The organism is Marinicauda pacifica (assembly GCF_004793635.1).
Lineage (GTDB): Bacteria > Pseudomonadota > Alphaproteobacteria > Caulobacterales > Maricaulaceae > Marinicauda > Marinicauda pacifica.
In genome coordinates this window covers 169788-281321 of sequence record NZ_SRXV01000003.1, presented here as the reverse complement: position 1 = coordinate 281321, position 111534 = coordinate 169788, and the positions used below count along the sequence as shown (strand labels likewise).

Genomic DNA, 111534 nt, shown 5'->3' with positions numbered 1-111534 from the left:
GTTAACAATTGCAGTAAAATTGCAGTTTTCCGGCCTAGAAGGCCCGCCCGAGGCGAAACTGCACGTCTCTGTCGGGTGCGTCCCCGGAAACCGGCAGCAGTCCGCCCGCATACCAGGACCAGCGTTCGCCGATGTCGCCGGAGACCGCCAGACCTGCCTGGTGGACCGCTTCGCCGGCGCCCCCGGAGAGCGATCCAAAATCGTTGTAGCTGACCAGCGCGGCGCGCACGGGTCCGACCCGGCGCGACACCGAGAAGCGCGCCTCGCCGAATACGCCGTCTTCCGCCTGCGCGCCGGTTTCGACGTCGAAGAGAGCGTTCGCGCGGATCTTCCAGTGTTCGCCGACGCGCCACTGGTTGCGCCAGTCAAGGCCGAGCTGGGACAGGCCCCGGCCATTGCTCAGGCGGGCCTCGACATTAACCCCCGAGGCATAGCCGCTTGGCCCGGCCTTGGCGGTCTGCCAGAGCAGCTCGCCTTCCACATGATCGAAGCGGGTACCGTCGCCCCGATCGCGATAGACCGCGATGGCCCGCACGCGCACGCGGTCGTTCAGCGCCGTCTGGATCTGCGCGCGATGCAGGGTCTGCACATCGTCTCCGGCCCGGTCCTGAGCCAGGCCGAGCCTGTATTCGGCTTCACGCTCGCCGGCGCGCACCTCCGGGCCGGACACGCTGCCGACCGTTTGCGCCGCAGCCGGGGCGGCTGCGCCCAGCGCGCCTGCCAATACGCAGGCGCCCAAAAACGCGCGTCTCAGTCTCACCTCGGTCACCAAGTCCTCACTCAAAGCCCGCGTCCGGGAGGCGCTGCGCGCATCTCCATGACACTTTTGTGACGCGGATATATGAAGGCGGCAGACAGCGAGAGCAAGGCAGGCGCTGAACGAGGAAAGACAAGCGGGTCTGCTCCGCCCGGATTTCATGAGCTTGGTGCTGCCCCCGCACGCTGAAGGCAATCCGAGGCCTTGGGGAGGAGGGGCTACCCCTCTTTCCTGACGAAAGTCAGGATCCAGGAGAGAGCTCGCCGCGCCCTGCGATCCCTGGGTCCCAGCTTTCGCAGGGAGAGAGACGGGACGTATAGTCTAGTCTTCGCTTTGCTACGCCTGGGATTTCAGAGCTTTGGGCTGAAACCCGGCCTAATCCTTGAGTGCACTGCGAGCCCAGTCGAGGGCGCCGGATTTCAACGGGGCGGCGTGGTCGAAATAGCCATCCCAAGGGTCGGATTTCAGGCTGGAGAGGCGGCGCGGGAGGGAGTCGACGGTGTAGTCGTGGCCCGAGCTGACGCGTGACAGCTCCTCCCAGCGCAAGGGCGTGGCGACCGGGGCGCCTTTTCGCGCGCGCACCGAATAGGGGGCGACCGAGGTCTGTCCGCGCTGGTTGCGCAGCCAGTCGATGAAGATCTTGCCCTTGCGTTTCGCCTTGCTGGCCTGGGCGACATAGCGGGCGGGATCGTGGCGTTCGAGCGCGGTGGCAAAGCCCTTGGCAAAGCTCTTCACCTCGTCCCAGTCATTGCTGGCATCGAGCGGCGCGATCACGTGAATTCCCTTGCCGCCGGTGACCATGACATGGGGGGCGAGGCCGGCCGTTTCGAGAAGGTCGCGAATGTCGCGGGCGGTGTCTTTCAGGTCGCTGAAATCATAGCCCTCGTCCGGGTCGAGGTCGAAGATCAGGCGTTCGGGCTTCTCCAGCGTCCCGACCTGCGCGCCCCAGGGATGCAGCTCGAGCGCGCCGAACTGGGCGCAGGCCTCCAGGCCCGCCTCGTCGTCGATGTAGATGTAGGGCTCGCGCCCGCCATCTTTCTCCTCGATGTCGACCGACCTGAATCCGTCGGGCAGGCCCTTGGTGTAGTGCTTCTGGAAAAAGCAGTCCTCGCCGATCCCGTCCGGGCAGCGCAGCAGGGAGAGCGGGCGGTTCGCGATATGGGGCAGGAGGCGATCGGCCACACCCAGCAGATAGTCGCGATAGCCCGCCTTGGTGAGGCCGGCATCGGGAAAATAGACCCGCTCCGGACTGGACAACTCCACCATCAGCTCTTGCCCTTCTTCGTGCCGGGTTCGATGGGCTCGGCGGACACTTCCTCGGCCTCCTTGTCCTCGCGCAGCCCCAGGAAGGCGGGATGGCGGAAGCGCCCGTCCTTCGTGCGCTCGGTGTATTCGACCTCGGCGACCAGCCTGGGGGTGACCCAGCAGGCATCCTTCGAGATGGAGCGCGGCACGTCGGAGAGGGGCGAGGTCTTGCGCGAAATCTGTTTCAGCGCGGCGCCGAGGGCTTCGAGCGTAGCCTCGTCGAAGCCGGTTCCGACGCGGCCGCGATAGACCCATTCGCCGTCCTCGCAGGTGGCCAGCAGGAGGGATGCGAAAGCGCGGTCCTTGTCCGACGGGCTCCAGCCGACAATGACGGCTTCCTCGCGCAGCGTGCACTTGACCTTGCGCCAGGTGCTGCCTCTCCCTTCGCGATACTTGCTGGTCTTCTTCTTCGAGATGATGCCCTCGGCCCCGGACTCGCAGGCCTTGTCGTAGACTTCGTCGCCGCGCCCGGCGACATGGTCGGCATAGCGGATCGCGCCTGATTTGCCGTTGAGCAGGCGGGCAAGCTCGGCTTTGCGCGTCTCCAGCGGCTTGTCGCGATAATCCTCGCCGTCCAGTTCGAGCAGGTCGAAGGCGAAGTAAACGAGATCGCCCTTGCCTTCGGACAAGGCGGTCTGCAGGGCGGAAAAATCGGTGAGTCCGCTTTCGTTCAACACGGCGGCCTCCCCGTCGATCAGGGCGCTAGCATCGAGCTCGCCGAGCGCGTCAGCGATGGGTTTGAACCGGTCGGTCCAATCCTTCTCGTTGCGGGTGTAGAGCCGGACCCCGTCCGAGCCGATGGCCGCGAGAAGGCGGTAGCCATCGTATTTCATCTCGTGGATCCAGTCCTCGCCCTCCGGCGCCTCGTCCACGAGCTGGGCCAGCTGGGGCTTCTTGAACCGCGGGCGCTTGGCCGTTGTCTTCGATCTGCTCATCTCGATGCGCCCCGTTTCTTCGCGGTCCGCGACCTGGGCCAGGGTGAGGCCCGATTTGACGCTGGTATCCGGGAAATCGGAGGCCTCCCTGTCTGCTGCGTCATCGTCCTTTTGCTTGATCAGGAGCCAGTTTTCCCGGCCCTTTTCGGTATTCATCCGCACCAGCGCCCAGCGCCCCTTCAGGCGTTCGCCGAACAGTTCGAAGGTGAGTTCGCCCTTGTCCAGCGCGTCCTCGGGCAGGCCTTTCTCCGGCGCCCAGCGGCCGTGGTCCCAGACGATGACGCTGCCCCCGCCATATTCGTCTTCGGGGATGCGCCCTTCAAAATCGGCATAGCTGACCGGATGGTCCTCGGTGCGCACCGCGAGGCGCTTCTGGGACGGGTCGAGGCTCGGCCCCTTGGTGACCGCCCAGCTTTTCATCACGCCGTCCATCTCGATGCGGAAATCGTAATGAAGCCGGGTGGCATCGTGCTTCTGGACGCAGAAGCGCCGCCCGCCGGGCGCCGGCCGGTCCTCCGGGGCAGGCTCGGGCGTCTTGTTGAAGTCGCGTTTCTCGCGATAGGTCTTCAGTGCGTCGGCCATGATCTAGCTGGCCTTCTTCTTTTTCGACTGGCTCCCGGTCTTCGATTTCGATTTTGATTTCGACGATTTCGATGAGCCCCCGGTCTCGTCGAGCGACTTCTTCAAGGCGTCCATCAGATCGACGACATTGCTCTTCTTCGCCTTGCCGGACTCCTCCTCGGTCACGATGTCCTCGTCCTCGGCCTTGCGCTCGATCAGCTCGCGCAGCGCGACCTCATAGGAATCGTCAAAGTCTTCGGGATCGAACTCGCCGGTCTTCTTCTCGATCAGCGCTTCGGCCATCTCGTCCATGTCCTCGTCGATCTCGATGTCAGGGATATCGTCGAAGATGGCGTCGCTGGCGCGGACCTCGTCGCCATAGCGCAGCTTTTCCAGAAGGAGGCCCTTGCCGCACGGGCGCAGGGCGACGAGCTGTTCGCGCCCGGACAACACCATCTGGGCGAGGGCGACGACCTTCCTTCGCCGCAGCGCCTCGCGGATGACCACGAAGCCCTCGGCGGCATCCTTGCCGCGCGGTTTGAGATAATAGGGCCGCTCGAAATAGCGCGGGTCGATCTCGTTCAGCTCCACGAAGCGGTCGATACGGATCGTGTTCTTCGTTTCCAGCTTGATCTCGTCGAGCTCTTCGGGTTCGAGCACGACATAGGAGCCCTTCTTCGCCTCGTAGGCCTTCACGATGTCGCCGGAGTCGGCCTCTTCGGTGCCGCCCTCGGGCACTTTGAGGTAGCGGATGCGCTTGCCGGAGGGCTCGTGAATCTGGCGCAGGCTGACGCGGCCCGTCCGTTCGGTCGCCGAGTAGAGCGCGACGTCGATCGAGACCAGGGACAGGCGCAGATAGCCGGTCCAGTAAGCGCGGGGCATTGCCATGAGTCGCAGAACGTTCCCGGTCTGTGACGGTTCCGCTGACGCGCGCCTGCGCCGCGCGTGGACAGCACTGGCCAAAGGCCTTAAATCGAAAGTTCATCCGGGGCGCTGCGTTGCAGCAGGCTCCAGGCTCTCCGAATTAGTGAAGAAGACCCATGTCGCAGGCATCATTTCCGATCGATACGAAACGCCACTCCGCCGCGCACCTGATGGCCGCGGCGGTCAAGGATATCTGGCCGAACGCCCGCTTTGGCGTGGGACCGGCGACCGCGACCGGATTCTTCTACGATATCGCGCTGGACGAGACGCTGACGCCGGACGATCTGCAGACGATCGAGAAGCGCATGAAAGAGATGCGCAAGAAGAAACTGCCCTTCGAGCGCGTCGACCTGCCGGTCGAGCAGGCGATCGGCTACATGAAGGAACAGGGCCAGGACTTCAAAGTCGAGCTGCTTGAATTGCTGCGAGACAAGGGATCGACGGCGATCGCCAAGGAAACCGGCGACGAGTCCGTGGTCGAAGAAGGCGTGGACACGGTCTCATTCTTCAAGACCGGCGATTTCGTGGATCTGTGCCGCGGGCCGCACGTCGATAATTCCGCCCAGATCGGCCATTTCAAGCTGCGCTCCATCGCGGGCGCCTACTGGCGCGGCAATGCGGAGAACGACCAGCTGCAGCGCATCCACGCGCTGTGCTTCGATACCAAGGAAGAGCTGGAGGCCGAGCTTCACCGGCTGGAAGAACAGGCCAAGCGCGATCACCGCAAGATCGGCAAGGAGCTGGGCATCTACACCATCGTGGACGAGGTCGGCGCCGGCCTGCCGCTCTGGCTACCCAACGGCAACGTGCTGCGCGACGAGCTGGAGCGCCTGGCCCGGGTGAAGGAACACCAGGCCGGATACAAGCGCGTGTCCACGCCGCATATCACCAAGGGCGATCTCTACGTGCGCTCGGGCCACCTGCCCTACTACGCGGACGACATGTACGCGCCGATGATCATCGACGAGCAGGAATACTATCTGCGCCCGATGAACTGCCCGCACCACCACATGATCTACGCCCACGACCAGTGGAGCTATCGCGACCTTCCGGTGCGTCTGTCCGAATACGGACAGGTCTACCGGCACGAGGCGTCCGGCGGGCTGTCCGGCCTGATGCGCGTGCGCGGCTTCTGCCAGAATGATGCGCACATCTATTGCCGTGAGGACCAGGCCAAGCAGGAATTCCTCGACGTGATGGACATGCACGCCATGTATTACGGCATGTTCGGGATCGAGGATTTCTGGATGCGGGTCTCGCTGCCCGATTTCGAGAACCTGGACAAGTATGTCGACGATGTCGACGGCTGGAAGAGGGCCATGGCCATCCTGAAATCGGCCATGGACGAGTCCGGGTATCCGTATGAGGAAGTCGAGGGCGAGGCGGCCTTCTACGGCCCCAAGGTCGACTTCATGATCAAGTCGGTGGTCGGCACCGAGTACACGATCTCGACTAACCAGCTCGACTTCATGGCGACCAAGCGCTTCGAGCTGGAATACACATCCGAAGACGGATCGAAGCAGCCGGTCTATGTGATCCACCGCGCGCCGCTCGGCTCTCACGAGCGCTTCGTCGGCTTCCTGATCGAGCATTATGCCGGCAAGTTCCCGACCTGGCTGGCGCCGGTCCAGGCGATGGTGATTCCGATTGCCGACCGCCACGAGGATTATGCCCGCAAGGTGCGCGACCAGCTGTTCAGCGCGCCGGTGGACACGGTCAATGGCGGCATCCGCGTCGAGGCCGACCTGGCCGCGGAGCGCATGCAGAAGAAGATCCGCAACGCGCAGACGCGCCAGATCCCCTACATGCTGGTGGTTGGCGATGCGGAAGCTGAAGCGGGTACGGTCGCGCTGCGCCACCGCGATCACGGCGATCTGGGCTCGATTCCCGTCGAGGCTCTGATCGAGCGGATCGCCACCGAAGTGCGCACCCGCGCCGATGCGCCCAAACCCGACGCGGCTTAAGCCACGCCGCCGGACAGGACAGGCCGCGCCCGAAACACGGGCGCGGCCTTTTTTTGTGGCCTATTGCGCCGGGACGGGCACGGGCTCCTGCCCGGGCGGGCGAATGCGGAAGAAGAGCGCGTAGAGCACCGGCGCGGCGATCATCGTGAGAACGGTTGCGAAGGTCAGGCCGCCGATGATCGTCACCGCCATGCCCTGGAAGAAGGCATCGAAGATGAGCGGCGTCATGCCGAGAATGGTCGTGCCGGCCGCCAGGAGCACCGGGCGCAGGCGGCTGATCGACCCATCGCGCACGGCCGAGTAGCGGTCGTCGCCGCGTGCGATGCGCTGATCGACCTCGTCGACCAGAACGATGGCGTTCTTGATCAGCATGCCCGACAGCGACAGGAAGCCGAGCAGGGCGGTGAAGCTGAAGGCGGTGTCGGTGATCAGCAGGCCGATGGTCACGCCACAGATCGACATCGGCACGATGGCCCAGATGATGAGCGGCTGGCGCACGCTCTGGAAGAGCAGGAAGCTGACTACGAGCATGACGAGGAAGCTGACCGGCAGCACCCCGCCCAGGGATTCGTTGGCTTCCTGGCTGGCTTCGTATTCGCCGCCCCATTCCAGCGTGTAGCCGCGCGGCAGCTCGATGGCGCTGACGATGGCGGAAAAGCGCGTGAAGGCCTGCGCGGCGGTTTCCTCGCCGGGCGGATTGGCCTGGACGGTCAGGGTGCGCACGCGGTCCATGCGCTGGATCAGCGTGTCGCGGGCGGCCAGGTCGAAGCCGGAGACGACTTGGTTCATCGGGACATAGGCGTCCTGGGCCGGGCTCCAGATCAGGCGGTCCGACAGATTGTCCGGCTCCAGCCGCTCGTCCAGCGGTGCGCGCGCGACGATGGGAATGAGGTCGTCGGATTCCCGGTAGACCCCGACCGTCAGCCCGTCATTGGCAAAGCGTAGGGCCGAGCCGATGTCTTCGCGAGTCACGCCGATGGTGCGGGCGCGCTCATTCGCGATCACGGGCAGCAGGGTCAGCTCCCGGTTGCGCCAGTCAGTGCGCAGGTCGCGCACATCGCCTTCCAGGCGCAGCCGCTCCATCGCGTCCTCGCCCAGCGCCCTAAGGACATCGGCGTTCGGCCCCTGGAAGCGGGCCTCCAGCTGCGCGCCCGAGGGCGGGCCGAAGACGATGCGGTCGGCGCGCGCCTCCACGTCGGGATGGCTGGCCTCGATATAGCCGAGGATCGCCTCGGACAGGCGCGGGATGGCGTCCAGGCTCTCGGCGTGGATGATGAGCTGGCCGTAGGCGGTGTTGGGCTGTTCGGAGGAATAGGTCAGCATGAAGCGCGTGGCGCCGCGGCCCACGAATGCGTCCACCGTCTGAGCGCCCGGCTGGCGGTTGGCGAAGGCGGCCACGTCCTGGACCATCTCGTCGGTGGCCAGGATGTCGGTCCCTTGAGGCTCGGTCATCTCGATGAAGAAGATCGGCGTGTTGGAGGCGGGGAAGAAGGCGTTCTTCACGAAGCCGAAGCCCCAGAAGCAGGTGACGGTGAGGACGAGAAGGGCGGCCGTGGTCAGCCAGCGCGCGCGCAGGGCCCGCACCAGAACGCCGCGATAGGCCTGGTAGATGCCGCCAGCATACGGGTCGGTATTGCCGCCCTTTTCCGACTTGAACAGGGCGTGGGCGACCATCGGCGCGACTGTGATGGCGAGGATCCAGCTGAGCATTAGCGAGATTGCGATCACGGCGAATAGGGAGAAGAGGAATTCCCCGGTGGAATCCGGCGACAGGCCGATCCCGGAAAACGCCATGATGCCGATCACTGTGGCGCCCAGAAGCGGCCACTGGGTGGAGGAGACGGCGGCTTCGGCCGCGGGCAGGCGGCGTTCGCCCTTCTGCACGGAAATCTGCATGCCCTCGGTCACGACGATGGCGTTGTCGACCAGCATGCCCATGGCGATGATCAGAGCGCCCAGCGAGATGCGCTGCATGGTGATGTCGAACACCGCCATGAAGAAGAGCGTGCCCATGACGGTCAGCAAGAGCACGACGCCGACGGTTACCCCGGCGCGCCAGCCCATGAAGACGCACAGCACGCCGATGACGATGGCCAGCGACATCAGGAGATTGAGCAGGAAGCCGTCGATCGACTGGTCGACCACGGTGTGCTGCTCGTAGATCGTGTGCAGCTCGACGCCGACGGGAAGCTCGTCGATCAGCTCGGCCAGGCGCGCTTCCACATGGGTGCCGACATCGACGATATTGGCGTCGGGAAGGCCGGAAACCCCCAGCGTGAACGCGCTTTGCCCGTTGTGATAGATGTAGACGTCGGCGCGCTCGCGCGGGCCGCGCACGACCTCGCCGATATCGGACAGGCGCAGCGTCTGGCCTGAATCGCGCGGGGAAATAAGCAGGTTTTCGACCGTTTCCACGCCGCCGATGGACTGTGGCATGTCGATGCGCATCAGCCGGTCGCCGGCCGGCGTGTCGCCAGCATCGACCACGGCGTTTTCGTTGGATAGGGTAGACAGAACCGCCTCGACCGGAAGGTTGAGGCGGGCGAGGTTCTCCTGCGGGATCTCGACATAGAGCCGCTCTTCAGGAACCCCGGCGAGCGCCACTTTGGAGACGCCCTCCACGACCAGAAGCTCGCGCCGGATATATTTGGCGATGTCGCGAACTTCCGCGTCCGAATAGCCGGGCGCGGTAATGGCGTAGAAAATGCCGTACACGTCGGCGAAATCGTCGAAGACAAACGGATCGCCCGCGCCCGGCGGCAGGGCCGGCGCGGCGTCGCGGACCCGGCTGCGCAGCTCGTCCCAGATCTGGGGCAGCTCGTCGCCGCTATACTCGTCGCGGATGCGGACGTGGATTTCCGAAACGCCCGGCGCGCTTTCAGACACCAGCTCGTCGAGCTCGCTCATCTGCTGGATGGCGGTTTCCAGCTCCTCGGTCACCTCGGCTTCGACCTCCTCGGCGCTCGCGCCGGGATACTGGGTGAAGACGATGGCTTCCTTGATCGTGAAGGCGGGGTCTTCCAGCCGGCCGACCGAATTAAATCCCCACAGCCCGCCGAGCAGGCAGGCGAGGATGATCAGCCAGGTGATGACAGGCTTCTGGATCGACAGCCGGGCCAGGTTGAAGCCGGGGCGCGGGTCGGGTGTCTCGGTCGCGGACTCGCTCATGGTCTGTGTCCCCAGGGGTGCAGTTTATCGGCCGCCGGCGGCCAGGCTGGTGCGTGAGGCCATCGGACGCACCTGCATCCCGTCATGGAGCGCGTTCACGCCCGCGGTCACGACGAACTCGCCCGCGTCCAGGCCCGCGTGCACGAGCACGGTCTCGCCGGTGACGTCGCCGGTTTCCACATCGCGCGGACTGACCGTGCCGCTGGCCGGATCATAGACCCATGCAACGAACCCGCCCTGCGGAGAGCCGGACAGGGCCGAGACCGGGATGACGACGCGCCCGGTCGGCGTGTCGGCATTCTGCTCGGTCATGATCGAGACGTTCGCGGTCATGCCCGGCAGGATATTGCCCGGCATGTCATCTGGCAGGGCGAAGATGACGCGATAGGTCTGCGAGGCCTGATCGGGTTCGGCCACCAGCTCGCGGTATTCCAGTTCGAAGCTGCGGTCCGGCAGGAATGGAAACTGCGCGACGACTTCGCGCGCCGCTTCCGGGTCGATGGTCGCGATCAGGTTCTCCGAGACCGAGATGGCCACGCGCAACTCGCTGATATCCTGCAGGCGCGCAATCGGCTGGCCGGGCGCAATGGTGGAGAAATTATCGACCAGGCGGCGGCTGACCAGGCCCTCGAACGGGGCGTTCAAGGTCGCGTAATCGAGATTCTGGCGGGCGTTTTCGACGGCCACGGCGCGCAGATTGTAATTGGTCACGACATCTTCGAGCGCTGCGTCTGAGGCGATCCCGCGCTCGTGCAGGGTCTGGACACGATCCCGGTTCTGTTCGGCCTGCTGCAGCTGAACGCGCGCTTCGCGAAGCGCGCGGTCGAAATCCTGGGTCTCAAGACTGGCGATGAGACTGCCTTCGGGCACCACGGCGCCTTCCGAGACCGGGAAGCTGGCCAGCCGGCCGCCAACCTGGAAGGCCATTTCCACGGTCAGGCGCGCCTCGACGCGGCCGACGAATTCGCGCCGCGAGGGCAAGTCGGCCGCCATCACCGGCTCGATCCGTGCGGTTCGTACGGGCGGTTCGACGATCTCGGCCTCGCCGCCGCAGGCGGACAACATCAGAAGAGGGACGAGGAGGAGGGGGACGAGGAGAGACAGGCGGCGCACGCTCATGATTGGGACTCCGAGACCATGGCGATGAGGCGCTCTTCTACGGAGTCGCGCTCGGGGGGCGTGAGAAAATCGAGGCCAAGAAGGTCGGCAAAGTGCAGCCCGTCCGATGCCAGGAAGGCGATGCGGGCCAGATCGGGGTCCCGGGCGCGCTTCGCGATCATCGTGCGCGTTTCCGACACACGCGCGCGGACCGGGTCGATGAGCTCGGGGTTCTCGGCCGCGGCGGCCAGCAGGGCCATCGACAGGCGGCTATTCTTCTTGCGGAAACCCATCGCCGCGCACAGGAGCGCGGGCAGGACCGGAACGCCGTCGGACTCCGCGGTGTGGAGCGCGTGCTCCATCTCGCAGTCGACCGAATGGATCATGCGCTCGACCATGCCCTGGATGAGGGCGGTCTTCGACCCGAAATTGTACAGAACGCCGCCCTTGGAGAAGCCGCTTTCGCGCACCACGGCATCAATGGTGAGCCGGCGCGCGCCCTCGCGTTCCACGATGGCCTCGGCGGCATCCAGGATTGCGTCCTGAGTGGAACGGGTCTCGTCGGCGCTGGTCTGGGTTGTGTCGGTCATGATCTTTGTTGCGCTGCATCAATACCGTCTGGACGGTTGAGAGGTACATAAACCGTCCAGACGGTACAGACAAGAGTGCGATCGGAAAAAATGGGCTGGAAACCCGCCTGACACGCGGAAACCGATCATGACAGTTCGGTGAAGATTGCGAGCCGGGCTGGAGGTTTTCTTTGAATCCGGTTGACGCCTGAGGTATCGCGCACGCAGCCCAACGGCGGGTGTCCAGTCCGGGATTTATTGTATGGATAGCTTCGCGATTTTCGGTGTGCCGGTATTTGCGCTCGCCGGCTTCCTGTTCGCCGCCTACGCCATCGTCGCGAACGATGTCATCCAGACCCTGGGAACCTTCCTGTCCTCGAACTCCAAACGGCCCTGGGTAATCCTGTGGGCGTTTGCCTCAACCATCATCATCGCGGTCATGGTCTATGGCTGGTTCTTCAACAGCGGCGATATCGCCTTCGACCGCCTGAACCAGATTCCCTATCCCGAAACCGGTATCCAGTGGTGGCACGTCCTGCCCCCGCTCGCCCTGCTCGTACTGACCCGCTACGGCATTCCGGTGTCGACCACGTTCCTCGTGCTGACCATCTTCACGCTCACCGGCGGCGCGGCCACGGCCGGCGTGCTTGGCGGGATGCTGTTCAAGTCGATGCTGGGCTATATCGTCGCCTTCCTGGCGGCGGTCGTTCTCTACGTGCTGATTTCGCGCCTGTTCGAGCGCTGGGTCCAGAAGACCGACGCCGAGGACTATCACGGCAACTGGATTTCGGTGCCCATGGTGGCCTTGCTGTCCGGTGTCCTGCTCTACCTGCTTCTGATCGGGCCGGTTCTGCCGGACGGCAGTATCGAGAATCCGATCGGCTGGGCGATCAGTGCAGCCGCTGCAATTGCCGTCGGTTTCATCACGATCCGGTTCAATGTCTGGTACGTGATGCAGTGGCTGTCGACGGCCTTCCTGTGGAGCCAGTGGCTGATGCAGGATCTGGCCAACATCTTCGTCTATCTGCCGCGCGAAACGGTAACGATGGCGGACGGTTCGGTCGATGTGACCTTCAATGCGGGCCTGATCATCTTTGCCACGCTGCTGATGCTCGGCCTGCACGCCATCATCTTCGCGATCCGCGGCGGCGAGATCCAGAAGATCGTTCTGACCAAGACCAACACGATCGACGTGCGCTCGGCGACCATCGTCGACTTCTCCTTCGGCGTGATCCTGCTCTACTTCAAGGAGCTCAACGACATCCCGATGAGCACGACCTGGGTCTTCCTGGGCCTGCTGGCGGGCCGCGAGCTGGCCATCTCCATCGTGGGCCGCCTGCGCGGGGTCGGCGAAGCGACGGTCGACGTGTTCAGCGATATCCTGCGTGCCCTGCTGGGCCTGGCCGTGTCGGTCGCGCTGGCGCTCGGCATGCCCTGGCTGGCGACGGGACAATTTCCCGATCTGCGTGAGCAAATCCTGGGCGAGACCGACACCGGCGGCGCCAACGAGATGGCGGCGCAGGGCGAGGTGCCGGTCTACCAGTCGATCTCGTCGAGCGAATCGTAGTCGCGGCGCCAGGAAATCGCGATCCCCGCCTGGCCGCTGGCACTGAGTTCGGACTCCAGCGAGAAACGCTGGGTCAGAGCCCATTCGATCCGTGTGGTCGGGGCCGCGCCGCCGGACGCCGAGGCAATCTCCAGATAGACATCGTCGGTGATGTAGCGTCCGCCCGAGACGACCGTGCCGCCATCGTCACCGGAGACGATGGAGAGCTGGTCAAACCCGGTCAGGCCACGCAGGGCGCTGAACGGGTCGAAGCCCCCGGCCGCACCGGCCAGAGCCCCGGCGAGCTGGGCTGCCTGAACGCCGGATAGATCGCCCGCCCCCTGACCGAAGAGCAGGCGCGAGGCGATTTCGTCATCGGGCAGGCTGGGACTGGATTCCAGATTGATGGTGGGCGCGCGCGCCGTCCCGCCGATCACGATGCGCGCCGTGATATCGCGCGCCTGGCGGACCGCCACGATGTTGAGTTCGGCCGCGGCCGGTTCGCCGTCGAGTGTGACCACGCCGCGATCGAAGGTGAAGCGCTGGCCGAGCAGGCTGGCGCTGCCCCGGATCAGCCGGGCTTCGCCTTCCAGGTCGAGATTGCCGGGCGAACCGGCGACATGGATGTCCAGCGACCATTCGGTGTCGAAGGACTGGCCGCGCACGAAGACCTGGTTATTGGCCTCGATATCGTAGTCGAGCACGACCGAAATGCCGGGTGAAGGTTCGGGGACCATCTGTGTCTCGCCCTGGCCGGGCACGTTGACCTCGGTGACCTGGATATGCGGGATCGGGTCCTGACCGCCCGAGGGAGGACGCGCCTCGACCTCGCGCAACCGGGTCTCGCCGCTCACGGTCATTTCCCGGTCGGCCAGCGCCAGCGTGACATCGCCGCTGCCGACCGCAGCCAGGTCCGGGCGCGACATCAAGGTGAAATCGGTAAAGTCGAAACTGGCTTCGCCGTTGACCTGCGCGCCGGCGAAGCTGAACTGGCCGCTGCCGGTCAGCGTGCCGCCGTCCGGCCCCTGGCCCTCGATGCGCGACAGGGTGATGCCGTCATTCTGGAATTCGGCCACGCCGGACACGTCGTTGATCTGGAGCCCGGCCGTGTCGTCCACGAAGCTGCCCTCGCGCAGCCGGGCCACACCGCGAAAGTTCGGCGAGCCGATCGTGCCATCAAAGCGCGCGCCGGCATCGACCTGGCCTTCCAGACGGCGCCCAGGGGGGAGCATGAAGGCGGCCAGGGGCGCGATCTCGCCGTCGAAGAAGATCCGTCCGTCCAGCACCGTATCGTCTGCGGTGAGGTCGGAGACGGCGGTCACGAGGCCGGTGGAGAGGTCGAAGCGCGCGGACATCTCGACCCCGGGCGCGGTGCCCTCCACATCGATATTGAGCTGTTCGCGGCCGAGATTGGCGTCGAGCGTCAGATCGAGCGCAGGACCGTCCTCGCTCAGGCGTGGCTTCAGACTGCGGCCTTCGATGTCGACATTGCCTGTCCAGCCGGCCGGATCGAGTTCCAGCCGCGCCTCGCCGTAAAGCGTTCCGCCCATGGGCGGGCGGCTGCGGCGATAGGAGAGAAGCCGGGCCGGCAGCGCCTCGAAGGAGGCCGTCAGGACCGGCACCGATTGCTGCCGGCCATAGCCGAACACGATGCCGCCCTCGCCCACCGACAGGGCGCCGGACACGCTGGTCGCGCCACCTTCGCGGGAGACCGTGATGTCCTCGCGCGTGGCGATCTCGACATTGCCGTACTGGCCCGAAGGCGCGACGCTGATCAGGAGCGGTCCGCCGGCCAGGCGAAGCTGGCCATCGGCGTTCAGCGTGAAGCGCGCGCCGTATGCGCCCTCGCTTTGAAGGGTCAGGTCGACCGCCTCGAGCGGGCCGGCCAGCGTAGCTTCCAGGGAGTCGAGATAGACCATATCGCCCTGGATGAGGTCGTCGGCGGTTACCGTGACGTCCAGCCTGCCATCTTCCAGGCGGCCTTGAGCGGCGAACTGGCCGAAGCCGGCAATCGGCTCGGCGGTCAGGTCGAAATCCATCGAGGCCGGCGCGGCGCTCAGCTCGCCATCGATCGCAAACGCGCCGAAGCGCCCGTCTATGCCGGGAAGGCGGACGCGGTCGCCCTCACGCGAGAAATCGCCGGCGAGATCGAGCGCGCCGCGATCCATGGACCCGGTCAGGCGCCATTCCCCGCTCAACGCATCGAGGGGGCCGGTCGCCTCGATGCGAAGCGTGGATTCTCGCACGTTGACCGGGCCGGCCGAAACGGCGTCGGTCTCGATCTGCGCGCGGGCGTCGAGCCGGTTGCCGGTCATCGATGCATCGAACGCGATGGCCGCCTGGCCATCCATGGCAACGGCCGAAACGGGCAGGGCGCCCGTCCACAGCGCATCGCCCTGCGCCTGCCAACCCTCGCCTTCATAGGCGCCGGTCACGTCGAGCTGAAGTGTCGGGCTCTGCGCGTCCAGCCGGGTCAGCGCGACATTGCGCCCGCCCTGCCAGCGGCCTTCGGCGTTTGCGTCGAGCCGGTCGCCGAGCAGCGTCTCGAGCTGGCCGCTGAACTCGCTGCCGTCTGCGGTGAGCGAGAAGTCCAGCGGGCCGGTAATCTCGCCGCTCGCCTGGCCGGTAAGGCGCAGCGTCCCGCCGGAGTCTGGGCGGAAAGCGCCGACCTCGATCCGGCTTTCGGTCAGCCGGGCGCTGAAGCTGCCCGAGCCAGGATTGAGCAGGCCCTGGGCTTCGATCTCGCCGCCCTCGCCGCTGAGGGTGAGGGATTCAAAGGACAGATCGCCGGTTTCCCGGCTGTAGATCATGTGGGCGTCCACGCTGGGTGACGCGCCAAGCGCGGCCTGGAGCTGTGCGTTGTCGAAGCGGGCATTTTCGCTTTCCAGCACGGTCACCACGTCCGGGCGCGACAGCGGCCCGGTCACGGTGACGGGACCGCGGACCCGGCCGAAGCGGGCAAAGCCGAGGTTCAGCTCCTGCGCGGCGATCTCGCCTTCGAAGGAGCGGTCCCCGGAGACGGTGAGGATGCCCTCCGCGGTGAGACTTCCGGCCTGAACGCGCTCGTTGGTGAGCTGGGTGACGAGGCCGGCGGCTTCGTTGACGGTCACGGCAAGCTGATCCGATCCGGCGCGGCTGATATCGGCGGACAGGCGCGGCGCCCGGATTTGGGCGGTGATGGCGGACAGATCGGGCCGGAACAGGCTGTCCTGGCGCAGGCGGACCGCCAGGGAGAAATCGCCCGGCCCGCCCAGCAGCTCGTCCAGCATGTCCAGCCCCGGCCAGCGTGCGGGTCGCGCCTGCGCGTCGATCTCCAGCAAGCCGGACTCCCAGCCCATCTCGCCGGTGATCGCCGCTTCGCCGTCGGCGCGGACCTCAAGCTGCCCGGTGCCGTCCTCGTCGGTACCAGACAGGGTCAGGTCGGCTTCGATCCGGCTGTCGCGCGTGCGCATCAGTGCGGTCAGCGGTCCGCCGGCCGGCGCGATCAGTTGCGCATCAATGTCCAGCACGTCTTCGCCGATCAGCGCCTCGACGAGAATGCGGTCCTCGCCGCTATCGGTGCGCTGAACGTCCAGACTGGCCTGCCAGCCCCGGCCTGAGCGGGCCAGCGAGCCCTGCGCAGTCAAACGTGCCTCCTGGCCTGTGACGGCTTCGGCAATGCGGATGGTGTCGAGATCGAGTTCGCCCACGCTGATCGTCCAGTCCGGCAGCCCGCCGCCCCCACCCTGCTCGCGTTCGGCGCGGGTCGGCTGGTGCAGCATGGCGATACGTTCGGCGGTCAGCGCCTGGACGTCGATATGGCGCGAAAGCAGGCTGCGCGGCCGCCAGTCCAGGACCAGGTCCTCCACCTCCAGCCAGACACCGTCCTGATCGGCAAGGGTCAGCGAGCCGATGGTGAGCCGGTCCAGCGGATTACCGGTGAGGTCGCTGATCTGGATTTCGCCGTATCCGGCGATCTGGCGTCCGTCGACGAGGTCGTCGACCAGGTCGCGCCCGGTCTGTCCGGACAGCACGACAAGAGCCACCCCGACAAAAGCGGCCAGCAGCGTGAGCACGATGCCAATCGTCCAGGCGCCAATGATGGCGGTCCGGCGAAGCCAGCCGGAACGGGTCTGAGCGGTATCGGCCATCTAAAAGGCTTGTCCGATGCTGATGTAGAAATGGACGGGATCGTCGCCGTCGCGCGGGTTGAGGGGCGTGGCGATGTCGGCGCGGATCGGCCCGAAACCGGGATAATAGCGCACGCCGAAGCCGGCCGCATATTGCATTTCGCCAAAATCGGGCGACAGCTCGCGCCCGGCAATGCCGCCATCCACGAAGGTGACGAAGCCCAGACGGTCCGACCAGCGATAGCGCAGCTCCGCGCTGGTCTCGAACAGAGAGCGCCCGCCGAAGGGTTCCTCCCGGCCGGTCACCTCGTCGAGCAGAGGCGGGCTCACAGACTGATATTCGTACCCGCGGATCGAACCGCCGCCGCCGGCATAGAAGCGCTGGGTGGGCGGCACTTCCTGGGCGGTCGCGCCGAACAGGGCGCCGAGCCGGACCCGGCCGGCCAGGGTCCAGGACTCGCCGAAGGTCTGGTAGCCGCGCAGCCCGAAGACCGAACGCACATACCGCGCTTCCTCGTCGCCGAAGGACATGCCGGGGCGCACGCGCAGTTCGGTGTACACCCCGTCGAGCGGGTTGAGGACGTTGTCGCGCATGTCGAACACCGCTTCGAGGGGAAGGGTGACCGTCGCCAGATCGCGTTCGCCGCGCGCATCCGCGACACGGGCGATCTGGGTGTCGATGCCGGCCGAGACGGTCAGCTCGTCGGTGAGGACGCGCGACAGGGCGGCCCCGGCCGACAGGGCGTCCTGGTCGTAGGCGTCGGTGCGTTCGGCCAGCGCCGCGCCGGTCAGCGTGAGGGCCTGATTATACCGGCGCCAGTGCGGCATCTGCAGCATCGCCTGGACCCCGCTCTGCAGCGTGGCGGCGCTGACATCGAGCGTCAGCGTCTCGTCGCGGTTGAACATGTTGCGCCGGACCCATTCGACCTGCCCCCCGACACCGCGGTCGGTGGAAAAACGCGCCGCAACGGCAAGGGTGTGGCGCGGCACCGGTTCCATGCGCACGTCGACCGGACGCTGCACGCCATCCGCATTGGGTGCCAGGCGCGTATCGGCGAGGGCCACGATTTCCAGGTTCTGAAGGCGCTGATTGTATTCTTCCAGCTGGGCCTTGCTGGCCGGTTCGCCGGCCTCGAACGGGGCCAGACGGCGGACATACTCTTCGTCGAGATCGGCAAGACCGCCTGCCAGCTGAGGCGTGCCGAAGCGCAGGAAAGGACCGGTGGCGTAGGCAAATGTCGCGCGCGCACCTTCGGTGGCGTGATCGACGATGATCTCGCGATTCCCCGTCTCGGCCTGGATCCAGCCCGAGTTGCGAAGCGCGGTCAGTACCCGGTTCTCCGCGTCGATCACAGCGCTGGCCAGGACCGGCCGGCCGGCCTGGAGGCCGAGCTCGGACTCGATCTCCGCGCCCGGAGCTCGCTCTGAGTCCGCAGGCACGTTGAAGGCGACATCGACGCTTTCGAAGACGAATTGTACGCCCGGACGCACGCGGACCAGCGGCGTGTCGTTCTCCCCCAGGCGAGGATCCACGAGGGCCGCGTAATAGCCGCGAGATTCCAGATAAAGCCGGATGCGCTCGGCGGCCTGCTGGGCTCTGTCGCGGGCGGCCCAACGCGACTCCGCTTCTTCGCCGGCCTCTCCGATGGTGTCGTAGAGCGCCTCGCGCAGGGCGGGGTCCTCCACCCCCTCGATGCGCGCTTGAGGTTCGGCCAGGGCGGGCGCGCACAACGCGCACGCCAAAAGGACCGCGCCCGGAAGGCGGCTGAAAATGGCGCGGGTGGACGAGGGCAGGTCTGACATTATTAGACTGTAACGGCTGAACGTGAAATTTGGTCCAAGCCTGATGCTTTATGAGGCATTTTTCCGGCACGAATTGCAGGCTGCCGCGTTTGCCCCGGCAGAAGTCCCCAATGCGCGTCCGTCATGATAGGAGTTCGGGGCAAACGCGCTATTTCACCGCTGAAAGTTCGCGCCCGTCCGTCTAGGTTGGGCCAGGGTCAACAACCGGGAAGAGATTCGCATGTCCGAATCGACGCAGGAAACGTCACGCGGCTGGATTGGCTGGGTTCAGATCGGTGGCATTCTCGCGGTGATCCTGGTCGCGATCGTGATCACCATGGTGCTGTCCGGCGGCGGTGACGAGCAGAGCGCAGAGCCGCCCGCCGATGCGCGCGTCCCGGTTGAGGTCGTGCGCCCCGACGTCGCGCCTCATCGTATCACCGTGACCGCGACCGGTACGGTTGAAGCCAAGGCGCTGGTCTCCATCACGCCCCAGGTGGGCGGGCAGGTGCGCGAAGTCTCCGACGCGGTGCGCGAAGGCGGACGCTTCGCCGCCGGCGAAGTGCTGTTCCGCATCGACCCGCGCGACTACGAGGTCGCCGTCCAGCGCGCGCAGGCCAACCTGGCCGATGCGCGCAGCGCGCTCGCCGAGATCGAGGCCGAAGCCGACATCGCGCAGGAGGAGTGGCGCGCGACCTTTCCGGGGCGCGACATCACCGCGCTTGCCGCGCGCGAGCCCCAGCTGGAAGCAGCGCGCTCACGGGTCATGTCGGCTGAGGCCGATCTCAACCAGGCGCGGATCGATCTGGACCGGACGACCTTGTCCTTCTCCTTCGACGGGCGGGTCGTCGCCAGCCAGATCGAGACCGGACAGGTTGTCTCCCCGGGCCAGGCCTATGGACAAGTCTATTCGATCGGGGAGCTTGAAGTGGTTGTTCCTGTGCCGCCCGAGGACGCGGCCCGGCTGGGCGAGGCAGAAGGCCGGCCGGTTCAGATCCGTCTTGAAGGACACGACCGGCCCATCGCCGGAGAGGTGCTGCGCGAGGGTGCGCAGCTCGATGCGCGCTCGCGCCTGATCAACCTGTTTGTCGCTCCCGAGGAGCCCGATGCGCTGCGCCCCGGCCTCTTCGCCGACGTCGTTATCGACGGGCCGGAGCTGAGCCGGGTGCTGGCGCTCCGCGGGACAGCCCTGTCGGGACTCGACCAGGTTCATGTCGTGCGAGGCGATGAAATCGAAAGTCTGCGGGTCGAGGTGCTGGACCGCCGCGACCGGACCGTCTTCGTCGAGCCGTTCGACTATGGCGAGGGGGTGATCGTCACGCCGCTGCCCGAAGGCGCGATCGGACGCCAGGCGCGCATTCTTACCGATACAGACGAGCCGGCCGCCGCGCGAGAGAGCGGCGATGAGTGAAGACAATTCCCAGCGCGGCAGGCCGACCCGCCCCGGCGGCGGGGGCGACGACCGGACTCCGCCCGGCGCAGGTCTGATCGGCTGGTTTGTCCGCAATCCCGTTGCCGCCAACCTGCTGATGATCCTGTTCCTGCTGGGCGGCGCGCTGAGCGCGGCCAATCTGCGCACCGAGGTCTTTCCCACCATCTCGCCGAGCGTGGTCCAGGTCGCGGTGATCTATCCGGGCGCCACCCCGGAGGAAATCGAACAGTCGGTGACACGCCGGCTGGAAGAGGCGGTGCTGGGTCTGGAGGGCGTGGACCGGGTGCGCTCGGTCGCGTCCGAGGCGCGCGGCACGGTGACGATCGAGCTGCTCGACTTCGCCGATCCGCAACAGGTCAAGGACGATGTCGAGACGGCGGTGGACTCCCTGCAGGACTTCCCGCCCGAAGACGCCGAAGAACCCCAGATCCGCGTGCCCCAGCCGAGCACCACCATCCTGAGCTTCGCCCTGACCGGTCCGGTCAGCGAAGGCACGCTGCGCGAAGCGGGCGAGCAGGCCGAGCGCGAACTGCTCTCGCGCGACGGCATTTCCACAGTCCGGCTGCGCGGGGTGCGCGCCTACGAGATTTCCATCGATGTGAGTGAAGAGGATCTGCGCCGCTACGCGCTGAGCTTCGACGAGGTCGCCAATGCGGTGCGGGCCTCCTCGATCGACCTGTCGGGCGGCGAAATCCGCGCCGAGGGCGGGGAAATCCTGCTGCGCACCGATGCGCGGCGCGAAACCGGCGAGGAGTTTGAATCCATCATCCTGCGCTCCAACGAGGACGGAACGCGCGTCAGGCTGGGCGATGTGGCGCAGATCGAGGACGGCTTCCAGGACGATCCGCTGATCTCGCTCTATAACGGCGAACCGGCCGTATTCGTGGATGTGGCGACGCAGGGCAATGAAGACCTGCTGGAAGTGCGCGATTCCGCGGCGGCATGGCTCGAGGAGACGACGCTTCCTGCCGGCGTTCATGCCACCTTGTCGGTGGACCAGAGCGAGGTCTTCGTCGACCGGCTCTCGCTGCTGGCGCGCAACGCGATTCTCGGCTTCACCCTGGTCTTCCTGCTGCTGGTCCTGATGCTGGACCTGCGCCTGGCCTTCTGGGTGGCGCTCGGAGTGCCGATCTCGTTTCTCGGAGGATTCGCGCTGTTCGGGTTTGTGGGTGTGACCCTCAACTTCGTCACCACGTTCGGGCTGATCGTGGTGCTGGGCATCGTGGTCGACGATGCCATCGTGGTCGGGGAAAACACCGACCGGGAACGGGGCAAGGACCAGCCCGAGGACAAGGCGGCCATCGCCGGCGTGACGGGCGTTGCCGCGCCGGTGCTTGTCGGCGTGCTGACGACGATGGCCGCGTTCGGGCCGCTGATCTTTTCCGGCGGCGAATTCGGCGAGATCACCCGGCCCATTCCCATCGTGGTGATCTGCATCCTCGCAATCTCGCTGGTCGAGGCCTTCTTCATCCTGCCCTCGCACCTGGCCCATGGCGGCAACTGGAGCCGCGGGCCGCTGGCGCGGGTCCAGGACCGGGTCGCCGACATGCTCGGCCGGTTTGCCCAGGGCCCGCTCTACAGCTGGGCGCGCCTTGCCGGGCGTCTGCGTTATCTGGTCGCCCTGGTCGGGATCGTCGTTGTCGTGGCTGCCGTCAGCCTGGTGGCGACCGGGGTGGTGCGTTTCGTCTTCTTCCCCGCGATCGAGGCGGAAGACATTACCGCCGATCTGCGCCTGCCCGATGGCGCGCCCTTCGAGGCGACCGAGCGCGCCGCGCGCCAGCTCGTCCAGGCCGCCGAGGCGCTCGCCGCGGAGTCCCGGGAGGACGGCGAACCGCTGATCCGGGCGATCTCGACAGTGATCGGAGGCCGGACCAGCCTGTTTGGCGGGCCGGGGACGACGACGAACACGACCATCGCGTCCAATCTGGCCCAGATCCAGATTCAGCTGACCCCGTCCGCGGAGCGTTCGATATCCTCCGCCGAGGTCGAGCGGTTGTGGCGCGAGCGTGCGGGCAGCCTGCCCGGCGTGGAGCAGCTTTCCATCGTCTCCTCGGCGGGACCGCAGAGCGCGGATATCGCCTACGAGCTGTCCCACCCGGACGATCCCACGCTCGAGGAGGCGGTGTCGCGCCTCGCCGACCAGGTCGGCCAGATCGAGGGCGTGGAGGAGGTCGATGACGGCTACGACCTGGGCAAGCGCCAGCTCAATTTCACGCTGACCCCGGCCGGTGAGGCGGCGGGCTTGCGCCCAACCGACATCGCCCGGCAGGTGCGCCAGTCCTTCTTCGGTGAAGAGGTCCAGCGCTTCCAGCGCGGGCGTAACGAGGTGCGCGTCTATGTGCGCTATCCCGAACGCCAGCGGAACGACCTCGCCCGGCTTGGCCAGTTCCGCGTGCGTACGCCGGATGGGGGCGCGATTCCGCTCAGCGTGGCCGCGACGATCACCGAGACGCGCGGCTTTACCTCCATCGAGCGCGTCGACGGGCGGCGCATCATCGAGCTGACCGCAGATGTCGACGAGGCGGTTATCACGCCCGGGAGTGCGCGCGAGCGGGTGGAGCAGGACTTCCTGCCCCAGCTTGCGGCCGACTATCCCCGACTGACCTGGCGCCTGTCCGGGGCAGGGCGCGAGCAGGCGGAGGATTTTGCCAGCCTCCAGCGCGGGCTGATGTTCGCCCTGCTCATCATGTACACGCTGCTGGCGACGCAGCTGCGCAGCTATATCCAGCCTGTGGTGATCCTGATCGCCGTTCCGTTCGGCGCAGCAGGGGCGATCCTGGGCCATCTGCTGCTGGGCTACGACCTGTCTTTCCCCTCCATCTTCGGGATCGTGGCCCTGGCCGGGGTGGTGGTGAACGCATCCATCGTGCTGATCGACCGCTACAACCAGAATATCGGGCTGGGCATGGCCTTCTCCGAGGCGATCGCCGAAGCCACGGCGCGCCGCTTCCGGCCGATCCTCATCACGACGCTGACGACCGCGCTGGGGCTGTTGCCGATCATCACCGAGACCAGTCCGCAGGCCCAGTTCCTCATACCCATGGCCGTCAGCCTGGGGGCCGGGCTGTTGTTCGCCTCCACCCTGATCCTGACCTTGCTGCCCGCCTATGTGCTGATCGTGGAGGACATCCGCGGGCGCAAACGCGGCCGCAAGACGGCAGAGCGCGCCTATGGATCTGAAGAGTCACAGGAATCCGGGGGATCGCCCTCGTCGTAGGCGGGCGGAACGGTTAACCTCGGCTACATGTTTTGAGCGCCAGATAGAACGCGTTAAGCTTTTGAGTGATTCTCGGGGCCGCCAGGACGGCGAAAGATTATCAGAATGCAACAGCTCAAGATGGACGGAATGACCGGGGCTTCGGCCGACGCAGGCTGGTCCCACATTCTTCAGGTCGATCTTCCCGATGTGCCCGGGCGCGAGCGTCTGGCCGACCATATAGACCAGTATATCGCGCTGTTCCTGCGCGAGTTCGATGCATTCCGTTCGGCTTTCACCCGTCTGGACGCAGGCCGTTTCGGGCTCGATGCCGGGAGTGCCGACTGGGATGCCCTGGCGCGGCTGCGCGATGAGCTGGCCACGCGCCTCTTTCCCGAGAGCGAGCACTGGCGCATCTTCATCACCGAGAACGAGGTCGAGGACGAGAGCGCGTACGAGCTGGCGCGGCCTTCGCCCGATTTCGATCTCGATTTTGCAGACGGCGAGGCCGGCGCGGTCGACGCGGATGGCGCAGGGCCGACCTCGAATGAGGAGGGGCTGGATATTGCCGGCGAGTTGTCCCGCTTCCGTGAGGATCTTGGGCAAATCGCGCAATCTCTGACCGGCCACGAGGCGTTGCGCGAAAGCGTCGACCGCTTCCGCGAAGAGATGTCTGAGATGTCTGAGATATTCGCCGAGCGCGTGACCAACGCGGCCGGTACGATCGATCATGCGGCTCAGCGCATCGAGGCGAGCGCGGCTCTGATGCCCGACCCTGATCGCCTCGAACTGGTGCTCACCCGCAACGAGGCCTCGGCGGCCATTCTCGAACGCGGTGTGCGCCAGTCGCTGACCCTGCTGCTGCAGGCGGTCGAGACGATGGCCGAGCGCGGGGCGCTCGACGACGAGCCGCAGCGCCGGATCGCATCCGGCGATTAAGTTCGCGCCAGCGCTTGTATTACACTTCTGTAATGTTAACCTCATCCCCGTGACGATGCCGGGGAGGGCGCGACATGCGATATCTGATCTGTCTGACAGCGGTGGGCCTGGTGGCGGGCGCGCTGGCGCTCTGTCCGCAGAGCTTTCGCGACCGGATGGCTGAGGAAGTCACGCCCAGGGCCGAGATCGTGGAGGAGGTCGAAGTGGCCGTTCGCAGTCTGATCGACCAGTTGCACAATACCGGACCGGACCTCACGCCTGCGCCCTAGCCTGTGGCCGCCAGCGCCAGGCGAGGATCGCCGCCAGCATCGCAGCCACGAAGATGAGCACCGGCAGGGGTGCGATCAGGCTGGCGGTCAGAGCCGGTCCCGGGCAGAGCCCGGCAATCCCCCAGCCGACCCCGAAAATCGCCGACCCGGCCAGAAGGCGCGAATCCACTTTCGTGATTTCAGGCAAGGAGAATTGCTCTTCAAATACCGGCCCCTGCCGGGGCAGCACCAGCCGGTAGCCGAGCGCCGTGACGGCGAGCGCGGAGGCCATGACCAGCGCGAGGCTGGGATCCCAGGCTCCGGCGATATCCAGAAAGTTCTGGACCTTCATCGGATTGGTCATGCCCGAGACGATCAGTCCCAGTCCGAAGATGAGGCCGCTGACGCCGGCTGCGAGCGTTTTCATCATATCGCATTCTCCTAGAAAACGTGGCGCAGAAGGAAGACGGTGACGATGCCTGTGGTCATGAAGCTGGCCGTCGCGACCATGGAGCGGACCGACAGGCGTGCCGTGCCGCAGACGCCGTGGCCGGACGTGCAGCCCGACCCGAGCTGGGTGCCGATGCCGACCAGCACACCGGCGAGAATGAGCAGCGGTGCCGATACGGGCATCGAAAAGTTCGGCCGTTCTGGGCTGAACAGCATGTAAATGAGCGGGGCGCCGATCAGTCCGGCAATGAAGGCCGCGCGCCAGGCGCGGTCGCCTGTGCCGCGTCCGAGCAGGCCGCCGGCAATGCCGGAAATGCCGGCGATCCGGCCGTTGAGCGCCATCAGCATGACGGCGGCCAGCCCGATCAGCGCGCCGCCGGCTATGGCGGCGACCGGCGTGAACGGTGTGGCGTGAACCGTGGTCTCGATCATGGGCGTGTCTCCGATCCGGGAGCGCAGCGAGGGGCTGCGACAACTCAACACTTTTCAATTATCGAAAATGATATATATAGAGGGTCATGGCAAGCCTCTTCTTGCAGGCTTGTGAGGACTGACGAGGACGCACGCATGAAAGACGGTCTTGATTTCAGCGAGGTTCGCGAGCGCGCCGCAGAGGTGGCGTCGCTCCTGAAGACGCTGTCACATCCCAATCGCCTGCTGATCGCCTGCGAGCTGATGGATGGCGAACGCTCGGTATCCGAGATCGAGGCGGCCACCGGGGCGGCCCAGCCCAACCTGTCGCGCGATCTTGCGCGGCTGCGCGAGCAGGGCCTGGTCACGGCACGCCGTCAGTCCAAGCAGGTCTTCTACAAGCTGAAGGATGCGCGCCTGGAGGCCCTCATGCACGCCATGTGCGACGCCTTCGGCCCGAAACCGGCAACACACGCGCCCCGAGCGGCGCAAACCCAGGGAGCAAAGCGATGACCCGCAAGCCCGACATCAAGATGTTCTTCGACGAGCCGACGAACACGTTCTCCTATGTCGTTTCCGATCCGGAAACCAGCAAGGCGGCGATCGTCGACTCGGTTCTCAACTACGATCCCAAATCCGGGCGTACCTCCAAGCACAGCGCCGACGAGATCATCGCCTATCTCAAGGACCAGGGCCTGACGGCCGACTGGATTCTGGAAACCCATGTCCACGCCGACCACCTGTCGGCGGCGCCGTATCTCAAGGAGAAGGTCGGTGGCAAACTCGCCATCGGCTCGAATATCAAGGTGGTCCAGGACGTGTTCGGCAAGGTGTTCAACGCCGGGACCGAGTTCAAGCGCGATGGCTCCCAGTTCGACGTGCTGTTCGAGGACGGCGAGACCTTCAAGGTCGGCAATATCGAGGCGCGCGCGATTCACACGCCCGGCCACACGCCGGCCTGCATGACCTATGTCATCGGCGATGCCGGGTTTGTCGGCGATACGCTGTTCATGCCGGACTACGGCACGGCGCGGTGCGATTTTCCGGGCGGGGATGCGCGCACGCTCTACCGCTCGATCCAGAAGATTTTTGCCCTGCCCGACGAGACCCGGCTGTTCATGTGCCACGACTACAAGGCACCGGGACGCGACAGCTATGCCTGGCAGACCACTGTCGGCGAAGAGAAGACCGGCAATATCCACGTCCATGAAGGGGTCAGCGAGGACGAATTCGTCCAGATGCGCACCGCCCGCGATGCGACGCTGGAGATGCCCGTCCTCATCCTGCCCTCGGTGCAGGTCAACATGCGGGCCGGCGAGACGCCTCCGGCCGAGGATAACGGGGTTCGCTACCTGAAAATCCCGCTCGACGCGCTCTAGGGCGAAGCGGGCCGGAGGGGAGGAGACCAATATGGACCTGAAACAGATTTCGCCATTCTTCGCGGCCAGCCCGCAGCTTTCCGTGGCCGAAATCGGCATGGCGGCCAGCCAGGGCTACAAGGCCATCATCAATAACAGGCCGGACGCGGAGGAGGACGGCCAGCCCTCCTCGGCCGAGATCGAGGCGGCAGCCCGCGCGCAGGGGCTCGACTACCGCTATATTCCCGTCATCGGGGGGCAGATCGGCGAGGCGGATGTCGAGGCCATGACCGCCGCGCTGTCCGATCTCAACGGTCCGGTCCTGGCCTATTGCCGGACCGGGACGCGTTCGGTGACGCTCTGGGCTCTGAGCGAGGCTCGCCACATCGATGCCGATGCGCTGATCCGGACCGCTGCCGAAGCCGGGTACGACATCTCCAGCCAGCGGTCCCGCCTGGCGGCGCGCCTGCGCCAGCCGGCGCATGCACAGGAGGACCGCCCACGGCCTGTAGAACCGGGAGCGCGTTACGACGTCGTCGTGATTGGCGGGGGCGCGGGCGGCATTGCCAGCGCCGCGAGCATCCTGAAGCGCCGGCCGCAAACCCGCATCGCCCTGATCGAGCCGCGCGACGAGCACTATTACCAGCCCGGCTGGACGCTGGTCGGCGGCGGAGTTTTCCGGCGCCGGGAGACGGTGCGCGCGATGGCCGGGCTCATCCCCAAGGGGGTCAAATGGATCCGCGCCGCAGCGGCCAGTTTCGAGCCGGACCGCCAGGCCGTGGTGCTGGAAGACGGCACCCGGCTTGCCTATTCGGTGCTGGTTGCCGCGCCGGGGCTGAAGCTGGACTGGGATCAGGTCGACGGCCTGCGCGCCACACTCGGCAAGAACGGGGTGACGTCGAACTACCGGTTCGATCTGGCGCCGTATACCTGGGAGCTGGTGCGCAATCTGAGATCGGGCACAGCGCTGTTCACCCAACCGCCCATGCCGATCAAATGCGCCGGCGCGCCGCAAAAAGCAATGTACCTGGCCTGCGATGCCTGGAAGCGGGCCGGGGCGCTGGACAAAATTCAGGTCGAGTTCCGCAACGCGGGCGGTACCCTGTTCGGCGTCGGCGCGTACGTGCCGGCCCTGATGGACTACGTGAAGGATTACGCGATCGACCTGGAGCTCAACTCCAATCTCGTTGCGATCGACGGGCCGAAACGGACTGCAACGTTCAAGATCATGTCCGGCGAGCGCGAAGGCGAGCTGGTCGAGCGCAGATTCGACATGATCCATGTCTGCCCGCCCCAGACCGCACCAGATTTCGTCAAGGCCTCTCCGCTCGCCAATGAGGCAGGCTGGATCGAGGTCTCCGCGGAAACCCTGCAGCACGTGCGCTACGGCAATGTCTTTGCGCTGGGCGATGCCTGTTCGGCGCCCAATGCCAAGACCGCCGCGGCGGTACGGGCGCAGGCCCCGGTCGTTGCGGAGAATGTGATTTCCGTGCTGGACGGCCGCACGCCGCGCCGGATCTATAACGGCTATGGCTCGTGTCCGCTGACCGTGGAGCGCGGCAAGATCGTGCTGGCCGAGTTCGGCTATGGCGGCAAGCTGCTGCCGACCTTCCCCTCCTGGCTGGTGGACGGCACGAAACCGAGCCGGCTGGCCTGGTTCCTGAAGGAAAAGATGCTGCCGGCCATTTATTTCGGGGCGATGCTGAAAGGCCGCGAATGGCTGGTGACGCCCGAGCGTCTTGCTCACACTCCCTCCGGTTACGAAGCGCAGGATGCGCTGCCGCCGCGATCGTGATGCCGCCGCGGAAGACTTCCGAGAAAGGTCCGTCCTGCCGATGAAACTTGCCCGCTACCTCCCGATCCTGGACTGGGGCCGCAGCTACGACGCCCGGGCATTCTCCAATGATGCACTGGCCGCATTGATTGTGACGATCATGCTGATCCCGCAATCGCTGGCCTATGCGATGCTGGCGGGCCTGCCGCCCCAGGCCGGGCTCTATGCCTCGATCGCGCCTCTGGTGCTGTACGCCGTGTTCGGCACGAGCCGCGCGCTTGCGGTTGGCCCGGTTGCCGTCGTCTCATTGCTGACGGCCGCCTCGGTCGGCCGGATCGCGGAGGCCGGCAGTCTGGACTATGTCACGGCAGCGCTGACGCTGGCCTTCCTTTCGGGAGTCATGTTGCTGACGCTGGGCCTGTTCCGGCTGGGTTTCCTGGCCAATTTCCTGTCCCATCCGGTCATTTCCGGTTTCATCACGGCCACCGGCCTGCTGATTGCGGCGGGACAGGTGCGCCATGTGATCGGCATCGAGGGCGGGGGTCATACGCTGATCGAGATCGGGCGGGGCTTCGTGGAGAACGCAGGCAATGTAGAGCCCTACACACTGGTCATCGGCGTGTCGGCGCTGGGCTTCCTGTTCTGGAGCCGCAAAGGGCTGGCGCCCCTCCTGCGCGCCGTCGGGATGAAGCCGGGTGTGGCTGCGATGGTCAGCCGGGCCGGGCCCATCCTGGCTGTCGCGGTGTCGATCGTGGCGGTCGAGGTCTTCAATCTCGGCGCACTCGGCGTGGCGCTGGTCGGTGAAGTTCCCGCCGGGCTGCCGCCCTTCACCGTACCGAGCCTGAATGGCGAGCTCGTCGGGGCGCTCCTGTCCTCGGCGGCGCTGATCTCCATCATCGGTTTTGTCGAGTCGGTCTCGGTCGCCCAGACGCTGGCGGCCAAGAAGCGCCAGCGCATCGATCCCGATCAGGAGCTGGTGGGCCTCGGCGCGGCCAATATCGCGGCGGCGTTTTCCGGCGGCTACCCCGTCACGGGCGGATTTGCGCGCTCGGTAGTCAATTTCGACGCCGGGGCGCAGACGCCGGCTGCCGGAGCGTTCACCGCGGTCGGCATCGCCATCGCCGCGCTTGTCTTCACTCCGCTTCTGGCGAGCCTTCCCAATGCGGTGCTGGCGGCGACCATCATCGTTGCCGTAGTCTCGCTGATCGATCTTGGCGCGCTCCGGCGGGCCTACGCCTATTCACTGGGCGATTTCGCGGCGATGAGCGCGACCATCGCGCTGACGCTGCTGTTGGGCGTGGAGGCCGGGGTGGCGGCCGGGGTGCTGATTTCGCTTGGCCTCTTCCTCTACCGGACCAGCAAGCCGCATTCGGCGCTGGTCGGTCAGGTGCCGGGCACGCAGCATTTCCGCAATGTGGACCGCCATGACGTCATCACCGCCCCGGACGTTGCGACGCTGCGGGTCGACGAAAGCCTGTACTTTGCCAATGCGCGCTATCTGGAAGACCGGGTGCTGGCGATCCTCGCCGCGCAGCCGGGGCTTCGCCATCTGATCCTGATGTGCCCGGCGGTGAACGAGATCGACTTCAGTGCGCTGGAAAGCCTGGAATCGCTGAACCGGCGCCTGAAGGATGGCGGTGTCACGCTGCACCTGTCCGAGGTGAAGGGCCCCGTCATGGACCGGCTGAAGCGAAGCCATTTCCTCGACGATCTGACGGGTGAGGTCTTTCTCAGCCAGTACGATGCGTTCCGCGCGCTGGCGCCGGAGACCGCGCAGCGCGCGCTGGACGCCCGGCGGCCCGATATCTGCCCGAATGCGGAATCGGCCGGGCTCGACCGGCACCAGACAACGCCGGGGCCCGGGGCCTAGAGGTAGAGCGGGAAGCCCGGCGAGGCGATCTGCACGATCCAGACCAGAGCAATGGCGAAGGCGAGAAACGGGCCGAACGCCATCAGCGTGCGAGCCGAGACCTCCTGGCCGGCGAGGCGCAGCGCGAAGACGCAGCAGAGCGCGGTGACGCTTGCCAGCAGGACGATGAGCGGCAGGGCCGCGACCGAGCACCAGGCCCCGCCCGCCGCCAGCAGTTTCGCATCGCCCCGGCCTAGCCCGTCACGGTCGCGAAGCTGGCGGTAGGCCAGCTCGATCCCGACAAAGACCAGATAGCCCAGCGCCGCCCCGGACAGGTGCAGCCAGATATTGCGGTCCAGCCAGAGCGCCGCCGCCAGTCCGGCCGCGATCAGAGGCAGGGTCAGGATATCCGGCAGGCGGTAGGTGCGCGCATCGATCCAGGCCAGGACGGCGAGGGCCGGCAGGAGCACCAGGCTGGACACGATGAGGGCGGGCGCGATCATGCGCTCGTCTTAGCGTGCCCGGCGCGCGATGTCCGCCGTCTTGGGCGATGCGCTGCACCTTCGCCCGGTCAGGCCGAAACCGCCTCTATCGCGCGCACGCTCGCCTCGATCGCGGTGCGGTTGCCGGTACGCAGATAGGCGCCCAACGCTGCCTCGGTGAGCTTGACGGCATGGTCGTCGCGCGTCGCCTCGGCGCGGCGGGAAAGATGCTGGGCACTGTCGTCGGGCATGGCGGTGCGCGCCGGCAGCGCCTCTGGCAGGGTCTTGGGCAGGAAGGCGGCTTTCAGAGCGCAGCCCGCGCCGAACGCCCCGGCCAGAAGCGCGCGTCCGGTGCGCTCGCCGGTGACCGCCATCATCTCGCGCGCGGCGCTTGCCCCGGTCACGGCGTGGGTGAAGACGACCATGGAATAGGGTGTGCTGATAGTCTCGACGAACAGGTCCAGAAAGACCTCGATCAGCGCCTCGGCCCGTAGTGCCGGATCGCCGGAGAGGTCTGCGCCGGCGATGTGGGCTGCGAACCCGTCGAGCCCGGCAATCTGCAACAGCCCTGCGCTGATCGATCCGCTCTGCGGACGATGGCGCGCCTCCACCAGGGGCAGGGTTTCGAGCACATCGCGCAATGGTCTTGAACCGGCCCGCAGCCCGGATGCGGGCTGGCGTCCCGGCAAGGTGCGGTACATGGCCGCCCAGGCCGCGAGCGCGTGGGCCAACTCGGTCCGGCGCGACAGGGTGTCGGCCCGGCGCAGCGCGCGCACGGCGTGACCGGTGCGGACCGGGCCATGGACCGCAGCGGTGATGTAGCCGGGAGCAAGCCGGCGGGCCCATCTGTCCAGGACCGGTATCCAGCCCTGTGTCTCGATCTCGTCTGCAAAATAGATGACCCAGTCGGCGAAGCGCGTGCGCTGTCCGAGCGCCGCGGCCAGATTGTCGGCCCGGATCGGTTCAACGGGCCCCATCACCGGCAGAAACCGGCTTTCCTCTTCCGCGATCCAGGCCGGGGCCCTGTATCCGAGCCCCAGGGCGTGAAGTGCTTCGATCACCATCGGCAGGTGATTGAAATTGCCGTTGTCCAGATTGGGGGCGCAGGTGTGGAGCCGATCCAGCAGGCTGTCATAGGCGGGGTGAGCAAGCGCGTTCATGAGCGGTCGTCCTTTGGTCCGTGTTGCAGGGCGCGTCGTGCGGTGTGTTGCTCACGCTAGTTTCTCAAGTTAACTTGAGGTCAAGCTCTTATTTTCGGTGTTTTCAAAAGGGGATCGCTCATGACCGGCCGAGCCACGCCTGAGAAAGGGTCTGACGCCTCGGGCGGGACCAAGCGGGCAAGCGATCTTTTGACGATTGGCGACATGGCCCGGCGAACCGGCCTGTCGGTTTCGGCGATCCGGTTCTACGAGGAGAAGGGGCTGGTCTTCCCGCACCGCAATGCCGGGGGGCAGCGCCGCTTCCTGCGCTCGGACGTGCGCCGGCTGTCCTTCATCGTGATCGCCCAGCAGCTTGGCCTGACGATTGGCGAGATTCAGGCGGTGCTGGCCCGCCTGCCCGAAGGACGCACGCCCAACCGGGCCGACTGGACGCAGATTTCCGCAGGGATCCGGACCCGGATCGATGACAAGATCGCCCAGCTGACGCGCACCCGCGAGCGGCTGGACGGGTGTATCGGATGCGGCTGCCTGTCGCTGAAGGCCTGCCAGCTTTACAACCCCGGCGACCGTGCGGCCCGGCAGGGAAGCGGCCCGAGACGCTTGCTGGCCGACTGAGTCCCGGTCCGCCGCCGACTCACCGGGTCGCTTGACTCCCGAAGGCGTGAGAACAAAGATAGAACATCTATCGGCCGCAGTCCGGGAAGACAGTCTCATGCGCCCTCGTGCCGACCGTCATTCCATGACGGATAAAGCCTCAAAACTGAAGACTTTGCGTCAGGAGATAGGCGCGCTGGAGGCCAGCGAGACCCGGTTTCGCACACCGACCCGGCTGGAGCTTCCGGCCCGCGCCGGACCGGTTAGCGAAGTGTGGGCCGATGAGGAGGGGCAGGACCCGCTGGCGTCCTTCCGTCAGCAGGCCGGCCTGCATGAAGTGCGCCCCGACACCTATCTGGACGGGCCGCTGGCCTTTGCCTTCGCGGCGCTGTGGCTTGCCGGACTGGACAGTGACCGGCCCGTTCTGTGGGTACATCAGGCAGGCAGCCGGCTCGATTTCGGCGGACCGTGCCCGGACGGGCTGATGGCCCGCGGGCTCGATCCCCGGCGGCTGGTCCGCGTGCGTCCGCGCGCCATGAGCGATGCGCTGTGGGCGATGGAGAACGGGCTGAAAGCCGGACTCCTGGTGCTGGGCGAGGCGGGCGGAGACCGGTGCGATCTGACGGCGACCAAGCGCCTGCACCAGGCGGCCAAGGCCCGCGCGACCAGCCTGATGCTGGTGCGCCCCCATGACGCGAGCGGGCCGAGTGCCGCTTTGACCCGCTGGCGCGTCGCCCCGCAAGCCAGCCGCGCGGCCGCCTATCGCGGCGCGGGCGGGTTGCCTGGCCCGGGCAGCCTGCGCCTGCGCGCCGTGCTGGAGCGACAGCGCGGCGGCGCCCCCGACCAGTTCGAACTTGAGTGGACTCATGACCCGTTTTGCCGCGCTCAGCCTGCCCCGGTGGCCGACCGACCGGCTGCGCCTGTCCCGCGCCGTCTTACCGGATAGCCTGGCGCGTCCGTGCGTCTTGACCCTGTCCGGCGCGGGCGGGGAGCGGCTGCATGCCCTGACCGCCCATGGCGAGGCGGCGGGTCTGACGCGCGGCATGGGTGTTGCCGATGCGCGCACGCTGGTGCCGGCCCTCAAGGCCCATCCGGCCGACCCGGAGGGCGACCGGGCCGCGCTGATGCGCCTGGCGCGCTGGTGCGGGCGGTTCTCGCCCTGGACGGCGGCCGATCCGGGCGAGCCGGGGCTGGACGGTGTCTTGCTGGACATTACCGGCTGCGCGCGGGTGTTTGGCGGAGAGGCGGCCTTGATGGACCGGCTGGTGGGCGAGGTGCGCGCCCTGGGCCTGGAGGCGCATGGGGCGGTAGCCCCGACGCTGGGGCTGGCTTGGGCGCTGGCGCGGTTTGCCGCCCCCGGCGATGCACGCGGCTGGGCCGGGGCGGACGGCCCGCGCGGCGTGCTGGACGCGCTGCCTGTGGAGGCGCTGAGACTGGGTGACATGGCCGCTACGCTGCGCCGTTTCGGCCTGAAGCGGGTCCGCGATCTGTTCGCCATTCCGCGCGCCGATCTTGCCCGCCGCTTCGGCACCGATCCGGTGCGCCGGCTCGACCAGGCGATGGGGGTGGAGCGCGAGGTGCTCGACCCGCTCCAGCCGCGCGCGGACCTGCGCGCGCGGGTCCGCTATGGCGACGGGCAGCAGACGCTGGACGCGGTCAAGGACGGGGCGGCACGCGCGATCGAGCGCCTGTGTGCCGAGCTGGAGCGCGAAGAGCTGGGCCTGACCCGTTTGCGCATGACGCTCTACCGTGTCGACGGTCAGGCGCGCGACCTGATCGTGGGCACGGCAAGGCCAAGCCGCGACGCGGCCCATCTGGTGCGTCTGCTCAACGAGCGCCTGGACCGGGCCGAGATCGATATCGGCTTTGGTATCGACCTGTTCGAGGCCGCCGCCAGCCTCGCCTCGCCGCTGACCGGCGGCCAGGGCGATTTTCATGGGGCGGGCGAGGCCGAGGCAGACATGATGCGCTTGGCCGATCAGCTGATGGCGCGCCTGGGCCGGGAGGCAGTGATGCGGGCCGAGGCCGGCGACAGCCATCTGCCCGAACGCGCCGGCCGGTTCGTGGCCATGGACGGCCAGGCGCCGGCCTGGCCGCGGCGGCGCGAAATCCGTCCGCTTCTGATCTTCGACCGACCCGAACCGGCCGAGGCCGTTGCGGAAATCCCCGACGGCCCGCCGCGCCAGTTCACCTGGCGCCGCATCCGTCACCGGATCGCGCGCGCCGAAGGGCCCGAACGCATTTCACCGGAATGGTGGCGCGCTGCGCCGGGAAGCGGGCCCGGGCGCACGCGCGATTATTTCCATGTCGAAACCGAGGACGGCCGGCGTTTCTGGCTCTATCGCGACGGGTTGTACGGGCGGGAAGCGGGCCAGCCGGCCTGGTTCGTTCACGGTGCGGGGTAGGCATGATGGAGTATGCCGAACTCGCTGCGGCGACGAATTTCACCTTTCTGCGCGGAGCCAGCCACCCTCACGAGATGGTCGAGGCGGCCAAAGCGCTGGGGCTGTCGGCCCTCGCCATTACCGACCGCAACACGCTGGCCGGCGTGGTGCGTGCGCATCTGGCTGCCCGGGAAGCCGGCATCAAGCTTCTGATCGGCGCGCGCCTGGTGACCGTGGAGGGGGTAGAGCTGATCTGCCTGCCGCGCAACAAGGACGCCTATGGTGCGCTGGCGCGGCTACTGACCGATGCCAATTTCCGCGCCGCAGACCAGGAGAGAGAGGGGCGGGTGACCCTGGCGGACGTGGCAGCCGCCGGGCCGGACCAGGTCCTGATCCTGATTCCGCCTGCCGCGCCCGAGCCGGACTGGCAGCGTGAGGTGAGCGCGTTCCTGAACCGGTGCGAAAGCCCGGTCGAATACGGGCTGGTGCGTCATTTCGACGGGCAGGACGGCGCGCGCCTGGCGCGCCAGACGCAAGAGGCCGCAGACTGGGGCCTGGTTCCCGTGGCGCTGGGCGATGTCCTGTTTCACGGCGCCGAGCGGCGAGAGATGGCCGATATCCTGACCTGTATCCGCGAGCATGAGCGCATCGATACGGCCGGACGCAAGCTGGCCGCCCATGCCGAGCGCCATCTTAAAAGTCCGCAGGAAATGGCGCGCCTGTTTGCAGGGTACGAAGCAGCCGTGGCGCGCAGCGCGGCGCTGGCGGCCCGGGTCGATTTCTCCCTCGACGAGCTGGTCTACGAATATCCCGAAGAAGTGATCGGGGAGGGCGAAACCCCGATGCAGACCCTGACGCGCCTAACTTGGGAGGGGGCACACCGGCGCTACCCGGCCGGGGTGCCGGACAAGGTGAGGACGGCGATTTCCTACGAGCTCGGGCTGATCGAGGAGCTCAACTATCCCTCCTACTTCCTGACCGTCCACGACCTGGTACGCTTTGCCCACTCGAAGGGGATTTTGTGCCAGGGGCGCGGATCGGCGGCCAATTCCTCGGTCTGCTTCGCGCTGGGCGTGACCGAGGTGGACCCGGCCACGATCGATCTGCTGTTCGAGCGGTTCGTTTCGGCCGAACGCAACGAACCGCCCGATATCGACGTCGATTTCGAACATCAGCGCCGCGAAGAAGTGATCCAGTACGTGTACGAGAAATACGGGCGCCGCCGGGCGGGAATGACGGCGGTGGTGTCCTGCTATCGTCCGCGCGGAGCAATCCGCGAGGTGGGCAAGGTGTTTGGCCTGACCGGCGACGTTCTGGCCGCGCTGTCCAAGGCGATCTGGGGGTGGAAGGACGGCCTGTGCGATAATGTCATCCGCGACGAGCTGGGCCTGGATCCGTCGAGCCCGGCGCTGGCGCGCACGCTGCACCATGCGCGCGAGCTTCTCAGCTTCCCGCGCCATCTTTCCCAGCATCCCGGCGGATTCGTGATGACGCTGGGCCGCCTCGACGAGATCGTGCCGGTGCGCAAGGCGGCGATGCCCGAACGCACGGCCATCGAGTGGGACAAGGAGGATATCGAGGCGCTGGGCCTGATGAAGGTCGATGTGCTGGGGCTGGGCATGCTGTCGTGCGTCTCACGCGCGCTGGCCATGCTGGAGGGCGAGTACGGGCGCAAGCTGGCCCTGGCCGACGTGCCGGGTGAGGACACGCGCGTCTACGACATGATCTGCAAGGCCGACACGATCGGCGTGTTCCAGATCGAAAGCCGGGCGCAGATGACCATGCTGCCCCGCTTGCGGCCGCGCACCTTCTACGATCTCGTCATCGAGGTCGCCATCGTGCGGCCCGGCCCGATCCAGGGCGACATGGTCCATCCCTATCTGCGCCGGCGCGCCGGCAAGGAGACGGTGGACTACCCGTCCGAAGCGCTGCGCCAGGTCCTGGAGAAGACGATGGGCGTGCCGCTGTTTCAGGAGCAGGCGATGAAGATCGCCATCGTGGCCGCCGGCTTCAGCCCGGCCGAGGCCGACCGGCTACGCCGCTCCATGGCCGCTTTCCGCAGGTCCGGCACGATTGCGGAAATGGGCGACCGCCTGATCCGGGGCATGGTGGCCAACGGCTATGAGCGCGATTTTGCCGAACGCTGCTTCAAACAGCTCGAAGGCTTTGGCGAATATGGCTTTCCCGAAAGCCATGCGGCGAGTTTCGCCCTGATCGTCTATGTCAGCTGCTGGCTGAAATTCCATTATCCCGACCTTTTCCTGGCCGCGATGCTGAACGCCCAACCGCTGGGCTTCTACGCGCCCGCCCAGCTGGTGCGCGATGCGCGCGAGCATGGCGTGATCGTGCGGCCGCCCGACATCAATCATTCCGGCTGGGACTGCACGCTGGAAGCGCCGGAGCCGGGCGAGCGGACCCGCCTTACCCCGGAAGGGGGCGGCGCAAGGGCGGTGCGTCTGGGCCTGCGCCAGATCAAGGGCCTGTCCGAAGTGACCGCCGCCCGCCTGGTGGCCGCGCGCGAACAGGGCGGGGCGTTCTGCAGCATGGACGACATGGTGCGCCGCGCCCGGCTGTCCCGGGGCGAGGCCGACCGGCTGGCGCGCGGGGATGCACTGCGCTCGCTGTCGCTGGACCGCCGGGCCGGCGGCTGGCAGGCCCTGGCGGTCTCCGGCCCGGACCTGCCGCTCTTCGCCGAAACGGGCGAGGGGCATTCGCCCGCCTTCGCGGTTCAGAACGCGCACGGATTCTGCCTGCCGCAGATGAGCGCGGCCGAGCATGTGGCGGCCGACTATGCCGCGCTCAGCCTGTCGCTGAAGGCCCATCCTGTCAGCTTCCTGCGCGAGGATCTGCACGCGCGCGGCTACCGGACGTGCGCTGATCTGAAGCGGGTGCGCAACGGGGCGCGGCTGGGCCTGTCGGGGCTGGTGCTGATCCGCCAGCGGCCCGGCACGGCGAGCGGTGTGATCTTCATCACGCTGGAAGACGAGACGGGTGTGGCCAATCTGGTGGTCTGGCCTTCGGTCTTTCATCGCTTCCGGCGCGTGGTGATCGGAGCGAAGATGATCGGCGTGACTGGCCGGGTGCAGCGCGAGGGCGAGGTGATTCATCTGATCGCCGAGCAGTTGATCGACCAGACCGGCTGGCTGTCACGTCTGACCGACGACCCGTTCGAGGGCACCCTCGCGCGGGCCGACGAGGTGAGCCGGTCAAGCGCGGACGCCCGCATGAAGCCGCGCCGGCACGGCGCGCTGGCGCCGGCTGGCCCGGCCCTGCCCAAAAGCCGGGATTTTCATTGAGATGCCTTGCCGCAGGAGCAGCCTGCAGCTGGTCAAGTGCCGTGAGAGTCGAAACCGCCGAGGACGCGACTCCTACTACTACCACGACTCTCATTCTGCCCGAGGACGGCCGGGAAGGATGCAATTGAGAAAGAGCCGGCGCGCAGTGTGGGGCCTCAGGCGCGGGCGGGGATTAAGCGCGGCGGAATGCGAGCGCTGCGGCCGTCACGCCGCGTCACCCCGTCTTGCCCAGCCGGAACCAGCGCTTGACGGAATCCACATTGGCCTGGCTCAGCGCGCCTTGCCGGAAGACGGCCGTGGCCCCCCACAGAACGCCGACCATGGTGGCCAGCATGAGCAGGGTCGTGCCCGCGATCTCCCACAACGGAGGCTCGGTCGGCAGGCGCGCCATCATCAGGAAGGGAGTCCACAAGGGCACCCAGCTGGCCATCGCGACAAAGGCCGAATCCATCGATTGCATGGCAAAGGACAGGATGATCAATGGCGCCATCAGGACCAGGATGATCGGGCTCATCAGGCTTTGCGCGTCCTGCAACGTCTCGCACAGCGAGCCGAGCGCCAGGAAGATCGCGCCGAACATCAGATAGCCCACGATGAAGTAGCACAGGGCCGCGGCGAACAGGCCGGGCTTCACGATACCGCTCAAGAGCTCGGCCATTTCCGGATCGAACGAGGCGAGCGCAGTGCCGCCGGCCGTCGCCACGACGGAGCCGACCACGCCCCAGACCGCGAACAGGGTGAAGCTGACGCACGCGACGCCGGCCAGCTTGCCGATCAGGATTTCATGAAAGCGCGCGGTGGAGAGCAGCACCTCGATGATCTTGCCGCCCTTCTCCTCGATCAGGCTGGTCAGCAGCATGTTGGCGACCGAGAAGACCGAGGCCCACAGGATGAAGGCCAGTGCGATGGACAGGACGAAGGGCACCCGGTCGGCGCCCGTCACTTCACGTTCGCCTCCGGCCTCCACGCTGGGATCGACGCTGCGCATTTCGGGCTGGAGTTGGTCGAGCGCGGCGATGCGCGCCTCGCTCAGCCCTTCCGATCGCAGAAGCTCTTCCTGAAGCTCGTCTTCGAGCACCCGGCGGGCATCCTGGGCAATGGCATTGTCGGTCAGATTGGTCGAATACCAGGTCAGGGAGAGCGGGGTCTCCGAGCCGCGCCGGATCACAAGCGCCCCGAAGAGCGGCCGTTCACCCTCCGGCGTCGACACGGTGCGCTCGCCGGTGAGCCAGGGACGCAGCGCCTCGGGCGTTGCCGCCGGAGGTTCGACGCGCATCCGGTTACCCGATCCGGCCGCGAGCCCGGCTGGAGCCGCCTCCATGCCGAGCGCCTCAAATCCCGCATCCAGCCCGGCCTCGGGCGTCGCGGCCTCGTCGAAGCGCTCCAGCGCCTGCGTTCGCGCCGCCTCCGGCCGGGTCATGGCCATGGCTTCCAGCGCGGCACGGGCGCGTTCGCGGCGTTCGCGCTCGACGCCCGCCTGAACCAGGGCGTCATAGCCCTCGCCCGTCTCGTCGATCACGACGTAGTAACGGGTCGGCTGGGAGGATTCCACGAGGACGGGGATCGCCGCGCCGACCACCAGGAAAACCGGAACCGACAGCAAGGACAGCCAGAAGCCCCAGGTGGCCACATAGGACAGGTATTCGCGCCGGGCGATGAGATAGATGGCTCGCATGGTTCAGGCCCTTTCGGCGAGGGTGTCGGCCGGGTCGGAGACCAGCTGGACAAAGGCGTCGTGCAGGTGCGGGCGCAGCGGTTCGAACCGGCTGAGGGCGATGCCCGCATCGACGCAGGCCTTCAACAAATCCTGCGGCGTGGACTTGCCATTGAGCACGACGCGCCAGATGGCCATGCCCTCGCTGTCCGTGCCTGCGCGCGACACAGCGCCGAACGGGGACAGGAGCGCGGTCAGCTCCTGACCGGGATCGACGCCGAGATCGACCTGGCGCGGCACCACGGCCAAGGCCTCCTCGACGCGGCCATCGAACACCTTCTCGCCGCGCGCCATCAGCACGATCCGGTCGCACAGACGCTCGGCGTGCTGCATGACATGGGTGGAGAACAGGATGGTCGCGCCGGCGTCGGCCTGCTCGCGGATCATCGCTTCGAGCACGCCCTGATTGACCGGGTCCAGGCCGGAGAAGGGCTCGTCAAGGATGATGAAATCGGGCTGGTGGACGATGGCCGAGAGGATCTGGACCTTCTGGGCCATGCCCTTCGACAACTCCTTGATCTTCTTGTCGGCGGCATCGCCGAGCGAGAAGCGCTCGAGAAGTTCCAGCGCGCGCGTCCGGGCCTGGCGGGCGGGCATGCCCTTCAGGCGGCCGAACAGCGTGATGATCTGCCGGGCCGTCATCTTGCGGTAGACGCCGCGTTCTTCGGGCAGGAAGCCGACCCGGTCGAAGGCGCGCGCGGTCGGTTCGGCGCCGAACAGGCGCACCGAGCCGCTGTCCGGCGCGATGATGCCCAGCGCCATGCGCAGCGTCGTCGTCTTGCCGGCTCCGTTCGGTCCGAGAAAACCTGTAATCTCGCCGGTCCGGGCGCCGAACGACACCGACTTGACGGCCGGCTTGGTCCCGAACGTCTTGCTCACCGATCGAACTTCGAGCGCAAATTCGCTCATGCCCACTCCCACCCTTGTCACTTTTGCGTCAGTCTTAGGCGGTTCGCGCCCTCAGGGCCACAGGCGATTCCGCCCTGCCACGTGCCCCGCAACCCATCTGGAGCCTTCATGACCGACCGCCCCTTTCCGCTGGATTTCTCGAGTTTCACCCCCGATCCGAAACCGCGCACCTGGCTTGTCCTGCCTTCGGATTTCGAGGCCGACGCCGAGCCGGACGAGACCAGCTCCTGGTTCGAGGCCGATCCGCAAACGGTGCTGGAGGCTTTCATCGGCGCGGGCCTGGATGACAAGCGGACCCAGCTCGTGCGCCGTGACGGGTTGCAGGCCGAGTTGATGCAGAAAAGCGCGATCTTCGGTTTTCGCGACTACATCACCGTGGAGGCGGTCTCAAGCGGCGCGGGAAGCCAGCTGGCCGTCTATTCGCGTGCCATGGTCGGCCACTGGGATATGAATGTGAACAAGAAGCGCGTTCGTGCCTGGCTCGACGAGACCGTGTCGCGGATCGGGGCTCAGGCGCTCGGTAGCGCGAAATAAAGCAGGTCGAGCGCCGGGGGTTCGGCGACGCCCAACTGGCGCAGCATGTTGGTGGCCTGCCCGCGATGATGGGTCTGGTGATTGAAAAGGTGGGCAAGAACCACGCTGCGCTGGAGCGTCTTGGGTTCGTCGCGCGTGGTGCGGTAGGCGAGGTCCTGCTCCAGCGCGGCCTCGTCCAGCCCGGATACGAAATCGATCAGCTGCCGGTCCTCGAGCTCGCGTGCCTCGCGCAGCGCCTCGAATTTCTCGTACAGCGTCTCATCCAGGCTTTGCGGCGGCACACCTTGTCCGGTCAGGCGGCTCAACCAGATCCGGTCGGCCACCAGAAGGTGATTCAGCGTGCCGTGCAGGCTCTTGAAATAGCCCTTGATGTCGCGCTTCCGCTCAAAATCGGTCAACGCCGTCGCCGCATCGTACAAGCGCGCATTGGCCCACGTGTTGTAGTTCGCAAATCGGACAAAATGGGCTTTCATCGACACCGGGAGTCCTTCCTGGAGATCAGCTTGCAGCGTTTCAACCTAGTCACGCCGGGCCACGGGGCAACTGCGCCTTGCCGCTTGGATACGGCGGCCATTGGTCGCGTCCCAGCGAACTGCTAGCATGAGGGGATGGATGCAGCCGACATCGCACGACACCGCGCACGCCTCACGGCGCTGCGTGCGGACCTGATCGCCCTGTCCAAAGGGGCAGCCGAGGATCGCAAGCCGGTCGGGCTCGACCAGCAGTCGGTAGGCCGGCTCTCGCGTCAGGACAGCCTGCAGGTTCAGGCCATGGCGCGCGCCGCCGAGGCCCGCCGGGCGGGCGAAGTGCGCCGCATAGATGCGGCTATCGCTCGCCTGGATGCAGGGGAGTACGGCTACTGCGTCGAGTGCGGAGAAGAGATCGAGCACAGGCGCCTTGGTGTGGACCCCGCCGCCCCACGCTGTTCGGCGTGCGCGAGCTAACCGGCCTGGAAATGCGCGCCGGCATGAAGGGCCGTGCGGTTTCGAAATTCGCACGATCGGAAACGCACGGATTGCCGGCTGGGGTATAGTCAGGGCTTCGTTGGTCTTCCGGAGCTGTCGTCCCAAATGAAAACCGAGACCGAAGCGCGATATCGCGCCCGTGTGGACGAGGCCGTGCGCCTGTTGTCGACCCGTTTGGCCGATCCGCCGCCAGCCGATGAGCTGGCGCGTCTCGTCGGCGCCTCGCGGTATCACTTCCAGCGCCTCTATCGTGCCGCGACCGGCGAGTCGGTGCTGGAGACACTCAACCGATTGCGGGCCGTACGCGCCCTGGAATTGCTGGAGCGGTCGGTTCCGGTTACCGAGATCGCCGCAGAGGTCGGGTATGAGACGTCCCAGGCGTTCGCCCGCGCCTTTCGCGGCTGGACCGGGGCAAGCCCGAGCGAGGCGCGCGAAATCGCTGCGGATCTGAAGAGGCGCTTTGCAAGGCCCGACCGGCCGGAAGGAGCCGCCGTAGAGATTGAAATCACCCGGCTCGCGCCACTCACCCTGACGATCATCCACACGCGCCAGCCCATCGGCCCGCTCAACCCGGTCTACGAGGCGCTGTTTGCGACTGTCGCCGAGCAGGGCCGGCTTGAAGACGTGCGCGGCATATACGGCGTGCCGTTGAACGATCCGGCCTTCGATCCGGAGGGGCTGGTCGAGCACCTCGCCGCCATCGAGCTCGGCGGGGAAAAGCTTGCCGGCCATGCACAGCACGATATTGCGGGAGGGCGCGCCGTCCGGACCCGCCATACCGGTCCTTTCGAGGCTCTGCCCGGCACCGAGACCGCGCTTTATCACCGGGTGCTGGAGGAAGGCTGGATACTCGCCGACGCACCGCCGCTGCACCATCATCTCGACGAACCCGATGACGTGCCCGCCGAGGACTTGCGGACCGATATCTATCTGACCCTCAGGGAGGATGCCTCATGAAGACCGTCTTGCTGGCCGCGTTCGCGGCACTGTCCCAGCCCGGGGAATCTCCGCGCCGGACCGAGGTCGCCGACCTGAGCTGGCGGGGCGGCTGCTGGGAAGGGGACGGGTTTGGCGGCGCGATCAGCGAATGCTGGATGCGAGGCCCGACCGGGCGTCTGACCGGCACCTTCCAGTTACTGGAGCCGGACGGCACACAGCGTTTTTCCGAGATTCTGCTGCTGGATGTGTTCGAGGATGGGCCGGCCATGCGCGTCAAGCACTTCACGCCCGAGTTCGTGGGCTGGGAAGACAAGGACGCCTATCTGACCTTCGTGCTGGAGGAGACGCGCGACGGCTATGGCCGGTTTCGAGGATTGACGCTGGAGCTGACCGAAGACGGCCGCCAGATCGCGACACTGATGATGCGGGATGCGGAGGGCAATCCGCGCGAGGAGCGGCTGGTCTACGAACGTCTGGCGTCCGGTCAGACCGGGACCGCGCAGCCCGAATAGTTGAAGGCGGCAAATTTCGGGCTCTTGGGCAGATAGGCGCGTTCGATCGAGGCAAGGCGGAAGCCGGCCTCTTCCAGCATCACATCGGGCTTTCGTGTGAGGTGGCACCCGCCGGCGATCGGTTTCCAGACCGGTTCGATCCGGCGTTGCCATGTCGCGATGCCGGGATCGGGTGCGGCTCCGTGTTCGGAGAAGAGGAGCTGACCGCCCGGCTTGAGCACGCGGCGCATCTGCGCCAGGGCAGCCGCCGCGTCGGGGATGGTACAGGCCGTATAGGTGAGAACCACCGTATCGACGCTGTTGTTGTCGAGGGGAATCTCTTCACCGGGCAGATCCAGCCACTCGATAGACAGCGCGCTATGTTCCACGGCCTGAGACGCCTTGCGCCGCATCCCGGCCGAGGGTTCGAGCGCGAAGAGGTGGTCCACCCGTGCCGGATCGTAGAAGTCGAGATTAGTGCCCGATCCGAAGCCGACTTCCAGCACGCGACCACGGGCCGCGGGCACGACCTGGCTGCGCTTCTTCATGATCTGGGGCTGGCTGCACGTAAAGGCGATCAGGTGCGGCAGGATGTGCTCGTGATAGAGGGACATGGACGGCGCCTCCTGCCTGGCTGATCCTAATCCATGCCCTTCACGATGCTCTCGGTCATTTTCTTCGCGTCGCCGAGCAGCATCAGCGTGTTGTCGCGGAAGAAGAGCGGATTCTCGATGCCCGCATAGCCCGACCCCAGCGAGCGCTTGACGAACATCACGGTCTTGGCCTTCCAGACCTGAAGCACGGGCATGCCGTAAATGGGCGAGGAGGGATCGTCTTCGGCTGCCGGGTTGGTCACGTCATTGGCGCCGATCACGAAGGCCACGTCGGCCGTGGAGAATTCGCTGTTGATGTCTTCCAGCTCGAAGACCTCGTCATAGGGGACGTTGGCCTCGGCCAGCAGCACGTTCATGTGACCGGGCATGCGGCCTGCCACCGGGTGAATGGCGTAGGAGACGTCGACGCCCTCCGCCTTGAGCAGCTCGCCGAGCTCCTTCAGCGCATGCTGGGCCTGGGCGACGGCCATGCCATAGCCCGGCACGATGATGACCTTGCCGGCATTCTTCATGATGAAGGCGGCATCGTCGGAGCTGCCCTGCTTGACGGTGCGGTCAATGTCCGCGCCCGCAGCCGCTTCTCCGCCATCGGCGCCGAAGCCGCCGAGGATCACCGAGACGAAGGAGCGGTTCATCCCCTTGCACATGATGTAGGACAGGATGGCGCCCGAGGAGCCGACCAGTGCGCCGGTAATGAGCAGCGCGGTGTTTTCCAGCGTGAAGCCCAAGGCTGCTGCCGCCCAGCCCGAATAGCTGTTCAGCATGGAGACCACGACCGGCATGTCGGCGCCGCCGATCGGCACGATCAGCAGCACGCCGAGGATCAGGGATAAAAAGCAGATGATCCAGAAGGCGGTCAGCGCCTGCCCGCCCGATGCGGTCAGGAAGATCACGAAGACGGCAATGGCCACGCCGATGGCAAGATTGAGCCAGTGCTGGCCCTTGAAGACGATGGGCGCGCTGCGCATCAGGCCCTGCAGCTTCATGAAGGCGATGACAGAGCCGGAGAAGGTGATCGCGCCGATGGCCGCGCCAATGGACAGCTCGATCAGCGAGGCGGTGCCGAACGAATAGCGCACGCCCTCAACGGCCGGGCCGGCATGGAAGGCGTGAGGTTCGTAGAGATAGGCGGCGGCCACCAGGACGGCGCAAAGACCGACCAGGGAGTGGAATCCGGCCACCAGCTGGGGCATGGCCGTCATCGGGATGCGGCGTGCGATGACCGCGCCGATGGCACCGCCGATGACAACCGCACCGCCGATCAGCGCCAGTCCGAACCCGTCCAGCTCCATCACCAGCAGGGTCGTGCCGACCGCGACGGCCATACCGGCCATGCCAAGATAATTGCCGCGCCGGGCCGTTTCAGGGCTCGACAGGCCACGCAGGGCCAGGATGAAGAGGACCCCGGCAACGAGATAGAGAAGGGCGGCGAGATTGGCGCTCATTGACCCTCTCCTTCAGGCTTCTTGGCTGCCGGCTTTTCCTTCTTCTTGTACATCGCCAGCATACGCTGGGTGACAAGGAAGCCTCCGAAGATGTTGATGCTGGCCAGCATCACGGCGAGCGCGCCGGCATAGCGGCCAAATTGCGAGCCCGCGTCGATGGCCGCGGTACCGGCAGCCAGAAGCGCGCCGACAATGATCACCGAGGAGATCGCGTTGGTCACGCTCATCAGCGGCGTGTGCAGGGCCGGCGTAACCGACCAGACCACGTAGTAGCCGATGAAGATGGCCAGCACGAAGATGGCCAGGCGGAAGATAAACGGATCGACGGCTTCCATGAGGTCCTATCCCGGGTCGCTGGAAACGGAAGGGGGCGCGAAATCGGCGCCGCCGTCGCGGGCGATGACGACGCAGGCCGTCAGCGTAATGACGGCCAGGCTTGCCAGCACGATCTGGGCAACGCGGCGTTTCATGTCTTTAGCTTTCGTAGCTGGGATGGACGACAGACCCGTCCCGGGTCAGCGCCATGCCCTTGATGATGTCGTCGTCCCATTGCACGCCGAGTGCGCCCTCTTCGGTGCGAAGCAACGGCATGAGATTGACCAGATTCTTGGCCAGCAGCTGGGACGCGTCCGCTCCGAGGCGCGCCGGCAGGTTTGTGAAGCCGGCAATTCGCACGCCTTTGTGCTCGACGATCTCGTCGGGCTTTGTCAGCTCGGTATTGCCGCCATTGGCCGCTGCGATGTCGATTATGACCGAGCCCGGCTTCATCGCCTCGATCATCGCCTGGGTGATCAGGCGCGGGGCCGGGCGGCCGGGGATCAGCGCGGTGGTCACCACCACGTCCTGCTTGGCGATATGGGCGGCGACCAGCTCGGCCTGCCTGGCCTTGTATTCGTCGCTCATTTCCTTGGCGTAGCCGCCCGCGGTCTCGGCAGCCTTGAACTCCTCGTCCTCGACCGCGACGAATTTCGCGCCGAGCGAGGCGACCTGTTCCTTGGCGGCAGGACGCACATCGGTTGCCGTCACGATCGCGCCGAGCCGGCGCGCGGTGGCAATGGCCTGCAGCCCGGCGACACCGGCACCCATCACGAAAGCCTTGGCCGCCGCAATCGTGCCGGCCGCCGTCATCATCATCGGAAAGGCGCGACCGTACAGATAGGCCGCTTCGATCACCGCGCGATACCCGGCGAGGTTGGACTGGGACGACAGGGCATCGATGGACTGGGCGCGGGTGATGCGCGGCGTGAATTCGAGCGCGAGCGCGTTCACCCCGGCCTTCGCACACGTCTCAGCGAACTCCTTGTCGCCGTGGGGCTCCAGCAGGCCGGCGAGAACCGCCTTGGCGGGCAGGCGCTCAAGCGTCTCCGCGTCCGGGCGCCGCACGCAGAGTACGACTTCGCCGTTCGACAGGATTGCATCGCGTGCGCTGACAGTCGCGCCCGCGGACTCGTAGGCGCTGTCGGGAAAGTGAGCCAGTGCGCCGGCACCGGTCTCCACGGCGATGCTCGCCCCGGATTTGATCAGGGTCTTGACCGTGTCCGGCGTGGCGGCAACCCGGGTTTCACCCGGGCGGCTTTCTTTGAGAACGGCAATACGCATCAACACGTCCATGTCTGGGCCGAAAGACCGATTTCGGGCCAGCATGGGATATTTCGCCAAAGGCGAAAAGGGTTAATTCGTCCGCATCGCGAAAGAGTGGATCAGGCGCCGAAGAGTGCGACGATCATGAAGCCTGCGATGATCGTGATCACGCCCAGAATGGCGACGGTCATCCAGTAGGCGGTGCCCTGCTTGAGCAGAACACCGATCACGCCGCCAATGACGGCCGTGATCAGGAAGGCGGTGAGCCAGCCGAGATCGGTGCCGAAGACCATCGACAGGAACATGACGACCAGTCCGAGTACGGCGGCCGAGAAAACGCTGACGCTGATGAAGCCGTCAAACGTGTGCTTCTGCTCGGCAACGTTCATCTCACCGCGGTGGTAATCTTCAGCCATGGCTCACTCCGTCGGTCTGGGCGCAGTGCGGGGCGATATGTCTCCACCCGCACCGGAAACTGCAAATCGAGACGCGGATTATCACGACCGCGCGGCCTCGCCAAGATTTATGCGCTGCCCGTCCAGCTGGCCAGAAGCGTCTCGATCATGGCCGCAACAGCCAGGGGCTGGTCGAGAATCAGATGGTGTTTCGCTTCGCTGATCGTGATGAAGGGCGAGTCGGTAAAGACGCCGCGCATGAAGTCCCAGGTCTCCGCCTGCATCAGGCTGGACTGGGCGCCGCGCACGAAAGCCAGCGGGCATTTCGCGCCGCGGGCGGATTCTTCTGGATCGCGCGCCTCGTACTCCAGCTTGGCCCAGAGATCGGGGTCGAACAGCCACGTATAGCCGCTCTCGATCTGTTTCAGCGAGCCGCGCGCGATGTGATCAACCAGCCAGACCGGCTCGCACTCCTGCTCCGGCAGCAGGCGGAAGCGGGCGAGAGCCGCGGAAAGATCCTTGTAGGTGCGTCCGCCGCGGCGCGGGGGCGATTCGGTGCGCTGGCTCGGGCGCGGTCGGATCGGGGAATCCAGGATCACGCCGGCGCGCAGCTTCTCCCCGAGATCGCCGGCCGCCTTCAGCGTCACGAAGCCGCCGAAGGAATGGCCCACCATCATCGGCTTGCCCGCGTCGAACGCGCCGGCATCCTCCCCGGCGGCGATCATGTCGCGCGCGTGCTCGCCCATCGTGTACGTCTCGCGCCAGCCGGACTGACCCATGCCGGCCAGGTCGGGCGCGACGACACGGTAACCGGCCTTGGCGACGAAAGGCGCGATCGCGTCCCACCATCCCTTGTGTGCCGTGCCGCCATGGATGAGCAGCACGCCGGGCTGCCCGCGTTCGCCCCAGGCTTTCCACGCCAGAGTCGTATCCAGACGCGAGGCCTGCCCGGTCTCGACCGGCGTCTCCAGGGCGCGCGCGAACCAGTCCGGCGCCTGGGGCTTCTTGCCGTCAAACGGGATGAGCGGAGGGGGCAGACGGTCGTCTTTGGCCATGACTGACTTCAGTGTCCTGAAAGAAAATTGCGTCAAATGGGTAGGCCGACCTTGCCGCCCGGTCAATCAAGTGCCTGGAGTCATTAGGGCAAGGGATTGTTTACCCTAACGAAATCTAACCCGTGTCTACACGCCAATTTTACCCATAGTGTCTCATAACGGTGCGCATGGATGGGGCGGCCGTCTTGTCCGGGCCACGCGGAAGACCGCGGGCCGGATACCAAGGGACGGCACGCCGATAGCGACCGAAAAGGCGTGGGTGAGATGGCTAAAACAGTACTCGTCGTCGACGATGATCCGACCCAGCGCCGCCTGCTTCAGGCGGTTCTGGAAAAGCAGGGTCATCATCCGGAAATGGCCGAAAGCGGTGAAGCCGCGGTCGACCGGGTCAAGCGCGGGGGCATCGATGTGGTCCTGCTCGACCTCGTCATGCCGGGCATGGACGGGATGGAAACGCTCGAAGTGCTCAAGGCACGCGAGCCGGAGCTGCCGGTCATCGTGCTGACCGCTCATGGCGGGATTGAAACCGTGGTCAAGGCGATGCGTGCCGGGGCCTGCGATTTCTTCGTCAAACCGGCGAGCCCGGAACGCATCGCGGTCTCGATCCGCAACGCCTTCAAGGTCCGCGACCTGACCGGCGAGGTGACCCGGCTGAAGAAGACCAATTCCGGCCAGCTCGGCTTTAAGGACATGGTCGCGGATGCCCCGGCCATGCGTCAGGTCGTGCGGCTCGGCGAACGCGCCGCGAAGTCCAACATTCCCATTCTCGTCACCGGACAGAGCGGCGTCGGCAAGGAGCTCGTCGCGCGCTCCATCATGGCTGCGTCGGACCGGGCCGGACGCCCCTTCGTGGCCGTCAATTGCGGGGCGATCCCCGAAAATCTGGTGGAATCGGTCCTGTTCGGACACGAGAAAGGCGCCTTCACCGGCGCCGTCGCCAAGCATCTGGGCAAGTTCCAGGAGGCCGATGGCGGCACGCTCTTCCTGGACGAGATCGGCGAGCTTCCGCTCGACATGCAGGTGAAGCTGCTGCGTGCCCTGCAGGAGGGCGAGGTCGACCCGGTCGGCGGCAAGCGCCCGGTCAAGGTCGATGTCCGCATCATCTCGGCCACCAATCGGGACTTGGCCGAGCAGGTTAAATCCGGCGAGTTCCGCGAGGACTTGTTCTACCGGCTCAATGTCTTCCCGATCGAGGTGCCGGGCTTGCGTGAACGCGCCGACGACATTCCCGCGCTGGTGCGCCACTTCATTGCGCGCTTCAACGCGCAGGAGGGAAAGGCAGTCCTCGATGCCAGCTCGGAGACGATGGACATGCTCGCCAGCTACGAGTGGAAGGGCAATGTGCGCCAGCTCGAGAACGCGATCTTCCGCGCCGTAGTGCTGAGCGACGGCGACTATCTGACCCCGGCCGATTTCCCGCAGATCTCCGGCATGGCTCCGACCTTGAACAAGGCCCCGGCGTCCGGTCCGGACGAAGAGGCCGTTGCGGTCCCCGATGCGCCGGCCGAGACCGAGGCGGACGAGGACGAGCTGAGCGTCAGCATCTTCGACGATGGCGGGCATGTGCGTCCGCTGGAGATGATCGAACGCGACCTCATCGCCTTCGCCATCGAAACCTATTCAGGCCGCATGGCCGAGGTTGCCCGGCGCCTGGGCGTGGGCCGCTCGACGCTCTATCGCAAAGTGCGCGAATACGATCTCGACGTGGACAATTTCCGCGAAGCGGGGTGACCGATCACGGCTGGACGTCCGGCGCGGCGTCCAGGGTTTGAGCCAAGACTTCATCGCGGTTCAGGCGTTCAGCCTGGGCCGCGATCTGTTACTGGAGGCAGGCAAAGACCGGCTCCAGACGTTCCTGACCGAGGCCGTGCCCGAAAGTCTGCGATAACGCATGGACCTGGTCTGATCCTCAGTGACAATGGGCGCATCATATCGTTAGCGTGCCTCGTGATGTAAGGAGGACTGCATGTTCAATCACGTCATGGTCGGCTCGAATGATATCGAGCGGTCCAAGCGCTTCTACGACGCCGTTCTGGGTGTGCTGGGCGCTGGCGAGCCTGTTCGCAATGAAGCCCCGACCGGTCATATCCGGTTATTCTACATCCACGCCGGAAACGTTTTTTGCGTCAGCGAGCCGATTGACGGACAAGACGCGACCGCCGGCAATGGCAGCACGATCGGCTTCAAGTGCAAATCGCTTGATCAGGTCAAAGAGTTTCACGACGTCGCGGTCGCTTACGGCGGCAAATCCATCGAGGACCCGCCTGGCCTGCGCCAGAGCACGATGGGCGAGATCAATCTTGCTTATGTGCGCGATCCGGACGGCAACAAGCTCTGCGCCATTCATCGCCCCTAAGAGGGTTTCGGGGGAGGCGGGTGCGCCCGCCTCTTTCTATTCCGGCTGATCGGGCGCCCAAACCAGCTCGAAGCGTTCGCAGGCGACCCCAAGATCGTCAGAATATTCAAACCCTTCGCGCTCTGCTTCGCGCTGCCAATATTTACGGTGCTCGGTGATCCAGTAATCGTAAGATCGGTCGCCTTCGCCTTCATCCCAGGCGAATTGCGCGTCCACCTGACGGATCGGCATGACATCGACTTGCAGCGTGCGGATGACGCCGGCCGGGTGGCCGCGCCCGTCAGTGATGAGCCAGAGATCGCCCGGTTTGGGCAGGCCGTGCGGATCGGTCTCGAACCAGCGCGCGAGTGTGGCCGTCGCCTGCTTGGTGCGACTGAGTACCAGCGCCAGCAATTCGTCATTCATCTCGGGGGTGTCGCCAAACCGGTCCACGCCGCGCGGGAGCGCCGTGTTGCCGGTCGCCGTCTGGAAGCGATTCCAGAAGGCGCGATCCTTGCCCATCAGCTCAGACGTCATGCCTCGATACCTTGCCGCCCTCGATGACCCGGAAGGGGCCGCGCGAGGCGGGCGGGGTTTCCGGTTCGCGCTCCTGCGGCGGGCTCTCCTGCGGAACGGTTTGGGGTTCGCTGTCGACCAGGCGCGGCGTAAAGCCCTTCCGCACTGCGCCGCTCTGACGCAAGGTCTCGACGGGGTCGGGTGTCTCGGGCGCGGCTGTGTCGCCGGGCACATCGTCATGGATGTCGCGCCCGGACGCGCGCTGGGGCGTCTTGCCCTTGAAGCCGGATCCCTTCGACCTGAAGCTCGAGCGCGCGCCGAACCCGGCCTTGCCCTTGCCCTTCGCCTTCTTCTCGATTTCCTTGAGCTTCAATTCCTGGAGGCGCGAGAGCGGCTCGTCCAGCGCGCCCTTTTCCGGGTCGGCAAAGGCGGAGCCGAACTCGTTCAGGCGCTGTTCGACCGAGGCGACAAACTCGGCCTCCCAGTCAGACAGCTCCCGGCGGGCGGCCTCGGCCGCTTCGGTGTCGCCGGACGTCTCGATGGCGCGTTCCGCCGCAGCCTTGGCCCGGCGGATTCGATTGAGCACCTTGCGTTTCTTACGTTCGTCGACGTCGCGGGCCATGAGCAGTCAGCTGGGTTCACATCAGATGATGTTCCCACTGTGTTCCAGGGGCGGCCGATTGTAAAGGTCTGCGCTAGAGGTCGCCCAGGGCACCCAGATAGAGCTCGAGCAGGGCTTCCTGTTCGGCGCGCTCATTGCTGTCCTGCTTGCGCAGGGAGATCACCTTGCGCAGGACCTTGGTGTCATAGCCGTTGGCCTTGGCCTCGGCATAGACTTCCTTGATGTCGTCGGCGAGGGCCTTCTTCTCTTCTTCCAGCCGCTCGATCCGCGCGATGATGGATTTGAGCTGGTCGCGCGCGACCGCACCGATCGCATCGGACTGGTCTACGGATTCGTTCGACTGGGTATCGGCCACCATGAAAACGGCTCCTTGGAAAAGTGAAGGGCTAGCGAGGGAGCGTACCATAACCCGTCAGCCCGGCCGGGGCATACGGGGTTGTCAGCGATTTTCTGCACTGCGTGCAGAGACGCGGTCCACCGCAGCGCGCACGCGGTCCGGGTGGTGGTGGTGCAGGTTGTGACCCGCGCCTTCGATCAATTCCAGCTCCGCGTTCGGCATCGTCTCTGCGATGCGCCCGGCGTGGCCCTGGGTGGAGACCACGGTGTCTTCAGGGCCGGCCAGGATGACGGTCGGCACGGTGATGGTGTCGTAACGGGTCTCCTGATCGGCCAGGTGCGTGTTCACGTGCGCCATGTCATAGGCGTTTGCCTTCCAGACCGGGGCGCGAAGGATGAGGGGCAAATGGGTGCGCTCGACATAGTTTTCCGGCACAGGCTCGGGCGAGAAGGCTTGCTGCGCGCCGTCCGCGACCTGACCGCGTCCATAGGTCGGCACGATCACGCGCGTGATGAGCGTTCCGATCAGCGGCCAGTGGGTTGCCTTGTTGTAGAACGCCGCATCGCCGACCCAGGCCCGCGCCGCGGGGGCGATCAGCACCAGGCCGGTCACCCGATCGCGCTGATCCATCGCCAGCCGCAGCGCGATTGCGGCACCCCAGGAATGACCGAGAACGGGAGTTTGCGCGACGCCCTGGTTTTCCAGAAATTGTGCGATGAGGGCGGCTTCGCGTTGCGGCGACCAGGCCACATCGCCCGGGCGCTCGCTCCATCCCAGTCCCGGCCGGTCCAGCCAGTAGACCCGGTAGCCGGACAGGGCGTCTTCCAGCGCGACACGCGGCTCGTTCAGATTGCTCGAGGCGCCGTGCAGAACCAGTAGCGGCGCGGCGTCTTCAGGGCCGGTGACCTTGAAGTGAAGCCTTGTCCCGTCGACCGAGACGAAATTGCCCTCTGGCGGATAATCGCTGGCGACCCCTCGTGCTGCTGCACTGCCTGCGAACAGGCCCGCAAGGAGGAGGGCTGCCGGCACAAGGCCAAGCAGAACGAGCAACACAGTGCGGGTCATCTTTGAATGGCTCCGGCTGGATTAAAGGGCGCGCCCAGAAAGCTGGCGCTCGACGCGCGCAAGTCCAGCCCGGGCCGCCGGCATCAGCGGATAGACCCGCAACGCTTCCTCGTACGCCGCCTGGGCGGCCGGCCAGGCCTCGGCCTGCTCCAGAGCGCGTCCGAGCAGGGCGTAGGCATCGAAGCGGCGCGGCTCCAGCGCGATGGCCCGCTCCACCGCTTCCAGTGCGAAGGGCCAGTCGCCCTGGCTGGCGGCAATCTGGGCCGAGGCCAGCCAGGCATCGGCAAATTCGGGCTCAAGCCGGCGCAGATGCGTGAATTGCCGTGCTGCGGTGGTCAGGTCGCCGGCTTCGCGTGCTTCCTGACCGCGCGCCAGAAGCAGGTTGGCGGTGGCGCCGCCCGACTGGCGCCACATCGAGCGGATTTCCTCCGCGATCGGTTCGGCGGCCTGTTCGGTCTCTGCATTGCGCAGGTCTTCCAGCCGGCGGTCCAGACGCGCTTCCGGGCGCTCCCGGTCGCGGCCCTGGGACAGGTCGAGCTCGTCCTGCACAGCGTTGCTGGAGGAGGCAGCGTCGCCAGGAAGCGCCGGCGTCTGGATCAGAAGGAATGCGGCAAGCCAGATCATGGCGTGGAAGGTAACCCGTGTCAGTGCGCGTGCAAGCGCCGGAGATGGGAGCGGTTGCTGCTAGGCTTCGGTTCTCACCGGCACGCCGTGGTCGGCCAGCGCTCGGCGGAGTTCAGCCTCACCGGTAAAGACATGGCCCAGGAAGCCGGCTTGGCGCGCTGCGTCGATATTCTCCGCCCGGTCGTCGACGAACAGCACGTCGCCCGCGGCGAAAGGCACGCGTTGCTTCGTGATCTCGTAGATATGCGGATCGGGTTTGATGACGCCCTCCTGGCCGGACACGACCGTATCGGCGAGCGCGTCCAGAAACGGGTACATGCGCAGGAGCGCGCCCCATTTCTCGGCGGGAAGGTTGGACAAGCCATACTGGGGATAGCCCGCGGCCGCGAGTTCCGCGACGAGCGTGTCCATCGTTTCGACCGGGCCGTCGAACATCTCGTCCCAGCGCGCATCCCAGGCTTCGATGAGCGCGGCCTTGCCCGGATGCGCGGCCATCAGCGGTTGCCGGTTGCGGGCCATCGGCACGCCGGCATCGTGGCGTGAATGCCACGCCATCGTACAAACGCCGCCGAGGAAGTCATCCACGGCGGCGTCTGAAGGCAATAGCTTGCTGTAGAGCCGTCGCGGATTCCAGTCGACCAGGGTGTTACCCAGATCCCAGAGAATCGCGCTCAGCGCCACGGCGGCCGTTTAGCCCGCGCGAGCCTTGAAGCGCGGGTCGCGCTTGTTGATCACGTAGACGCGGCCACGGCGGCGCACCACCTGGCAATCGCGGTGGCGGTTCTTCAGCGAGCGAAGCGAGCTGCGGACTTTCATCTCATACACCGTCGGGTTCGGGGGCCACGGTCAACACGTGCGGGCCCGTGAAATTCGAGCCGCGGGAAGTACACGCGCCTCCGGTCCAAGTCAACACTGGCCATGCGCTCTTCAAGCTTGCCATCGCTTTGCCTTACAGTTGCGCCAGCCTCACCGGCCCGGTTCGCGACGCGTTCAACGAAAGGATACCATGATCCGCTCCGCTGCGATTGCCCTTATCTGTCTTGGCTCCGGCCTGACTGCCCCCGCTCTTGCCCAGGAGGGCCCGTTCGAGGACTGGAAACGTGATTTCCAGACCCGGCTGGCCGAGCGCGGCACCGATCCGGCCCTCATCGCGTCCATGCTGGACGGGGTGGAGCCGGACATGCGCATCATCGAGCGCGACCGTACCCAGCCCGAATATGTCCGCCCGGTCTGGGAGTATATCGAGGGGGCGGCCTCCCCGGCCCGTGTGGCCAATGGCGAGGCGGCCCAGAGCGCCCATGGCGGCACGCTGGACGGAATCGAGGCGCGCTTCGGCGTCGACCCCGACATCCTGACCGCCATCTGGGGTCTGGAAAGCGCATATGGCGAGATCCAGGGCAATGAGGACATTGTGCGCGCGCTCGCAACGCTGGCCTGGGAAGGCCGCCGCCGCGCTTTCGCCGAAGGACAGCTCTTCGCCGTCGCCGACATGCTGGCTTCCGGCCGGGCCGAGCGCGGTGAATTGAAGGGCAGCTGGGCCGGCGCGATGGGCCAGACCCAGTTCATTCCGACCACCTACATGGAGACGGCGGTCGACTATGACGGCGACGGCCATATCGACATCTGGGACAATGAGGGCGATGCGCTGGGTTCCGCGGCCAATCTGCTGCTGCGCGAAGGCTGGCGGACCGGCGAGCCCGTGGTGGCGGAAGTGGTCTTGCCGGACGATTTCGACTACGCGAGCTGGAATGAGCGCGCCTCGCGCCCCGTCGCCGAGTGGGGCCTGACCGGCATCACCCGTGCCGGCGGGGGCGAGTGGGACACCGGGGATCTTTATCTGGATGCGCGCCTGGTCATTCCGGCCGGCGATGGCGGCCCCGCCTTTCTGGCGTTCGAGAATTTCGACGCGATCATGGGCTATAACAACTCGACCTCCTACGCGCTGGGCGTGAGCTATCTGGCCAAGGCGCTGGCGGGCGGTCCCTCAATCCTGGGAAGCTGGCCGCAGGACAATCCACCCATCACGCACAGCCAGACGCGGGAGCTTCAGACCCGGCTGACCGAGCTTGGCTACGACACGCAGGGCGTGGACGGGCGGGTCGGGCCGAATACGCGTGCCGCGATCCGCGCCTTCCAGGCCGATCAGGGCATGGCCCCGGACGGCTATCCGGGCCGGCGCGTCTACGATGCGGTGATGGCGGCGGCAAACCGCTGACAGATTATACCGGGCTGGGCCGGTCGGGATCGTCGCCCTCGACCGGCGAGACGGCAGCCCGGATGCGCGGGTGCAGGGCTGCCACCAGAACGGCGGCGACGGCCAGCGCGACATTGAGCCGGAACGGCGTGGCCGGCCCGAAGACCTGGTAGAGCCAGAGGCCGGTGACCGGCGCGATCAGAAAGCCGACGCCCGCGGTCGCGGTTGTCAGGCCGGCGGCGCGGCCCTGCTCGGCCGGGCTGACGGCCAGGCTCGCCCCGCCGGTAAAGCCTGAGCGCGACAGGCCGAAGCCGAAACTGGTCAGAAGGAAGCCGAACACGATCGTGCCGTAGGAGCTGGCGATGACCAGCTCCAGATTGCCGACGAGACAGAGCACGCTCCCGGCAATCATCAGCGTGCGCGGGCTCATCTTGAAATACGGAATAACCACCAGCTGGGCCAGGATGATTGCCGTGGCGCCGCCCGTTAGCGCGACGCCGGCGAGTTGCAGCCCGGACTGAGGGTCCTCGCCCAGCCGGTCCATCACATAGAAGGCCAGGGCCTGCAGGCTGCCGGCCTGGGCCAGCCATGCGGCCGCGCCGTAGACCATGAAGGCGGTCAGGCGCGGATCGCCCGCAAACCGGAATTGGATCAGCGGGTTGATCGCGCGCCGCTGTTCCTTGGGCGGTGTGCGTTCGGGCAGGGTCAGACGCACGGCCAGTGCCGCGAACGCGACGATCACGGCCACCGCGACCATGAAGGGAACGATGCCGATGCGGTCGGCGAACGCAGCCGCCAGCGCCGGCCCGATGGCGCCGCCGATCCCGAACGCGCTGGTCAGCCCGGCCAGGGCCGCGGTGCGTTCGGCCGGCAGGGTCCGGTCGGCGACATAGGCCTGGGCAGACGGGTTGGTGGCCGAGCCTAGAGCGCCGAACAGGGTGCGCGCCAGTGCCATGGCCACGATTGCGGCCAGTGGCGGCAGCCAGCCGGCCTGACCGGCAAATGCGCCTGCGGCGAAGACGAGTGTGGACACCGAAAACGCCGACAGGCCGAACACGATCATGGGCCGCCGCCCGTAGCGGTCCGAGAGGGCGCCCCAGACCGGGCTCATGGTCAGGAACATCAGCGCCGACAGGGTGTAGATCGCCCCGACCCAGACCTCGGCCACCTCCAGATCGCGGGCCAACGGCGGCAGGATGGCGAACAGCATGGAATTGCCGACCCCGGTCGCGACGAGGCAGAGGAAAAGCAGCCGGAAGGCGCGGCGGCGCACGTCGGGGCTGGACGGCTTGGAGGGGTCGTAGGGGCTGGGCGCAGGCATGATCTCAGCCAATACGCCCCGCCGCACGCCGCGTCCAGCGCGGCTCCTGACCTTGGTGAGGGTAAACGCCGGCCTAACCGCGCGCAAACCTGACTTTAAGCATCGCTGTGTACGGTCTGTCCCGAAATCGGACGAACCTGGACGCGAAAGAGCCGGAATACCGGACAGGCGGCAAGTTCAACGTTGATCCGGTCAAACGGGATGGTGGGATTATGTTTCAGATCATCGGCATTCTTGTCGTGTTTATCATGGTGTTCGGCGGCTTCATGCTGGCCGGGGGCCATTTCGACATCATCATCAAGGCTTTGCCCTTCGAGTTCATGATGATTGGCGGCGCGGCGATCGGCGCCTTCCTCATTGGTAATTCCGGCAAGACGGTGATGAAGACGCTGGGGGATTTCGGCAAGCTGATCTCCGGGCCGAAATGGAAGGCGAGCGATTACCGCGATCTGCTCTCGCTGCTCTTCCTGCTGACCAAGACGATGAAGACCAAGGGTGTCATCGCGCTGGAAAGCCATATCGAGAAGCCGCAGGAGAGTGCCATCTTCTCGCGCTATCCCAAGATCATGAAGGATCATTTCGCGGTCGACTTCATCTGCGACACGCTACGCATGATGACGATGAACCTGGAGGATCCCCACCAGGTCGAGGACGCGATGGAAAAGCAGCTTGAAAAGCACCATCACGAGGCGTCCGGCCCCGCTCACGCGCTGCAGAACATGGCCGACGCCCTCCCGGCGCTGGGCATCGTGGCGGCGGTGCTGGGCATCATCAAGACCATGGGCGCGATCGACCAGCCTCCCGTCATCCTGGGCGCGAAGATCGGCTCGGCCCTGGTCGGCACCTTCCTGGGCGTGTTCCTGGCCTATGGTCTCGTCGGCCCGTTCGCGTCGCGCCTGAAGGGCGTCTACGACGAGGAAGCGATCTTCTATCACATCATCCAGAACGTGCTTGTCGCGCACCTGCATGGCAATGCGGCCCAGATTTCGGTCGAAATCGGCCGCGGCAATGTCCCCAGCGCCTTCCAGCCGAGCTTCCTGGAGCTGGAAGAAGCCTTGAGCGCCGCACCGGCCGAATAAGGTCCGCGCTTCGTAAGCTCCTGCCTCTCAAAAACCCCGGCGCGGTCGCGCCGGGGTTTTTCGTGCGGGGCGCGGCTTGATTTTCGCGCCTGTCCGGATCACTCCAGCGCCCATGAACGGCAGCACACTCTTCCTCGCCAGTCCCGAACTCGACTGGAGCCCGGACGGCCCGCGGGCCCGGCAGGTCGAGGATGTCTATTTCTCTGTCGAGGACGGGCTGGAGGAAGCGCGCGCCGTCTTCCTGGCCGGCTGCAGCTTGCCGGACGGATTTGCCGGGCGCGAGCGCTACACGATTGCCGAGATGGGCTTCGGGACGGGGCTGAACTTCCTTGCCGCCTGGGATATGTTCCGGCGCACGGCACCCGCCGGGTCGCGCCTCCATTTCGTGACGCTGGAAGGATATCCGCTGCGTGCCGAGGATGCCGCGCGGGCGCTCGCCCCGTTCGGCTCGCTGGCTGAACTGCGCGATGCGCTGATCGCCGCCTGGCCCTCGCCGCGGAAGGGCGCGCACCGGCGCATCTTCGATCAGGGCCGCGTAACGCTGACCGTGTTTCAGGACGACGCGCTCAGCGCACTGGAAAATATGGAGCTGACGGCCGACGCCTGGTTCCTCGACGGCTTCGCTCCGGCCAAGAACCCCGACATGTGGTCGCCGGCGGTCTGTGCAGAGATCGCCCGCCTGTCGCGGCCGGGCACGCGAGCGGCGACCTTCACTGTGGCCGGGGCAGTCCGGCGCGGATTGGCGGCAGCCGGCTTTGCCGTCTCCAAAGTGCCCGGCTACGGGCGCAAGCGCGAGCGGCTTGAAGCCGTGTTCGAAGGGAAGGCCGCGGTCGGCACCCCGTCCCGGGCCGCCCTGCCGCGTCTGGCGCAGGATGAGGGGCCGATCGCCATCGTCGGTGGTGGGATCGCGGCGGCGAGTCTCGTCCATGCCCTGCGGCTGCGGGGCCGCACGGCGCAAGTCTTCGCCGAGGACGGGCTTTGCGCCGGGGCCTCGGGGGCGCCGCGCGGCCTGTTGAGCCCGCGGCTGGAGGCTGCTGACCGCCCTCATGTGCGCGCGACGCTCGCCGCCTTCGAATATGCCCGCGCGCTCTATGGTCCGCAGCCGGGCTTCACGGCCTCCGGCCTCCTGCGCGCCGCCACCGATGACGCTGAAACGGCCCGCCTGTCCCGCCTCGCGCAGATGCTGGGTTCCGGCTACGAGGCGGTGTCGGAGAATGATGCCGCGTCGCTTACCGGACTGGACGCCGACACGGCCGGAAGGCTGCATGGCTTGTGGATCGAGGATGCTGGTCATTTCGATCCGGCAGGTCTGGTCCACGCCCTGTTCGGCGAGCAGGGCGTGCAGGCACGCCGCGTCGACACGCTGGAACGCGCCGGCGACGCCTGGATCCTGCGCGATCGTGCCGGGGCTGTGCTGAGCGAAGCCTCGACGGTTGTCCTGGCTCCCGGCGCGGGATTGTCCGCGTTCGAGGCGGCGGCCCGTGTAAGCGTGGAACACACGGCCGGCCGTATCGCGCTTTTTCCTGCCGCGGAACGCGTCCCGTCCGCGCCGATTGCCTGGGGCCATTATGCCGCGCCGCTCGAAGGTCCGGGACTGTTGGTGGGCGCGACCCATCTTCGAGGGAGCGACAGCGGAGATCCACTCGAGGCGTGCGAAGCGCTGGCGGAGGGGTTGGCCGAGCACCTGCCGGAAATCGCCAGCACGCTGGGTCAAGGTCAGTCCGGCTGGGGCGGGGTCAGGGCCGCGTTCGCTGACCGGCTGCCGGCTACCGGCGGCGTCCCCGGTTCCCGCTTCGATGATATCCTCTTAGACCATGCCAAGGGCGGCCCCCTGCCCGAGGGACGGACGCAATGTCTGCAGCCTGGATTGGCCGTTCTGGGCGGGTTCGGTGCCCGCGGCTTTGCCCATGCGCCGCTGCTCGCCGAGGCGCTGGCCAGCGATCTGTGCGGCGATCCGTCACCGCTCGAACTGGCTGGGCGGCAGACTTTGCACCCGGCGCGCTTCGCCCTGCGGGCGCTGCGCCGCAAATAGGCCGGTCAGCCGCGCACGCACCGCAAAACTCGGGCACCCGTCCTGCCAGCACCGAGTATCGGGCGACAGAGCGAACATGGATTCCCGTCCGGCAAACTCGAGCCGGATCGTTCCGGTCTGAATCTCGACCCAGGCGCTCGAGCGTGGCGGGCCGCCGGCCCCCAGAACGGCCAGCAACACCACTGCAACGCCGGCAATGGCAATCATCGTGATCCGCGTGGACATGACCCGTACTCCCCAAAGCTCGCTGGTTCAGGTCAGATGCACGTCCGGCCTTGTGCGGATGCACCCTGCCTGCGAGCGGCACCCGGGACGCGGCTTGCGGGCCCGCGCGCAGGTGCATCCGGCACGCAGCTTGCGGGTAGGACGCTATCGTTAGACCACATGCAGCGAAACGGGACTCATGACCGCTCAGTTTCCAACACCGCCGACCTCCCTGACCGATACGCCCGGGCGCAGGACCGGCCGGGACGACCGCCGCGTTCACAATCGCCATGTCTGGTTTCTCAATTCCGCCTTCGACCGGATCGGCTTTGACACCGCGCTTCGCCGTGTCAGCGAACGTGACGCCGGGCGGGGCTTTGCCTTCGTCGTGACGCCCAATGTCGATCATCTGGTCCGGCTCAGCCGCGACCCGGTCCTCGCTCCGCTCTACGCACAGGCCTGGCTGACCGTGTGCGACAGCCGGGTGCTCGAACTCATCGCGGGCCTGTCAGGCGAAGCGGTCGATGTGACGCCGGGATCCGATCTGACAGAGGCGCTGTTCGAACAGGTCATCTCGCCGGACGATGCTATCACGGTGATCGGCGGCGACGAGGAGACGGTGAACCGGGTCCGGGAGCGGTACGCCCTGACTGCGCTGAACTGGTATAATCCTCCGATGGGTCTGCGTCACAAGCCGGACGAGATCGCGCGCTGCGCGCAGTTCGTCGCGCGCAACCCGGCCCGCTTCGTATTTCTGTGCGTCGGGTCGCCGCAGCAGGAGATGATTGCCGAAGCCTGCCTCGACCGGGGCGATTGCACCGGGGTCGGACTGTGCGTCGGCGCATCGCTCGACTTTCTGTCAGGCAAGGCACGCCGCGCGCCGGTCTGGATGCGCCGGCTTCGCCTGGAATGGCTGCACCGTCTCAGCGAGGAGCCGCGTCGGCTGTGGAAGCGCTATCTGGTCGACGGACCCAAGATCGCTTTCATCTGGTGGGAATGGCGCCGGGCGCGCGCCAAGCTGCGCCGGTTCGAACGCGAGCTGGAAGAGCGGCTCTTCTAGACGGTTCAAGCCTAGCGCCAGTCCACGTTGAACTGGGCTTCCAGCGCCGTGACCGCGCCGTCGTCGCGTGGGACATAGCCGTTCTGGTCAAAGCGGATCGTATAGCGGCAGGCCGGTGTGCGGGATTCCCCGACGGCCAAAAAGGGTGTGCCGAATTCGATCAGCCCGTTGCGCCGCCAGACCCTGTCGAGATCGAGATCGTGCACCGGCAGGCCCTCCTGCATCGCCCGCATGCGCGCTCCCGGGCTTGCGTAATCGAGCCGGAGCGCACCCGCATTCATGCGCGCCTCAAACAGATGGGCCGGGCCGCCGCCCGCGCCGACCTGCCAGCAATCGGGCAGGGGATGGCGCGCCGGGTAGCGCGCAAGCTCCAGCCCGGCTTCGCCGAGGAGCCTTGCCAGCGCGTCCAGCCGGTCGCGCGACAGCGCGATGGCCCGGTCCAGCTGCGCAATCTCGCGCGGCGGCGCGTCTTCCTCGACCAGGCGGGCCCGTTCGCGCTGATAGTCGTAGTAGTAGGCGAGCTCGCCCCGGTATTCGCGATTGAGGACCGCGGCATCCTCCCGCAGCCTGTCCTGCGCGCCGGAGCCGTATCCGCCCAGCCCCCAGCGGTCCAGGGGCATCCCGCCGCTCCACATCGCGTATCCGGCAAGGGCCAGGACCGCTACGCCGATCAGCCAGACTGCAACGACAACCCCGATCCAGCGCCTCCAGCCGCGGGCGGACCGTGTCTCCCTGGAGGGCTCGGCCGCTGACGGTTCGGCAGGACATCTGCCGAAGCTGACGGCCTCAAAGAAGGCGTCGTGGACCTCGTCCATGGGTGGAAAGGCGCGCTCATAGGCGCACCATTCGGAAAACTCCAGCGCACCGGTTGCCGGGTTGGGGCGCTGCATGCGCCAGATCGCGAAATGTGTATGAAGCGGTGCGCCGTGAAACGCGCGCAGGAAGGCGTGGCGCATGCCCTCGTTGATGTCCGGCGCGTCGCTCCCATCCTTGAAGAATATATAGCAATCCACCCGCATCGGGCGGTCGCTCAGTCCGGAAAAGCGCGCCCGGCTCTGCGCGGCGAGCCGGTTTTCCTCGCCTTCATTGAGGGCGGGGGGCTCCTGGGCGGCCGTTTTGCCTTTCAGCACTTGAGCGCGAGATGTCTGGTACGTGCACGCCCGCAGATAATCGAGGCCGACCTGCCAGGACAGGGCCAGCGCATTGGGATGGGCGGTATAGGCGATTTCCCGCGGGCAACACGCATCGCTGTCCTCGCGCGCTCGCCGTTCTGCGGTGCGCGCGATGGTCTGGCCTAGACTCTCGAAATGTTGCAACCGGTCCGCCATCACCCCTCGCCATGGCAGGGAGTCAGACTTTTAAGACCCCGCGTTAACCATGTACCCGAAGGAGGTAACGCGAGTCACGCGCGAGTGATCCCATTTTTTTAGAAACGCTCGAGCAGTCTCTCGATATAGTCGAGTTCTTCGCGCGAACGTCCCTGCTCAGCGGCACGTCTGCGCAGCTCTTCGAGAATCTGGCGCGCCCGCTGGCGCTCGGATTCGCTCGGCACATCGGCATCGCCTGCGCCTTGGCCGCCGGACTGACGTCCGAGCGGATCGTTCTGCTGTTGACCGCCTTCTTCCGCCAGCAAGGTCTCGGCGAGATCTCCGGCCGCCTCCCTCAAGGCCTCGACCGCCTCGTTCTGCGCCTCCAGGGCAGCTTCAGCATCGCCCTCTTCGAGCGCCTGACCGGCCTCCTCCATGGCTTCCCCCGCACGAGCGAGCGCTTCATCGCCGTCTTCACCTGGCGTCATGGCGCCAAGCTCACCGAGGCGTTCGGCCAGGGCGCGCTGGCGCTGCGAGAGGTCGTCGCCTTCCCCGGTGCTTCCAGACTCGTCTTCACCCGGCTCGGGGGCGCCGGATCCCTCGCGGGACTCCTCGAAAGTTTCATCCATCAGCTCACGCTGCTCGCCCAGCGCATCGCCGAGCTCGCCGAGCGCTTCGCGCAGGGCCTGAGCCAGGGGGCTGTCGCCCTGGCCCTCGCCCCCGCCAGCGAGGTTCATCTGAAGATTGCGAAGAAGCTCCTGCAACTGGGCCAGAGCGCGGCGCGCGCCTTCGGTATCGCCGAGTTCGGTGGCCTCGCGCAGCGCGTCGAGCAGCTCCTGCAGCATGTCGGCATTGAGCGTATCCATGCCCGCGCTGCCCTGGCTGCCGGCCATCTCGCCATTTTCCATCGCCTCGCGGGCGAGCGCCGCCATGTAATTCTGCATCGCGCGCTCATAGGCATCGAACAGGGCGCTCATTTCAGTCGCGTCCGCACCGCGTGCCATCGCATCGTTCAGCGCCTGCTGGGCGGCATCCAGCGCCTGCCGGGCATCGGCCAGCGTGCCAAGTTCTGCGCGCAGGGCGATCTGCCACAAATCCTCGTCCAGATGGGTGAGGCCCTCGGCGCCTCGTGCCCGGTGGACTTCATGCAAGGCGGTCCGAAGCCCCATGAAGACGATCGGATCGTCGAAATAGCGCGCTGGTGCGTCGCTCAGCGCATCGAGTGCCCGGGCCAGACGCAGGACTCCTTGCGGCGCACGCTCGATCCGCAGCGCCGGCTCGTCGTCGAGGAAAATGGCCCGGTCCCGGGTTGCCCGATCGAAGACCGGCTCGGGCTCGCCCGGCTCAAGCGCCTCGTATTCGCGCCCGGAGCCGAGGAAATCACGGCGTTCGGCCGCCACCGCCTGGGCCAGGGGGTCGAGAAAGACGCGTGCCGGCAGCGTCATCTCGTACGCGGTGCTCCGACCGGTCTGACCGGCACCGTCCGTTCCGGCAATCCGGATCGCCACCCGGCGTCCGGACAGGGGATGGCGTGCCACGTCGATCCGCGCGGTGAAACGGTCCTCCTCGCCGGTCGGAGCGACGGCGCCGGGGGAGATTTCGATGGATTGCCACGCCTCCGGGGCGATAGTCCCGCCGCGTTCCTCGGCTTCGGCGGCCACTTCCAGAGCATGGCGTTCCACGCCGTAGTCGTCGCGCGCCACGAATTCGAGTTGAAGGACACCTTCGGCGTCGCTTTCCGGTTCTGCGGCCAGTGTGATGTGCGGCACGGTATCGGGCTGCACTGTGAGGGAGAGGCGCTCGGCAAGCGGGCCGGTCCGGACGATCACGTCGCCGCTTTGCTCGATCGGGGCACGGACCTGCCAGACCCTGTCGTCGATGCGCTCGATTCCGGCCTCGGCGCCGGAGACATGCGGACGGCGCGCGCTGCCGGCGAGGCGGGCTGCCAGCACGCTCCCTTCGGGTATCACGGCGCTGCGGCGGTTACGAAGGTAGAGGGTGGGCTCGCCGGTATAGTCGGGGGGCTCGATCCAGAGGTCGGCAACGGGCTGGCCGGCGCCACCAGAGAGGGGACGCAGGGCAAAAGCATCGACGACACGGTAGCGCGCCAGGTCGCCGGCCAGGAACGCTCCCGCGGCGAGCACCAGGATCAGGCTGATGCGCAGGCCGTACGGGTCGAGCCGGGCCCAGGCCGCGTGCGGGCGACGCGCACGGACGCCTTGGAGCCGCGCTGCCATCCGGGCGCGATGCGCTTGCCAGAGGGCCGGGTTGCCCGTGGCCGGATGGTCCTCGAGCGCTTCGAATTCGCGATGGCTCAGGCCACTATCTGCCTCGACCCGGCGCTGGGCGTCGCGGCGGCCTGGCCAGGAAAATCCACGCAGGCTGCGCCGCGCAAGCAGCGCGCAGGCGATCAAGATGGCAAGGGCTGCAAGCACACGCCACGGATCGCCGAAACGTTCGAAAACGCCGAACAGGGCAAGCGCGAGATAGACGCCGAGTCCGGCCAGCGGCCAGACCAGAACCGGCGCGGCGCGCTCCCACGCCAGCGCAAGCCAGGCCAGAGTGACGGGGCGGCGAGCGATCATGGCATCAGCCTAACGCGGCGGGCGGTGGTTCGCATCGTGCGGGAGCAGAGCCGCCTCAGCGGCCCGGCTCGTCCAGACGATCGAGATCGCGCAGAAGCTCGTCCTCGCGCTCTTCCGGGCTCGACATATCGTCATCCGCCGCATCGGTCTCGCCGGATTGCGCGTCATCCATCTGCTCGCCGGGGCCCCAGAGCGGCGCCGGGCGGTCGAGATCGCCGCGGATGCCGCAGGCCGAGAGGGCGAGGGCAGCTGGCCCGGCCAGAAGGAGGAGAAGGGCTTTCATGATGTCTGCTCCGCGTTGAGGCGCTCGGTCCAGAGCGCGACCTGTTCGCGTACGCGCACCGGGCTGGTGCCGCCATAGCTCGTCCGGCTTTCCATGGAGGCACGGGCCGAGAGCACGTCGAAGACATCGGCGCGGATGCGCGGTTCGATGGTCTGCATGTCCTCAAGGGCGAGTCCGGCCAGCGGGAGGCCGCGGCCCTCGGCCATCTTCACGATGGAGCCGGACACGTGGTGCGCGTCGCGGAAGGGCAGTTCCAGCTCGCGCACCAGCCAGTCGGCCAGGTCGGTCGCGTCCGAATAGGCCTCCCCGGCCGCTTGTTCCAGCGCGTCGCGGTCGAAGCTGAGGTCGCCGGCCATGCCGGCCATGGCGGCCAGCGCGAGATCGAGATCGTCGAATGCGGTGAAGACCAGCGCCTTGTCTTCCTGCAAGTCTTTCGAGTAGGCGAGCGGCAGGCCCTTGCAGACGAGGATCAGGCCCTGCAGCGCGCCGGCAATGCGGCCCGGCTTGGCGCGGACCAGCTCGGCCGCGTCCGGATTGCGCTTCTGCGGCATGATCGAAGAGCCGGTGGAATAGGCATCGCTGAGCCGGGCGAAACCGAAGCGGCGCGAACTCCACAACACGATTTCTTCCGCGAACCGCGACAGATTCACCGCCGTGATCGTCGCCGCGCTGAGCGCTTCCAGCGCGAAGTCGCGCGAGGAAACTGCGTCGAGCGAATTGGCCATCGGGCGGTCGAAGCCGAGGGCCTGGGCCGTCGCGTCGCGGTCAATGGCAAAGGCGGTCCCGGCCAGCGCCGCGGCGCCCAGCGGGCTTTCATTGAGGCGTTTGCGCGTGTCTTCAAAGCGGCCGATATCGCGCTCGGCGGCCTCCACCCAGCACAGCAGATGATGGCCCAGGCTGACCGGCTGGGCCGTCTGCAAATGGGTGAAGCCGGGCATGACCCAGTCGGCATGGGCGTCGGCCTGGGCGACAAGGCCTTGCTGATAGGCGCGAAGCCCGGCAATGGCGCGGTCGCAGGCAGAGCGCAGCCAGAGCCGGAAATCGGTGGCGACCTGGTCGTTGCGCGAGCGCGCGGTGTGAAGCCGGCCGGCTGCCGCGCCGATCTTCTCGCGCAGCGCCGCCTCGATATTCATGTGCACGTCCTCGAGCGCGGCCTTCCACTCGAAGCGGTCCGCGCGGATATCCTCGCGCACGGCTTTCAGGCCTGCGGCGATCTGCTCATGGTCGGCGCTTGAAATGATGCCGCAAGCAGACAACATCGCAGCATGAGCCAGCGATCCGGCTATGTCTTCCTCGGCCATCCTCTGGTCGATGTGGACGGAGGTGTTGATCGCTTCCATGACGGAAGAGGGGCCGGACGCGAAACGTCCGCCCCACATATCGCGTCCCGAAGCCGGGCGGTTTGAATTGGATCCGGTCATGACCGCGATCCTTAAAGGTGAGGCAGAGAAAGTCCAGATGCACAATTGGACGCCGCTCAGATGGGCATTGACCCTTCTTCCGCTGATCGGCTTCGCCGCCGTGATCTACATGCTGTTTTCTGCGGCCGGCAGCCGCCCGTCTGGCCTATTGGACAGCTATGCGCGCGGGACGATGAGCGGCTTCGTGGCCATAGACGATGCGCCCTCCCAGTCGCTGAACACGCTGACTACGCCGTCCGGCGAGACGCTGACGCTGGCCGACAAGCGGGGCCGGATCCTGCTGGTCAATTACTGGGCGACCTGGTGCGCGCCCTGCGTGGTTGAAATGCCCCAGCTCAACGCCCTGCAGGCGCGCTACGGCTCGGACGATTTCGAAGTGGTCACCATCTCGATGGACCAGCGCATGGACGTGGCCGAAGAGTTCTTCGCGCAGAATGGTCTGGATGCGCTTACCCTCTATCATGGCTTCGACCTCGGCGCGGTCCAGCGCCTGGGCGCACGCGGGCTGCCCGTGACCGTGCTCTACGACCGCCACGGCGTGGAGCTGGGCCGGGTCCAGGGCGAGGCCGACTGGGATAGTCCCGAGGCCCATGCCCTGATCGAGGCGGCCATCGAGCGCTATTGAACGGGCTGGTGAGAATTCAGGCCGGAAAGCGGGGGCTCGCCTCCTACTACTACTACGACTATCACGAGGCTCCCATTCCGGGGTGGCGGGTGTTGCGCGAGTTCACGCGTTGAGAAAGAGCCTGTCGAGGTTAAGGGGCGTGAGGCGGGAGGGGAGTATCCTCTCCGTCTCTTTTCTGACGGGGAGCGTCATCGGATGACCTCGTTCCTTGCTCTCTGGATCCCGGGTCAGGCCCGGGATGACGAGGGGTGGAGATCATCAAGATTACCCAAGATCTTCGTCAGTCCGGGCGTTCGCCTCACGGTGTCGTGACCGGCATTGCTGTGTCCGGGCGGAACGGTGATGGCGGGGCGCCGTTGATGGAGGGACACCCAGACAACCATTTTCAAGGAGATGCCCGATGAAAGTTCTCGTCGCCGGAGCCCACGGCAATGTCGCGAGCCACGTGCTCGACTCCCTGCGCAAGCGCGGACACGAGGTCACGGGCGGCGTGCGCAAACAGGACCAGTTCGACCATGTGCGCGCCCGGGGCGCCGAGCCGGTCATGCTCGACCTGACGCGTCCCGAGCAGTTCGATGCTGCTCTGTCGGGACAGGAAGCCGTGATCTTCGCGGCCGGGTCCGGGGGGCAGGCTGTCGATTCGGTCGACCGGGACGGCGCGATTGCGCTGGCCGATGCGGCCGAAGCCAGCGGCGTCTCGCGTTTCGTGATGCTCAGCTCGATGTCGGCGGATACGCCGGAGAACGGTCCGGAGAAACTCCAGGATTATCTCAAGGCGAAGAAAGAGGCCGATGCCCATCTACGCAAAACGGGACTGGAGGCCACCATTGTGCGGCCAGGCTCGCTGAGCGACGAAGCTCCGACGGGAAAGATCGAGACCGGCGAGCGCCTTCATAATCTGGAACGCTCCATCACCCGCGCCGATGTCGCCGAGACGCTGGCTGAGGTGCTGGAGACCCCGTCCACCATCGGCAAGACGTTCGAGATGCTGCAGGGTGACACACCCATCGCGCAGGCGGTCAAGGCGCTTTAGCCGGGTCGACGCGGATTCTGAACGAAAAGGCCCCGGACGATACCGTCCGGGGCCTTTTTACGTTTACGCGTGCAGGAACCAGGAAGACCTAGTACCCGACCTTCTCCAGCTCTTTTTCGAGCTCGGGGATCGCGTTGAACAGGTCCGCGACGAGGCCGTAATCGGCGACCTGGAAGATCGGCGCTTCCTCGTCCTTGTTGATGGCCACGATGACCTTAGAGTCCTTCATGCCGGCCAGATGCTGGATCGCGCCGGAAATGCCGACGGCGATGTACAGCTCGGGCGCGACGACCTTGCCGGTCTGACCGACCTGGTAGTCGTTGGGCACATAGCCCGCGTCCACTGCGGCACGCGAGGCACCGACTGCGGCGTTCAGCTTGTCGGCGACGCGGTCGAGAATCTCGAAATTCTCGCCCGAGCCCATGCCGCGGCCGCCGGAGATGACGATCTTGGCGGACGCCAGTTCGGGGCGGTCGGACTTGGACAGCTCTTCGGACACGAATTCGGACTTCGCCGAGGCCTCGGGCGCGTCGATCGATTCGATCGGCGCGGCGCTGTCCTGGTCGCCCGCCTTCTCGAACGTGGTCGGGCGTACCGTGATCACCTTCTTCGCATCGGAGGATTTGACCGTCATCATCGCGTTGCCCGCATAGATCGGACGGATGAACGTGTCTTCGCTTTCCACCGAGGTGATGTCGGAGATCTGCATGACATCCAGCTTGGCCGCGATGCGGGGCATGAAGTTCTTGCCCGCCGTGGTCGCCGGCGCGAGGATCGCGTCATACTGGTCGGCAATGGACAGAACCAGCGGCTCCATCGCCTCGGCGATCTTCTTCTCAAGGGCATCGCCCTCGGTCTGAAGCACCTTGGCGACACCATCGACCTTGGCGGCAGCTTCAGCCACCTTCTGGGCGTCCTTGCCGGCCACGAGCACGTGGATGTCGCCGCCGAGCTTCTTTGCGGCGGAGACCGCCGCGCGGGTCGCTTCGTTCAGCTCGCCATCGAGATGTTCGGCAATAACCAGAACAGTCATCAGATCACCCCCGCTTCGTTCTTCAGCTTGTCGACGAGTTCGGCCACGGTTTCGACCTTGACGCCGCCCTTGCGCTTGGGCGGCTCGCTGACCTTGATGACTTCAAGGCGCGGCGAGATGTCGACGCCGTAATCGTCCGGGCTCTTGGTGTCGATCGGCTTGCGCTTGGCCTTCATGATGTTGGGCAGGGAGGCGTAGCGCGGCTCGTTCAGGCGAAGATCGCTGGTCACGACGGCAGGCAGCGAGACCGACAGGGTCTGCAGGCCGCCATCGATTTCGCGGGTGACCTTCAGCGACCCGTCCTCTTTCTCGACCGCGGAGGCGAAGGTCGCCTGCGGCCAGCCGAGCAGCGCGGCCAGCATCTGGCCGGTCGCGTTGGAATCGTCGTCGATCGCCTGCTTGCCCAGCATGACGAGTTCGGGCGATTCCTCCTCGACCACCTTGGCGAGCAGCTTGGCCACGGCCAGCGGCTCGACGCGCTCGTCGGTCTGGATGAGGATGCCGCGATCCGCGCCCATGGCGAGCGCGGTGCGAATGGTTTCCTGAGCCTGGGTCGGGCCGATGGAGATCACGACGATCTCTTCGGCCAGACCTTTTTCCTTCATGCGGATCGCTTCTTCGACAGCGATTTCGCAGAAGGGATTCATGCTCATTTTGACGTTTGCCAGGTCAACGCCGCTCTGATCCGGCTTGACCCGGACCTTCACATTGTAATCGACCACCCGTTTGACGGGGACGAGGATTTTCATCGACGGCTCCGGTTTAGCATTTGACGACAGAACAGCGGAATGTTGCGCCGCGTCCCTGCCGTACTCTGACAGGACATGCGTGAAAACTAGGGGCGGAAACTGCCCGCGCCCACCCCATAAGTCAACGCGCGGCGCGAGGTCGCATGAACACCGTTCAGCCGTCCAAGACAAAGGCCGGCCCGCAGATGCGGACCGGCCTTGGTGCAGCGCACAAGCGTGACTGGCTTATTCGGCGCTGTCTTCGTCGTCCTCGACCAGCAGGAGCTCGGTTTCAATGACAAGGTCGATCTCGTCGGACACGGCCGGAATGGCATATCCCAGCCCCCACTGCGAGCGTTCGATCGTGCCGCGTGCGGAGAAGCCGGCAGTCATCGCGCCGCCCATCTGTTCGGGCTTGGATTCGCGCTTGTTCAGCTCGACATTCAGCGTCACCGGGTGGGTCTGGCCGAGAAGGGTCAGATCGCCGGTCATGGTGCCGGTCTCGCCGTCCTCGGTATCGAAGGCGGTCGCCACGAAGCGCGCTTCAGGGTATTCGGCGGTGTTGAACAGGTCGCCGGAATTGAGGTGGTTGACGAAGCGGTCCTGATTGGCGCCGACCCAGAAGCCGTCGGCCAGCGAGAAGGTCACGTCGACCGTGGAGTTTTCAGGCTCCTCGAAGTCGAGCAGCAGAACGCCGTCATAATCGGTGAAATGGATGGACTGCTCGGAATAGCCCAGATGGTTCCAGCTCGCGCGGATCGTGGTGTGGCTCTTGTCGAACTCGTATTCGGCCGGTTCGGCAAAGGCATCGGCCACAGTGAGCGGCGCGGTGAGAAGGGCGGCAAGCGAGGCGGCGGCGAAAGCGGTTTTCATGGGTGAAATCTCCCCGAAGAAGCAAAAAAAAGGCAGCATTGGCGTGCGGCGCGCTGCCGCAGGGACTTCAAGTAGGGAGGACACGGGCCCGGTTCCACCGTGGCGCGATCAAAATTCTGTTTCCCCGCAGGAAACTTTCTTCAGCCGGCGCTGCGGGCAAGCTGGTGCGATCCTTCAAATCGCCGCATTCGGTTGGCAATCGGAACGCGTTCGGCTGCGGTCTTTGCGCAGAGCGCACAATCTAGTAATCACGACACCCTGTGCCGGGCGGTACGTCCCGGTCATATGAGGGGAGCATACGAGCAATCATGGAAAGCGTAGCTGTCGATCTGGCCGCACCGGCCCAGGAACTCAGCGTCGTCTATCTGTTCATGCGGGCGGACATCGTCGTGAAGACGGTCATGGGCATTCTTGCCCTGATGTCGGTCTGGTCGTGGGCAGTCGCGATCGAAAAAGCCATGCAGCTGCGCGGCGTTCATGCCCGGGCGCGGCGGCTGGAATCCGAATTCTGGAGCGGCGCGAAGCTGGAAGAGCTCGAGGCGCGCTATGGCCGCGATCCCAAGGATCCGTTCGGACGCGTCTTGTCGGCAGCCATGCGCGACTGGGACGGCTTCTCCGTGGCCAAGGCCGGCGGCGCCGAAGCCAACCGGGAGCTGACCAAGCTGGAAAGCGGGCTTGGCATCCTGGCCATCATCGGCTCGACCGCCCCCTTCGTCGGCCTGTTCGGCACGGTGTGGGGGATTATGAACTCCTTCCGCTCCATCGCCGCAAGCCAGGACACCAATCTGGCCGTCGTGGCGCCCGGCATTGCCGAGGCGCTGTTCGCGACCGCGCTGGGCCTGCTGGCGGCCGTTCCGGCGGTGATGTTCTTCAACGCCCTGTCCTCCAACCTCGCCAAGTATGCCTCCCGCCTGGAAGGTTTCGTCGACGATCTGGCTGCGCTTGCCAGCCGGGAGCGCTGAGCCGTGGCGAGCAATCTCGACATGGGCGGACGCTCCGGCGGACGGCGCGGCTGGAAGCCGAAGGCGGAGATCAACGTCACACCCTTCGTGGACGTGATGCTGGTGCTGCTCATCGTCTTCATGGTCACCGCCCCGCTGCTGACGGTCGGCGTCGAGGTCGATCTGCCCGACACCGAAGCCCAGGCGATGACCACATCGGAAGAGCCGCTCACCCTGACCGTCCAGGCTGACGGCAATATCTATCTGCAGGAAACCGAGGTCAGCTTCGAAGAGCTGATCCCGCGCCTGCGCGCCATTTCGGGTACGGGATCGGACGCGCGCGTCTATATCCGCGCCGACGAAGGCGCATCGTATGGCGACGTGATGCGCGTGCTCGCCCGGGTCTCGGCCGCCGGTTACGGCGATCTGGGACTCGTGACCGATCCTGAGCGGGACTAGGAAGCGAGAGGGCCGGCGCCTGATGCGATCGCTTTTTGCTGCCCTGTTGTCGGCCGGCCTGCATATCGCGCTGGTGGCCTCGGCCTTTATCTATTTTCCGCGCACGATGTCCTCGCTCGAGCAGACGCGTATCGTGCCGGTCGAGCTTGTCTCGCTGGGTCCGACGACCAATGTGCGTGCGGCCCGGCCCGAACCCGAACCGGTCGAACCCGAACCCGAGCCTGAGCCCGAGCAGGAAACGCCCGAGCCAGAGCCGGCCGAGCCTGAACCTGAACCGGCCCAGCCCGAGCCTGAGCCCGAGCCGATCGCACCGGAACCGGAGACAGAGTCCGAGCCTGAGCCTGAGCCTGAGCCCGAACCTATCCCGGACGAGCCTGATGCCGAACCCGAGCCGGTGGAGCCCGAGCCGGAACCTGAGCCCGAACCCGAGCCGCAACGCCAGCAAGGGCTCGATCTGGACCGGCTCAGCAGCCTGGTCGACCGGTCGCGGGAAACCAGCGCGTCGCGCAATGCCGAGACCGGAGAGGCGCGCAGCGCCGCCGGGTCGGGCACGGCCATGACGGCAACCCTGTCGGACATGATGAGTTCGCAGATCGCGCGCTGCGTGCGCAGCTCTGCCGATGCGCCTTCCGACATGGAACTGGGCGTGCAGGTCAGCGTGCGGCTCAACCGCGACGGCACACTTTCCGATGCGCCGCGTTTGACCAACGAGGCGCGCGTGCTCGGCTCGCCCAACCCGTATCTGCGCGTGGCCGGGCAGCGTGCCCTGCGTGCCGTGATCGACTGCGCGCCCTACCGCATGCCCGCCGAGAACTACCAGCAATGGCGCCTTCTTGAGGTCAATGTTGACACGCAAGCTGGCCGCTAGTCCGAATTGAGACAACCAACCGGAGCCCGCTCATGACTGCTGTCCGACTTGTCCTGGCCTTCATGGTCAGCGTGATTTTCGCCGGTGCCGCGGCCGCGCAGGCCCCGCTTCGCGTCGACGTGACCTCCGGCCATCTCGATCCCCTGCCCATCGCGGTGGTCGATTTTGTCGGCGAGCCCGGCCTGGCCGGCGAAGCAGGTGCGGACATTGCCCGGGTCGTGACCAGCGATCTCGAGAGCACCGGGCTCTTTGCCCCGGTTTCGCAGGATGCCTTTATCGAGGAGATCGGGAATATCGATCTGCGACCGCGCTTCTCCGACTGGCGCGTGATCAATGCGAATGCGCTTCTGGTCGGGCGGGTGACGGTCGCCGAGGACGGGCGTCTGCTGGTGGCGTTCCGGCTCTGGGATACGGTGACCGAGACCCAGCTTCTCGGCCTGCAGTTCGTCTCGGTGCCGGAGAACTGGCGCCGGGTGGCCCACAAGGTGGCCGATGCGGTCTACGAGGAGCTGACCGGCGAGGAAGGCTATTTCGATACCCGCATCGTCTACGTGGCCGAAGGGACGGACGGGGATGGCCAATCGGTCCGCCGGCTGGCCATTATGGACCAGGACGGGGCCAACCCCTCTTTCCTGACCGACCGGTCCTACATGGCGCTGCTGCCCAACTTCTCGCCGAGCGCGCAGCAGATCACCTATGTGTCCTTCCGCGACGGGCAGGCGACGAGCTATCTCTACGATCTTGAAACCGGCCGCCAGGAAGCGCTGTTCGATGCGGGCCCGTCGCTGGCTGAAGGCGGACAATCGCTGTCGGCGCGCTTCCACCCGAACGGGCGCCAGCTGGCCGTGTCGGCCATGCGCCGCGGCGGGCACGATATTTTCGGGTTCGACCTGCGCATGCGCACGCTGCGCCAGCTCACCAGCCACCCGGCGGACGATGTCGAACCCTCCTATTCGCCGGAAGGCGACCGGATCGTCTTTTCATCCTCGCGCGGCGGGAGTTCCCAGCTCTACGTGATGGACGCCAATGGCGGCGAGCCGACCCGGATCTCCTTCGGCGGCGGGCGCTACACGGCCCCGGTCTGGTCCCCGCGCGGCGATCTGGTCGCCTTTGTGAAACAGCAGGGCGGCATGTTCGCCCTGGGCGTGCTGGATGCGGACGGTTCGGGCGAGGAGCGCATCCTCTATGAAGGCTATTACGTGGACACCCCGACCTGGTCGCCCAACGGCCGCGTCATCCTGTTCACGCGCGGCGAGCGGTCGCGCGAGGGGACGCAGTATTCGATCTGGAGCATCGATCTGGCCGGGATCAATCTGCGCCGGATGCCGATCCAGGGACAATCGTCCGATCCGGCCTGGTCGCCCTTGATTGATTGAGCAACCTCAGTCTAGGGTCCCCTATGCAGTCGCGTGAATTTTTCTCGCAAGTGCAGATAGAGTGGGGTATATCGTGCGCGTCCGCAGGTTAGTCTCGCGGACATGAAGAGGGACTACGCCGTTATGAAATTTGCTTACTTCGCCGCGGCCGCGGCGCTTGGCCTCGCACTATCGGCCTGCGCCAGCCAACCTGAGCCCAACGACATGGACACCGGCCCGGCGCAACCGGTCGAAGACCGTGTTGTTGAAGAAGACACCGGTCCCGTCCCCGGGACTGCCGAGCACTTCGAAGTGACGGCCGGTGACCGTGTTTTCTACGGTTATGACCGCTATGACCTGACTGCCGAAGCGCGCGAAACGCTTCGCCGCCAGGCCGCATGGCTTGCCAGCTACCCGCAAGTGCGCATCCTCGTTGCCGGCAATGCCGACGAACGCGGTACGCGCGAATACAACCTCGCGCTTGGTGCCCGTCGCGCGAATGCCGCGCGCGACTTCCTGATCAGCCAGGGCGTCGACGCGTCGCGCATCTCGACCGTTTCCTACGGCAAAGAGCGCCCGGTCTGTAACCAGTCGACCGAGTCGTGCTGGGCCCTGAACCGGAATGCGACGACCGTCATCCAGGGTGGCACGACCTCGTAAGAGGACGGCCTGCCGGAGACACGATTTCGCCCGCCAGGCATGCGTCTGGCGGGCGTTTTCATTCTGGCGGTGACGCCGGGCCTTGAAGGCCCCGGCGGCGCGCGCCTAAATTTCGCCCTTCCGGGGGGCTAGCCCTAGGCCGGACCGTTTGTTTTCTGCCTGTAGCGCTATCCGCTTCGACGAGGATGCCCATGACCCGCCTTGCCGCCCTGCTTGCCTGTTTTGCCACTCTGGCGGTTTTCGCCGCGCCGGCCGAGGCGCAATCGCGCCGCGAGCTGGCCCAGCGCATCGACCGGCTGGAAGCCCGGATGGCGGAGCTGGATGACAGCGCGCTGGCCGGCGACCCGGTGGCCGAGCGATTGATGCAGCGTGTCGATGCGCTGGAGCGCGAACAACGCGTGCTGACCGGCGAAGTGGAAACGCTCACTTACCAGAACCGTCAGCTTCGCAACGAGGTCGAGCGCCTGCGCAACAGCGCGTCCCAGCCGTTCGGCGGGTCACAGACGTCTCAGTCCGGCGGGCCGGCCCAGCTGGAGCCGGATAGCGATAGCTATGCCGGTGAGGATCTGGCGGTCGTGAACCCGGACGATCCCTTTGCCCAGGAACGCGCCGCCGCGACAGGCCAGTTATCGCTTCCCGGCAGTGGCGCCGGACCGGCTAACGACAACGGCGCACCGCGCAGGTCCGAGACCGCCGGCGGGCGCGGACCGGCCTCGCTTGCGGGGGCATCGAACGCAACGCTCCCGGAACCCGCGACGCTGTTCCAGAACGGCCGTAACCGGCTTCTCGATGGCGATTTTGGCGGCGCGCAGGAGCAGTTTGCCCAATTCACGAACGCCTATGGCGATCACGAGCTGGCCGGCCAAGCCTGGTACTGGCTGGGCGAGACCCATTTCGTCCAGGGCGATTTTCAGAACGCCGCCGACTCCTATCTCTCCTCGCTGCAAGCCCAACGCCAGGGCCCGCGCGCGCCCGACGCTCTGGTGCGTCTGGCCGCCTCCCTCGCGGCGATGGATCAGGTCGCCGAAGCGTGTGGTGTGCTGGCCGGGTTCGACGCCGAGTTCCCCAATGCAGACGAAGAATCGCGCCGCAAGGCGAGCCGTGAAGCGGCGCGGGCAGGCTGCTGACACTCGACGAAGCCGCGCTGATCGGGCAATGCCGCACGCTCGCGCCGGACGGTCCGATCGTGATGGGCCTGTCCGGTGGCGGCGATTCCATGGCGCTCGCCTGCCTGCTGGGACGCCTGGCCGAGCAGGACGGGCGCCCGTTTCATGCGGTGATCTTCGATCACGCCCTGCGGCCTGAAAGCGCAGCCGAGGCCGGCCAGGCCTCCCGGCGCGCCGCGGCGCTGGGCGCGGAGGTCCGCATCCTGCGATGGGGCGAACCGCGCAAATCCCAGCAGGCCGCCCGGCTGGCTCGCCATCGAGCGTTGGCAGAGACCGCGCGCGAACTCGGGTCAGACCGGATATTCCTCGGCCATACGCGGGACGATTATCTCGAGACTCTGGCCATGCGCCTCGCGCGGCGCAGCCGGGGCCGCTCGCTCACCTCCATGTCGATGGACGATGCCTCGCCGGTCTGGCCGGAGGGGCGCGGACAGCGCATTCTGCGTCCGCTCATCGACACGCCCCGGCGCGTACTTCGCCACTATTTGCAGGAGCGAGACGTGGCGTGGGTCGACGATCCGACCAATCTGGACCGCCGCTATGAACGCGTGCGCCTGCGCCAGTCGGGCCAGATCGAGGATCCGGTCCTGCTTGGCGAGGCCGAGGCGATGGCCCGGACCACCGGCCGCTTCGAGACGATGCTGTCGCGCAATGCCGCCCGGCATCTCCATCACAGCGCCCGGATGACGGCGTGGGGCGGAGTCGTCTTTGACCGGTACCTGTTCCTGAGCGCTCACAGCCTGGTCCGGCGGCGGGGGATGGAGCTTGCCATGCTGGCGGTCTCCGGCGAGCGCGATCTCCCAGGCCCTGCCCGTGTTCGCATGCTTCTGGCGGCGCTGCGCGCAGGAGCCTCAACGACGGCGGCTGGCGCGATGATGGAAACGAGCGGCACTCTTGGACGCGACCCCGGTGCCGCCAGCGGGCGCGCCGACGGAGTACAGGCTGCGCGGCCTCTCGTGCTGGGTGCCGGCGAAACCGGCGTGTTCGACGGACGCTTTCTGGTGACGGCTCGAAGCCCTCTCAGGGTGAGGGCTGCCGGGCGCGACGGCCCCATATTGTCCGATGTGCCTCCTGCCTTCCGGTCCGGTACGCCTCTGGTCGAGCTCGCCGATGGCAACAGACTTGCAGCCAGCGCCTGCGAAGCGGCCGGTTTCGGCACGCTGCGCTTTCTCGGCGGTGAGCGTGTGGAGCATCTCGCGTTTCCCTTCACGGCCTTGTCATGGTTTGATGGGCAATAAGCTGCGGCTTTTTCCCTCAGGCACTGGCGAAACAAGCCCCGAAGCCCAATATCGGGTGACAATAGACCGACATGACGACCGGGATGTCATCGCCCGGCCGTGAAAGGACGAAACGATGAATATGCGCAATATCCTCGTCTGGGCGATTCTGCTGGTTCTCCTCCTGGCGCTGTTCAACATGCTCCAGGGGCCGGTCCAGCAAAGCAGTTCCGGAACCGAGATCAACTTCTCCAACTTCATGGAGCGGGTTGAATCCGGCGAGGTGGACGCAGTGACGATCGAGGGCCGGCGTATTACCGGCCAGTCCAATACGGGCCAGAATTTCACCGTCCAGATCCCTGAAGACGCGCGCGTCACCGAACAGCTGCGCCAGAACGATGTGAGCATCACCGCCCGCGAGCCGCAGGAGGAGGGCATCAATCTCCTGTCCATCCTGCTGTCCTGGTTCCCGATGCTGCTGCTCATCGGCGTCTGGATCTTCTTCATGCGGCAGATGCAGGGCGGGGGAAAAGGCGCGATGGGCTTCGGCAAGTCCAAGGCCAAGCTGCTCACCGAGAAGACCGGCCGGGTCACGTTTGACGACGTGGCCGGTGTGGACGAGGCCAAGGAAGAGCTTCAGGAAGTCGTCGAGTTTCTCAAGGATCCGTCGAAATTCCAGCGTCTGGGCGGCAAGATTCCGAAGGGCGCCCTGCTGGTCGGCCCTCCGGGGACCGGTAAGACACTGATCGCGCGCGCCGTCGCAGGCGAGGCGGGCGTGCCCTTCTTCACGATTTCCGGTTCGGATTTCGTCGAGATGTTCGTCGGCGTCGGCGCCAGCCGCGTCCGCGACATGTTCGAGCAGGCCAAGAAGAATGCGCCCTGCATCATCTTCATCGACGAGATCGACGCGGTGGGCCGGTCCCGCGGCGCCGGTCTGGGCGGCGGCAATGACGAACGCGAGCAGACGCTGAACCAGCTCCTCGTCGAGATGGACGGGTTCGAAGCCAATGAGGGCATCATCCTCATCGCGGCGACCAACCGTCCTGACGTGCTGGATCCGGCCCTGCTTCGTCCGGGCCGCTTCGACCGTCAGGTCGTGGTCCCCAACCCGGACGTGACCGGGCGCGAGCGCATCTTGAAGGTGCATATGCGCGAAGTCCCGCTGGCGAGCGATGTCGATCCGAAAACGATCGCGCGCGGCACGCCGGGCTTCTCCGGCGCGGACCTGGCCAATCTCGTGAACGAGGCGGCCCTGATGGCCGCCCGGCGCAACAAGCGCGTGGTCACAATGGCCGAGTTCGAGGATGCCAAGGACAAGGTGATGATGGGCCCCGAGCGGCGCTCCATGGTGATGACCCAGAAGGAGAAGGAACTCACCGCCTATCACGAGTCCGGCCATGCGATCGTGGCGCTGAACGTGCCGAGCGCGGACCCGGTCCACAAGGCGACCATCATTCCACGCGGCCGCGCGCTGGGCATGGTGATGCAGCTGCCCGAAGGCGACAAGATGAGCATGACCCATCAGGAGATGACCAGCCGGCTGGCCATCATGATGGGCGGACGTGTCGCGGAAGAGCTGAAATTCGGCAAGGAAAACGTGACCTCCGGTGCAGCCTCCGACATCAAGCAGGCCACCCGGCTTGCGCGGGCCATGGTCACGCAGTGGGGCTTCTCCGAAGAGATCGGTCCGATCGATTACGGGGACGATCAGGGCGAGGTCTTCCTGGGCCAGCAACTGGTCCAGTCCTCCTCGATCAGTGCGGAAACCGCGGCCAAGATCGAGAAGGAGGTCAAGGCCCTGGTCGAAGGCGGTCTGGCCCATGCGCGCCAGATCCTGACCGACAAGAAAGAGGACTGGGTCACGCTGTCCGAAGGCCTGCTCGAATACGAGACGCTTTCGGGAGACGAGATCAAGGAGCTTCTCAAGGGCATCAAGCCATACCGCGATGCCGAGGTTCCCGACAAGAATGACGGCGGCGAGTCCGGCGGCGGCGCGGTGCCGGTCGTCGACGAGGACGAGGACTCCGCACGCGGCACGGCCCAAGGTCCGCAAGGTCCGCTGGAGCCCAAACCCGGCGGTGCCTGACCGGTCCGGGTTGATGAATGAGGAAAGCCCGCGCTCACCGGCGCGGGCTTTTCGTTTCGGACGATGACGCGGATACCCCGCGAGGATAGGGTGAGGACCCTGCTAACAGGAGACATGTCATGTCCGATCCGGTGTTCGACCGGTCACGTCCCGTTCTGGTCACCGGCGCCACGGGATATCTCGCGGGCTGGGTCGTCGGGCGATTGCTTGAGCTGGGCTTCGATGTCCATGCCGCCGTTCGTGATCCGCAGGATGAAGCCAAGCGTGCCCACCTCGATGCCATGGCGGCGGAGTCGCCGGGCAGCCTGAAATATTTCCGCGCCAACCTGCTGGAGCCGGGCAGCTATGACGATGCCGCGGCCGGGTGCTCGATCGTCTTTCACACGGCCTCGCCCTTCACCAGCAAGGTTTCCGACCCGCAGCGCGATCTCGTCGACCCCGCGGTCAAGGGAACGCGAACCGTGCTGGACAGCGCGACGCGCGCCGGCACGGTGGAACGCGTCGTGCTGACGAGCTCCTGCGCGGCGATCTATGGCTATAACGCCGATATCCAGGGCATGCCGGACAAGCGGCTGACCGAGGATGTCTGGAACCACAGCTCGTCGCTGAAAGACGGCGCCTATGCCTATTCCAAGACGCTGGCGGAGAAGGCGGCCTGGGAGATGGCCAAAGCCCAGAACCGGTGGCGCCTGGTGACGATCAATCCCTCCTTCATTCTGGGGCCGGGCACCCGCCCCGATACCCGCTCGGAAAGCTTTTCGGTCGTCAGGCAGATCGGGAAGGGTGCGATGCGGTTCGGCGCGCCGCCGATGGAAATCGGCACGGTGGACGTGCGCGACGTGGCCGAGGCGCATATTCGCGCGGCCTTCATTGCCGAGGCGAAAGGCCGCCATATCGTATCGGCCGAGACCAAGACCCTGCTGCAGATGGGCGAAGATCTGCGTGCCCGGTTCGGTGACGACTACCCGTTCCCCAAATCGGAAATGCCCAAATGGCTGGTCTGGATCATTGGTCCGATGGTCAATGCCAATCTCACGCGCAAGACCGTGTCGCGAAACATGAACAAGCCGTTCCGCGCCGACAATTCCAAGTCGAAGCGGAGGCTGGGGCTCGAGTATCGTCCGACCGCAAGCTCGATCCAGGACATGTTCGCCCAGATGGTCGAGGCCGGCCGTGTCTGAAGACCGGCGTGCGGCGATCAGCGTGCGTGCGGGCGGCGTCCTGATCCGCGTGCGCGTCACGCCGAAAGCTTCGAAAGACACGTTGGAGGGGATTGAGGCAGGCGCCGATGGCGTGGAATACCTTCGCGTGAAGGTGCGTGCCGTGCCCGACAAGGGGCAGGCCAACGCGGCGGTGCTTGCGCTTCTGTCCAGGACCCTGCGCCACCCCAAGAGCGCGCTTCAGCTTGTCGCCGGCGCCACGAGCCGGATCAAGACGATCCGGCTCGACGGCGTGACGCCGGCAGAGGTGCACGCCCGCCTCGCCGGCTAGAAATGCCCCGAGGCCGGGCCGGGTGTCCGCAAGGCGCCGGTCAGGGCCCAGCCGCCTTCGGTCTCGCTCACGGCGACAATCAGCTCGTTCGTGCCCTCTTGAAGCGGGAGCACCAGCGTATCGTAGCGCCCGACCGTTCCAAGAAAGCGATAGTCGCGGCTGCGAAACTCGTCGGCTCCCGTATACAGCAGACTCCCGTTCAGGAAGACCCGCGCCCGGTCCGAGAATCCGAAGTCGAAAAGGACCGGCCCGGCCTCGGCCGCCTCGATCGTGTGGCGGGCGAGGACGGTATCTGACTCCGGTCCGAGCGGAGCGACCGTGTTGAGGTCGGCGATGCCGCGATGCGTGGCCGGTACGGTTGTCCAGTCTCCGGCTGACACCGTGATGTCCGCGATTGTCATGGCTTGCGCCACGGCGGATTCGGGCAAAGGCGCGGACACGTCCCAGCTCTCGATCAGCGCGCCCTCGATTTCGGCCGGCGCATCGACCTGATGCTGCGTGAGCCGGGGGGCCGTGCGGGCGATTTCGACCTGGCGGATGTCCCGCTCGCCCAGCAACCCCCAAAAGCCGATACGCCCGGATGTGCGGCCGGTCTGCAGGTCATCGACACGAGCAATCGACTCCCCGTCGACGAAGAGCTCCGCGCGATCTCCGGCCACGTGCAGCTCGACGCGGATCCATTCGTCCACGCGCCAGCTCGCCGTGCCCGCAAAACCCTCCCCCTGGTAGATCTGGTAGGCCTGGTGGCCATTATGGCGTGGATGGTATTGCCAGGCGTCCGGATTGCCGCGCTGGTGGTGACGCAGATAGATCAGCTCGCCATCCAGGCCATCGCGGGCTCGGAAGAGAAGGCCGGTAAAGCCCCGCCTCGCCGGGAGACGGAGCTCGGCGGAGACAACCCCGTCTGTGAAGGCGTCCGTGTTTATCCAGACAATGCCGCCTTTAAGGGTCAGATGGTCGCCGTGACGTTCGATCTGTGCGTCAGGCGCCGGGGTGAGGGCCGGGCCGGACACGAGGACGGCAAGCAGGGCGGTGAGGATCATGGCGGGCTCCGGGCTGGACTGAGGGATGGGGTCGCTTGCGACCGTTCTGCCCGGATGTGCTAGCCCAGTGAGCCCGGCGGCGTATTGAAGATTTCGGCCACGCCGCGCCGTTCGCGATGAAGCCGCGAGGGTGTGAGCCCGATCATCTGCGCGACGCTTCGCACCATGTGGGCCTGATCGGCGAACCCGAACCGGACCGCGAGGTCGGCCCAGTCGGGATCGTCCTGGCCATCGGCCGCATGAAGCAGCGCGTTGAGGCGCACCATTCCGGCATACATCTTTGGAGAGACGCCCAGCGTGTCGACGAACTGGCGGCGCAGCGTACGTTCGGCGACGCCAAGCCGGACGGCCAGGCTGTCGACGCGCATCTGCCCTTCGCTCTCGCGCAGCCAGCTCGCGGCCAGATGAGCGGCATGCCGGGCTGTGGCGATCTCATGAAGGCGCGGGCGAAGCGCGTTGAGCAAGGCCCCACCGACGAGGTGAGGCGCTGCATCGGCTTCGGCGAGCCGCCGGATCGGGTCCACCAGCGACGACGGGGCCAGTTGCGATATCAGGTTGCGATGTTCGCGCGGATGAAGCCCCAGCACATCTGTTGCCCGCTCGGGCTCAACACGCAGCGCGATCAGCTCCGTGCCGGCCTGCGGGGCGTAGACATAGCTGCTCTCGACCGGGCCGATGGCAAGGACGTGGACCGAAGCCAGCGCGCCATGGCGGTCGCGCTTGCGTTCGACGCCGAGGCTGATCTGCCAGTGGGGCGGCATGCGATGGGGGCGCGGGGCCACGCCCACCCCGTGCATCCACAAGGCATCGAGGCCGGGCGCCTGCGAGGCGTGCAGGCGCCATTCCTGATAATCTGGACGTCGGGACAGGTCTTCCATCGCGCCATGTTAGCCCAACCCAGAGGCGCGCGGGACTCACATCCTCGCGCGCTTGACGCGGGAGCGGAGTGCCGCATTCTCGCACGAATGACCGAAGGCCCCAAAACCCCCGACGATGGCCGGCCGCTGGTGATGGGCATCGTCAACGTCACGCCGGACAGCTTCTCGGACGGGGGGCGGTATGCGAGCGCGGACGCCGCGCTCGAGCATGCGCTTCGCCTGCTCGCAGACGGGGCGGATATTCTCGATATCGGGGGAGAAAGTACGCGGCCCGGTGCCGAACCGGTCGGGGAAGGCGAGGAGCTGGACCGGGTCCTTCCGGTCATCAAGCGTATCAAGGCGGCCCGGCCTGACTGCGTGATCTCGATAGACACGATGAAGCCGGGCGTCGCGGCGGCCGCTATCGAGGCGGGGGCCTGGATGTGGAATGACGTCAATGCGCTGAACGCGCCGGGCGCGCTCGACATGGCCGCCAGGCTGGGCTGCGTGGTCTGCCTGATGCACATGCAGGGCAGGCCGGGGACGATGCAGGCCGCGCCCGAATACGACGAGGTCGTCACCGATGTCGCGCGCTATCTCGGCCAGCGCGCCGGCGCGGCGATCGCCAGCGGGGTGGCCCGAGAGGCGATCTGGCTCGATCCCGGGATCGGGTTCGGCAAGACGGTGGCGCATAATCTGGCCTTGATCGCCGCGATGGAGAATTTGTGTGCCTTCGGATTTCCGATCCTGTTCGGCGCGTCGCGCAAGCGTTTCATCTCTGCCATCGACGAGACGTCACCCGATTCGGCCGACCGGCTCGGCGGCAGCCTTGCCGCAGCCTTGCACGCGGCCCGGGCCGGGTGCGCCATCGTGCGTGTGCACGATGTGAAGGAAACCGTACAGGCGCTCAAGATTCAGGCCGCCATAGGCAGGGGCGGACCGCCTGCATGATGCCGGAATCGGCTCTGTCTCCTGGCCATCCACAGCCGGGCTCGCTGTACCCAGATGTTGCATTAACTCGAGTCATTGAAATCATGTTGGTGATGGGACACTGGTTGCATCGGTCGCTTCGATCACGCGGGCGCGGCTGCAGACAGTCAACTGAAGGTTTCGATATCGTGCGCTGTGCTGACGTGAATTTTTCGTGCTCGAGAATCGATTGGCCGCGGTGTCGCGCGCCGCGCAGGCGACCGGCTCTGGAGTAGAGACCGGCGAGCCAACCCGCCTGCCGAGGGGGCAGGTGAAGGCAAGGCCTGCGCCGTTGAAGTCGCGCAGGCGCAGAGGGGTTGAAATGACGTTCACCGACTGGAACATGATCGCGGCGAACACGATCAAGCTCAAAGTGGATGCGTCATCGCAGGTGTACGAACAGGTGAATGCCTTCTTCGCGCTCATCCAGATGTCCAAGGAAAATAATCTCGTCAGCGCGCTGATCGATTTCTCCGAGTGCGAGCCGGTCCCGTTTTCTCGCATTTCCCAGAACACCGCGCTTCACATCGCTCAGGAAATGCGGGGCTGTCCGCTCCACTTCCTGGCCCTGGTCGAATCGCGCGGCAGCCGGTCCTGGTGGCGCTATGTGGTTCCGTCCCTGCGCGCGGTCGAGATGCGTGCCAAACGTTTCGAATGCAGCAAGCGTGCCGCCACCTGGCTGACCACGCGCGGCGTCTATGCCCGCCGCCCGGTCGGCCGTCTCATCACTCCCGGCTTGTCGCCCCGGCCCTGGTTTACCCGGTCGCGATAGCGGACAGGCGCGCATACACCCCGCCTTTCAACCGGCTCAATTCTTCGTGTGTGCCCTGCTCCACGATGCGTCCCGCGTCGAACACGAGAATCCGGTCGGCATCGCGGATTGTCGACAGGCGGTGGGCAATCACGATCGCGGTTCGTGTCGCCGCAACGTCGGCCATGGCTTCCTGAACGAGGCGCTCGGTCTCGTTGTCGAGGCTGGACGTGGCTTCATCGAAGATCAGGATCGGGGCATCGGCGAGGACAGCGCGGGCAATTGCAATGCGCTGACGTTCCCCGCCGGAGAGCTTTACTCCGCGTTCTCCGACCAGCGTGTCATAGCCCTTCGGCAGCGCTTCGATGAAGTCGTGTGCCCGGGCGCGCCGGGCGGCTTCCACGATTTCGTCATGGCTGGCGCCGGGCCGGGCGTAGGCGATGTTCTGCGCGATCGTGCGGTGGAACAGCGCCGGGTCCTGGGGCACGAGCGCAATGGCCTGGCGCAGGCTGGCCTGCGTCACCCCGGTAATGTCCTGACCGTCAATGCGGATCGTGCCGGCATCGATGTCGTAAAGACGCTGGACCAGCTTCACGAAGGTCGACTTGCCAGCGCCCGTCGGACCGACGAGCGCGACCTGTTCGCCCGGTGCGATGCGCAGGGAAAAGTTCTCGTAGAGCGGTTCATCCTGGCCCGCGTAGCGGAAGGTCACGCGGTCGAACACGATCTCGCCTTCGCCCGGTTCGAACTCGCTCGCCTCTGGTGCGTCGAGGATCTGAGGAGTCATGCGGTCGAACTCGGCAATGTCGTGAATCTCGTCGAGCGCGCGCTGGATGTTCTGCACATCTTCGCCGAAGCGGCGCATATAGCCGGCCATCATGAGAAAGGCGGTGATCGCGAACACGACCGATCCCGGCGTCGCCTCGCCGCGTTCCCACATCCAGATGAGCAAGCCGGTCAGGCCGCTCTGCAGGGTCAGGACGGCGATCATCTGCACCACCCAGGTATTGGCAAAGCGCAGCCAGGTGCGCTTGACCTGGGCCCGCCAGCGCCAGGCGAGCTCGTGAAACCGCGCGTCCTCACGGGACTCCGCGCCGAAGCTCTTCACCGTTGCCATCCCGCCGATGGCATCGGCCACCGCGCCGCCGAGCTCTGAGTCCAGTGCGTTCGAGCGCAGGTTCTGGGGCCGGATATAGCGGGTGGCCAGCAGCACGGAGGCGATGATGAAGAGGGCGATCACGGTCAGCGCAAATAGCCCCACCAGAGGCCAGCTGAACAGCATGTAGACGCCGAGGCCGATCATGACCGTGACCGAAGGGATCAGGCTGAACCACAGGGTCGCGGTGATCGTGTCATAGGCCCACATGCCCCGCGTGATCTTGCGCACCACCGAGCCGGCGAAGGTGTTGGCATGCCAGTCCAGCGCAAAGCGCTGAACCTGGGCGAAGGATTGGGTGGTCATGTCGGCCATGTTCGCGCTGGAGAACCGGATCTCGAAGCGGACCGCGCCCTGCCGTGCGAGGTTCACGCATACGGCGAGGCCCACGAAGACCGCGAACGCGGCCCAGTGACGCCCGGCCTCGCTATCGGGTCCGTTCGACAGGGAGTCGATCAGAGCGCCGGCGGCAACCGGCACGAAGATGTCGGTCACCGTCGCGATGGCGGTGAAGCCTGCGAGTGCAGCAAACAGAAGCGGGCGGCGGCGCCACTGGCGCCACAGGAAAGCGAGAACCGCGAGTGTTGGAAGGGGGGCGCTGGTCGCGTCACCGCGCTCAGTTCGGGTATCGGTATCGGTCATGACTGGACCTTCGGCGAAAGCGGGACTTCAGGTCACCGCAGCAAATTGAATCAGGGCGAGGCGGCGCGGGGAATGTTCCGGTCCGGGTCGTGCGTGGTGACGCAGTTGTCGGACGGGCCGGGCGCCGGCCGTGTCAGCGCCGCAGTTTCAATTCAGATCGCATGGGTCCGGTCACACCTCCTCAGACGCTACCCTCACGGGGTAGCAAGCGGGGCGGGTTGTCTACGCCCGGCGGTTGCGGTTGGAAAGCCGCAAATCCGGCGTGTCAGATCAAAGCGTCTAGGAGTGTGGCGTGCCGGTCACGCCCACGCGGCGCGCGACCTGAAATCCCAGTCCGGCGAAAAGGAAGGAAATCACCGGGCTGGCCAGGTTGAAGAAGGCGAAGGGCGCATAGGCGAACGTCGCCACGCCGAGCGTCGCCGCCATGTAGGCTCCACACGTATTCCAGGGAATGAGCGGCGAGGTCACGGTGCCGAAATCCTCCAGCACGCGAGACAGGGACTTGGTCTCCAGGCCCGCCTCCTCGAAGCTCTTGCGATACATCTGGCTGGGCGCGGCAATGGCAAGGAACTGGTCGGGAGTGATGATGTTGGCCAGGAGCGCGGTGAGGCCGGCGCGCTGCATCAGGCCCCCGCCGGTCTTCACTCCGGTGATCATCAGCCGGACGATGACGTCGAGCGAGCCTGACTTCTCCATCATCCCGCCAAAGAACATCGCCGAAAGAATGAGCCAGATCGTCGTCAGGAAGCTCTCCATGCCGCCGCGCGAGAGCAGGGAGTCCAGCTGGTCCACGCCCGTCTCCGCGACAAAGCCGTTCGCGCCCGCACTGGCGAGCATGGCCAGGCCGGAACCCAGACCGTCGGCGGTCAGACCGGGCTGAAAGGCGAGGCCGAAGCCGCCACCCACGAGGGCGCCGATGATCAGCGCGGCGAAAGCGGAGACCCTGAAGGCGGCGAGGCCCAGCGTGATGACCAGGGGCAGAAGCAGGACCGGAGAGACCGAGAAACTCTCGTCGAGTGCTCCGGACACTTGCGTGATGCGCGTCACATCGACCTCCGCGCTGCCCGCGAAAGACAGGATCGTGAAACCGATCAGAGCCACGCCGAAGGCGGGTAGCGTGGTCCAGAGCAGAAACCGGATATGATCGAACAGGTCGGTCCCGGTCAGGCCGGCGGCCAGGTTCGTGGTATCGGACAGGGGCGACAGCTTGTCTCCGAAATACGCCCCCGATATCACCGCGCCCGCCACGATTCCTGCCGGTAGCCCGGCAATCTGGGCAGCCGAGACCAGAGCCAGGCCAATCGTGCCGGCTGTGGTCCAGCTGGAGCCGATCGAGATCGACACCAGGGCGCACAGGATGAGCGTGGCCAGGTAGAAGAGCGAGGGACTGATCAGCTCAAGGCTGTAAAAGATCAGGGCCGGTATCACTCCGGCCGCGATCCACAGTCCGATCAGCAGACCGATCGCCAGCAGGATGAAGACAATCGGCATGGCCCGGGCGACGACTTCATAGGTCTGCTCCTCGAGCTCCTTCCAGTCATAGCCGCGCCACAGACCGATCAGCCCGGCGACCAGCCCCGCCATCATCAGGCCAAGCTGGGCGGGGCCTCCCGTGGTCGCGTCTCCGAAGGCCGCGATCGAGGCGATCAGGAAGACAGCCAGCGTGACCAGCGGCGTGATCGAAAGGAAGACGCCGGCCGGGCGAGGATCGCGCTTGTCGGTCATGAAAACTCCAGTCGGATGAGCGGTTAGTTTGGCGCGCCCGTGTCGCCCGCCCCGGCCAGAACTGTGCGGAAATAGCTGACCATCAGGGGCAGGTTGGACGTGCGCATCCGCTCGTCCGTGCCGTGGATGCGCGAAAGATCGTCCATCTCGATGCGGGCGGGCGAGTAGCGGTAGAGATTTTCGGCGACGCCGGCAAACGCCCGGGAGTCGGTGGTGGCGACGAGCAGCATGGGGGCGACCGGCGTTCCCTCCGGCGCATGGCTGGCGGCCGCGCCGGCGATGAGATCCCAGGCTGGACCTTGCGTGGCGGCCACGGGCGGCGCATCCGACCAGGCCGACCAGGGCTCGACCGTGACACCCTCCAGGTCGGCGACGGCACTGCGCAGATGATCGATAGCGGCATCGGCGTCGGTGCGAGGATGGAGGCGAAGATTGATCAGCGCCCGAGCTTCCTGGGGCAGGACATTTTCGACCACGCCGCCCGTGATCACGGTCGGGGCAATCGTCGTGCCCAGCATGGCGCGCGGCGCGTCGTCCTCTTTCATCGCGTTCACGATCAGCCCGCCGAAAATGCCCGGGTGGGACGCGGCCAGGCCCTGCATCCCGTCCATGTCGCCGGACAGGGCCATCAGCATCTCGCCGACCGGGCCGCCCTCCAGGCTCATCTCGAAAGGATGCTCTTCGATCTGCACGATGGCCCGGCCGAGCAGGCCGACCGCAGTCCGGTCGGGCGGGCTGGAGGAATGACCTCCGCGTGCCCGGGCGGTCACTTCGACGGTGAGGAAGCCCTTCTCCGCAACGCCGACGAGGGCTGCCGGCGCATCGGTCAGCGGCATGTCGAGCACCATGGACCCGCCTTCGTCCAGCACGAACCAGGCGCGTTCGCCGCGTGCCTCCAGCCAGGCCGCCATGGCCTGCGCCCCGAGCCCGCCGACTTCCTCGTCATGGGTGAGACCCAGATGGAGAGTCCGCACCGGTTCGTAGCCTTCCTCCAGCAATGTCTCCATCGCGGTAAGAAGCGTGACGAGGTGGCCTTTCATGTCGATCGCGCCGCGGCCCCAGACATAGCCGTCCGCGATCGTTCCGTCGAAGGCGGGATAGGTCCAGCCGTCTTCCGTGCCCGGCTCGACCGGCACGACATCCTGGTGGGCGAGAAATACGGCTGGAGCCAGCGCGGTATCGCGTCCCGGCAGGGTCAGCCAGACACTGCCATGGCCCATCTCCGTCGCTTCCAGCGTTGCGAAGGTGCGCGGATAGGTCGTCTCCATCCAGGCGCGAAACGTTGCGAAGGCTTCGGCGTTGTGATCGGGGACGTCCTTGCGCGAGACTGTGGGGATGCGGATCGCCTCTGCCAGACGATTGGCCAGAACCTCCTCGCCGATCGAGGCGGCATTGGCCTCCACCGGGGCAGGGGCCTGATAGTCAGGCGCCCCGCAAGCGACCAGCGCGATGGGCGCAAACAGGCTGATGAGACAGCGTTTCATGGATGGCCGAACCTCCCCGTACGGCGTTATGAAGAAGCAAGACTACTTGCTCGAAGCGGACAATGGCAGACGATATGGCATCTGACGAGATCACCCCGCCCGAACCGAAGGGCCGCGTGCTGTCGATCGCGGGGTCGGACCCCTCGGGGGGCGCGGGTATCCAGGCCGACATCAAGGCGGTTTCTGCGTTTGGCGGCTACGCGGCTACGGCGATCACGGCCCTCACGGTGCAGAACACTCAAGGCGTGACCGATGTCCACCACGTGCCCGAGGCCATCATCGCGGCCCAGATCGAGGCGGTGCTGAGCGATATCGGGGCCGATGCGATCAAGACCGGCATGCTGGCGACCAAATCGGTCATCGATACCGTGGTGGACACGCTGGGCGACCGGCTGGCCGAGATCCCGCTGATCGTGGACCCGGTGATGGTGACGACCTCGGGCGACACGCTGATGGACGACGATGCCATCGATACCGTGCGCGAGCGCCTGGTCCCGCTGGCCTATCTGCTTACGCCGAATGCGCCCGAGGCCGCGAAACTGACCGGGCTGGAGGTCGAGGATGTGGATGGGCAGCGTGCGGCGGGCGAGGCCCTGCTGAAGGAGGGCGCGCGCGCCGTGCTCGTCAAGGGCGGTCATATCGAGGGAAGCCAGATCATCGACGTGCTGGTGACGCGCAACGGGGTACGCCTGTTCACGCGTCCGCGACTGAAGAGCCAGAATACGCACGGGACGGGCTGTACGCTCGCCTCGGCTATCGCCGCGCTGATGGCGCAGGGCCTGCCGGTCGAGCAGAGCGTGGAACAGGCCTGCGACTATCTGCACGAGGCGATCGCGCGGGCGCCCGGCTTCGGTGTCGGCCACGGACCGGTCAATCACATCTGGCCGCTGGCCGAGGCAAATCTGGCCAAGCTTTCAAGCTAAACCGGTTTGTTGTCTGAGGATTCGCGCGACACCGGCCGGGCGCGATGCTAAATCTCCCCGCATAGTCATACGGGGAGAGAGTGATGAAATCCTACATGCTGGCGGGGCTGGTCTCCGCTTTCGCACTGTGCGCGTGTTCACCCGAGCAGGGCGCAGACGGCGAAACGCAGACGGTTGAAACCGGGTCCGCCGCCGAGCGCGCCGAGGCGCGCACCTTTACGGTGCTGGTCGATGGCACGCCGATCGGGTCGATGGAGGTAGAGCCTGCCGAGGCCGGGTTCGAGGTCGATTTCGAGTATCGAAACAATGGCCGCGGACCCACGCTGGCCGAGACGGTCACGCTTGACGAGCAGGGCTATCCGGTCAGCTGGGCCATCGAGGGGGCGGAAACCTTCGGCAATACGGTGGACGAGTCCTACGAGCGCACCGGCGACCGGGCGCGCTGGAGCGATTCCACGGGAGAGGGCGAGGCGGACGCGGCCGAGCCGGTCTTCTACGTGCCTCAGAATTCGACCCCCTATTTCCTGGCGCTGGCCGGACGTGCGCTGATCGCCGACGAGGACCGCACCATCACGGCGCTGCCGGGCGGCGAGCTGCGCCTCACCGAGATGGAGAACGTGACCGTGTCCGGCCCCGACGGGGAGAGCCGGGAGCTGACCGCCTATGCGCTGTCGGGCACCAGCCTGGACCCGACCTATTTCCTGATGGAGGGCACGGCCTTCTTCGGCATGGTGACGCCCGGTTTCTCCATCCTGGAAGAGAGGTATGACGGCGAGGACGAGCGCCTGCGTGCGCTCGCCTCACGCTTCGGTTCGGAGCGCTATGCCGAGATCACCGCGCGGGTCGCGCACGATTTCGACGCTCCGGTGAGGATCGCCAATGTGCGCATTTTCGATGCCCGCACGGGCCGTCTGGGCGAGCCGGCTTCGGTCCTGGTGGAAGACAATCGTATTGCGGCGATCGAAGGACCGGATGCGGCGCAGGACGGCGAAGTGGTCATTGACGGGGCGGGCGGCACGCTCGTCCCCGGCCTGTTCGAGATGCATGCCCATCTGGGCGACACCAGCGCCATGCTTGGCGTCGCGGCCGGGACGACCAGCGTGCGCGACATGGGCAATAATAACGAGGTCCTCTCCGAACTGATCGGCCATATCGAGGCGGGCGAGATGGCCGGTCCGCGCGTTTTCCGCGCCGGCTTCATCGAGGGCCGCAGCCCCTATAATTCCAATAACGGGATCGTGGTCGAAACCGAGGCCGAGGCGGTCGCGGCGGTCAATACGTACGCCGATAACGGCTTTACGATGATCAAGATCTACAACTCGATGCAGCCGGACTGGATCCCGGCCGTGATCGAGGCGGCCCATGCCCGCGACATGCATGTAATGGGTCATGTGCCCGCCTTCACCGACGCCGACGCGATGATCGAGGCCGGCTATGACGAGCTCACCCATATCAACCAGCTCATGCTGGGCTGGGTGCTGGAAGAGGGCGAGGACACGCGCACGCTGTTGCGTCTGACGGCGCTCAAGCGCCTGCCCGAGCTCGACCTGCAGAGCGAGGCCGTCCAGTCGACGCTCGATGCCATTGTCGAGAACGACATCGCGATCGACCCGACCTTTGCGATTCACGAAGCGCTTCTGCTGTCGCGCAACGGTGAATTGTCGCCCGGCGCGGCCGACTATATCGACCACATGCCGGCTGATATCCAGCGCAGCGCGCGCAGCGCCTGGGCCGATATCGCGACGCCGGAGGACGCCGCCGCCTATCGCGGCGCGTTCGAGACGATCACCGAGGCCCTTGCGCTGATGCGCGAGCGCGGGATCGAGATGGTGCCGGGCACCGATCTTGGCGGGTCGTTTGCCTATCACCGCGAGCTGGAGCTGTATCAGTCGATCGGCATGAGCCCGGCCGAGATCGTCAGCTGGGCCAGCTTGGGCATGGCCGAATATCTCGGCGTCGGTGACGAGCTCGGCACGATCGAGGAAGGCAAGCTTGCCGACTTCTTCCTCGTGCCGGGCAATCCGGTCGAGGACTTCAAGGCCATCAAAACCATCTCGATGGTGATGGCCGACGGCACGGTCTACTACCCGGCCGAAATCTATCCCGAATTCGGCATCGTCCCGTTTGCCGAAATGCCTCAGGTGACGCTGCCGTAATTTCGGTGCGTCTGTGACATGCGAGCCCCCGCCCGATCCCGGTGCGGGGGCTTTTCTTCATGGGGCGTGGGTTCTTTTCGTGCGTCCGAGAAACAGCGCCAGCGCGACCAGGCACAGTGCGGAGGCGGCCAGGAAGGGCGCGCCGGGGAAGACCACGCCCGCCACGCCGCGCTGGAAGAGAAAGAAGAGCTGGGTGTAGAGCAGGGGCGAGATGATCAGGATGACCCCGCCGAGCGCGGACAGCCCGCCCTGCAGCTCGCCCTGGGCATCCTCTCCGACGCGTTCCGTCATGATCTTCTGCAGGGCCGGCCCCTCCATTCCGGTCACGAGCGCGGTCAGCAGCCACGCGTAGAGCACAGCCCCGTTGGGCGCGAAGGCAATCCCGGCCAGCGCAGCGGCCTCGACCGCCATCGCGATCCAGATCGCGCGCCGCTCCCCGATGCGCGGCATCAGGACCGGGACGACGACCATCTGGCACAGCGCGAACAGGACACCGAAATAGGCCAGCGACGCCCCGATCTGGGCCTCGCTCCAGTCGAACTTGGCAATCGCCACATAGGCCCAGACCGCCGGATAGACGAAGCCGGACAGGTGGGAGAGGAAATAGACCCACACCATCACGCCCAGCCCTTCGGCCTTGCGCAGGCGCAGAAGCGTGCCGAATACGTTGGAGCGCGCCAGGGAGAAGGGGCGGCGCTTGTCCGCGGCCAGGCTCTCGGGCACGACGAACCAGCCGTAGACGGCGTTGGCGCCGGCCAGCAGGGCCGCCGCGAAGAAGGGCGCCCGCGGTGTCAGCTCGCCCAGAAGCCCGCCCAGCGCCGGGCCGAGGATGAAGCCGACACCCATGGCCGCGCCGAGCCAGCCAAAGCGCGCCGAGCGCTGGGCGGGCGGGGTGACGTCGGCGATATAGGCGTTGGCGGTTGAATGGGTGGCCGCAAAGATGCCCGACACCAGCCGCGCCGCGAAGAACACGATCAGCGCGTGCGCCAGCCCCATCAGGACAAAGTCGATCGCCAGCGCGCCGAGCGAGAGCAGCAGCACCGGGCGGCGGCCGAACCGGTCCGACAAGCCGCCGAGGACCGGCGAGAAGAAGAACTGCATCACCGCGAAGAGGAAGGTGGCCAGCCCGCCCCACAGGGCCGCGTCGGCCACACCGCCGCCGGTCAGCTCCATCAGCAGGGTGGGCAGGACCGGAATGATGAGCGCGAAGGCGAGCGCGTCGATGAGCACGGTGGCGACGATGAAGACGGCAGCCGCGGGCCGCTGCGCCTTCTTAGGGGCGTCGGTGAGCGTCCCGGCCGTTTCGGAGGCAGAGGAGGAGGGTTCGCGCATGCGCCGTTCCAGTCGATCAAACCACCAGCCAGGCGTGCATAGACCAGCGCTTTGAGCACGGCCAGCGCGAAGACTTCAGGGAGAAGGTGCCGCTAGAAGAAGCGGGTGAGGACGCCGAGGACCGCAATGCAGAGAGCGGTGGCGAAGAGGGCGCGCGGCACGCTGACCAGCAGGGCGGCGCTGAGCGCCAGAAGGAGGGCGGAGGCCGGGGTGACGGATCGCGTGAAGGCGGCAAGCTCCTGCGGTCCGGGTCCGGGATGGGCCAGCCATAGGAAGCCTGCGAAGGCGAGGCAGAAGATCAGCGCGATCTGGAGCACCTTGCGCGGCGCGTGACCGCGGCTCGGCGCGTCGAAGGCGGCCGGGGCCAGCCTTGCTCCTCCCAGACGGGCCGAGCCGGCGAGCGCGGCGCTGGAAAGCACAAGCCCGGTTTCGATCCCCGTCCCGGCATCGCGCGAGGCGAGAAGCGCGAGCGTGCCCGTGACGAGCGCCAGGCCCAGAACGACTCCGCCCGTCCGGGCATGATCCCCGGCGGTAGCGGTCGCGGCAGCATCGGCGGCAATCGCCGGGCCGGAAACCGGCGCGGAAAGACGGGGTCCAGCCTGCACGGGGCGGGAGCGGACGCCTTGGGCCGGGCGCGAACGGCGCAGGACTTCCGGTCTGTACGCCGGGCCGACGGGAACTTTGGGTCCGGTGAAGACCGCCGTGTCCGAGCGCTCGGACCGCTTGGCGAGGAAGGCGTGAACGAGTTCGAAGCCGCCGCGCTCGCGCGCGCAAAGACAGCTCGTGCGCACCGGACCGACCCGCAGGATCTGTTCAGGCGCCGCCCGGGCCGGATCGATGATGGCGGCTTCCCATCCGGCGCGCGTCCGGATGGCGCGGCGCCGGGCCGGATGGCGTTTCGAAGTCGCTGATCGCATCGCCGTCCCTCTCCGGTTGGTACAGGCAGAAGTGTCACCCCTCGGGCGTCCGGCTGGCAAGGCGGTTGCAGCGAGCGCGGGCGGGAGGCGGGCGCGGCGTGTCTTTTGTGCACCTGCGAAGACGGGGCCGGGATTGGCCGGTGAGAGTCGGCGGGCGGCGACTCCTCCTCCTACTACGACTATCACGGCGCTTCTTTTTCGGGGCGCGCGTCTTCACGCGGCTGATACTGAGCCTCGCGAGGTTAGGGCCTGCGGACCGGACGGGAGTATCTCTCTGCTTCGTCTCCCTCTTTCCTGACGGAAGCCGGAACCGGGAGAGGCCGTCTACTCCGCCAGCCGGCCGGGAAACGGACCAGCCTTTGAGAGCATGGATTCGATATTGTGCTTGAGGGCGTCGGTCTCGAGCCATTGTGCGGTCTCGATCATCTTGTCGAGATCGATCCCGGTCTCGTAGCCGCCGCGATGGAGCATGTAGACCACGTCTTCGGTCGCGACATTGCCGGTGGCGCGTGGCGCGAAGGGGCAGCCGCCAATGCCGCCGGCCGAGGCGTCGATCACGTCCACGCCCGCTTCGACCGCCGCATAAACATTGGCCAGGGCGGTATTGCGCGTGTTGTGAAAGTGCAGACGCAGGCGGGATCTGGGCGCGGCGTCGCGCACGGCCTCGATGCGGGCGCGCACATCCCAGGGCGAGGCCACGCCGATCGTGTCGCCGAGGGCGATCTCGACGGCGCCGGCCGCCTCGGCGCGCCGCGCCAGCTCGGCAACGACCGCGATGTCCACCTCGCCGTCGAACGGATCGCCAAACGCGACCGAGATGGTGGCCGAAAGCGGGATCTGCGCATCATGGGCCAGGATGGCGATGCGGTCGAGCAGGTCGGCGGTCTCTTCCGGCGTGGCATTCTGGTTGCGCTTGCCGAAGCCTTTCGACGCGACCATGACGAAGTTGATCTCGTCGCATTCACACTCGATCGCCCGGCGCATGCCGCGCTCGTTCAGCGCCAGACCGATATACTTCACGCCCTTGCCGCGAGGCACGCGGGCCATGATCTCATCGGAATCCGCCATCGCCGGGACCAGCTTGGGGTGAACGAAGCTCGCCGCCTCCATGCGGGTCACGCCGGCCCCGATCAGCCGGTCGATGAATTCCAGCTTCACCTCGGTGGGCAGAAGAACCGGGTCATTCTGCAGACCGTCGCGCGGCCCGACTTCGACGATTTCGATCTGGCGGCTCATGGCGTGTCCTCGCTCGGCGGGCAGCTGCCCAGTCGGAAGATGAATACTGAAGTGTGTGTGCCGCGGCTATAATTGAACCCCTCCACGCCATGACGCGCACAGGCGCGCGCCTCTAGCGTGGCCAGCACAGCGTCCGCCTCCGGCCCGGCGCGGCTGGTATCGAACAGGACGACGCGGTCGGGGGCGGGCCTGGCGAGCGCGGCCTGCAGCCCGGCCGTGTCCAGAAGCTGCGGCCTGCCTTCCAGCGCGAAGACCAGGCTGGGCTCGGTATAGGTGGAGAGAATGACCGTGTCCGGGCCGAGGAGGGCGTGAGCTTCCAGCTCCCGCTCGACCGCCTGGGTGAGGAAGAGACCCTCGCTTTGCGGGGCGACGATCGCGCGCGCGCCCGTGTGCCAGACCAGGGCCGCGGCGATGAGCACGGCAATAGCGGAAATCGCGTGAGCGTTGATCCACAAGGTCGTCGCGCCGGCGGCCAGCGCCATCACGGTCAGCGCGAAGAGGAGGGCGGCCGAGACCGGCCCATCAAACCCGATCGCCAGAGCGCCCATGAGAAGGGAGAGCACGGCGGCGCCGACCAGAGCCAGCGCGGCGCCGGCAAACCGGGTCCAGACTGGCTGCGCGGGCAGCGAGACCGCGCCCCAGGCGGCCAGCACCGCCAGGGCGGGATAGAGCGGCAGCGGGTAGTGAGGCAGCTTGGTCGGCAAGAGTTCGAAGAAGATCAGGAGCGGAACGGTCCAGACCAGAAGGAGGCGGGCGGGCAGCGCGTCGCCGCTGCGCCCCGCCAGGGCCGCGCCGGCCCGGTACAGGCCCGCCGGAAGCGCCAGGCTGGCGGGGAAGAGCAGGAGGCCGAGAAGCAGGGTGTGACTGCCCGGCGGTGCGCCGTGGCCCTCATGCCCGGACACCAGCTTGGGCGCGAGATCGTTGCCGAACCAGCTGGCGAGGAACTCGCCCCCGGTCGCGATCTGGATGGCGACGAGCCAGGGCAGAACGATGGCGGCGGCAAGCGCGGGGCCGCGCCAGCCGAGATAATGCCGCCACCAGTCCCAGCGCCGCTCCCAAAGGGTCAGAACCAGCACTGCGCTGCCCATGGCGAGTGGCGCGACCGGGCCCTTGATGAGGATGCCGGCGGCAATCGCGGCCCAACCGGTCACGGCCCAGAAGCCGGGGCGTGCGCCCGCGTCTTCGGGCGTGTCCGCGGCAAGGCGCACCTTGACCAGAGAGAGGAAGGCGAGCGCGCACGCCGCCGCGAGCGCGGCATCGGTCTTGGCGATCGCGCCTTCGCTGGCCAGCAGGACGCTGACCGCCAGCAGCGCGCCCGCAATCAGGCCGGTGCGCCGGCCGGCGAGCGCGCAGCCTGCGCCCCAGGTCGCCAGCGCCGCCACGATCGCAGCGGCCAGAGACGGCAGGCGGTAGCTGGCAATCTCGCGGGCCTCCGCGCTGGAAATCAGGCCTGTGCTGGCCGCCTGAAGCCAGTAAATGCCCACGGGCTTTCTATGGCGCGGCGCGTCCTGGAATCGGATCTCGACCGGGTTTCCGGTCTCCAGCATCTGGGCGCTGGACTGGGCGTAGCGCGCCTCGTCGCGGTCGAGCACGGGCATGGTCAGAAGGCCGGGCAGGATGGCGGCCACCGCCAGAAGCGTGATAAGGCCGGTATCCCTGAGCCAACCGGGCAGCGCTGTGAGGGCCTGTCTCATACCTGGTCTCTTACCCGGAACCGAAAAAAGTCCGTGCTTCGCTTGCGATTATCGCTATGAAACGGCGCGAAGCCGAGGACAAGTCAAGACAAGGCCGCTCATGCCCGCTCCTCAGATCTGCGTCGTCGCCCCCATGCACAACGAGGCTGGAAATGCCGCGCGTCTGGCCGCCGAGGTCTATGACGTGCTGCGCGACATTCCCCATGAAATCGTGTTCGTCAACGATGCCAGTACCGACTCCACGCTGGACGAGCTGGTCGCGGCCAAGGCGGACATACCCAGTCTGCGCGTGATCAGCCATCGCAGCAATGCCGGCCAGTCGCGGGCCATCCGCAGCGGCGTGATGGCGGCGACCGCGCCCGTCATCTGCACGCTGGACGGCGACGGCCAGAACCCGCCGGCCGATATCCCGGCGGTGTTTCAGGCGTTGACCCGCGCCGATGCGCCCGCCGATCTGGCCATGGTGGCGGGACGGCGCGTGGGCCGCAAGGATACCGCGGCGAAGCGCTTTGCCTCGCGTCTCGGCAACGGCATCCGCAAGCGCCTGCTCAACGACGATGCGGACGATACGGGCTGCGGGCTTAAAGCCTTCAAACGTGAGGCCTATCTGCGCCTTCCCTATTTCGATCACCAGCACCGCTTCCTGCCCGCCCTGGTCAAGCGCGAAGGGTTCAAAATAGAGTTCGTCGATGTGGGCCATCGGCCACGCCTCGCCGGGAAGTCGAAATATAGTAATCTGGGTCGGCTTTTCGCCTCTTTCAGTGATATGCTAGGAGTCATGTGGCTCAACAGCCGGTTCCGGAAGACCGGCGGCTGGGATGAGTCCTAGCGGCGTCCGGCTGTCGTGAAGACGCAGTCACTGGCCGGCTCGCCATCGCCTGGGGGGTGCAGAGGCATGGCCAGTACCGATGGAGCGGGGCTTTACCTCGGCTTGTCAGCGGCACAACGGCGCCGCAAGGGTGGGCAACAAAAACAAGGGGGTGGAATGTACGAGCTGTTTCCCAAGATGATTATCGCCATCGTGGTCTACGCCGCGATCGCGTTCACGACCGGTATTGCCGGGGGCGAAGAGGCCTTCATCGGCAACATGCAGGAATTCCGGTCAGGTAATTGCGTGGGCATGGTCGATGCCGGGCCCGAAGCGGTGGAATGCGCCGAAGGCGCGCTTCACGCCACGCTGTTCACCGTTCCCACGGCCGGCACGCAATGGGCGCTGTCGCTGTCGGACCTGCTCATCACGCTGGCCCTCGTCATGCTCTTCCTGGAGATGCTCAAGGCGCCGGGTACGGGCAATGTGACGGTCTACAACAATCTTCTGTCGACCGGCGTCTTCATCGTCGCCATCCTGCTCTTCGTGCTTCAGCCGCTCTTCGCGACTTCGACCTTCTTCATCATCATGCTGATGACGCTGGTCGATACCGCAGCCGGCTGGTTCATCACGGTGATCGCTTCACGCCGCGACCTCGCGGTCGGCGGCGAAGGCTGACCGCACGGCGGGCGACACCCCGCCGCAAGCCGACGCCCACAAGCAAAAAGGCCGCTGCATGCAGCGGCCTTTTTCGTGCGCGGTGAGTCCGGGCCGGGCCCCGGCGCTCAGACCAGAAGGAAGATCACGGCCAGCATCAAGGCGCCGTCGCCCAGCCGGGCAAGGGTGCGTTCGCCGACGCCGCTCATGCCGAACGCTCCAGGCGCGGGCCAAGGGCCGGGCCGGTCTCGGACGAGCCCGCACGCGCATAGGCCTCACGGTAGCGCCGGCGCTCGGTCTCGTCGGCACGCAGGCCGCGCACGCGCGGATAGGTCTGCAACTGAACCAGGGTGGAGGTGTTCGCGATCGCGCCGGCCGGAGCCTTGAACGCGGTTTCGGGCGCGCCTGACGTGCGGCCCTGCGCCGCGGCGGGTGCAGGCGCAGGGCCGCGCCGCCGGCCGTGGCCGGTCTGGCTTTCGCTGCGGGCCGTGTGCTCGACGCGCTCATGGCGGCGGCGGGTCGGGACGGGCAGGTTGGATCCGGTTGGTGCGATCATAAGCATCTGATCGCAAGAGATGGGCCAGCCTTAACCCGGTATCAATGTCTGTAAATGAGCCGTTAACAGTTCGCACCGGCGGGTTTGCACCCTCTTGTGTGCCGAAACGGGCCGGTTCATTCGCCCGCGAGCCGGTCCAGCTTGGCGCGCATGGCATCGAGTTCCTGGCGCAGCGCCTTGACCTCGTCCTTGTCTCCCGACGCAGGCTGGGCCGGCTCGGCCGAACCATTGGCCGGCGTGGCGGAGGAGCGCGTCGTGAAGGGCGTGAACATGCTCATCGCCTGCTCGAACATCGCCATGTTGCGGCGCGCCTGCTCCTCGAGCAGCGTCAGGGCGGGGGCGTTGTTGCCGGATGTGCCGGAGAGCTTGTCCTTGATCGCGTCCTGCTGGCGCGACAGCGTCTCCATGGTCAGGCGCAGATATTCGGGCACGAAACTCTGCATGGAGTCGCCGTAAAACCCGATGACCTGCCGCAGGAACTCGACGGGAAGCAGGTTCTCGCCCTTGCTCTCCTGCTCGAAGATGATCTGCCCGAGCACGCTGCGCGTCAGGTCGTCGCCGGACTTGGCGTCCACGACCTGGAAATCCTTGCCGGCACGGACCAGGTCGCGCAGATGCTCCAGCGTGACATAGCGGCTGGCCGACGTGTCGTAGAGCCGCCGGTTCGCGTACTTCTTGATGATGATGACGTCGCCGGTCTGAGCCATGGCGTCTTCTCCCCCGCAGTGATTGCCTTGTTCAGGCTGTGCGCCCTACCATAGCCGGTTCGGGGCGCGGGTTTCATGTCTGGCCCTCCTCTGGCGCCCAGTAACGGAGCGGCGTGTGAGGAGACCGGTTTTGCTGCGCAATATAGCGAGCTTTGCGGCGCAGCATAACCTTGCAAGTCAGCGGGGAACAGGGGAGAAAACGTCATGTCACGCATCGCTCTGGTGACCGGAGGGACACGCGGGATCGGCCGGGCGATCAGCCTGGCGCTGAACGCGGCCGGCTACACGGTGGCCGCCAACTACGCGCGCGACGAGGCGGCGGCGGCGCGCCTGCGCGAGGAGGCCGGGATCGCGACCTATGCGTGGTCGGTCGCCGATTACGATGAGTGCGCGGCCGGCGTGGCGCGTGTGGAGGCCGAGCTCGGCCCGGTCGAGATCCTGGTCAACAATGCCGGGATCACGCGCGACATGGCCTTTCACAAGATGACGCAGGAGGCCTGGCGCGAGGTGATCGACACCAATCTGAGCGGGGTGTTCAACATGACGCGGCCGGTCTGGCCGGGCATGCGCGAGCGCGGCTTCGGCCGGGTCATCACGATTTCCTCGGTCAATGCCCAGAAAGGCCAGTTCGGCCAGGCCAACTATGCGGCGGCCAAGGCCGGCGATCTCGGCATCACCCGCGCGCTGGCCGAAGAAGGCGCGGGCCGGGGCATCACCGTGAACGCGATCTGTCCAGGCTATGTGGAGACCGAGATGGTGCGCGCCATGCCGGCCGAACGCCTCCAGCAGGTGAAGGCGCAAATCCCGGTGGGGCGGCTGGGCCTGCCCGAGGAGATCGCGCGTACAGTGCTGTTCCTGGCCGCGGACGAAGCCGGTTTCATTACCGGATCGACGTTCAGCATCAATGGCGGTCAGTACACGTCCTGAAAGCGGAGCCGGTGACTTGCAGTCAGCGCCCCGATTTTGCCCTACTGGCGGCCTAACTCCTTGCCCATGACACAGGCTCTATTCAGCCTCGTCGTCGTGGCTGCCCTTCTGCTCGGGGTGCCCGCCGGCGAAGCGCGCGCGCAATCAGACCCGTTCCAGAGACTGCTCGGCCGTGAGGCCGAGCCGCAGGCGCGATCGCTGTGGTATGAGCGCGCCGACGGCCGGGGCCGGTTCGTGTTCGACCGGTCGGCCCGGCCCGCGCTGGTCCTGATGGAGAACGGACGCGAAGTCATCCCCGTCTGGCCTGCGCGCGCCTCGGGCGGCGGCGAGGTCTGGCTGACCGATACCGACCGGGTCATGCTGCGCTTTTCCAATCTGGGCGGCGTGACCTTCTTTCCGCCCGACAACCGGGATGGCGTCATCGCCGATCCCGTGGGCGAAGCGCCGGCCATCCTGGCCGAGCCGGCGTCGGGCCGCGACCTGCAGGAGGCCGCGCGCAACATGATCAACGAACTCGCCGGACGCGCGCGGCGCGAGATTTCCGCCGAGCTGACCGATGTCGGTCCGGAGGCGAATGCCTTCATCATCGACGCCATGCACATGGTCGTTCTGGCCGCCGAGCAGACGCCGCGCCGCACGCTGCGCCAGCTCGACGTGGTGCGCATCGGCGTCGGCGAGGTGCCGCGTGCGGACTATTCGGGCGGGGTGCTGGACATTTCGGTCAATCCCGGCCGCGGCTATGGCGGACGCCCCTCCTCGGGCCGCATCCTGCAGGAGCTGGAGCAGGGGGCGTAGGGCGCGGCGCAGAGTCCCATAACTACAACAATATATTATAAAACAAGCGCTTCCCGGCGCAGGCCGGGATCCAGAGATCATGACGCGCCGTCATTCGGTGCCGGCATCGTGTCCTCCCCCTGGCTTCTGACTTTCGTCAGGAAAGAGGGCGTGCGGACTCTGACGAGGGTTTACCCCGGCCGCCAATCCTCCGGGGCCATTTCGAAGCCTGAAAACTCGAAGCCCGGGGCGACGACGCAGCTGACGAGCGTCCAGGCGCCGAGAGTTTCGGCCGTCTGCCAGCTATGGGCCGGAATGACGGCCTGGGGGCGCTGGCCGGCGCGCAGGTCAGGGCCGAGATGGAAGGACTGTGCGTTCACGCCGTCGTCCGAGCGCGTCATGGAGAGCGGGCCGCCGGCGTGCCACAGCCAGATTTCCGCGGCGTCGACCCGGTGCCAGGCACTGACCTCTCCGGCTGGCAGCAGGAAATAGATCGCGGTCGAGCGCGCGCGCCCGTCCGGGCCCGGCGCGTCGCGGAATGTCTCCACATAATATCCGCCTTCGGGATGGGGCGACATGTCGAGCAGGCGCACGATCTCGTTGACGCCGAGATCGCCGGAGAGGGCTGACACCATCAGAATGCATCCTTGCGTCGGCGCAGTTCGGCGAAGACCTCGGCGTCGCGCGCCTCGTCCATGTTCAACCGGCTGCGCAGCACCGGATCGTCCCAGCGCAGGAAGGGGTTGGCGCCGCGTTCGGCGCGGATCGTGCTGGGCACGGTGGGCTCGTTGCGGGCGCGCTTTTCCTTCGCCATCTGGACATAGGCCTGAAGCAGCGTGTTGTCGGGATCAACGGTGAGGGCGAATTCGCCGTTCTTGACCGTGTATTCGTGGCCGCAATAGACCGAGGTCGCGCCCGGCAGGTGCTTGAGGCGCTGCAGGCTCGTCAGGAATTGCTCGGGATCGCCCTCGAACATCCGCCCGCACCCTAAGTTGAACAGGGTGTCGCCGGTGAAGACCGTGTCGGCGCCGCCGAAATAGAAGGCGACATGCCCGCTGGTGTGGCCGCCGACATCGAGCACTTCGGCCTCGTTCTCGCCCACCCGCAGATAATCGCCATGGCTGACCATCCGGTCGACATGGCCGATCTTGTCGGCCTCGGAGGCGGCGGCCACGACCTTCGCGCCGGTCGCCTCGCGGATCTTGTCATTGCCCCCGGCATGGTCCCAGTGATGGTGGGTGTTCCAGATCTCGTCGATGTCCCAGCCGATCTTGCCGGCTTCTTCTAGGATCTTGTCGGGATCGGGCGTGTCGACGATCACCGTGCGTCCCGAATTCGCGCATCGCAGCAGATAGGCGTAATTGTCTTCGAGACATTCGATGATGTGGACGTCGAGCGGCATGAGGCTTTCCTTGCAGTGCGGCGATCAGCTTGGCGCGGGCCTTTTGTCCGGGCGTATTTATCATCTAGACCGTGTTGTGTTGACCCCAATTCAGGGAGGCAGGCGGCGATGCGTACCGATGCGCTGTGGATCGAACGGTTCTACCGCACCAAGCGCGGCCAGGCGGCCCGCGCCATGGTCCGGCGCCGGCTGGGCGCGCTGTGGCCGGATCTGACCGGGCTGGACGTGGGAGGCTACGGCTATCCGCTGCCTTTCATGGATGCCTGGCGCGAGCAGGCGCGGCGCACGGTGGTTCACATGCCCGAAGCCCAGGGCGCGGTGCGCTGGCCGGAGCGCCCGGACGGCCCGTCGCTGACGGTGCTCGGCGGTGAGGCGCGCCTGCCCTTTGCCGAAGCGGTGTTCGACCGGATGCTGCTGGCCCATGCGCTGGAGGAATCCGCCGATCCGCGAAAATTGCTGCGCGAGCTGTGGCGCGTGATGGCGCCGGAAGGGCGGATGGTGATCGTGTGCGCGCACCGGGCCGGGATCTGGTCGCGTGCCGATTCCACGCCGTTCGGTCATGGCCGGCCCTTCTCGCGTTCCCAGCTCTCCGAGCTGTTGACCGGGGCGCTGTTCGAGCCGGTGGCGTGGGCCAACGCGCTCTACACCCCGCCCTGGGGCTGGACCTGCGGTCCGCGCCTGTCGGAGAGCCTGGAGGCGATCGGGGAAAAGATTTTCCCGGCCTTTGGCGGCCTCATTCTGGTGGAGGCGGTCAAGCATGTCGGAGCGGTGCGGCCCGGCCAGGCCGAGCGCGTGCGCAGCAAAGCGCTTGAAGGCCGGACGGCGGCCGGTCTATCTCCAGCCCGACGCCGGCCGCTGGGCCGGTCCGTGCCACCGATGCAAGAAAGAGACGCGCCATGAGCCTGCAGCCCCGCCCCGGTCTTCTGGACATCACGCCGTACAAGCCGGGCGCCAGCGCGCCGGAAGGCGCCGTCAAGCTGTCCTCGAACGAGAACGCGCTGGGATGCAGCCCGAAAGCGGCCGAGGCCTACCGCATGGCAACCCAGTCGCTGCACCTCTATCCCGATGGCGGCGCGACGAAGCTGCGCGAGGCCATTGCCGAGGCCGAGGGTGTCGATGCGGCGCGCATCGTGTGCGGGGCAGGCTCCGACGAGCTGCTGCAGCTGATCGGACGCGGCTATCTGAACCCGGGCGACAAGGTGGTGCAGAACGAATACGGCTTCCTGGTCTATTCGCTGGTGGCCAAGCAGTGCGGAGCCGAGCTCGTCAGCGCGAAGGAAAACGCCTACCGCGCCGATGTGGACACGCTGCTGGAGGCGGCGGGCGAGGATGCGAAGATCGTCTTCCTGGCCAATCCGAACAATCCGACTGGCACCTATATTCCCGAATCCGAAGTGCGCCGCCTGCGCGAGGGCCTGCCTGAAGACACGCTGCTGGTGCTGGATTCGGCCTATACCGAGTTCGTCGATGCGCCCGACTATGCCTCGGGCATGGCGATGGTGGACGAGTTTGCCAACACGGTCGTGACGCGGACCTTCTCCAAGATTCACGGCCTGGCCGGTATCCGCCTGGGCTGGATGTACGGGCCGAGTGAGATCGTCGACGTGATCCACCGCGTGCGCGGACCGTTCAACGTGAACCTGCCGGCCATCGAGGCGGGTACAGCGGCGATGGGCGATCGCGAATTTCTCAAGCTGTCAAAGACGCACAACGACGATTGGCTGGCCTATTTCCACCAGCAGCTGGGCGGGCTGGGCTATGACGTGACGCCGTCCGTGTGCAATTTCGTGCTCGTCCACTTCTCCGACACGCCGGGCCAGACCGCCCAGGACGCCGAGCGCTTCCTAGCCGAGCGCGGTCTCGTCGTGCGCGGGCTGGCCCCCTACAAGCTGGCCAATGCGCTGCGCATCTCCATCGGCGAGGCCGATGCCAACCGCCGCGTGGTCGAGGCGCTGGAAGCGTTCAAGGCGCAGGCGGCCTAAGCGGCTCCGCCTCGTCGATCTAGTCGATCGCGCCGACGCTGCCGATGCGGGCCGGGCCGAGGAAGATACCGCCGTCCTGAAAGCGCAGCGGCAGGGCGACCCCGCCATCGCGGCGCGGCGCCATCATGGCCGCGAGGCGCAGGGCGTCGCCTTGGCCGGACTGGACCAGGCGCGCCTCCACCATGGCTTCCACCAGGCTCTCCGGGTCGGAGATCACCACCGACAGGCGCCCGGCCGGGCGCAGCATCGTGTCGAGCTGGATCTCGCCGGTGCCGCCGAGCGAGGCCGGGCCCCAAACCAGCTGGGCCGCGCCGATGCGCAGCTCGCCGCCCGAGCGCGCCCAGTCGCGCGCATCGCCTTCGGTGGCCAGCGCGCTCCAGGCGGTCACGGCACCGTCGAACCGGACCAGCGACGCGGTCGGGCCAAAGGCGGCGGCGAGTTCAGGCTCGAGCGTTCCGGCCGAGAATCGAACATTCTGCGCCTCGAAGCGGGTGCTCAGCTCGTCGGCATCGTTGAGGATGCCGGTCAGGTCGAGGCGCTGCATCGCCATGACCGGAGAGACCGGACCGTCAATCGTATCGATGACGAGGTTTTCCAGCTCGATGCCGATACGCTGCGTGCCTTCGCCGCTCGAATTGATGGAAAGCCGGGCATCGGCCGCATCGGCGCGGTAGAGGGCAGGCGCCCCGTCCGCTTCCACGGCCAGCGTCATCGGGCCGCCCAGCGTGACGATCCAGTGATTGAAATTCCACGGCATGGCGCTGGCGCTGAGGCGGTCGAAGCGGGCCTGCCAGCCGCCTTCGCCCTGCGGTGCGGCGATCTCGGGCGCGGCGACATCCAGGGTGAAGCGCAGCGGGTAACCGCCGACGCGCATGCGGGCGTGATCGATATCGTAGCCGACCGCTTCCTGGCTCTCGATCCAGCGCTCGGTCCAGCCGCGCACCTGACCGGCGGCATACATCCAGTAGACGGTGTAGATGGCGAGGACGACGAGCAGGATCGCGAACGGTGCGATCATGCGGGCACGCGAGGGGGCGGTGTCACCGGCGGGTCTGAGAAATCCCATCATGAGTGGCCGGCCTGCAGCAGGCGCGCGGACGCCGTTTCGATGCGGGTTTCAAGCTCGCGCATGAAGGCCTCCTTGGGCAGGCCCGGCTCGATGGCGGGCAGGAATTCGATCACGATGCGGCCCGGCGTGCGCACGAAGCCCGAACCGGGCCAGTGCTGTCCTGAATTGAGGGCCACGGGCACGCACGCCACCTTCATCGCACTGTAGAGCCCGGCAATGCCAGGTTTGTAGCTCTCGATCCCGCCGGGGGCCACGCGGGTGCCCTGGGGGAAGATGACGATCTGACGGCCTTGTGCCGCCCGCTCGCGTGCCTGCTTGAGCATGTCGCGCAGGGCCTTAGAGCCGGCCGAGCGGTCCACCGCGACATTCTTCAGCTTCATCGCATACCAGCCGAAGACGGGCAGGTGCTTGAGCTCCTTCTTCAGGATGATGGCCGGGTCATCGAGAATGCGCCAGAAGGCGAGCGTCTCGAACATGGACTGGTGCTTGGAGGCGATCAGCGCGCCGCCGCGCGGCAGGTGCTCGCGGCCGCGGACCTCGTAGCTGACGCCGCACAGGACGCGCAGCCCCGCAAAGACCAGCACCAGATAGAAACGCAGGCAGGCGAGCGCCCAGCTGCGCGGTCCCAGCAGGGCGGGCGCGCAGACCAGGCCCATCACCGCCATGAGCAAGTACATCCAGATGACGAAGATCGCCGAGCCGACGATATGCATGCAGCTCCCCTCCCCAGGGTGTTCAGGCGCGGCGCAGACGCACCGATTCCCGGGCATATACCGCAGCGTACTTGAAGAATTCCACCACCCAGCGCCGTGCGGTGCGCGCATCGGTCCAGGGCGGCGGGCCTTTCACGGCGCGCGGCGTCAGCGCGACCGCGGGCATCGCGGCGTGCAATTCCAGCATGGCGCGGGGCATGTGGTAGTCGGAGGTGACCACGATGAGCGAGGAAAATCCATTGCCGCGCGCCCAGCGCGCGGCTTCCTCGGCGTTGCCGATCGTGTTGGCCGCTTCCTGACCGACATCGATGCAGCAGGCAAACAGGCTGCGGGTGGCCCCGGACGCTTCGCGCACGGCATCCAGACCGACATCGGGATTGGCCCCGGAGATCAACAGGCGGCTGCCATGCCCGGCCTGCAGAAGCTCGACCGCGCTGACAACGCGGCCTTCGCCGCCGGTCAGCACGACGATGCCGTCGGCGTGCGGCGGCGGACCGGGAGGATTGGCCATGCCGGTCCGCACGAAGAGCGCGAAGCCGACGAGCGCGCTGACCACCACCACGAAGGCGACAAATCTGAGAACGGACAGCATGGCGGTCTTACACCCCTTCGCAGTGCCGGCCTTCGCATCGCCGGATCGGAAGGTAGGCTGACGCGCGGTTGCGGCGAGGATGAGGCGAAAAACCACCCATCACGACCACCGCGCCTTCAGGGCGGTGTCGACGGCGCTGCGCGCCGCCAGGGCCGCGATCAGGCCGGACACCAGGGCGGCGAAGGGCGGGATGGCGACCGCGACCCAGCCCAGCTCCAGGCTGGGCAAAAAGAAGAGCGTGCCAGCCGTACCGCCGACGAGCGCCAGGCCCCAGGCCGACAGCGCGGCGCCGATCGCGCCGACCAGCCCGGCCTTGAGCCCCAGGAAGAAGAAGCGGCGCTGGAACAGCGAGGCGATGAAGCTGTCGCGCGCGCCGACCAGGTGCAGGGCCTCCGCCACATCCCAGCGCGCGGCCAGCGAGGCGCGTGCGGCGAACGCCACGACAGCCGCTGCGGCAAGGGTCAGCAGGACAACGAGGCCGAGGGCGAAATAGCGCACCGCCGCCGCGGCGCGTTCCACCGCGCCGGCCCAGTTGCCGTGCCGGTCGACCACGAATTCATAGCCCTGACCGTCGAGCCGGGCCGCAAAGGCGCCCTCCACCGGCGGATTTTCAGGATCGATGGTCACCGCGATCAGTCGCGGCACGGGCAGGTCCTCGGGCAGGCCTCCCGAGCCGAGCCAGGGACGCAGGAGCGCCTCGGCCTGGGCGCGCGAGCGCACATCGATGCCGGTCACGCCGGGCAGGGTGGCCAGCCGCTCGCCGGCGCTCTGCGCATCCGCGTCCGCGTCGCGGTCCTCGCCGGGGAAGATCTGGACGGTGACTTCGGTGGTCAGCTGCTGCGTCCAGCCCTCGCTGGCCTGCCAGGCTCCGGCCGCGCCCAGCGCGGCCAGGCAGGCCAGGAAGACCAGGATGGCGGCGACGGCAAACAGGGGGCGGTCCCGCCCGGCATCGGGCGGCAGGAGCGGGGCGGAGCGCTGGACGGTCTCGCTCATCGTGTCCCTCCGCTGACGCTGAGCATGCCGTCATGCAGTTCGAAGATCGGGACATCCAGCGAGCGCACGAGCGAGATGTCGTGACTGGCGATCAGGACGGTGGTGCCCAGCTTGTTGAGCTCCACGAACAGGCGCAGCAGGCGCCTTGCCATGGCCGGATCGACATTGCCGGTCGGCTCGTCCGCGATCAGCAGATCGGGCTTGGACACGACGGCGCGCGCGATCGCGGCGCGCTGCTTCTCCCCGCCCGACAATGTGGGCGGGAAGGCATCGATGCGTTCCCCAAGACCGACCCAGTGCAGCAGCTCCTGCACATCTTCCGCGTAGCTCTTGCGCGCCTGGCCGGCGACACGCAGCGGCAGGGCGACATTCTCGAACACGGTGAGGTGCTCAAGCAGGCGGAAGTCCTGGAAGATGACGCCGATGCGCTTGCGCAGATCGGGCAGCGAATCGCGATCCAGCAGCGCGGTGTCCCGTCCGAAGAGCGAGACGAAGCCGGAGCTGGGGCGTTCGGCGAGATAGATGAGTTTTAACAGTGAAGTTTTGCCGGCGCCGGACGGTCCGGTCAGAAACTGGAAACTTCCGCGCGGTAAACCAAAGTTGATATCGCGCAGCACTTCTGCGCCACGCCCGTAGCGCATGCCTACGCCGTCGAAGCGGACTGCCGGCGCCGAGCCGGCTTCGCCTGAGATGTCGGGGCCGGGTCGCCCGTCCTCGTTCATGGATGGATCGGCCTTGTCATTGCGCAGTGGCGGCAGGAGTGCGAAGCAGACTATGCAAGAGGACAGAGGCTGTCGTCCATGATCGTCACGTGCCCGAGCTGCGATGCAAAATATCGCGCCGACCCGCAGGCCCTGGCCCGCAGGGGCGGGCGCGTGCGCTGCGCATCCTGTTCCCATGTGTGGACGGTCGATGACGATGCGCTGACGCTCGAGCAGCCGTTCGAGACCGGTGCGCCGGCCCCCGAACCGGTACCGGAAGAACCCAAGAAGCCCCACGAGGTCATCCGCGAGCGC

At 66.5% G+C, this 111534-nt stretch carries 104 protein-coding genes (1 of these 104 cut by a window edge); 47 read left to right on the top strand and 57 right to left on the bottom strand.

Features of this window, described 5'->3' with window-relative positions:
- Window positions 1-34: 34 nt before the first annotated feature.
- The 4 genes from E5162_RS11315 to ku form a co-directional block, all read right to left on the bottom strand.
- Window positions 35-784 carry a hypothetical protein gene (locus tag E5162_RS11315; RefSeq protein ID WP_135945366.1) on the bottom strand — a complete coding sequence of 250 codons (750 nt, stop codon included), beginning with the start codon at window positions 782-784 and terminating at the stop codon, window positions 35-37.
- 348 nt (window positions 785-1132) lie between these two features.
- Window positions 1133-2023, bottom strand: coding sequence for a non-homologous end-joining DNA ligase (gene ligD, locus E5162_RS11310; protein ID WP_135945365.1), 891 nt, complete (start codon window positions 2021-2023; stop codon window positions 1133-1135).
- The gene (gene ligD, locus E5162_RS11305) at window positions 2023-3579 is read right to left on the bottom strand and encodes a non-homologous end-joining DNA ligase (RefSeq protein ID WP_135945364.1); all 1557 of its coding nucleotides are present in this window, start codon (window positions 3577-3579) and stop codon (window positions 2023-2025) included. Before ligD (E5162_RS11305) ends, ligD (E5162_RS11310) begins: the two co-directional genes overlap by 1 nt.
- A 3-nt stretch (window positions 3580-3582) precedes the next feature.
- Window positions 3583-4446 carry a non-homologous end joining protein Ku gene (ku, locus tag E5162_RS11300; RefSeq protein WP_206751105.1) on the bottom strand — a complete coding sequence of 288 codons (864 nt, stop codon included), beginning with the start codon at window positions 4444-4446 and terminating at the stop codon, window positions 3583-3585.
- A 152-nt stretch (window positions 4447-4598) separates the two neighbouring features.
- On the opposite strand from ku, the gene thrS reads away from it, so the two are divergent.
- Complete coding sequence (thrS, locus tag E5162_RS11295; RefSeq protein ID WP_135945363.1) at window positions 4599-6446, top strand: threonine--tRNA ligase; 1848 nt, start codon at window positions 4599-4601, stop codon at window positions 6444-6446.
- A gap of 60 nt (window positions 6447-6506) precedes the next feature.
- Here thrS and E5162_RS11290 read toward each other — a convergent pair whose 3' ends face one another.
- From E5162_RS11290 to E5162_RS11280, 3 genes are read right to left on the bottom strand one after another with little or no spacing between them, the layout of a single operon-like run.
- Complete coding sequence (locus E5162_RS11290) at window positions 6507-9614, bottom strand: efflux RND transporter permease subunit (RefSeq protein WP_135945362.1); 3108 nt, start codon at window positions 9612-9614, stop codon at window positions 6507-6509.
- A gap of 24 nt (window positions 9615-9638) precedes the next feature.
- Complete coding sequence (locus E5162_RS11285; RefSeq protein WP_233342196.1) at window positions 9639-10733, bottom strand: efflux RND transporter periplasmic adaptor subunit; 1095 nt, start codon at window positions 10731-10733, stop codon at window positions 9639-9641.
- Window positions 10730-11302 carry a TetR/AcrR family transcriptional regulator gene (locus tag E5162_RS11280; RefSeq protein WP_135945361.1) on the bottom strand — a complete coding sequence of 191 codons (573 nt, stop codon included), beginning with the start codon at window positions 11300-11302 and terminating at the stop codon, window positions 10730-10732. Before E5162_RS11280 ends, E5162_RS11285 begins: the two co-directional genes overlap by 4 nt.
- Before the next feature lie 241 nt (window positions 11303-11543).
- Between E5162_RS11280 and E5162_RS11275 the strand changes: the two genes are divergently transcribed.
- A complete protein-coding gene (locus E5162_RS11275; protein ID WP_233342197.1) occupies window positions 11544-12848 on the top strand; it encodes a hypothetical protein in 1305 nt (434 codons plus the stop codon).
- Here E5162_RS11275 and E5162_RS11270 read toward each other — a convergent pair.
- Both E5162_RS11270 and E5162_RS11265 read right to left on the bottom strand, forming a co-directional pair.
- Window positions 12818-16957 (bottom strand): translocation/assembly module TamB domain-containing protein, encoded by a 4140-nt coding sequence (locus E5162_RS11270; RefSeq protein ID WP_135945360.1) that lies wholly within the window; start codon window positions 16955-16957, stop codon window positions 12818-12820. The two genes, E5162_RS11275 and E5162_RS11270, sit on opposite strands and share 31 nt — an antisense overlap.
- Window positions 16958-18739: an autotransporter assembly complex protein TamA gene (locus E5162_RS11265; protein WP_135945359.1), complete on the bottom strand. Its 1782-nt coding sequence runs from the start codon at window positions 18737-18739 to the stop codon at window positions 16958-16960. It lies immediately after the preceding gene.
- Between the two features lie 220 nt (window positions 18740-18959).
- On the opposite strand from E5162_RS11265, the gene E5162_RS11260 reads away from it, so the two are divergent.
- The 4 genes from E5162_RS11260 (at window position 18960) to E5162_RS11245 (ending at window position 24554) form a co-directional block, all read left to right on the top strand.
- Window positions 18960-20129 (top strand): efflux RND transporter periplasmic adaptor subunit, encoded by a 1170-nt coding sequence (locus E5162_RS11260; RefSeq protein ID WP_135945358.1) that lies wholly within the window; start codon window positions 18960-18962, stop codon window positions 20127-20129.
- Window positions 20122-23367: an efflux RND transporter permease subunit gene (locus E5162_RS11255; RefSeq protein ID WP_135945357.1), complete on the top strand. Its 3246-nt coding sequence runs from the start codon at window positions 20122-20124 to the stop codon at window positions 23365-23367. Before E5162_RS11260 ends, E5162_RS11255 begins: the two co-directional genes overlap by 8 nt.
- Window positions 23368-23472: 105 nt before the next feature.
- Window positions 23473-24285 (top strand): hypothetical protein, encoded by an 813-nt coding sequence (locus E5162_RS11250; RefSeq protein ID WP_135945356.1) that lies wholly within the window; start codon window positions 23473-23475, stop codon window positions 24283-24285.
- A gap of 74 nt (window positions 24286-24359) precedes the next feature.
- Entirely contained in the window at window positions 24360-24554 is a 195-nt protein-coding gene (locus tag E5162_RS11245; protein ID WP_135945355.1) for a hypothetical protein, read from the top strand.
- On the opposite strand, the gene E5162_RS11240 is transcribed toward E5162_RS11245, so the two are convergent.
- Window positions 24538-24963 carry a DUF6691 family protein gene (locus E5162_RS11240; RefSeq protein WP_135945354.1) on the bottom strand — a complete coding sequence of 142 codons (426 nt, stop codon included), beginning with the start codon at window positions 24961-24963 and terminating at the stop codon, window positions 24538-24540. The genes E5162_RS11245 and E5162_RS11240 overlap by 17 nt on opposite strands.
- An 11-nt stretch (window positions 24964-24974) precedes the next feature.
- The gene (locus tag E5162_RS11235; protein WP_135945353.1) at window positions 24975-25415 is read right to left on the bottom strand and encodes a YeeE/YedE family protein; all 441 of its coding nucleotides are present in this window, start codon (window positions 25413-25415) and stop codon (window positions 24975-24977) included.
- 135 nt (window positions 25416-25550) lie between these two features.
- On the opposite strand from E5162_RS11235, the gene E5162_RS11230 reads away from it, so the two are divergent.
- The 4 genes from E5162_RS11230 to E5162_RS11215 are packed head-to-tail and all read left to right on the top strand — an operon-like array spanning window position 25551 to window position 30396.
- Window positions 25551-25907: an ArsR/SmtB family transcription factor gene (locus E5162_RS11230; protein WP_135945352.1), complete on the top strand. Its 357-nt coding sequence runs from the start codon at window positions 25551-25553 to the stop codon at window positions 25905-25907.
- A complete protein-coding gene (locus E5162_RS11225; protein ID WP_135945351.1) occupies window positions 25904-26773 on the top strand; it encodes an MBL fold metallo-hydrolase in 870 nt (289 codons plus the stop codon). Before E5162_RS11230 ends, E5162_RS11225 begins: the two co-directional genes overlap by 4 nt.
- 31 nt (window positions 26774-26804) lie before the next feature.
- Entirely contained in the window at window positions 26805-28547 is a 1743-nt protein-coding gene (locus E5162_RS11220) for a bifunctional protein tyrosine phosphatase family protein/NAD(P)/FAD-dependent oxidoreductase (RefSeq protein ID WP_135945350.1), read from the top strand.
- Window positions 28548-28587: 40 nt separating this feature from the next.
- The gene (locus E5162_RS11215) at window positions 28588-30396 is read left to right on the top strand and encodes a SulP family inorganic anion transporter (protein WP_135945349.1); all 1809 of its coding nucleotides are present in this window, start codon (window positions 28588-28590) and stop codon (window positions 30394-30396) included.
- Here the strand turns inward: E5162_RS11215 and E5162_RS11210 are convergent.
- Both E5162_RS11210 and E5162_RS11205 read right to left on the bottom strand, forming a co-directional pair.
- A complete protein-coding gene (locus E5162_RS11210) occupies window positions 30393-30878 on the bottom strand; it encodes a prepilin peptidase (RefSeq protein WP_135945348.1) in 486 nt (161 codons plus the stop codon). The genes E5162_RS11215 and E5162_RS11210 overlap by 4 nt on opposite strands.
- A gap of 68 nt (window positions 30879-30946) precedes the next feature.
- Window positions 30947-32017 (bottom strand): questin oxidase family protein, encoded by a 1071-nt coding sequence (locus tag E5162_RS11205; RefSeq protein WP_135945347.1) that lies wholly within the window; start codon window positions 32015-32017, stop codon window positions 30947-30949.
- 120 nt (window positions 32018-32137) lie between these two features.
- Between E5162_RS11205 and soxR the strand changes: the two genes are divergently transcribed.
- The 4 genes from soxR (at window position 32138) to E5162_RS11185 (ending at window position 38291) form a co-directional block, all read left to right on the top strand.
- Entirely contained in the window at window positions 32138-32632 is a 495-nt protein-coding gene (soxR, locus tag E5162_RS11200; protein WP_135945346.1) for a redox-sensitive transcriptional activator SoxR, read from the top strand.
- Window positions 32633-32756: 124 nt separating this feature from the next.
- A complete protein-coding gene (locus tag E5162_RS11195; protein ID WP_135945345.1) occupies window positions 32757-33557 on the top strand; it encodes an ImuA family protein in 801 nt (266 codons plus the stop codon).
- Window positions 33478-35016 (top strand): Y-family DNA polymerase, encoded by a 1539-nt coding sequence (locus E5162_RS11190; RefSeq protein WP_135945344.1) that lies wholly within the window; start codon window positions 33478-33480, stop codon window positions 35014-35016. Before E5162_RS11195 ends, E5162_RS11190 begins: the two co-directional genes overlap by 80 nt.
- 2 nt (window positions 35017-35018) lie before the next feature.
- The gene (locus tag E5162_RS11185; RefSeq protein ID WP_135945343.1) at window positions 35019-38291 is read left to right on the top strand and encodes an error-prone DNA polymerase; all 3273 of its coding nucleotides are present in this window, start codon (window positions 35019-35021) and stop codon (window positions 38289-38291) included.
- Window positions 38292-38505: 214 nt separating this feature from the next.
- Here the strand turns inward: E5162_RS11185 and E5162_RS11180 are convergent, their stop codons facing one another.
- Together E5162_RS11180 and E5162_RS11175 are read right to left on the bottom strand one after the other, a co-directional pair.
- Window positions 38506-39966: an ABC transporter permease gene (locus E5162_RS11180; protein WP_135945342.1), complete on the bottom strand. Its 1461-nt coding sequence runs from the start codon at window positions 39964-39966 to the stop codon at window positions 38506-38508.
- A gap of 3 nt (window positions 39967-39969) precedes the next feature.
- A complete protein-coding gene (locus tag E5162_RS11175) occupies window positions 39970-40914 on the bottom strand; it encodes an ABC transporter ATP-binding protein (protein ID WP_135945341.1) in 945 nt (314 codons plus the stop codon).
- A gap of 108 nt (window positions 40915-41022) precedes the next feature.
- Here E5162_RS11175 and E5162_RS11170 point away from each other — a divergent pair, with 108 nt between their 5' ends.
- Window positions 41023-41448: a DUF1499 domain-containing protein gene (locus E5162_RS11170; protein ID WP_135945340.1), complete on the top strand. Its 426-nt coding sequence runs from the start codon at window positions 41023-41025 to the stop codon at window positions 41446-41448.
- Here the strand turns inward: E5162_RS11170 and E5162_RS11165 are convergent.
- Window positions 41424-41921 carry a DinB family protein gene (locus E5162_RS11165; protein ID WP_135945339.1) on the bottom strand — a complete coding sequence of 166 codons (498 nt, stop codon included), beginning with the start codon at window positions 41919-41921 and terminating at the stop codon, window positions 41424-41426. The two genes, E5162_RS11170 and E5162_RS11165, sit on opposite strands and share 25 nt — an antisense overlap.
- A 135-nt stretch (window positions 41922-42056) precedes the next feature.
- On the opposite strand from E5162_RS11165, the gene E5162_RS11160 reads away from it, so the two are divergent.
- The 3 genes from E5162_RS11160 (at window position 42057) to E5162_RS11150 (ending at window position 43864) form a co-directional block, all read left to right on the top strand.
- Complete coding sequence (locus E5162_RS11160) at window positions 42057-42392, top strand: TraR/DksA family transcriptional regulator (RefSeq protein WP_135945338.1); 336 nt, start codon at window positions 42057-42059, stop codon at window positions 42390-42392.
- A 126-nt stretch (window positions 42393-42518) separates the two neighbouring features.
- A complete protein-coding gene (locus E5162_RS11155; RefSeq protein WP_135945337.1) occupies window positions 42519-43370 on the top strand; it encodes an AraC family transcriptional regulator in 852 nt (283 codons plus the stop codon).
- Window positions 43367-43864, top strand: coding sequence for a DUF6265 family protein (locus E5162_RS11150; RefSeq protein WP_135945336.1), 498 nt, complete (start codon window positions 43367-43369; stop codon window positions 43862-43864). Before E5162_RS11155 ends, E5162_RS11150 begins: the two co-directional genes overlap by 4 nt.
- Here E5162_RS11150 and E5162_RS11145 read toward each other — a convergent pair.
- The 7 genes from E5162_RS11145 to E5162_RS11120 form a co-directional block, all read right to left on the bottom strand.
- Window positions 43837-44457, bottom strand: coding sequence for a class I SAM-dependent methyltransferase (locus tag E5162_RS11145; RefSeq protein ID WP_135945335.1), 621 nt, complete (start codon window positions 44455-44457; stop codon window positions 43837-43839). The genes E5162_RS11150 and E5162_RS11145 overlap by 28 nt on opposite strands.
- 26 nt (window positions 44458-44483) lie before the next feature.
- A complete protein-coding gene (locus E5162_RS11140) occupies window positions 44484-45902 on the bottom strand; it encodes an NAD(P)(+) transhydrogenase (Re/Si-specific) subunit beta (RefSeq protein WP_135945334.1) in 1419 nt (472 codons plus the stop codon).
- The gene (locus E5162_RS11135) at window positions 45899-46237 is read right to left on the bottom strand and encodes a proton-translocating transhydrogenase family protein (RefSeq protein ID WP_135945333.1); all 339 of its coding nucleotides are present in this window, start codon (window positions 46235-46237) and stop codon (window positions 45899-45901) included. Before E5162_RS11135 ends, E5162_RS11140 begins: the two co-directional genes overlap by 4 nt.
- Window positions 46238-46243: 6 nt before the next feature.
- Entirely contained in the window at window positions 46244-46372 is a 129-nt protein-coding gene (locus E5162_RS15140; protein WP_267902636.1) for a hypothetical protein, read from the bottom strand.
- A 4-nt stretch (window positions 46373-46376) separates the two neighbouring features.
- Window positions 46377-47501: a Re/Si-specific NAD(P)(+) transhydrogenase subunit alpha gene (locus tag E5162_RS11130; RefSeq protein ID WP_135945699.1), complete on the bottom strand. Its 1125-nt coding sequence runs from the start codon at window positions 47499-47501 to the stop codon at window positions 46377-46379.
- Window positions 47502-47602: 101 nt separating this feature from the next.
- Entirely contained in the window at window positions 47603-47899 is a 297-nt protein-coding gene (locus tag E5162_RS11125) for an aa3-type cytochrome c oxidase subunit IV (RefSeq protein ID WP_135945332.1), read from the bottom strand.
- A 107-nt stretch (window positions 47900-48006) separates the two neighbouring features.
- Window positions 48007-48933 (bottom strand): alpha/beta fold hydrolase, encoded by a 927-nt coding sequence (locus tag E5162_RS11120; protein WP_135945331.1) that lies wholly within the window; start codon window positions 48931-48933, stop codon window positions 48007-48009.
- Window positions 48934-49197: 264 nt separating this feature from the next.
- On the opposite strand from E5162_RS11120, the gene E5162_RS11115 reads away from it, so the two are divergent.
- On the top strand, window positions 49198-50664 hold the full coding sequence (locus tag E5162_RS11115; RefSeq protein WP_135945330.1) for a sigma-54-dependent transcriptional regulator: 1467 nt from the start codon (window positions 49198-49200) through the stop codon (window positions 50662-50664).
- 235 nt (window positions 50665-50899) lie between these two features.
- Window positions 50900-51289: a VOC family protein gene (locus E5162_RS11110; RefSeq protein ID WP_135945329.1), complete on the top strand. Its 390-nt coding sequence runs from the start codon at window positions 50900-50902 to the stop codon at window positions 51287-51289.
- A gap of 36 nt (window positions 51290-51325) precedes the next feature.
- Here the strand turns inward: E5162_RS11110 and E5162_RS11105 are convergent, their stop codons facing one another.
- From E5162_RS11105 to ykgO, 7 genes are all read right to left on the bottom strand, one after another.
- Window positions 51326-51805, bottom strand: a complete 480-nt coding sequence (locus E5162_RS11105) for an ASCH domain-containing protein (RefSeq protein ID WP_135945328.1) — start codon at window positions 51803-51805, stop codon at window positions 51326-51328.
- Entirely contained in the window at window positions 51795-52406 is a 612-nt protein-coding gene (locus E5162_RS14925) for a hypothetical protein (RefSeq protein ID WP_188634453.1), read from the bottom strand. The genes E5162_RS11105 and E5162_RS14925 overlap by 11 nt, the downstream gene beginning before the upstream one ends.
- A gap of 73 nt (window positions 52407-52479) precedes the next feature.
- Window positions 52480-52764, bottom strand: a complete 285-nt coding sequence (locus tag E5162_RS11095; protein WP_135945327.1) for a DUF2312 domain-containing protein — start codon at window positions 52762-52764, stop codon at window positions 52480-52482.
- An 81-nt stretch (window positions 52765-52845) separates the two neighbouring features.
- A complete protein-coding gene (locus E5162_RS11090) occupies window positions 52846-53808 on the bottom strand; it encodes an alpha/beta fold hydrolase (protein ID WP_135945326.1) in 963 nt (320 codons plus the stop codon).
- Window positions 53809-53829: 21 nt separating this feature from the next.
- Window positions 53830-54432 carry a tetratricopeptide repeat protein gene (locus tag E5162_RS11085; RefSeq protein WP_135945325.1) on the bottom strand — a complete coding sequence of 201 codons (603 nt, stop codon included), beginning with the start codon at window positions 54430-54432 and terminating at the stop codon, window positions 53830-53832.
- 60 nt (window positions 54433-54492) lie between these two features.
- On the bottom strand, window positions 54493-55113 hold the full coding sequence (locus E5162_RS11080; protein WP_233342198.1) for an HAD family hydrolase: 621 nt from the start codon (window positions 55111-55113) through the stop codon (window positions 54493-54495).
- A gap of 9 nt (window positions 55114-55122) precedes the next feature.
- Window positions 55123-55248 (bottom strand): type B 50S ribosomal protein L36, encoded by a 126-nt coding sequence (gene ykgO, locus E5162_RS11075; RefSeq protein WP_135945324.1) that lies wholly within the window; start codon window positions 55246-55248, stop codon window positions 55123-55125.
- A 190-nt stretch (window positions 55249-55438) separates the two neighbouring features.
- Between ykgO and E5162_RS11070 the strand changes: the two genes are divergently transcribed.
- On the top strand, window positions 55439-56647 hold the full coding sequence (locus tag E5162_RS11070; RefSeq protein WP_135945323.1) for a lytic murein transglycosylase: 1209 nt from the start codon (window positions 55439-55441) through the stop codon (window positions 56645-56647).
- A gap of 4 nt (window positions 56648-56651) precedes the next feature.
- On the opposite strand, the gene E5162_RS11065 is transcribed toward E5162_RS11070, so the two are convergent.
- On the bottom strand, window positions 56652-57947 hold the full coding sequence (locus E5162_RS11065; protein WP_135945322.1) for an MFS transporter: 1296 nt from the start codon (window positions 57945-57947) through the stop codon (window positions 56652-56654).
- Between the two features lie 212 nt (window positions 57948-58159).
- Here E5162_RS11065 and motA point away from each other — a divergent pair, with 212 nt between their 5' ends.
- Together motA and mnmC2 are read left to right on the top strand one after the other, a co-directional pair.
- Window positions 58160-59026 (top strand): flagellar motor stator protein MotA, encoded by an 867-nt coding sequence (gene motA, locus E5162_RS11060; RefSeq protein WP_135945321.1) that lies wholly within the window; start codon window positions 58160-58162, stop codon window positions 59024-59026.
- Window positions 59027-59138: 112 nt separating this feature from the next.
- Entirely contained in the window at window positions 59139-61058 is a 1920-nt protein-coding gene (mnmC2, locus tag E5162_RS11055) for a tRNA (5-methylaminomethyl-2-thiouridine)(34)-methyltransferase MnmC2 (protein WP_135945320.1), read from the top strand.
- Here the strand turns inward: mnmC2 and E5162_RS11050 are convergent.
- Window positions 60984-61283, bottom strand: a complete 300-nt coding sequence (locus E5162_RS11050; RefSeq protein ID WP_135945319.1) for a hypothetical protein — start codon at window positions 61281-61283, stop codon at window positions 60984-60986. The genes mnmC2 and E5162_RS11050 overlap by 75 nt on opposite strands.
- A 178-nt stretch (window positions 61284-61461) precedes the next feature.
- On the opposite strand from E5162_RS11050, the gene E5162_RS11045 reads away from it, so the two are divergent.
- Entirely contained in the window at window positions 61462-62322 is an 861-nt protein-coding gene (locus tag E5162_RS11045; RefSeq protein WP_135945318.1) for a WecB/TagA/CpsF family glycosyltransferase, read from the top strand.
- Between the two features lie 11 nt (window positions 62323-62333).
- Here E5162_RS11045 and E5162_RS11040 read toward each other — a convergent pair whose 3' ends face one another.
- The 4 genes from E5162_RS11040 to argH form a co-directional block, all read right to left on the bottom strand.
- Window positions 62334-63650 (bottom strand): hypothetical protein, encoded by a 1317-nt coding sequence (locus E5162_RS11040; RefSeq protein ID WP_135945317.1) that lies wholly within the window; start codon window positions 63648-63650, stop codon window positions 62334-62336.
- A gap of 98 nt (window positions 63651-63748) precedes the next feature.
- Window positions 63749-66214 carry a DUF4175 domain-containing protein gene (locus tag E5162_RS11035; protein WP_135945316.1) on the bottom strand — a complete coding sequence of 822 codons (2466 nt, stop codon included), beginning with the start codon at window positions 66212-66214 and terminating at the stop codon, window positions 63749-63751.
- 55 nt (window positions 66215-66269) lie between these two features.
- On the bottom strand, window positions 66270-66497 hold the full coding sequence (gene lptM, locus E5162_RS14920; RefSeq protein WP_188634452.1) for an LPS translocon maturation chaperone LptM: 228 nt from the start codon (window positions 66495-66497) through the stop codon (window positions 66270-66272).
- On the bottom strand, window positions 66494-67918 hold the full coding sequence (gene argH, locus E5162_RS11025) for an argininosuccinate lyase (protein ID WP_206751104.1): 1425 nt from the start codon (window positions 67916-67918) through the stop codon (window positions 66494-66496). The genes lptM and argH overlap by 4 nt, the downstream gene beginning before the upstream one ends.
- Here argH and E5162_RS11020 point away from each other — a divergent pair.
- Window positions 67917-68543, top strand: coding sequence for a TlpA family protein disulfide reductase (locus tag E5162_RS11020; RefSeq protein WP_158291288.1), 627 nt, complete (start codon window positions 67917-67919; stop codon window positions 68541-68543). The two genes, argH and E5162_RS11020, sit on opposite strands and share 2 nt — an antisense overlap.
- A 400-nt stretch (window positions 68544-68943) precedes the next feature.
- Entirely contained in the window at window positions 68944-69576 is a 633-nt protein-coding gene (locus E5162_RS11015; protein ID WP_135945313.1) for an SDR family oxidoreductase, read from the top strand.
- A gap of 88 nt (window positions 69577-69664) precedes the next feature.
- Here E5162_RS11015 and E5162_RS11010 read toward each other — a convergent pair whose 3' ends face one another.
- The 3 genes from E5162_RS11010 to E5162_RS11000 form a co-directional block, all read right to left on the bottom strand.
- Window positions 69665-70609, bottom strand: a complete 945-nt coding sequence (locus E5162_RS11010) for an electron transfer flavoprotein subunit alpha/FixB family protein (protein WP_135945312.1) — start codon at window positions 70607-70609, stop codon at window positions 69665-69667.
- Complete coding sequence (locus E5162_RS11005; protein ID WP_135945311.1) at window positions 70609-71358, bottom strand: electron transfer flavoprotein subunit beta/FixA family protein; 750 nt, start codon at window positions 71356-71358, stop codon at window positions 70609-70611. Before E5162_RS11005 ends, E5162_RS11010 begins: the two co-directional genes overlap by 1 nt.
- 225 nt (window positions 71359-71583) lie before the next feature.
- A complete protein-coding gene (locus E5162_RS11000; RefSeq protein ID WP_135945310.1) occupies window positions 71584-72210 on the bottom strand; it encodes a YceI family protein in 627 nt (208 codons plus the stop codon).
- Between the two features lie 308 nt (window positions 72211-72518).
- Here E5162_RS11000 and E5162_RS10995 point away from each other — a divergent pair, with 308 nt between their 5' ends.
- The 10 genes from E5162_RS10995 to E5162_RS10945 all read left to right on the top strand — a co-directional run bounded on the left by E5162_RS10995 (window position 72519) and on the right by E5162_RS10945 (window position 82453).
- Window positions 72519-73172, top strand: a complete 654-nt coding sequence (locus tag E5162_RS10995; RefSeq protein ID WP_135945309.1) for a MotA/TolQ/ExbB proton channel family protein — start codon at window positions 72519-72521, stop codon at window positions 73170-73172.
- Between the two features lie 21 nt (window positions 73173-73193).
- Complete coding sequence (gene tolR, locus E5162_RS10990; RefSeq protein WP_135945697.1) at window positions 73194-73610, top strand: protein TolR; 417 nt, start codon at window positions 73194-73196, stop codon at window positions 73608-73610.
- Window positions 73611-73632: 22 nt separating this feature from the next.
- Window positions 73633-74478 carry a hypothetical protein gene (locus E5162_RS14765; RefSeq protein WP_158291287.1) on the top strand — a complete coding sequence of 282 codons (846 nt, stop codon included), beginning with the start codon at window positions 73633-73635 and terminating at the stop codon, window positions 74476-74478.
- Window positions 74479-74510: 32 nt separating this feature from the next.
- Window positions 74511-75854, top strand: coding sequence for a Tol-Pal system beta propeller repeat protein TolB (gene tolB, locus E5162_RS10975; protein ID WP_135945307.1), 1344 nt, complete (start codon window positions 74511-74513; stop codon window positions 75852-75854).
- A 123-nt stretch (window positions 75855-75977) separates the two neighbouring features.
- Window positions 75978-76493 carry a peptidoglycan-associated lipoprotein Pal gene (gene pal / locus E5162_RS10970; protein ID WP_135945306.1) on the top strand — a complete coding sequence of 172 codons (516 nt, stop codon included), beginning with the start codon at window positions 75978-75980 and terminating at the stop codon, window positions 76491-76493.
- 191 nt (window positions 76494-76684) lie between these two features.
- The gene (ybgF, locus tag E5162_RS10965; protein ID WP_158291286.1) at window positions 76685-77620 is read left to right on the top strand and encodes a tol-pal system protein YbgF; all 936 of its coding nucleotides are present in this window, start codon (window positions 76685-76687) and stop codon (window positions 77618-77620) included.
- 62 nt (window positions 77621-77682) lie between these two features.
- On the top strand, window positions 77683-78897 hold the full coding sequence (gene tilS, locus E5162_RS10960; RefSeq protein ID WP_233342210.1) for a tRNA lysidine(34) synthetase TilS: 1215 nt from the start codon (window positions 77683-77685) through the stop codon (window positions 78895-78897).
- A gap of 115 nt (window positions 78898-79012) precedes the next feature.
- The gene (gene ftsH / locus E5162_RS10955; protein ID WP_135945303.1) at window positions 79013-80962 is read left to right on the top strand and encodes an ATP-dependent zinc metalloprotease FtsH; all 1950 of its coding nucleotides are present in this window, start codon (window positions 79013-79015) and stop codon (window positions 80960-80962) included.
- Window positions 80963-81081: 119 nt separating this feature from the next.
- Window positions 81082-82143: an NAD-dependent epimerase/dehydratase family protein gene (locus E5162_RS10950; RefSeq protein ID WP_135945302.1), complete on the top strand. Its 1062-nt coding sequence runs from the start codon at window positions 81082-81084 to the stop codon at window positions 82141-82143.
- Complete coding sequence (locus tag E5162_RS10945; protein ID WP_206751102.1) at window positions 82136-82453, top strand: DUF167 domain-containing protein; 318 nt, start codon at window positions 82136-82138, stop codon at window positions 82451-82453. The genes E5162_RS10950 and E5162_RS10945 overlap by 8 nt, the downstream gene beginning before the upstream one ends.
- Here E5162_RS10945 and E5162_RS10940 read toward each other — a convergent pair.
- The gene (locus E5162_RS10940; RefSeq protein WP_135945301.1) at window positions 82450-83496 is read right to left on the bottom strand and encodes a 3-keto-alpha-glucoside-1,2-lyase-like domain-containing protein; all 1047 of its coding nucleotides are present in this window, start codon (window positions 83494-83496) and stop codon (window positions 82450-82452) included. The two genes, E5162_RS10945 and E5162_RS10940, sit on opposite strands and share 4 nt — an antisense overlap.
- 59 nt (window positions 83497-83555) lie before the next feature.
- Window positions 83556-84374, bottom strand: coding sequence for a helix-turn-helix domain-containing protein (locus tag E5162_RS10935; RefSeq protein ID WP_135945300.1), 819 nt, complete (start codon window positions 84372-84374; stop codon window positions 83556-83558).
- 87 nt (window positions 84375-84461) lie between these two features.
- Here E5162_RS10935 and folP point away from each other — a divergent pair, with 87 nt between their 5' ends.
- Together folP and E5162_RS10920 are read left to right on the top strand one after the other, a co-directional pair.
- The gene (gene folP, locus E5162_RS10930) at window positions 84462-85304 is read left to right on the top strand and encodes a dihydropteroate synthase (protein WP_135945299.1); all 843 of its coding nucleotides are present in this window, start codon (window positions 84462-84464) and stop codon (window positions 85302-85304) included.
- Between the two features lie 340 nt (window positions 85305-85644).
- Window positions 85645-86094: a hypothetical protein gene (locus E5162_RS10920; protein ID WP_135945297.1), complete on the top strand. Its 450-nt coding sequence runs from the start codon at window positions 85645-85647 to the stop codon at window positions 86092-86094.
- Here the strand turns inward: E5162_RS10920 and E5162_RS10915 are convergent.
- From E5162_RS10915 to E5162_RS10905, 3 genes are all read right to left on the bottom strand, one after another.
- Window positions 86078-87871, bottom strand: a complete 1794-nt coding sequence (locus E5162_RS10915) for an ABC transporter ATP-binding protein (RefSeq protein WP_135945296.1) — start codon at window positions 87869-87871, stop codon at window positions 86078-86080. The two genes, E5162_RS10920 and E5162_RS10915, sit on opposite strands and share 17 nt — an antisense overlap.
- A gap of 279 nt (window positions 87872-88150) precedes the next feature.
- Window positions 88151-89596: a Na+/H+ antiporter NhaC gene (nhaC, locus tag E5162_RS10910; protein ID WP_135945295.1), complete on the bottom strand. Its 1446-nt coding sequence runs from the start codon at window positions 89594-89596 to the stop codon at window positions 88151-88153.
- A gap of 23 nt (window positions 89597-89619) precedes the next feature.
- Entirely contained in the window at window positions 89620-91080 is a 1461-nt protein-coding gene (locus E5162_RS10905) for a M20/M25/M40 family metallo-hydrolase (protein ID WP_135945294.1), read from the bottom strand.
- Window positions 91081-91142: 62 nt separating this feature from the next.
- On the opposite strand from E5162_RS10905, the gene thiD reads away from it, so the two are divergent.
- A complete protein-coding gene (thiD, locus tag E5162_RS10900; RefSeq protein WP_233342199.1) occupies window positions 91143-92003 on the top strand; it encodes a bifunctional hydroxymethylpyrimidine kinase/phosphomethylpyrimidine kinase in 861 nt (286 codons plus the stop codon).
- Window positions 92004-92086: 83 nt separating this feature from the next.
- The gene (locus tag E5162_RS10895) at window positions 92087-94159 is read left to right on the top strand and encodes an amidohydrolase family protein (RefSeq protein WP_135945293.1); all 2073 of its coding nucleotides are present in this window, start codon (window positions 92087-92089) and stop codon (window positions 94157-94159) included.
- Window positions 94160-94216: 57 nt separating this feature from the next.
- On the opposite strand, the gene E5162_RS10890 is transcribed toward E5162_RS10895, so the two are convergent.
- The 4 genes from E5162_RS10890 to E5162_RS10875 form a co-directional block, all read right to left on the bottom strand.
- Window positions 94217-95491 (bottom strand): MFS transporter, encoded by a 1275-nt coding sequence (locus E5162_RS10890; RefSeq protein WP_135945292.1) that lies wholly within the window; start codon window positions 95489-95491, stop codon window positions 94217-94219.
- Window positions 95492-95583: 92 nt separating this feature from the next.
- Window positions 95584-96408 (bottom strand): hypothetical protein, encoded by an 825-nt coding sequence (locus E5162_RS10885; RefSeq protein ID WP_135945291.1) that lies wholly within the window; start codon window positions 96406-96408, stop codon window positions 95584-95586.
- A gap of 324 nt (window positions 96409-96732) precedes the next feature.
- Window positions 96733-97644, bottom strand: coding sequence for a hydroxymethylglutaryl-CoA lyase (locus E5162_RS10880; protein WP_135945290.1), 912 nt, complete (start codon window positions 97642-97644; stop codon window positions 96733-96735).
- Entirely contained in the window at window positions 97641-99338 is a 1698-nt protein-coding gene (locus E5162_RS10875; protein WP_135945289.1) for an ArnT family glycosyltransferase, read from the bottom strand. Before E5162_RS10875 ends, E5162_RS10880 begins: the two co-directional genes overlap by 4 nt.
- 100 nt (window positions 99339-99438) lie before the next feature.
- On the opposite strand from E5162_RS10875, the gene E5162_RS10870 reads away from it, so the two are divergent.
- Both E5162_RS10870 and E5162_RS10865 read left to right on the top strand, forming a co-directional pair.
- A complete protein-coding gene (locus E5162_RS10870; protein ID WP_135945288.1) occupies window positions 99439-100167 on the top strand; it encodes a glycosyltransferase in 729 nt (242 codons plus the stop codon).
- 156 nt (window positions 100168-100323) lie between these two features.
- A complete protein-coding gene (locus tag E5162_RS10865; RefSeq protein WP_135945287.1) occupies window positions 100324-100824 on the top strand; it encodes a hypothetical protein in 501 nt (166 codons plus the stop codon).
- Between the two features lie 184 nt (window positions 100825-101008).
- Here the strand turns inward: E5162_RS10865 and E5162_RS10860 are convergent, their stop codons facing one another.
- Entirely contained in the window at window positions 101009-101359 is a 351-nt protein-coding gene (locus E5162_RS10860; protein WP_135945286.1) for a hypothetical protein, read from the bottom strand.
- Window positions 101360-101475: 116 nt separating this feature from the next.
- The gene (gene phaR, locus E5162_RS10855; RefSeq protein ID WP_135945285.1) at window positions 101476-102066 is read right to left on the bottom strand and encodes a polyhydroxyalkanoate synthesis repressor PhaR; all 591 of its coding nucleotides are present in this window, start codon (window positions 102064-102066) and stop codon (window positions 101476-101478) included.
- Between the two features lie 204 nt (window positions 102067-102270).
- Between phaR and phbB the strand changes: the two genes are divergently transcribed.
- A complete protein-coding gene (gene phbB / locus E5162_RS10850) occupies window positions 102271-102993 on the top strand; it encodes an acetoacetyl-CoA reductase (protein WP_135945284.1) in 723 nt (240 codons plus the stop codon).
- Window positions 102994-103059: 66 nt separating this feature from the next.
- Window positions 103060-103788 carry a DUF4908 domain-containing protein gene (locus E5162_RS10845; RefSeq protein WP_135945283.1) on the top strand — a complete coding sequence of 243 codons (729 nt, stop codon included), beginning with the start codon at window positions 103060-103062 and terminating at the stop codon, window positions 103786-103788.
- Window positions 103789-103958: 170 nt separating this feature from the next.
- Here E5162_RS10845 and E5162_RS10840 read toward each other — a convergent pair whose 3' ends face one another.
- Both E5162_RS10840 and gloB read right to left on the bottom strand, forming a co-directional pair.
- Window positions 103959-104402, bottom strand: a complete 444-nt coding sequence (locus E5162_RS10840; RefSeq protein WP_135945282.1) for a cupin domain-containing protein — start codon at window positions 104400-104402, stop codon at window positions 103959-103961.
- Window positions 104402-105169, bottom strand: a complete 768-nt coding sequence (gene gloB / locus E5162_RS10835; protein ID WP_135945281.1) for a hydroxyacylglutathione hydrolase — start codon at window positions 105167-105169, stop codon at window positions 104402-104404. Before gloB ends, E5162_RS10840 begins: the two co-directional genes overlap by 1 nt.
- 108 nt (window positions 105170-105277) lie before the next feature.
- Here gloB and E5162_RS10830 point away from each other — a divergent pair, with 108 nt between their 5' ends.
- Together E5162_RS10830 and hisC are read left to right on the top strand one after the other, a co-directional pair.
- The gene (locus E5162_RS10830; RefSeq protein ID WP_135945280.1) at window positions 105278-106069 is read left to right on the top strand and encodes a class I SAM-dependent methyltransferase; all 792 of its coding nucleotides are present in this window, start codon (window positions 105278-105280) and stop codon (window positions 106067-106069) included.
- Window positions 106066-107151, top strand: a complete 1086-nt coding sequence (gene hisC / locus E5162_RS10825; RefSeq protein ID WP_135945279.1) for a histidinol-phosphate transaminase — start codon at window positions 106066-106068, stop codon at window positions 107149-107151. Before E5162_RS10830 ends, hisC begins: the two co-directional genes overlap by 4 nt.
- A 19-nt stretch (window positions 107152-107170) precedes the next feature.
- Here hisC and E5162_RS10820 read toward each other — a convergent pair whose 3' ends face one another.
- From E5162_RS10820 to ftsE, 5 genes are all read right to left on the bottom strand, one after another.
- Complete coding sequence (locus tag E5162_RS10820) at window positions 107171-108220, bottom strand: DUF2125 domain-containing protein (protein WP_135945278.1); 1050 nt, start codon at window positions 108218-108220, stop codon at window positions 107171-107173.
- Window positions 108217-108933, bottom strand: coding sequence for a lysophospholipid acyltransferase family protein (locus E5162_RS10815; RefSeq protein WP_135945277.1), 717 nt, complete (start codon window positions 108931-108933; stop codon window positions 108217-108219). Before E5162_RS10815 ends, E5162_RS10820 begins: the two co-directional genes overlap by 4 nt.
- A gap of 22 nt (window positions 108934-108955) precedes the next feature.
- Window positions 108956-109525 (bottom strand): YdcF family protein, encoded by a 570-nt coding sequence (locus tag E5162_RS10810; RefSeq protein WP_135945276.1) that lies wholly within the window; start codon window positions 109523-109525, stop codon window positions 108956-108958.
- A 99-nt stretch (window positions 109526-109624) separates the two neighbouring features.
- Window positions 109625-110518 (bottom strand): cell division protein FtsX, encoded by an 894-nt coding sequence (locus E5162_RS10805; protein WP_135945275.1) that lies wholly within the window; start codon window positions 110516-110518, stop codon window positions 109625-109627.
- Complete coding sequence (ftsE, locus tag E5162_RS10800) at window positions 110515-111240, bottom strand: cell division ATP-binding protein FtsE (RefSeq protein WP_135945274.1); 726 nt, start codon at window positions 111238-111240, stop codon at window positions 110515-110517. Before ftsE ends, E5162_RS10805 begins: the two co-directional genes overlap by 4 nt.
- 78 nt (window positions 111241-111318) lie before the next feature.
- Between ftsE and E5162_RS10795 the strand changes: the two genes are divergently transcribed.
- A protein-coding gene (locus tag E5162_RS10795) for a zinc-ribbon domain-containing protein (protein ID WP_135945273.1) crosses the window boundary here: on the top strand, window positions 111319-111534 show its beginning. Its footprint extends 540 nt past the window's final position; 216 of the gene's 756 nt are visible here — the first part of the coding sequence; the start codon lies at window positions 111319-111321; the stop codon falls past the right edge of the window.

What these genes read in the sequence shown, in the direction of transcription:
- ligD (WP_135945365.1), bottom strand. Translation starts at nt 2,023, where the DNA reads ATGGTGGAGTTGTCCAGTCCGGAGCGGGTCTATTTTCCCGATGCCGGC.
- ligD (WP_135945364.1), bottom strand. Translation starts at nt 3,579, where the DNA reads ATGGCCGACGCACTGAAGACCTATCGCGAGAAACGCGACTTCAACAAG.
- ku (WP_206751105.1), bottom strand. Translation starts at nt 4,446, where the DNA reads ATGGCAATGCCCCGCGCTTACTGGACCGGCTATCTGCGCCTGTCCCTG.
- thrS (WP_135945363.1), top strand. Translation starts at nt 4,599, where the DNA reads ATGTCGCAGGCATCATTTCCGATCGATACGAAACGCCACTCCGCCGCG.
- E5162_RS11290 (WP_135945362.1), bottom strand. Translation starts at nt 9,614, where the DNA reads ATGAGCGAGTCCGCGACCGAGACACCCGACCCGCGCCCCGGCTTCAAC.
- E5162_RS11285 (WP_233342196.1), bottom strand. Translation starts at nt 10,733, where the DNA reads ATGAGCGTGCGCCGCCTGTCTCTCCTCGTCCCCCTCCTCCTCGTCCCT.
- E5162_RS11280 (WP_135945361.1), bottom strand. Translation starts at nt 11,302, where the DNA reads ATGACCGACACAACCCAGACCAGCGCCGACGAGACCCGTTCCACTCAG.
- E5162_RS11275 (WP_233342197.1), top strand. Translation starts at nt 11,544, where the DNA reads ATGGATAGCTTCGCGATTTTCGGTGTGCCGGTATTTGCGCTCGCCGGC.
- E5162_RS11270 (WP_135945360.1), bottom strand. Translation starts at nt 16,957, where the DNA reads ATGGCCGATACCGCTCAGACCCGTTCCGGCTGGCTTCGCCGGACCGCC.
- E5162_RS11265 (WP_135945359.1), bottom strand. Translation starts at nt 18,739, where the DNA reads ATGTCAGACCTGCCCTCGTCCACCCGCGCCATTTTCAGCCGCCTTCCG.
- E5162_RS11260 (WP_135945358.1), top strand. Translation starts at nt 18,960, where the DNA reads ATGTCCGAATCGACGCAGGAAACGTCACGCGGCTGGATTGGCTGGGTT.
- E5162_RS11255 (WP_135945357.1), top strand. Translation starts at nt 20,122, where the DNA reads ATGAGTGAAGACAATTCCCAGCGCGGCAGGCCGACCCGCCCCGGCGGC.
- E5162_RS11250 (WP_135945356.1), top strand. Translation starts at nt 23,473, where the DNA reads ATGCAACAGCTCAAGATGGACGGAATGACCGGGGCTTCGGCCGACGCA.
- E5162_RS11245 (WP_135945355.1), top strand. Translation starts at nt 24,360, where the DNA reads ATGCGATATCTGATCTGTCTGACAGCGGTGGGCCTGGTGGCGGGCGCG.
- E5162_RS11240 (WP_135945354.1), bottom strand. Translation starts at nt 24,963, where the DNA reads ATGATGAAAACGCTCGCAGCCGGCGTCAGCGGCCTCATCTTCGGACTG.
- E5162_RS11235 (WP_135945353.1), bottom strand. Translation starts at nt 25,415, where the DNA reads ATGATCGAGACCACGGTTCACGCCACACCGTTCACGCCGGTCGCCGCC.
- E5162_RS11230 (WP_135945352.1), top strand. Translation starts at nt 25,551, where the DNA reads ATGAAAGACGGTCTTGATTTCAGCGAGGTTCGCGAGCGCGCCGCAGAG.
- E5162_RS11225 (WP_135945351.1), top strand. Translation starts at nt 25,904, where the DNA reads ATGACCCGCAAGCCCGACATCAAGATGTTCTTCGACGAGCCGACGAAC.
- E5162_RS11220 (WP_135945350.1), top strand. Translation starts at nt 26,805, where the DNA reads ATGGACCTGAAACAGATTTCGCCATTCTTCGCGGCCAGCCCGCAGCTT.
- E5162_RS11215 (WP_135945349.1), top strand. Translation starts at nt 28,588, where the DNA reads ATGAAACTTGCCCGCTACCTCCCGATCCTGGACTGGGGCCGCAGCTAC.
- E5162_RS11210 (WP_135945348.1), bottom strand. Translation starts at nt 30,878, where the DNA reads ATGATCGCGCCCGCCCTCATCGTGTCCAGCCTGGTGCTCCTGCCGGCC.
- E5162_RS11205 (WP_135945347.1), bottom strand. Translation starts at nt 32,017, where the DNA reads ATGAACGCGCTTGCTCACCCCGCCTATGACAGCCTGCTGGATCGGCTC.
- soxR (WP_135945346.1), top strand. Translation starts at nt 32,138, where the DNA reads ATGACCGGCCGAGCCACGCCTGAGAAAGGGTCTGACGCCTCGGGCGGG.
- E5162_RS11195 (WP_135945345.1), top strand. Translation starts at nt 32,757, where the DNA reads ATGACGGATAAAGCCTCAAAACTGAAGACTTTGCGTCAGGAGATAGGC.
- E5162_RS11190 (WP_135945344.1), top strand. Translation starts at nt 33,478, where the DNA reads ATGACCCGTTTTGCCGCGCTCAGCCTGCCCCGGTGGCCGACCGACCGG.
- E5162_RS11185 (WP_135945343.1), top strand. Translation starts at nt 35,019, where the DNA reads ATGATGGAGTATGCCGAACTCGCTGCGGCGACGAATTTCACCTTTCTG.
- E5162_RS11180 (WP_135945342.1), bottom strand. Translation starts at nt 39,966, where the DNA reads ATGCGAGCCATCTATCTCATCGCCCGGCGCGAATACCTGTCCTATGTG.
- E5162_RS11175 (WP_135945341.1), bottom strand. Translation starts at nt 40,914, where the DNA reads ATGAGCGAATTTGCGCTCGAAGTTCGATCGGTGAGCAAGACGTTCGGG.
- E5162_RS11170 (WP_135945340.1), top strand. Translation starts at nt 41,023, where the DNA reads ATGACCGACCGCCCCTTTCCGCTGGATTTCTCGAGTTTCACCCCCGAT.
- E5162_RS11165 (WP_135945339.1), bottom strand. Translation starts at nt 41,921, where the DNA reads ATGAAAGCCCATTTTGTCCGATTTGCGAACTACAACACGTGGGCCAAT.
- E5162_RS11160 (WP_135945338.1), top strand. Translation starts at nt 42,057, where the DNA reads ATGGATGCAGCCGACATCGCACGACACCGCGCACGCCTCACGGCGCTG.
- E5162_RS11155 (WP_135945337.1), top strand. Translation starts at nt 42,519, where the DNA reads ATGAAAACCGAGACCGAAGCGCGATATCGCGCCCGTGTGGACGAGGCC.
- E5162_RS11150 (WP_135945336.1), top strand. Translation starts at nt 43,367, where the DNA reads ATGAAGACCGTCTTGCTGGCCGCGTTCGCGGCACTGTCCCAGCCCGGG.
- E5162_RS11145 (WP_135945335.1), bottom strand. Translation starts at nt 44,457, where the DNA reads ATGTCCCTCTATCACGAGCACATCCTGCCGCACCTGATCGCCTTTACG.
- E5162_RS11140 (WP_135945334.1), bottom strand. Translation starts at nt 45,902, where the DNA reads ATGAGCGCCAATCTCGCCGCCCTTCTCTATCTCGTTGCCGGGGTCCTC.
- E5162_RS11135 (WP_135945333.1), bottom strand. Translation starts at nt 46,237, where the DNA reads ATGGAAGCCGTCGATCCGTTTATCTTCCGCCTGGCCATCTTCGTGCTG.
- E5162_RS15140 (WP_267902636.1), bottom strand. Translation starts at nt 46,372, where the DNA reads ATGAAACGCCGCGTTGCCCAGATCGTGCTGGCAAGCCTGGCCGTCATT.
- E5162_RS11130 (WP_135945699.1), bottom strand. Translation starts at nt 47,501, where the DNA reads ATGCGTATTGCCGTTCTCAAAGAAAGCCGCCCGGGTGAAACCCGGGTT.
- E5162_RS11125 (WP_135945332.1), bottom strand. Translation starts at nt 47,899, where the DNA reads ATGGCTGAAGATTACCACCGCGGTGAGATGAACGTTGCCGAGCAGAAG.
- E5162_RS11120 (WP_135945331.1), bottom strand. Translation starts at nt 48,933, where the DNA reads ATGGCCAAAGACGACCGTCTGCCCCCTCCGCTCATCCCGTTTGACGGC.
- E5162_RS11115 (WP_135945330.1), top strand. Translation starts at nt 49,198, where the DNA reads ATGGCTAAAACAGTACTCGTCGTCGACGATGATCCGACCCAGCGCCGC.
- E5162_RS11110 (WP_135945329.1), top strand. Translation starts at nt 50,900, where the DNA reads ATGTTCAATCACGTCATGGTCGGCTCGAATGATATCGAGCGGTCCAAG.
- E5162_RS11105 (WP_135945328.1), bottom strand. Translation starts at nt 51,805, where the DNA reads ATGACGTCTGAGCTGATGGGCAAGGATCGCGCCTTCTGGAATCGCTTC.
- E5162_RS14925 (WP_188634453.1), bottom strand. Translation starts at nt 52,406, where the DNA reads ATGGCCCGCGACGTCGACGAACGTAAGAAACGCAAGGTGCTCAATCGA.
- E5162_RS11095 (WP_135945327.1), bottom strand. Translation starts at nt 52,764, where the DNA reads ATGGTGGCCGATACCCAGTCGAACGAATCCGTAGACCAGTCCGATGCG.
- E5162_RS11090 (WP_135945326.1), bottom strand. Translation starts at nt 53,808, where the DNA reads ATGACCCGCACTGTGTTGCTCGTTCTGCTTGGCCTTGTGCCGGCAGCC.
- E5162_RS11085 (WP_135945325.1), bottom strand. Translation starts at nt 54,432, where the DNA reads ATGATCTGGCTTGCCGCATTCCTTCTGATCCAGACGCCGGCGCTTCCT.
- ykgO (WP_135945324.1), bottom strand. Translation starts at nt 55,248, where the DNA reads ATGAAAGTCCGCAGCTCGCTTCGCTCGCTGAAGAACCGCCACCGCGAT.
- E5162_RS11070 (WP_135945323.1), top strand. Translation starts at nt 55,439, where the DNA reads ATGATCCGCTCCGCTGCGATTGCCCTTATCTGTCTTGGCTCCGGCCTG.
- E5162_RS11065 (WP_135945322.1), bottom strand. Translation starts at nt 57,947, where the DNA reads ATGCCTGCGCCCAGCCCCTACGACCCCTCCAAGCCGTCCAGCCCCGAC.
- motA (WP_135945321.1), top strand. Translation starts at nt 58,160, where the DNA reads ATGTTTCAGATCATCGGCATTCTTGTCGTGTTTATCATGGTGTTCGGC.
- mnmC2 (WP_135945320.1), top strand. Translation starts at nt 59,139, where the DNA reads ATGAACGGCAGCACACTCTTCCTCGCCAGTCCCGAACTCGACTGGAGC.
- E5162_RS11050 (WP_135945319.1), bottom strand. Translation starts at nt 61,283, where the DNA reads ATGTCCACGCGGATCACGATGATTGCCATTGCCGGCGTTGCAGTGGTG.
- E5162_RS11045 (WP_135945318.1), top strand. Translation starts at nt 61,462, where the DNA reads ATGACCGCTCAGTTTCCAACACCGCCGACCTCCCTGACCGATACGCCC.
- E5162_RS11040 (WP_135945317.1), bottom strand. Translation starts at nt 63,650, where the DNA reads ATGGCGGACCGGTTGCAACATTTCGAGAGTCTAGGCCAGACCATCGCG.
- E5162_RS11035 (WP_135945316.1), bottom strand. Translation starts at nt 66,214, where the DNA reads ATGATCGCTCGCCGCCCCGTCACTCTGGCCTGGCTTGCGCTGGCGTGG.
- lptM (WP_188634452.1), bottom strand. Translation starts at nt 66,497, where the DNA reads ATGAAAGCCCTTCTCCTCCTTCTGGCCGGGCCAGCTGCCCTCGCCCTC.
- E5162_RS11020 (WP_158291288.1), top strand. Translation starts at nt 67,917, where the DNA reads ATGACCGCGATCCTTAAAGGTGAGGCAGAGAAAGTCCAGATGCACAAT.
- argH (WP_206751104.1), bottom strand. Translation starts at nt 67,918, where the DNA reads ATGACCGGATCCAATTCAAACCGCCCGGCTTCGGGACGCGATATGTGG.
- E5162_RS11015 (WP_135945313.1), top strand. Translation starts at nt 68,944, where the DNA reads ATGAAAGTTCTCGTCGCCGGAGCCCACGGCAATGTCGCGAGCCACGTG.
- E5162_RS11010 (WP_135945312.1), bottom strand. Translation starts at nt 70,609, where the DNA reads ATGACTGTTCTGGTTATTGCCGAACATCTCGATGGCGAGCTGAACGAA.
- E5162_RS11005 (WP_135945311.1), bottom strand. Translation starts at nt 71,358, where the DNA reads ATGAAAATCCTCGTCCCCGTCAAACGGGTGGTCGATTACAATGTGAAG.
- E5162_RS11000 (WP_135945310.1), bottom strand. Translation starts at nt 72,210, where the DNA reads ATGAAAACCGCTTTCGCCGCCGCCTCGCTTGCCGCCCTTCTCACCGCG.
- E5162_RS10995 (WP_135945309.1), top strand. Translation starts at nt 72,519, where the DNA reads ATGGAAAGCGTAGCTGTCGATCTGGCCGCACCGGCCCAGGAACTCAGC.
- tolR (WP_135945697.1), top strand. Translation starts at nt 73,194, where the DNA reads ATGGGCGGACGCTCCGGCGGACGGCGCGGCTGGAAGCCGAAGGCGGAG.
- E5162_RS14765 (WP_158291287.1), top strand. Translation starts at nt 73,633, where the DNA reads ATGCGATCGCTTTTTGCTGCCCTGTTGTCGGCCGGCCTGCATATCGCG.
- tolB (WP_135945307.1), top strand. Translation starts at nt 74,511, where the DNA reads ATGACTGCTGTCCGACTTGTCCTGGCCTTCATGGTCAGCGTGATTTTC.
- pal (WP_135945306.1), top strand. Translation starts at nt 75,978, where the DNA reads ATGAAATTTGCTTACTTCGCCGCGGCCGCGGCGCTTGGCCTCGCACTA.
- ybgF (WP_158291286.1), top strand. Translation starts at nt 76,685, where the DNA reads ATGACCCGCCTTGCCGCCCTGCTTGCCTGTTTTGCCACTCTGGCGGTT.
- tilS (WP_233342210.1), top strand. Translation starts at nt 77,683, where the DNA reads ATGGGCCTGTCCGGTGGCGGCGATTCCATGGCGCTCGCCTGCCTGCTG.
- ftsH (WP_135945303.1), top strand. Translation starts at nt 79,013, where the DNA reads ATGAATATGCGCAATATCCTCGTCTGGGCGATTCTGCTGGTTCTCCTC.
- E5162_RS10950 (WP_135945302.1), top strand. Translation starts at nt 81,082, where the DNA reads ATGTCCGATCCGGTGTTCGACCGGTCACGTCCCGTTCTGGTCACCGGC.
- E5162_RS10940 (WP_135945301.1), bottom strand. Translation starts at nt 83,496, where the DNA reads ATGATCCTCACCGCCCTGCTTGCCGTCCTCGTGTCCGGCCCGGCCCTC.
- E5162_RS10935 (WP_135945300.1), bottom strand. Translation starts at nt 84,374, where the DNA reads ATGGAAGACCTGTCCCGACGTCCAGATTATCAGGAATGGCGCCTGCAC.
- folP (WP_135945299.1), top strand. Translation starts at nt 84,462, where the DNA reads ATGACCGAAGGCCCCAAAACCCCCGACGATGGCCGGCCGCTGGTGATG.
- E5162_RS10920 (WP_135945297.1), top strand. Translation starts at nt 85,645, where the DNA reads ATGACGTTCACCGACTGGAACATGATCGCGGCGAACACGATCAAGCTC.
- E5162_RS10915 (WP_135945296.1), bottom strand. Translation starts at nt 87,871, where the DNA reads ATGACCGATACCGATACCCGAACTGAGCGCGGTGACGCGACCAGCGCC.
- nhaC (WP_135945295.1), bottom strand. Translation starts at nt 89,596, where the DNA reads ATGACCGACAAGCGCGATCCTCGCCCGGCCGGCGTCTTCCTTTCGATC.
- E5162_RS10905 (WP_135945294.1), bottom strand. Translation starts at nt 91,080, where the DNA reads ATGAAACGCTGTCTCATCAGCCTGTTTGCGCCCATCGCGCTGGTCGCT.
- thiD (WP_233342199.1), top strand. Translation starts at nt 91,143, where the DNA reads ATGGCAGACGATATGGCATCTGACGAGATCACCCCGCCCGAACCGAAG.
- E5162_RS10895 (WP_135945293.1), top strand. Translation starts at nt 92,087, where the DNA reads ATGAAATCCTACATGCTGGCGGGGCTGGTCTCCGCTTTCGCACTGTGC.
- E5162_RS10890 (WP_135945292.1), bottom strand. Translation starts at nt 95,491, where the DNA reads ATGCGCGAACCCTCCTCCTCTGCCTCCGAAACGGCCGGGACGCTCACC.
- E5162_RS10885 (WP_135945291.1), bottom strand. Translation starts at nt 96,408, where the DNA reads ATGCGATCAGCGACTTCGAAACGCCATCCGGCCCGGCGCCGCGCCATC.
- E5162_RS10880 (WP_135945290.1), bottom strand. Translation starts at nt 97,644, where the DNA reads ATGAGCCGCCAGATCGAAATCGTCGAAGTCGGGCCGCGCGACGGTCTG.
- E5162_RS10875 (WP_135945289.1), bottom strand. Translation starts at nt 99,338, where the DNA reads ATGAGACAGGCCCTCACAGCGCTGCCCGGTTGGCTCAGGGATACCGGC.
- E5162_RS10870 (WP_135945288.1), top strand. Translation starts at nt 99,439, where the DNA reads ATGCCCGCTCCTCAGATCTGCGTCGTCGCCCCCATGCACAACGAGGCT.
- E5162_RS10865 (WP_135945287.1), top strand. Translation starts at nt 100,324, where the DNA reads ATGTACGAGCTGTTTCCCAAGATGATTATCGCCATCGTGGTCTACGCC.
- E5162_RS10860 (WP_135945286.1), bottom strand. Translation starts at nt 101,359, where the DNA reads ATGATCGCACCAACCGGATCCAACCTGCCCGTCCCGACCCGCCGCCGC.
- phaR (WP_135945285.1), bottom strand. Translation starts at nt 102,066, where the DNA reads ATGGCTCAGACCGGCGACGTCATCATCATCAAGAAGTACGCGAACCGG.
- phbB (WP_135945284.1), top strand. Translation starts at nt 102,271, where the DNA reads ATGTCACGCATCGCTCTGGTGACCGGAGGGACACGCGGGATCGGCCGG.
- E5162_RS10845 (WP_135945283.1), top strand. Translation starts at nt 103,060, where the DNA reads ATGACACAGGCTCTATTCAGCCTCGTCGTCGTGGCTGCCCTTCTGCTC.
- E5162_RS10840 (WP_135945282.1), bottom strand. Translation starts at nt 104,402, where the DNA reads ATGGTGTCAGCCCTCTCCGGCGATCTCGGCGTCAACGAGATCGTGCGC.
- gloB (WP_135945281.1), bottom strand. Translation starts at nt 105,169, where the DNA reads ATGCCGCTCGACGTCCACATCATCGAATGTCTCGAAGACAATTACGCC.
- E5162_RS10830 (WP_135945280.1), top strand. Translation starts at nt 105,278, where the DNA reads ATGCGTACCGATGCGCTGTGGATCGAACGGTTCTACCGCACCAAGCGC.
- hisC (WP_135945279.1), top strand. Translation starts at nt 106,066, where the DNA reads ATGAGCCTGCAGCCCCGCCCCGGTCTTCTGGACATCACGCCGTACAAG.
- E5162_RS10820 (WP_135945278.1), bottom strand. Translation starts at nt 108,220, where the DNA reads ATGATGGGATTTCTCAGACCCGCCGGTGACACCGCCCCCTCGCGTGCC.
- E5162_RS10815 (WP_135945277.1), bottom strand. Translation starts at nt 108,933, where the DNA reads ATGCATATCGTCGGCTCGGCGATCTTCGTCATCTGGATGTACTTGCTC.
- E5162_RS10810 (WP_135945276.1), bottom strand. Translation starts at nt 109,525, where the DNA reads ATGCTGTCCGTTCTCAGATTTGTCGCCTTCGTGGTGGTGGTCAGCGCG.
- E5162_RS10805 (WP_135945275.1), bottom strand. Translation starts at nt 110,518, where the DNA reads ATGAGCGAGACCGTCCAGCGCTCCGCCCCGCTCCTGCCGCCCGATGCC.
- ftsE (WP_135945274.1), bottom strand. Translation starts at nt 111,240, where the DNA reads ATGAACGAGGACGGGCGACCCGGCCCCGACATCTCAGGCGAAGCCGGC.